Here is a 114,175-nt window from a genome sequence, read left to right as displayed (position 1 = left end):
CACCCCGCTGGCCGTGACCTCCAGCGGCGGCTACCACGTCCGCGTGACCACGGAGGCGGGCCGCGTGACGGCCCTTTACCTCGCTGCCACGGGCGAGGAGCTGAAGCGCTACGCCTACACCGACGGCAACCTGACCGAGGTCATCAACTCCTCAGGCCTCCCACTCCGCTTCACCTACGACCAGTCCGGCCGCGTCACCTCCTGGACGGACACCAACGACCGCGGCTACACCTACGAGTACGACGACCAGGACCGCTGCATCGCAGAGGGCGGCACGCACGGCCACATGACCCTGCGCCTGTCCTACGACGACAGGGACCCGGAGACCGGCCTGCGCGTGACGACCGCGACCACCGCCGAGGGCCACACCCGGCGCTACGTCGTCAACGACGCCTGCCAGATCGTCGCCGAGACCGACCCGCTCGGCGCGGTCACCCGCTTCGAACGCGACCGTTACCACCGCCTGCTGTCCCGGACGGACCCCCTGGGCCACACCACCACGTTCCGGTACGACGAGGCAGGCAACCTTCTGGCCCTCGTCCGCCCGGACGGCCGCGAGACGAGAGCCGAGTACAACGAACTCGGCCTTCCGGTGAAGGTGGTGAACGCGGACGGCACGGTGGTCCGCCAGACGTACGACGACCGCGGCAACCGCACGTCGGTGACGTCTCCATCGGGCCGCACTACGCACTTCACCCACAACGAGGCAGGCCACGTAACGTCGGTCACCGACCCGCTGGGCCACACGACCACGATCGTGTCCGACCGCGCGGGCCTTCCCCTTCAGATCACGGACCCCCTCGGCGCGACCACGCGTTACGAACGCGACGCCTTCGGCCGCCCGGTCAGCCTCACGGACCCCACGGGCGCCGTGACCCGCCTGGAGTGGACGGTGGAGGGCCACCTGGTCCGCCGTACGGCGGCCGACGGCTCGACGGAGTCATGGACGTACGACGGCGAGGGTAACTGCACCACCCACACGGATCCGATGGGCGGCATCTCCCGTTTCGAGTACACCCACTTCGACCTGCTGACCGCCCGCACTGGCCCGGACGGCGTGCGCTACGACTTCGACCACGACTTGGAACTGCGGCTGACGAAGGTCACCAACCCGCAGGGCCTGACGTGGGATTACGAGTACGACGCGGCCGGACGCCTCATCGCGGAGACGGACTTCGACGACCGCACGCTCACATACACGTACGACCCGGCTGACCGCCTGATCGCCCGCGCGAACGCGCTCGGCGAGGTGACGCGGTTCGAGCACAACGCGCTGGGCCAGGTGATCCGCAAGGACGCGGCGGGCCGGGTCACGACGTACGCGTACGACATGACGGACCAGCTGGCCGAAGCCATCGGCACTGACGACACACGCCTGACCCTCCTGCGCGACCGCTTCGGCCGCCTGCGCTCGGAGACGGTCGACGGCCGCACGCTGACGTACACGTACGACGAGCTGGGCCGCTGCACGGGCCGTACGACTCCGACCGGCGCGACGACGACATGGTCGTACGACGCCGCCGGCCGGCGTACCGGCATGGTTGCCTCCGGCCGCTCGATCGACATCACGTACGACCCGGCAGGCCGTGAACTGGCGCGCCGCATCGGCGAGACGGTCACCCTGGAGCACACCTTCGACCGACTGGGCCGCCTGACGACCCAGTCGGTGACGGGCGCGGGCGGCCGTGCGGTGCAGCACCGGTCCTACACCTACCGCGCCGACGGCAACCTGATCGGCGTCGACGACCACCTCTCCGGCTCCCGCCGCTTCGACCTGGACGCGACGGGGCGCGTGACGGCGGTCCACGCGGCGAACTGGACGGAGTCGTACGCGTACGACGTGGCGGGCAACCAGACGAGTGCGCACTGGCCGACATCCCATCCCGGCGGGGAGGCGACCGGCCCCCGCGAATACGTCGGCACCCGCATCACCCGAGCCGGCAACGTCCGCTACGAACACGACGCCCTCGGCCGCATCACCCTGCGCCAGAAGACCCGCCTGTCCCGCAAGGCGGACACCTGGCGCTACGAGTGGGACGCGGAGGACCGCCTCACGGGGGTGACCACCCCGGACGGCACGCGCTGGTGCTACAGGTACGACCCGTTGGGCCGCCGCACGGCGAAGTGCCGCCTGGTGGAGGACGGCGAAACGGTCGTCGAGCGAGTGGACTTCACGTGGGACGGCACGACCCTATGCGAACAGACGACAACGTCCGTCACCCTGCCCAACCCGGTCACCCTCACCTGGGACCACCGAGGCCTGTACCCAGTAGCCCAGACGGAACGCATCACCACCGCCGACGCACCACAAGAGGAGATCGACTCCCGCTTTTTCTCCATCGTCACCGACCTGGTCGGCACCCCGACCGAACTCCTGGACGAACGCGGGGACCTGGCCTGGCGCACGCGACGCACCCTGTGGGGCGCCACCGCGTGGGCCGCTGACAGCACCACCTATACGCCCCTCCGCTTCCCCGGCCAGTACTACGACCCGGAAACGGGCCTGCACTACAACTACTTCCGCCACTATGACCCGGAAACGGCCCGGTACCTCACCTCCGATCCTCTCGGGCTCGCTCCCGCCCCCGATCCCTACTCGTACGTCCGCAATCCACATATTTGGGCCGACCCCCTCGGTCTCGCGCCGAAGTGTCCGGTGGAAAAGGCACAGAGCACTGCGGACAAGATCATCGCTCGTGCCCAGGAGGGCAAAGTGCGTAGGGACAGTGGCTACCATCCGCACTTTGACGATGACCGCGTGCTCGAAATCCTGAAAAGCCCGGACGCCGTGTACCTGTCCGCGGGCGGCCGCGGGAACCTCATCTTCCGACAGGGTGAGGACATCGTGGTCACGAAAGGCCCCGGGGCGGGCGCGGGCGATGTGATAACCGGGTACGGCCCGTCCGGAGTCAAGGGAGAGTCCGGGGCCAAGGCAGTGGGTGGCGCGGCCGATGACCCCGGCCCGCCGGTAACCCACGACGATATCGTGAACGGGAACGTTCCGAGCTCAAGAGGCGGCACCATGCCGCCGGCGCAGCAGATCCGGTGAGGCGGAATCCCAGTGAAATTCTCGATGGGCGAAACCATGGAAGTCGAGACCACGGGGCGTCCGCTGACGTTCACGCCTCGCTTCGACATCACCGGACCTCAGGTGATCGTCGCTGGTTACGCGGACCCGGCCGGTCGAGAGCGGCTGATCGGCACGTCGTTCGGGAGCATGCAATGGCTGTGGTCGGACACCGACGAGGTTCGATTTGCCGCCGACACTCGGGAACTGATCGGTGTCACGTTGCACGTACCCCTGAAGTCCGCTCCCGCACAGATTTGTCGCATGCGGCCGAATGGACTGCCGCCGCAGCTGGGCGGCTTGCGCGCGGCCACCGCGGAGGAGTTCGCCCTGCTCCAGACGACCGCTTTCTGCTGCACGTCCGACGCTGCTGAGCTGATGTGCCTGAAGGACCTTGATGTCCTCGAAGGCCCGGCACCCGCGCGGATCGGCATCGCCTCGGATGTATGCCTCCTCGTCCAGGAAGGGGCCATGGTCGGCTGGAGCCTCAGCGATCCCGCGCGATATCTGACAGATGGTTTCGCAGACCCCGACACCGGCCCCCCGGCCGCCGTGACCCGGCTCCGGCTCGCCGAGTGCCTAGCGTTGGTCTCCGAGCCGCTCGTCGACGGGGTCATGGATGGAGAACCGGGCGCGTGGCGCAGTCTTCGTGCTGTCGAGCGCGCTTTGGGCGAACAGCGGGAGGACCGCAGTCGGGCGGACGTCCTGCACCGACTCGTCAGCCGTTTGATCGAGGACTACGAGTCCTGATCCACCGGCGGTCTGGACGCGGGGCATGCGTGAGCGCACCATCCACGGCCGCTACCTCTCCCCCTTCCTGAGAGCGATCCATGCTCCACGGCAACCTGAGCGGGCCTGGGAGCGTCTTGCTCGCGCTGGAAGAGGCTTTCCGCGCGCAGAGCCCCCGCGCCTGAATGGGCCGCCACCGACACGGCCGTACCGCTGTCCGCCGAGCACATCCAGTTGTTGGTGTCCGCCGCGGAACCAAGCGGTCGAGCAGCGGATGTGGAGAATCCGTGTGCGCAACCTGCCCCGTTTTGCCGCCACTTGTGAGATGACAGTTGCCTACCGGCTGGGCAAACGCTGTTCTCCGGTCACAGGCGCGTGGATACAGTGCTGAGGTAGTCACGCAATGAAGTCACCTCGGTGCAGCGGAGTAACACCGCGCTGCGCCGACGGGCGGGGATATGGGGAGCTGCGCGTGCCAACTGCCATTGCCGTGACCAGTGCCGACATGGCGCTGCCGCCGCAGGACGAGCGGACCCTGCCCGCCGTCGTCCTCAATGACTTCGCGAGCGTGCCGCTGGAGAGGGCCGTGGGCGTGCTCCAGGCCGTCATCGAGCAGCACGGACATGTCGTCGTCGCGTACTCGGGGGCCGTACCGGCCGCGCTGGAGCGGCGGTTGTACACCGTGCGGTCGCTGCTCGAGAGCGACCGGATCGCTCTGTTCCGGCCCGAACTCCCGCCCCTCGGGCTCGCCGTCCTCGTACGGCAACTCCGCCAGCTCGCCTCCTGCGACCTCAGCCCGGGTGTACTCGCCTCGGCTGGGCGGTTGCTGACTCACTACATCCACGCCGGCGCGCTGCTGGGTTCCGTCGCCCGGCTCGACCGGGTCGCGGTGAACCTCAAGTCGCACGCCAGGTCGTGGCTCCCGGGAAGCCAGTTCGGCGTGATGGCGCATCCGCAGCCGCAGTTGGTGAAGATCGGGCCCGAAGCGCACCTCACCGGGCCGGACTTCGACACCTCGCTCCTGGTCGCCAAGGGGCAGCTCCCGTCCGACTGGGTCACCGCCACCCTCGCCCCCGCCTGGCACGCGCAGGGGATGCGCGAGGTGCCGCTGCCCGCCGAGTCCGCCGACTGGTGGGGGACCGGCAAGCTGGTCGAGTTCTGCGCCTATCTGCCCGACCTGTCGGTGCTCTACCAACTCGTCACGTCCGTGCGGCAGACCGTCTGCCACTGGTGCGGCGTCGACGTGATAGGGGACCGCTGCGTGTTCTGTTCGGCGACGCCACCTGTGTACGAGGGCGCGTCATCCGGGTACGAAATCCAGCTGTACGGGGATCAGGCCGCCGCCGGCTGAGATTCCACGAGGTCCAACCGGCCTGAATCGCCACACCCCCCGCCCGCTCGACCCGACCCCCCAACGAGGTTGCACGGTTCATGAACTCCCGTCAGCGCCGCGGCGTGATTCTTCTGATCCTGTCGGTGTTGTGCGCCCTCGGCGCGTTCGCCGGCGTGCTCTCCGTCATCAGCGACGTGAAGTCCAAGGTCGGCCCCGAGGTCACCGCCTATCAGCTGAAGAGCGACGTGCCGCCCTACACCGCCCTCACCACGGGTCAGTTCGAGAAGGTCGACATGCCGAAGCGCTGGCTGTCCGCCAACGCGGTCACGGATCTCGCCGAGATACGGGGGAAGATCGCCGTGACGACGCTGAAGGAGGGATCCCTGCTGCAGAGCGACATGATGGTGGACCAACCCGCCCTGCAGCCGGGGCAGCAGGAGGTCGCCATCATGATCGATGCGGCGACCGGTGTCGCCGGCAAGATCACGCCGGGATCCACGGTCAACGTGTACGCCACCTTCGAGGGTGACCGGGAGGGTGCCCCCGATCAGTCCAAGATCATCGTAACAAATGCCAAAGTCCTGGACGTCGGCGATCTGAAGGCCCTCGAACCCGACCCGGAGGACCGCACCCGGGAACCCACGGACGCCGTCCCGATCACCTTCGCGCTGTCCTCCCTCGACGCCCAGCGCATCACGTACGCCGAGTCGTTCGCCAAGCGGGTCCGGCTCGCGCTGGTGGCGCCCGGCGGCGACAGCACGGTGCCGGACAAGGACCGTACGTACGAACTCACGAAGGACAAGTGAGAGGCCGCCATGCCCACGAGGATCCTCCCGGCAGTCGGCGACCCGGACGCCGTCCGCTCCATCACGACCCTGCTCAGCCAGCTCCCGGACGCCGAACCGGTCGCCCCGGTCGTCGACTCCACCCAGCTCGTCGACACCCTCGCCCGCCTCGCCGCCGAGTCGGTCGACGAACTGCCCGAGGTCGTCGTCGTCCACGAGCGGATCGGGCCCGTACCGGCCCTGGAGCTCATCCGCGAGGTGGCCCTGCGCTTCCCGGCCGTCGGCGTCATCCTCATCACCACCGACGCCGGCCCCGGCCTTTTCGCCGCCGCCATGGACTCCGGCGCGCGCGGTCTGGTCGCGCTGCCCCTCAGCTACGAGGAACTCGCCCACCGCGTCCAGGCCGTCGCCCAGTGGTCGGTGGGCGTCAGACGCCATCTCGGGCATGGCGGCGACGTGTTCACGGGCGTCGGCGGCACCGTCGTCACGGTCAGCGGCGCCAAGGGCGGTGTCGGCACCACCCTCACCGCCATCCAGCTCGCCCTCGCCGCCCAGGCGTCGGGGCGCGGCGCGGCCCTCCTCGACATGGACCTCCAGACCGGGGACATCGCCTCCTACCTGGACGTCCAGTTCCGCCGCTCCGTCGTCGACCTGGCCACCATCACCGACATCTCGCCCCGCGTCCTCGCCGACGCCGTCTTCCGCCACGACACCGGGCTCGCCCTGCTGCTCGCGCCCGGCGAGGGCGAACGCGGCGAGGAGGTCACCGACCGCGCCGCCCGCCAGATCGTCAGCGCCCTGCGCTCCCGCTATGAGGTCGTGGTCGTCGACTGCGGCGCCCAGCTCGGCGGTGCCGGTGCCGCCGCCGTCGAGATGGCCGACACCGCCCTGCTGGTCACCACCCCGGACGTGCTCGCCGTCCGCGGCGCCAAACGCACCGTCCGCATGTGGGACCGCCTCCAGATCCGCAAGGCGGAGGAGACCACGATCGTCGTCAACCGCCACACCCGCGGTACGGAGATCCAGCCCGCCCTCATACAGAAGATCACCGGCACCGGAATCGCCTCGACCACCGTCCCCGCCAACTTCAAGGAACTCCAGGGCGCCGTGGACGCGGGCCGTATCCACGCCCTCGACAACAAGAGCACGGTGAAACAGGCCCTGTGGGGCCTCGCCGGCGAGCTCGGGCTCGTCAAGGCCGCCGAGGGCAGCGGCCACCGCGGCAGCCGGGGGGCCGTCGGCTTCCGGCGGCGCCGGGACGGAGGGGGATGAGCATGCGCAGGTTCCTCGGCAAGGGGCACGACCGGGGCCAGGTCACCATCGAGTTCCTCGGCATGACCCCGGTGATCATCGTGACCCTGGTTCTGGTGTGGCAGTGCGTGCTCGTGGGGTACGCCTACACCCTCGCCGGGAATGCTGCGGACGAGGCGGTGCGAGCGGGGACGGCGGTGCCACGGGGCGCGCGCCAGGGCGTGTGTCAGGAGGCGGGGCTCAAGCACCTCTCGGGATCGTGGACGGGGGAGGTGGCATGCGACGGGACCGGCTATGTGCACGCCGACGTGAAGGTCCACGTCCCGGTCCTCTTCCCGGGCAGCATCTCCTTCCCGTTCAAGGCGGAGGGCCACGCCGGTGCCGTGGAGGAGGAGAAGCACTGAGATGTCGTACGACCGGAACAGGCGCCGACGCGACCGCGGCCAGGTCGCCATCGAGTACCTCGGGTTCGTCCCGATCCTCCTCCTCGTCGCGCTGGCCGGTATCCAGCTGGGCATCATCGCGTACGCCGCTCAGCAGGCGGGTACGGCGGCGAGGGCGGGGGCACGGGCCGCCTCGCTCAACGAGAGCGCCCAGCAGGGCTGTCAGGAGGCCGTCAGTGACTGGCTCGCCGACGGGACCAGCTGTCTCCCGGAGCGCGGCGGCGACGAGGTCACCGTCACCGCCACGGTCCAGATCCCGTCCGTCGTCCTCATCTGGCAGTTCGACCCCGCCGTGAAGACCGCCACCATGCCGATCGACCACGAGCCACGAGGAGCGTCGACCCCATGAGCCTGCGGGCACGCATCAACTCCCCCGAGGAGCACGGCAGCCGGGGCGAGGACGGACACCTGGTCGCCTCCTACCGGGCCAAGCTCCTTGAGGAGATCGACCTCGCGGAGATGAGCTCGCTGGCCGCCGCCGAGCGCAGGGCACGGCTGGAACGGGTACTGGGGCACATCATCAGCCGTGAGGGTCCGGTCCTCTCCACCGTCGAGCGCTCGCAGCTGATCCGGCGGGTGGTCGACGAGGCGCTGGGCCTCGGCATCCTGGAGCCGCTCCTCGAAGACGCGTCGATCACCGAGATCATGGTGAACGGGCCGGACGCGATCTTCGTGGAACGGGCGGGCCGCGTCGAGCAGTTGCCGCTCCGCTTCGCGTCGAACGACCAGTTGATGCAGACCATCGAACGCATCGTCTCGACGGTCAACCGCCGCGTGGACGAGTCGAACCCGATGGTCGACGCCCGGCTGCCGTCCGGCGAGCGCGTCAACGTCATCATCCCGCCGCTGTCGCTGACCGGCCCGATCCTCACCATCCGCCGCTTCCCGCGTTCCTTCACCCTGCACGAGCTGATCGACTTCGGCTCGCTCGACGACCACATGCTGTTGCTGCTGGCGGGGCTGGTGCAGGCGAAGTTCAACGTCATCGTCTCGGGCGCGACGGGCACCGGCAAGACGACCCTCCTCAACGCCCTCTCCGGTCTGATCCCCGGCGGGGAACGCATCATCACCATCGAGGACTCGGCGGAACTCCAGCTCCAGCAGACGCATGTGATCCGCCTGGAGTCACGGCCCCCGAACGTCGAGGGCCAGGGGCAGGTCACGATCCGAGACCTGGTCCGCAACTCGCTGCGCATGCGGCCCGACCGGATCGTCGTCGGTGAGGTCCGCGGTGGCGAGTCCCTCGACATGCTCCAGGCGATGTCCACCGGCCACGACGGCTCCCTCGCCACCGTGCACGCCAACAGCGCCGAGGACGCCCTGACGCGGTTGCAGACGCTGGCGTCGATGTCCGACGTGGAGGTGCCGTTCGTGGCGCTGCACGACCAGATCAACAGTGCCGTGGACGTCATCGTGCAGCTCACCCGGTTCGCCGACGGCGCCCGCCGCATCACCGAGATCGCCGTGCTCGACAGCCACGGCGGGGAGCCGTACCGGCTGGCCACCGTGGCCCGCTTCGACGCCCGCCCCATGACCTCCGACGGCCGTGTCTACGGCGCCTTCCAGTACTTCCCCCTTCCACGCCGTACCGCCGACCGCCTCTACATGGCGAGCCAGCCCATTCCCCAGGCCTTCGGCGTCGCCCACACGGTGGACCAGCTGGCCACCCGAGTAGCCAGGTAGGCAGGACAGCCCATGGACCTCCAGACCCTCGTCACCCTCACCACCGGCGGCACCCTGCTGACCTGCACCCTCGCCGTCGTGGGCCTGCACCTCTACACCAAGGGCAGGGCCCAGCAGGCGGCCCTCGCGGACCGTCTCTCCGCCGCCGGACAGCTCCCGCTCACCGGCCGCCGACGCCGCTTCCCCAACCTGGACCGGCGCCTGCGCGGTACACGCTTCGGCCGGTCGCTGGAGCTGAGGCTGGCGGCGACGGGCCTCGACATCACCCCCGGCGAGTTCTTCGCCTGCATGCTGGCGGCGGTGGCCGGCCTGTGGCTGGTCGGCCAGGCCGCCCTGGCGCCCTTCTTCGGCCCCATCGCCGGGCTGCTCGGAATCTGGGCGGCGATACAGTTCCTCAACTGGCAGCGCCAGAAACGTATCGAGCGGTTCATCAACCAACTCCCCGAGCTGGCCCGCATCCTGGCGAACGCCACCCAGGCGGGCCTGGCCCTGCGCACCGCGATCGGCATGGCGGCGGAGGAACTGGAAGCACCTGCGGGGGAGGAGCTCGCCCGGGTCGCCAACCAGCTGACGATCGGGCACTCGATGGACGACGCGCTGGGGGAGCTCGCCGACCGCCTCCCCTCCCGGGAACTCGTCGTCCTCGTCACCACCCTGGTCCTCTCCAACCGCGCGGGCGGACAAGTGGTCGGCGCCCTGCGCAACCTCACCGAGACACTGGAGGAACGCAAGGAGACGCGACGCGAGATCCGCACCCAGCTCTCCCAGGTCAACATGACCTCGTACGCCGTACCGGTGATGGGCGTGGGCTCGTTGTTCCTCATGAACGGCGTCAAGGACGGCGCCCTGGAACGCATGACCGGCTCACCGCTCGGGCAGGGCGCGGTGATCATCGCGTTCGCGCTGTACGCGGTCGGCTTCATCCTGATCCGCCGCATGTCGCGGATCGACGTCTGAGGGGCGGGCGAGCATGGGACTTCTGCTGGCGGCACTCATGGGGCTGAGCGTCTGGGGCGCCTTCGCCGGGATCCGCATGTACCGGGCGGACGCCAAACTGCCCTCCGACCTGGCCCTCGCCCTGGAGGTCGGCGCCACCCGCACCGGCGCCGTCGACTCCCTCGTCGACCGCATGGGCATGCGCTACGCCCCCGCCGTACTGCGCCTCATGGGCCCCAAGCAGGTCGCCAAGTACCGCCGCAAAATAGACCTGGCGGGCAACCCCGGCGGCCTGACCATCGACCGCTACGCCGCCCGCCGCGCGGTGTACGGCGCGCTGGGCGGTACGGGCTTCCTGGTGTTCCTCCTGCGGGGCAACTACTTCGTGGCCCTGCTCCTGCTGGCCTTCGGCGCGTTCTGGACGGAGGTCGGCATCTGGTCGGCGATCCGCATCCGCAAGGACGTCATCGAACGCACCCTCCCCGACTTCCTCGACGTCCTCGCCGTGGTCGTCAGCGCGGGCCTCGGCTTCCGCCAGGCACTCGACCGGGTCGCGTCGCGCTACGAGGGCCCGTGGGCGGACGAACTCCGCATCACGCTCCGCCAGATGGACCTCGGCGTGAGCCGCCGCGAGGCCTTCGCGGAACTGCGCCGCCGCAACGACTCCGAGCAGGTCGCCATGTTCGTCACGGCACTCCAGCAGGGCGAGGAACTGGGCGCGCCGATCGTCGACACGCTCGTCTCCATCGCCAAGGACATGCGCCGTACGGACGCGCAGAACGCCCGCCGCAAGGCCGCCCGCGCGGTTCCCAAGGCCACCATGATGATCACCACGTTCATGGTCCCGGCCACCATGCTCCTGCTCGGCGCGGGCCTGCTGCTCGGCTCCGGCACGGACTTCGGCACGCTCACGGGCGAGTAGGGGAGGGCGAGGGGATGACGACTACGCCGGAAGCGCCGGTGCGGTGGGTGTTGAAGGGACGGTCGACGTCGGTGCCGGACGCCCCGGCTGCTGCCGCCGCCGACCCCGCTCCACAGGAGCGGGTACCGCCCTCACCCGCCATCCCCCTCCAGGTCAACGCACTCCAAGCCATGTGCCGGCAGGTATTCGGCTTCCGGCTTGCCATGATCGCCCTGGCCGCCCCCGCCGCCCTCCTCAACGCGGCACCGGGCGTCCCCACCCGCCTGGTGGCCACCGCCGTGGTCCTCACCTTCATGGGCTCCTACGTCCTCTTCCGCGACTGGGAACGCTTCGGCCCCCTCCTCCTGCGCCACCCCGCCCTCCTCGCCGCGGACACCCTCTTCGGCTCGCTCCTGCTCATCTCCGCGGGCCCGGACACCACCCTCGCCTACGTCAGCGTCTGCACCCCCCTCCTCGCCGGCATCGTCTACAGCTGGCGCGGAGCGGCCTGCTTCGCCTCCCTCCAGTCCCTGATACTCCTGCTCGTCTGCACCACCACGAAGGGCCTGGGCTCCACCCCCGCCGAGACCCTCCTCCTCCCCGGCTTCTGCGTCATCACCGGCGCGGTCGGCTCCAGCCTGCGCGGCCTGATGCTCCGCTTCGGCACCGCCACCCAGGCCCTGACCGAGGTCCGGGCCCGCCTCGCGGCGACGGAGGCGGTCGACGCCGAACGCGCCCGCCTCGCCCGCGAGATGCACGACTCGGTCGCCAAGACCCTGCACGGCGTCGCCCTGGCCGCGGACGGCCTCACCGCCTCGGCGGGCGCCGACCGCCCGGACCCCGCCCTGATCAGACAACAGGCCGAACTCGTCGCCCGCTGCGCCCGCCGCGCGGCCGCGGAGTCCCGCGAACTCCTGTCGGACCTGCGCAGCGAGCCGGACGGGAGTCCGGGCACAGACTTACTGACGGAACTGTCCTCGCGCACGGCCGACTTCACCACACGCACGGGTGTACCGGCGACGTACCGTCCGACGGGCTCGGCCCCCGTCCCGCGCGTTCCGTCCACGGTGGCCCGCCACCTGCTCACCATCACCGCGGAGGCCCTGGACAACGCCCACCGCCACGCGTCCCCGTCCCGGGTCGAGGTGGAGGCGGGCGTCCACGACGGCTGTCTACGGGTCACGGTGTACGACGACGGACCCGGCCTGCCCCCCGACACCAGCCTCGAACAACTCCGCCGCACCGGCCACTTCGGCCTGGTCGGCATGGTCGAACGGGCCGCCTCGGTGGGCGCCGGCCTCCACATCGGACGCGGTACGCACCCCACGGGCACGGAGGTCCGCCTGGAACTCCCGCTGACGACACTGACGTCCGGGGCCGCCGCACACGTATGACGTGACGGGTACGCCTGCCGGACACGGACGAGACGAGAGGAGGCCGCGCGATGCCACCCCCACCCCCGAGCCCCTTCGAGAACTCTCCGCCATCCGTCCCGCTGCGGGTGGTCGTCGCCGACGACAACCCCGTGGTCCGTGCGGGCCTGACGGCACTCCTCTCCGGCCGCGAGGACATCACGGTCGTGGCGGAGGCGGCTGACGGCCGCGAGGCGTACGAGGCCGCGCGTCTCCACACCCCCGACGTCATCCTCCTGGACGTCCGTATGCCCGGCGTCGACGGCATCGAGGCGCTTCCCCATCTGGTCCGTCTCGCCCCGGTCATGATGCTCACGTACAGCGGCGAATCGGAGATCGTCCAGGAGGCGTTGCGCAGGGGCGCGGGCGGCTATCTCGTCCACGGCGAGTTCACCGTCGACGAACTGGTCACCGCGGTACGGGACATCAGGCGCGGCCGGCCGCACTTCACACCGACCGCGGCGGCGGCGCTGCTGGCACACTTTCAGGGCGGTGCGAGTGCACACGATGACGATGTCTCTACTTCCGCTCTACCACCCACTTTCGCGAAAGAGCTTTCGCAACTGCAACCATCTGTGGGACAGTCTTCATCGGCACGGTCGGCGTTCCGACTCAGCGCGAGGGAGGCGGAGATCATGGACCTCATCGCATCCGGCATGACCAACCAGCAGATCGCCGCCACCTGCTTCATCAGCGAGAAGACCGTCAAGAACCACATCAACCGCATCTTCGCCAAACTCCACAGCACGAACCGCACGGAGGCGACGGCGAAGTGGCGGGGGGAGCGGTGATGGGCCCCGCCTGGGCCCGCAATTGGGTCCTGGGGCCCTGGGGCGATCGGGGATCTTCGGCTTACGGTCCCGGTAAGGCGACCCCCGGAAGGGAACACCATGAGCGACCTGATGCTGAAGACGGCCGTCGCGGCCAAGGTGCGCGTGAACGGTTGGAAGAACACGACGGTCGAGGCGGTTCGGCGGCGTGGCGGCGACAGGGGTCAGACCGCGGTCGAGTACTTGGGCATCATCGCGGTGGTCGTGGCAATCGTGTTGGCGATCACGGGTACGGACATCGGCAAGACGATCCTCGACAAGATCAAGACGAAGATCGCCGAAATCACCTGATGCCTAAGCCTGCGCGCAGGCGCGGTGACGCAGGGCAGGCCTTCCCCATCTACATCACGGTGGTGGCGGGCCTGCTCTTTCTTGCGTTCGCCTATCTCGCCGTTGGCCAGGGTGCGGTGAGCCGGAACGGTGCCCAGACGGCAGCGGATGCGGCGGCTCTTGCGGCGGCCCAGGACACCCGGGACCAACTCGCAGACCAGTGGCTGAGGGACATACGCGACCCGGACAAGTGGCAGGACGTTTTCGACGGCAAGTTGGATGTGGACCCAGATTCGTGCGTGCGCGCTGATGAGTTGGCGGCGCTGAACGATTCCCACCTGGACGAGCCGTGCCAGCCCGACGGGCTGCTTGCCTACAAGGTGCGCGTCATGACCAACAAGCCCGTCGGAGACTCCATCGTCCCCGGCACGGAAGGCATGTACGCGAAGGCGGAGGCCCGAGCCGTCATCGAGCCTCTCTGCGAGCCCCCGGACCTGACCCCCGGAAGCGACGTACTGCCTGAGCTCGCCTGTGAGGGCGGCAAGACGTGGACCCCGGACCCGGACGACAGCGCCAGTCTTCCGAAGCCCGAGGACCTCTTCGACGTCCACCTGGCCGACGACTGACAAGCGAACGACTCGTGGAGAAGGAAACAGAACGATGAGCATTCGGTTCACTGCGAAGGCCCGCAGGGGGGTGGTCGCGCTGACCGTCGCGGCCGGACTGGCCAGCGGTGTGGCCGGCTGCGGCGGGGGCGGAGACGGAGGCGATGACAAGAAGCCGGAGAAGTCGGCGTCCGCCTCCAAGGACGACGGATCCGGGCCGAGTCCTCAGGAAGGGCAGTCGGAGGAGCCTCTGGCCGAACTCCGGGGACCGGACGGCCTGAACCTCAAGATCATGTCAGCCACGAGGGACGCCGGCGGGTTCGTCACCATCAACGCCGACCTCAAGAACGACGGGAGCAAGACGAGCGTGCTCTCGTCCCAGCTCACCGGTAACGAGACCGAGATCATGAGAAACGGTCAGTCCTTCGGCGGGGCCACTCTCGTCGACTCCAAGGGCAAGAAGCGCTATTACGTGCTTCGGGACACTGATGGGCGGCCGCTTACCACCAGCGGGGTACAAACGGTGAAGGCGGGCGAGACGATCCCCATCTTCCTGCAGTTCCCGGCGCCACCGGCGAGCACGACACAGGTCAGCTTCCAGTTGCCGACTTTCCCCACGGCCAGCATCAACATCTCAGGGTGAGGCCGACCATGACCCTCACCCGCAAGACGAGGACCCCCCTGCTCGTCGCAGCCACTCTCGTCCTCGCCACGCAAGCCCCGTCGGCCCACGCCGACGACTCTCCCAGCGTCCCCCCAGGCACCGAACCCACTGCCGCCGCCCCCGTCCAGGTCGACCCCAACGACCCCGACCTCAAGCTCCCCGAAGGCGCCACCCTAGCCTCCGTCAAGGTGCTCGACATCAAGTCCGTCGTGGAGGACCAGAGCGGTGACGAGCGCCGTGAGGACACCAACGCGGACGTGAAGTTCGCGTTGCAGGCCGAGGTGCTGTTCAGCAAGGACAGCGCGAAGCTGAGCGCCGAGTCGAAGGCGAGGATCGTCGCGATCGCTGATGAGATCAAGACCCAGAACGCCACGAAGATCCGCGTCTTCGGCTTCACCGACAACCTCGGCTCCTCCGCCCACGGTGACGTCCTGTCCCGGCAACGCGCCAACGCCGTACAAGCCGTCCTGGACGACGAGCTGAACGACCCGAACGTCACCTTCGACGTGCGCGGCTACGGCGAGCAGTACCCGATCTCGTCCAACGCCACGGAGGAGGGACGGAAGAAGAACCGACGGGTGGAGGTCACGTTCCCGCGCGCGGCGAGCTGAGCGGTCTGCGCAGGACCAGCCGGCCTCGGCGGGCGAGGAGCTCGGCGATGGTAATGCCTTCTCCGGGCGGGACTCTCGACCTGCGGCGCCCGACGTATACGTTACGTATACTTGAGCCATGTCCGACGTCATGATCCGCGTGCCCGCCGAAGTCCGTGACCAGCTTGCCGCCGTGGCGGAGGCACGTGGGATCAGTGTCCGGTCCCTGATGCGGGAGATAGCCGCTCAGACGCTGACTCCAGAGCAGATCAAGGAGCGGGCCGCTCGCACCCGCGCGCTGCTCGCTGAGAGGTTCGGCCACTATGTGACGGACGAGGAGTCGGCAGAGATGCGGCGGAAGATGCGCGAGGCCACCGCGGCTCACCGGTCCGCACTCACGGACTTGCCGTCGTCGCGTTGAACCTGACCGAACACTATGTCCTCGACACGCCCACGCTCCTGGCGATGGGCGGCAACAAGCAGGTCTCGAGCCTGGTCCATGCAGCGGCGGCCAGCGACGACGTCCGTCTGTGGGCGCCCGTCCTGTGCCTCCTGGAGGCCGAGCGCGAACGCCCAGGCGTCGTCGCGCATGCGGGTGTGCTGCTGGACGTCCTCCGTCTGCTCGATGACGACTACGCCATGGCCGTGACGGTGGCTGAATTGTCCCGCGACAACGTCCCCTTCGGGGTCGCGGCAGCGGTACACGCGGCGCGACCGAACGCCATGCTGCCCGAAGGTGCACTGATGGCGACTGTCGCGCCGGATGCTTATAACAGGCTGGGAGTCGGGGTCATGGACCTGAATCGCTGACACGCTGTCCTACCCTTCATCGCCGCCCCCTCGCCCTAGCCCGGGGCGCCCGGAGCCTCTTCGGGCAGGGGGTCGGCGACGAAGGTTCCGCGGCCGTGAACGGTCTCGATGAGCTCCCGCTCACGGAGGACCTGGGCGGCCCGGCGGACGGTGAGGTAGGCGACGCCGTACTCCTGCGCGAGATCGCGCTCCGAGGGCAGGCGTGCACCGGGCTGGAGCTCTCCGGCTCGGATCCTCGCCTCGATGTGGTCTGCCACGGCGGCGTAGATGAGCTGGGACCCCTGCGGGTTGAAGTCGGGCACCTCACTGCGGTCACTCACAAGGGCAACGTAGGCCGGTGCTGAGCTACGCGAATCTTTAGAGAGCTATACATAGCTCTACATGGCTTAGTAGGGTCGGTGCACACGAAACCCCGGCGACCGCGCGAACGGTCCCGGGGCATGGCCACCAGCCTCTGAGGAGCTGATGACAGTGAGCATTATCCACGCGCTGTTGCGCTGGGTCCTGGACGTGTGCGCGCCCGGCACCGGCAGGCGGAGGGCGGGCACGCGCACCGCCGCCGTGCCGACCCTCGCGCACGAGACGGATGCACCCGGCCCTGCTGCCGTACGGCTGCCCGTCCACCGTTCCCCGTACGGGCTGCCCGTGCCGCTCGACGGCCGGGCGACGGCGCCGGTCCGCCCCTACGTGCTCGCGGCGGAGCGGTCTCACCGGGAACGGGAGCTGGAGCGGGCGCGGCAGACGCGGCGCCGTGTGGCTCTGGTCCTCGCGGCGGACTTCGGAGTCGACCTCGACCGGCATGTGGTCGGCGCGGAGAGGGCGGCGTGATGGGTACGGAAGGCAAGGCGCCCCGTCCGCCCGTGCGGATGTGTGTGCGCTGCCAGGTGACCACCGAGACTCCGGTCGTGGTCTGCGTGGTGCACCAGAACTCGGGGCCGGGTTTCGTCGTGTACGCGTGCCGGGCGTGCGCCGTGCACTTCCCGCCACAGCCGGATGCCCGCACCACCCTGCCGCAGTCCGGCCGAGCCGGGGACGAGCGGTGAGCGTGCGACCTGGCTCGGCGGCTGCCACGCGGGAGCTGTCACCGGAGTGCACGCTGGCCCGTCAGCCCGGGTACGAAGACGTGCACGGAACGTGTCGCAGGCTGAGGGACATTCCGCTGCCGTACGGCGGGGGCCTCATGCTGGTGCGCCGCTGCGGCTGTGCCTGCCACCGCCCGCCGAACGCCGGCGCTGCGTCAGAGCCGGGCATGTAGGCCCGGACGTCCGGTGTCGGGGGCGCGGGTTGAAAGCCCGTCAGTGGCTGCGAGCGACGGTGACTTCGACCCGTACCCCCACCCGCACCCCCCACCCCGCCATCACCCCCGCCTCCGCCTCCAGCACATGCCGCGCCCGCAGGCGGGGCAGGCCGAGGCGGCCGGGGCGCATGGTGCGGACGGCGAGGACGGTGAGGTCGCGGGAGAGGTAGGCGACGTCGATGGGGATGCGCATGCGGAAGGTGTGGACGCTGTTGGCGGGGGAGAGCAGCATCGCCCCGTCGACGGAGTCCCGGCCCAACAGCCCGCGGGTGCGCGCCCGGTACGAGGCCGCGATCTCCAGCGGGACCGACAAGCCTCCCTTGCCCGTGTCCGGGACCGTCAACGTCCCCCGCCCGTCCCGCCACCGCAGCCTCACGCCCAGCCCACCCCCGACCGTCGCCGTCGTCCGGCATCCGTACCGAACGTATCCCCACGGCAAGGCGTGGCAACAGCTCCGGCCGCGCCGGTCACCGCTACCTTGCACCGCATGCGGAACATCATCCTCATGGCGGGGATCTCCCTCGACGGCTTCATCGAAGGCCCCGACCGTGACATCAGCTGGCACCGCGTCGACGAAGAACTGCATCAGCACATGAACGACACCCTCCGACCACTCGGTGCCTTCCTCTCCGGCCGCGTCACGCACCAACTCATGGCCGACTACTGGCCCACGGCCGACCAGGACCCCGACGCCTCGCCCACCGTCGCCGAGTTCGCCGGGATCTGGCGGGACAAGCCGAAGATCGTGTACTCGCGGACGCTCCAGCACGCCGACTGGAACACCACGATCGTGCGGGACGTCGTCCCGGAGGAGGTCAGGGCGCTGAAGGAGCAGCCGGGCGGTGACATGACGGTCAGCGGCGCCGACCTCGCCGCCGCATTCCTGCGCCACGACCTGGTCGACGAGTTCCGGGTGTACGTCCACCCCGTCCTCATCGGCGAAGGCAAGCCCCTGTTTCCCCGCACGTCGACGCACACCTCGCTCCGGCTCGTCGAGAGCCGGACCTTCGGCAACGGTGTCGCACTCCTGCGGTACGAGCGAGCCGATTCCTCCAGCGACTAAAGGAGTTGTGGATCGTGTGCGCCGTGGATAGGAAGACACCATGACCGAACTCGGCGCTGTGTTCCGTCCCCAACTTCCCCCCGAGCGGCTGCGGGCCCTCGCCCGTCTCGCCGACGAGAGCGGACTCGAACAACTCTGGCTGTGGGAGGACTGCTTCCTGGAGGGCGGCATCTCCACGGCCGCGGCCGCGCTCGCCTGGACCGAGCGGCTGCACGTCGGTGTCGGCCTGCTGCCCGTGCCGCTGCGCAACGTCGCCGTCACCGCGATGGAGACCGCCGCCCTGCACCGGATGTTCCCCGGCCGCGCGACCCTCACCGTCGGCCACGGCGTCCAGGACTGGATGGGCCAGGTCGGCGCGCGGGCCGCGTCCCCGCTGACCCTGCTGCGCGAGCACCTGATCGCGCTGCGGGCCCTGCTGGGCGGGGAGCGGGTCACCACCGAGGGGCGGTACGTGAAGCTGGACGACGTCGCCCTCGACTGGCCGCCGGCCGGTCCCGTGCCCGTCCTCGCCGGTGCGAGCGGTCCGCGCACGCTGCGGCTGTCCGGTGAGGCGGCGGACGGCACCCTCCTCACCGCCGGCACCTCACCGGAGCGGCTGCGCACGGCGCGCGGACTCATCGAGGAGGGGCGCAAGGCGGCAGGGCGCACCGACCCGCACAAGGTCGTCGTCTATCTCCTCGCCGTGACCGGACCGGACGCGACGGCCCGCCTGGACGCCGAACTCGCCACCGAGGGCCTCACCGACGTCCCCGAAGCAGCTGTCGCCGGAGACGCGGGCGCCGTGGCGAAGGCCGTCCAGCGGCTCGCCGACGCCGGTGCGGACTCCGTCATCCTCCAGCCGACGGCGGACGAGCCCGACCCCGAGGCCTTCGTCCGGTTCGTCGCGGAAGAGGTACGGCCGCTGGTGCCCTGACGCCCGTGCAGGGCGCCGTCATGTCGACGTGCGGCGGGTGTGAGGTCGGGGCCGTTCAGTCCCGCCGGTGGTCCCCCGTGGCCCCGTCCAACAGCTCCCGCACCACGTCCATGTGCCCCGCGTGTCTCGACGTCTCCTCGATCAGGTCGACGAGGACCCAGCGCAGCGTGACGGAGTGGTCCCGCCACGACGGGCGGCCGACCGCGTCCAGGGGCAGCTCGGTGATGGTGCGGTCGGCGGCGGCGCGGGCGCGGCCGTAGAAGGCGACGATCTGTTCGGTCGTCTCGCCGTCGCCCGCGCTCATGTCCTCGCCCTTGTACGGGTCGAACCAGAACGGTTCGACCTCGCGGCCGAAGCTCTCCACGAACCAGCCGTACTCCACGGACGCCAGATGCTTCACCAGGCCGAGCAGGCTCGTACCGGACGGTGTCATCGGCCGACGGAGCTGTTCGTCGTCGAGCCCCTTCAGCTTCCACAGCACCGCGTCGCGCACCCGGTCGAGGCTGGCGTGCAGAGTTTCCTTCTCGCCACCCGCGTAGGGCATGCCTGAAAGCTCGCTCTCCGTCATGCCGCGAAAATTAGCAGCGGGCACTGACAACGGCCCGCGACGATCATCGCCACGCCCCCACGCCCCCACGCCCCCACGCCCCCACGCCCCCACGCCCCCACGCCCTCACGCATGCGCCCCCACCCGCACCTCCCCCACCACCAGCTCCGCCCGCGCCTCCAGCACCTCGCCCACCCGCGTGACCCGCTCGCCCAGCTCTCGCTCCTGGCGCGGTGTCAGGGGTCGTAGGGGCTCCACCGTGATGGTCGTACGACGGCCCTGGCGGCGCTGGTGCCAGACGCCGGTCACCACGCCGTCGACGAGGAGGACGGGGAAGTTGCCGGCCTGACCGCGGGCCAGCGCACGCTGGTGGGCGGCGCCGGGGAACAGCAGTTCGCGGGGCTGGGCGGCGATGACGTACGCGTCGAAGTAGGGGAGCAGCCGGACTCCTCCTACGGGCTCGTCGGGGAAGGCCGTGTCGCCGGTGGCCACCCAGGCCGGTGTGCCCTCGAACAGGACCTCCTCGATCTCGCCGGCCTCCGCGAGCCCGGTGAACAGCCGGGCGGCCCAGCCGACGGGCGCCGCGAGCCATTTGGCGAAGTGCCCCGGCGTCGCGGGGCCGTAGGCGTGCAGATGGCGGCGCACGAGCAGACGTAGTGCCTCCTGCTGGGGCACCGGGGTGAAGCGGGGCGGGCGGGTGTACGTCACGTTGCGGCCCCGGTTCGGGCCGAAGCACAGCGCGCCCGCCTGTCCGGCCCGGTGCATGACCTGGCGCCAGCGGGGCCACAGGTCCTGGAAAGCCGGCATCACCCGGTCGCCCGCCCAGGACCCGGCGCGGGCGACGACCTCCTCGCCCAACTCGTCCAGTGTCAGGCAGCGGCCCTCGAGCGCGTCACCGATCGCCGCCACCACCTGCGCGGCCTGCTCCTCGGTGAGCCGCACTTCGGGAGCCATGGGACTCCGCCCGGTCGGCACGGCGGGCAACGCGGCGCTCCACATCCCCAGTTCGCGGGAGGCCAGCAGATGCACGGTCCCGCGTGGCCCGTGCGTCTTCACCAGCGTGCCGTCGTCCGCCAGCGCCGCCCGTACGTCCGCCCGGGTCACCCCCTCCGCCCGCACGCCCACCGACACCTCGGCCGCCGACGCCACCTGCGCGTGCGCCCCCAGCATCGCGGCGACGACGTCGGCCACGGCCGTCGGCGTGCCGGTGCTCACAGGATTGGCCAGGAACTGTCGCTCGAAGCGCCGGGCGCTCGCCTCGGCCCACGTGATGCTCACCGTCATGGGGCGAAGCTAGGCCCCCACTAGGTCAGAACAGGTCCTACACGCGGTGTCCACATCGTTATCGCCCGTGGCTCGCTTCTGCGCCCCCTTCTCACGTAAGTTCAGACCAAGGTAATTCGCGCCAGCAAAGCTGCGCGGGCGGTACCGCGCAGAGGAGGGGGCTGCGCGGTGCTGCGGCCGTCAAGCGGCCGTTAACGCTCCGTTCCCCCGTCCGGGGGACGTCGGACGGATCCGGCGGTCGACACGCAAGGTTCGCCGAATCTGCGGAATCTCTCCACATCTCGCCGGAATGCCCCGAGAATCCGCTTTCTTTCGGCCATGAACAGCTCCCAAAACGGTCCGGAACCCCCCGATCCGCCCCCTTCACGCGTCGCGGCACGACTCCGGAGAGTAGTTGTGGCATGGCGATGTACGCAGCATCCCTCACGAAGGGTTATGGTGGAGTCCCCCCCTCGGGCCGGTCCGTCTCCCCCCCACGGACCGGCCCGTTTTTTGTCCCAGGGGCATTCCGGGAGCGGTTCGGGGAACACGCCGTGAAGGGGCCCGGGGCTGTGTCGATTTCGCGGCTCCTCCGCGGGCGCGAACAGCCACGGACAACCCGCATCCGCCTGCCGGCGGCGGCACCCCCCACCAACTCGCCGCCCACACCCCGGTACCCTTCGACCGCGGGGACCGCCACCGTACGGAGGGGCTGACAATCACGTGAACCTGCGCGACAAGCTGCGCGGCCTGCTGGTCAGGCTGTACGCACGCCGGGTGGAAGGCCACCTGGACCACGCTCAGGTGCCCAAGCACATCGGCGTCATCATGGACGGCAACCGCCGCTGGGCGAAGGCCGCGGGTTCGACCACCGTCCACGGCCACCGGGCCGGCGCCGAGAAGATCGAGGAGTTCCTCGGCTGGTGCAGCGAGACGGACGTCGAGGTCGTCACCCTGTGGCTGCTGTCGACGGACAACTTCGACCGCGCCAAGGAAGAGCTGGTCCCGCTCCTCGGCATCATCGAGGACGTCGTCCGCACCCTCGCCGCCGACGGCCGCTGGCGCGTCCACCACGTGGGCACGCCCGACCTGCTGCCCGCACAGATGCAGACGGCGTTGAAGGAGGCCGAGGAGGCCACCGCCCACCACGACGGGATACTGGTCAACGTCGCCATCGGCTACGGCGGCCGCCAGGAGATCGCCGACGCCGTCCGCTCGATGCTCCTCGACGCCCGTGAGAAGGGCGTCTCCATGGAGGAACTCGCCGACTCCGTCGACATCGACATGATCGGCCGCCACCTCTACACCGGCGACCAGCCCGACCCCGACCTGGTGATCCGCACCAGCGGCGAGCAGCGGCTGTCCGGTTTCATGCTCTGGCAGACGGCGCACTCCGAGTACTACTTCTGTGACGTGTTCTGGCCCGCCTTCCGCAAGGTCGACTTCCTGCGCGCGATGCGCGACTACGCGGCACGCCACCGCCGGTACGGCGGCTGACGGACCCCCGTTCGCCCGGATGGCGTACACCCCTTAACACGGAGTTCACCGGCTCGCCGTCATATGCCGTGGCATGGCGGCGCATTTTCGAGGGCATAAGGCAAGCAGGTCGACACCCGAACCACGGGTGTCGGATCTCAGCGGACGGCACGGGGCCGTCCGCCCGGGAGGCCCTTTGCACCAGCCCGATCGTGCGGTCACCGCACGGACGACAAGGCGGAGGGCCGGTTTTCGGCCCGTGCATCGGTGCCGTCGACCGGTCCAGCTCCACTCCGTCGCTCCCCGACCTCATCCGAGGGGGTACGTCCTTCCGTGGTGACCAGCGCAAAGCGCCACAAGTCAGACCGGCGCACCTACGTTCTCGACACCAGCGTCCTGCTGGCCGACCCGAACGCCCTGACCCGCTTCGAAGAGCACGAGGTCGTGCTCCCCATCGTCGTGGTGACGGAACTGGAGGCCAAGCGGCACCATCCCGAACTCGGCTACTTCGCCCGGCAGGCCCTGCGCCTGCTCGACGACTACCGGGTCAGGTACGGCCGTCTCGACGCCCCCATCCCGATCGGGGACCTCGGCGGCACGATCCGTGTCGAGCTCAACCACTCGGACCCCAGCGTGCTGCCCAGCGGCTACCGCCTGGGGGACAACGACTCCCGCATCCTGGCGGTCGCCCGCAATCTGCAGGCCGAGGGGTACGACGTCACCGTCGTGTCGAAGGACCTGCCGCTCAGGATCAAGGCGTCGTCCGTGGGCCTCCTCGCCGAGGAGTACCGCGCCGAACTCGCCATCACGGACTCCTCCGGCTGGACCGGAATGTCCGAACTGACCCTGCCCGGCGAGCAGGTGGACGTCCTCTTCGAGGAAGGCCATGTGTATGTGCCCGAGGTCTCCGACCTCCCCGTGCACACGGGTCTGACCATCCAGTCGGAGCGCGGCAAGGCGCTCGGCCGGGTCACACCCGAGGGCAACGTCCGTCTGGTGCGCGGTGACCGGGAGGCGTTCGGCATCAAGGGCAGGAGCGCGGAGCAGCGCATCGCGCTGGATCTGCTGCTCGACCCGGACGTCGGGATCGTGTCCATGGGTGGCCGGGCCGGCACCGGCAAGTCGGCGCTGGCGCTGTGCGCGGGTCTGGAGGCGGTCCTGGAGCGCCGCCAGCACCAGAAGGTGATGGTCTTCCGTCCGCTGTACGCGGTCGGCGGGCAGGAACTGGGCTATCTGCCCGGCAGTGAGGCCGAGAAGATGAGCCCCTGGGCTCAGGCGGTCTTCGACACGCTGTCGGCGGTCACCAGCCGCGAGGTCATCGAGGAGGTCACCGCACGCGGGATGCTGGAGGTCCTTCCGCTCACCCACATCCGCGGCCGCTCCCTCCATGACGCGTTCGTGATCGTGGACGAGGCGCAGTCGCTGGAGCGGAACGTCCTGTTGACCGTTCTGTCCCGGATCGGCGCCAATTCGCGGGTCGTTCTGACCCATGATGTGGCGCAAAGGGACAATCTGCGGGTCGGCCGCTATGACGGTGTCGTCGCCGTCGTCGAAAAGCTGAAGGGGCATCCGCTCTTCGCTCACGTCACCCTGACGCGGTCCGAGAGGTCCCAGATCGCCGCCCTTGTGACGGAAATGCTGGAGGATGGGCAGATCTGACCCCATCGGGTCAACACGGTGTAGCCGTCAGTCAGTTGGCGCCGCCCGGCAAAAGGCCAAGAGCCTAGCCGGGCGGCGCTGCTGTGTCCGGCGGATCCCAGGAATGCCCCGGGCCAAACAGGATGTGAGCTTTCACACGCAACTCGGAATTGCCACCCGGCGTCGGGTTACGGCAGAGTCTCACTCCTGTCAGGCCCCGCATACGGCACACCTGTACCCCCAGCGGTACGGCAGCACAGAAGTACCACCTTCAACTCCATACGTCCGCCGTATGCCGCCCGAGTCATCACGCGGCGCTCCCTCGCGGGAGTTGCCCACCGGGTCCGAGCCTCCCGTGACCCCGCAGTTGGGAGGCCAGCGCCAGGGGCACGATTGCGTCCGCCAGGGTCACCGAAGCGGGCGATGCTGGAAGGAAAACCGTGTGAGCCGGATCTCGGTCCGGGGATTCGCAGTGGCCTCGGCCACGGCGGTCACCGCTGTCGGAAGTGTCGTCGGCGTTGCCTCGGGCAGCACCGCAGCGCAGAACAACGACGCCGAAACGACGGCAAGCGACTCGACGCTCCTCGCTGACATACCTGCGGGCCAGCAGGCCCAGGTGCAGACCGCCTCCCTGACGCAGCAGGCCGACTTCCAGGCCATCGCGGCCGACGAGGGCGCCAAGAAGGATGCCGAGGAGGCGGCCCGCAAGGAGGCCGCCGAGACCGCCATCGCGAAGAAGGAGGCCGCCGAGAAGGCGGCCAAGGAGGCCAAGGAGCGCGCCGAGGCGAAGTCCGCGGCCAGCCGCGGCTCCTCGAGCTTCCCCATCCAGAGCTCGTACAGCATCGCGCAGATCCAGGCGATGGCACGGCAGATGGTCCCCAGCGGTCAGTTCCAGTGCTTCAGCAACATCGTGAACCACGAGTCCAGCTGGAACTACCACGCGGTCAACGCCGGCTCCGGTGCCTACGGCCTCTTCCAGGCCCTGCCCGCCGGCAAGTACGCCTCCGCGGGAGCCGACTGGCAGACCAACCCGGCCACCCAGATCAAGTGGGGCCTGAACTACATGAACGACCGGTACGGCAGCCCCTGCGACGCCTGGTCCTTCTGGCAGGCCAACAGCTGGTACTGAGCCCGTCCGGGCACCGATCGGTCATCTGTTCACCTGACGACGTAGCAGTTAGGAATCCGAGTGAGCCGAATATCGGCCCGGGGATTCGCCGTGGCCTCGGCCACGGCGGTCACCACTGTGGGCGCTGTCGTGGGAGTTGCCCAGGGCGGCGCCGCCCAGCCCGGCAACGACGCCGAGGCGACGGCGAGCGACTCGACGCTTCTCGCTGATTTACCTGTAGGCCAGCAGGCGGAGGTGCAGACCGCCTCCCTGACGCAGCAGGCCGACGTCCAGGCCATCGCCGCGGACACCACCGCCAAGAAGTCGGCGGAGGAGGCGGCCCGTAAGCAGGCCGCCAAGGACGCGGTGGCCAAGCAGAAGGCCGCGAAGGCAGCCGCCCAGGCAGCCGAGGAGCAGGCGAAGGCCGCCAAGGAGGCCAAGGAGCGCGCGGAGACCAAGGCCGCGACCGCCCGCGACTCGAACCGGGGGGACGTCGGCAGCTTCCCGCAGCAGTCGTCGTACAGCGTCGCCGAGGTCCAGGCCATCGCACGCCAGATCGTGCCCAGCGGTCAGTTCCAGTGCTTCAGCAACATCGTGAACCACGAGTCCACGTGGAACTACCAGGCCGTCAACCCCTCCTCCGGCGCCTACGGTCTGGTCCAGGCGCTGCCCGCCGGGAAGATGGCGTCCGCCGGTGCCGACTGGCGCACCAACCCGGCCACCCAGATCAAGTGGGGCCTGAACTACATGAACGAGCGGTACGGCAGCCCCTGCGACGCCTGGGGCTACTGGCAGGCCAACGGCAACTACTGAGCCGGGCCGCCACGCCTCTCAACCCCGCCGAGCCCCTCCCCGTCCTCAGGGGAGGGGCTTTCGCCCTGTACGGTCGCCTGTGCGGCCGTCCGTACGGTCGTGACCGACGACTCCAGGGGGAGTGGTGGGGAGAGACGGGGGAAGAGGACGGATCATGTCGCGAGTGCCAGGGTGGCTCGGCCGACTGGGCGCCGGTCTGACGGAGGTGGGGGAGCGGCTCGACGAGCGCCGCGCCGAGGTCGAGCGGGAGGAGACCGCCGAGCGGGATTCGGTACCGCCCCAGGCCGTCGTACCGCCCGCCGAGCAGCTCCCGCCGCCCGGTCCGCGCCCCGATCCCGCGCAGGCCGTGCCCTGGGGGGTCCGGGTCGCCGCCGAGGCGGGCTGGCGACTGCTGGTGCTCGCCGGGACCGTCTGGGTCCTGATGAAGGTCATCAGCGCCGTGCAGCTGGTCGTCCTGGCCTTCGTCGTCGCGCTGTTGCTCACCGCGCTGCTGGAACCCACCGTCGCCCGGCTCAAGCGCGTCGGTGTGCCCCAGGGGCCCGCGACCGCGATGACGGCGATCCTCGGGTTCGTCGTCATCGGCCTGATGGGCTGGTTCGTGACCTGGCAGGTCATGGAGAACATCGACAACCTCTCCGACCAGGTCCAGGACGGCATCGACGATCTGCGCCGCTGGCTGCTCAACAGCCCCTTCCACGTCACCGACAAGCAGATCAACGGCATCGCCAAGAACCTGCGCGAGGCGATCGGCGCCAACACCGACTCGATCACCTCGGCGGGGCTGGAGGGCGTCACGGTCGTGGTGGAGGCCCTGACCGGCATCCTCCTCTCCTTCTTCTCCACGCTCTTCCTGCTCTACGACGGCAAGCGCATCTGGGAGTGGACGCTCAAGCTGGTCCCCGCCGCGGCCCGGCCGGGCGTGGCGGGTGCGGGACCGCGGGCCTGGGCGACGCTCACGGCGTATGTGCGCGGCACGGTGCTGGTGGCGTTGATCGACGCCATCTTCATCGGCCTCGGCATCTACTTCCTCAACGTGCCCATGGCCGTCCCGCTCGCCGTCTTCATCTTCCTGTTCTCCTTCATCCCGCTGGTCGGCGCGGTGGCCTCGGGCGCGCTGGCCGTCGTCGTCGCGCTGGTCACCCAGGGCGTCTTCACCGCGGTGATGACCCTGCTGGTGGTGCTGGCGGTGCAGCAGATCGAGGGCCACATCCTCCAGCCGTTCATCCTCGGCCGCGCGGTGCGGGTCCACCCGCTCGCGGTGGTTCTCTCGGTCGCGGCGGGGGGCATGGTGGCCGGGATCGGCGGTGCGATCGTCGCCGTACCCCTGGTGGCCGTGAGCAACACGGTCGTGAGCTACCTGCACGCCTACTCCCGGGAGCCGGCGCTACGACAGACACCGCAGCCGCGGGGGGCCACCGCGGCGGAGGTGGCACCGGTGACGGCGCCGACGGGCGGTACCGGGGGCGCCCCTGAGGAAGAGGACGCCGACAACACGGAAGGCCCCGCCCACCAGGGGTGAGCGGGGCCCGGAGCCGTACCGGCGTTACTCGGCGAGGACCGCTTCCGCGTCCAGCGTCACACCGACCGCCTGGATCACCGAGGCGATCTTGAACGCCTCCTGGACGACCTCGCGGTCGATGCCCGCCTTGCGCAGCACCTGCTCGTGCGAGTCGAGGCACATGCCGCAGCCGTTGATGGCGGACACGGCGAACGACCACAGCTCGAAGTCGACCTTGTCGACGCCCGGGTTGCCGATGACGTTCATCCGCAGGCCGGCGCGCAGGTTGCCGTACTCGTGGTCCGACAGCAGGTGACGGGTGCGGTAGAAGACGTTGTTCATCGCCATGACGGCGGCCGCGGACTTCGCCGCGGTGTACGCCTCCGGCGTGAGGTTCGCCTTCGCCTCCGGCTCCAGCTCGCGCAGCACGATCGGCGAGCGCGACGCGATGGCGGTCGCCAGGACCGTGCCCCACAGCTGCTGTGCCGGCAGGTCCGAATTGCCGATGACCGAGCCCAGGTTGAGCTTCAGGTCCTTGGCGTAGTCCGGTATCGCGGACTTCAGGGCATCCAGCGACATGTCAGATCACTCCCCGGCCAGGAGCTTGACGGGGTCGAGGGTGTCCTCGCCCTTGCTCCAGTTGCACGGGCACAGCTCGTCGGTCTGCAGGGCGTCCAGGACCCGCAGGACCTCCTTGGGGTTACGGCCGACGGAGCCGGCGGTCACCATGGAGAACTGGATCTCGTTGTTCTGGTCGACGATGAAGACGGCGCGCTTGGCGAAGCCGTCCTCGTCCTCGATGCCCAGGTCGCGCATCAGCTCGTGCTTGGAGTCCGCCATCATCGGGAACGGCAGGTCACGCAGGTCGTCGTGGTCCTTGCGCCAGGCGTGGTGGACGAACTCGGAGTCACCGGAGAAGCCGAGGACCTGGGCGTCGCGGTCGGCGAACTCCTCGTTCAGCTTGCCGAAGGCGGCGATCTCGGTCGGGCACACGAAGGTGAAGTCCTTGGGCCAGGCGAAGATCACCTTCCACTTGCCTTCGTAGGTCTTGTGGTCGATCTTCTCGAACTCCGCGCCCTTCTCCAGCGAGACGCAGGCGGTCAGTTCGAACTCGGGGAACTTGTCACCGACAGTGAGCACACGCTCTCCTTGCAGCGAAGGAAACGCCCCTAAATGCGGGCGTTTCCCATGGGTTGGACGTTGTCGATGTTGGCACAGGGTGCATTGATTAGTGAAATAGCTACACTCGGTCGGGTTGATCGGAGGGAGCTATCAGTGAGTGTCGGCCCTGTGGGGAAGAGCGCGGTGGGCAAGAACGCCGTGGGCAAGAGGCGTCAGCCCAGTCTCGCGCAGTTGCGGGCCTTCGCCGCCGTCGCCGAGCACCTGCACTTCCGGGACGCGGCGGCCGCGATCGGCATGAGCCAGCCCGCCCTCTCGGGTGCCGTCTCCGCGCTGGAGGAAGCGCTCGGGGTGACCCTGCTCGAGCGTACGACGCGCAAGGTGCTGCTCTCCCCGGCGGGGGAGCGGCTCGCGGTTCGGGCCAAGGCCGTGCTGGCCGAGGTCGGTGCCCTCATGGAGGAGGCCGAGGCGGTGCGGGCGCCCTTCACCGGGGCCTTGCGGCTCGGCGTCATCCCCACCGTGGCGCCCTACCTCCTGCCCACCGTCCTGCGCCTGGTGCACGACCGCTATCCGCAGCTCGACCTCCAGGTGCACGAGGAGCAGACCGCCAGCCTGATCGACGGCCTGCACACCGGGCGGCTGGACCTGCTGCTGCTCGCCGTGCCGCTCGGTGTGCCGGGAGTCCTCGAACTTCCCCTGTTCGACGAGGACTTCGTGCTCGTCACGCCCCTCGACCATTGGCTCGGCGGCAGGGAGGGCATCCCGCGCGAGGCGCTCAAGGAGCTCAACCTGCTCCTCCTCGACGAGGGGCACTGCCTGCGCGACCAGGCCCTCGACATCTGCCGGGAGGCGGGCCGCGAGGACGCCCCGGTGACCACCACCGCCGCCGGCCTGTCCACCCTGGTCCAGCTCGTCGCCGGCGGCCTCGGGTGCACACTCCTGCCGCGCACCGCCCTCAAGCTGGAGACGACCCGCGGCAGCCGGCTCCTCACCGGCTACTTCGCCGACCCCGCCCCGACCCGCCGCATCGCCCTCGCCATGCGCACGGGGGCCGCCCGTGGTGCCGAGTACGGCGAACTCGCGGCCGCCCTGCGCGAGGCGCTGCGGCCGTTGCCGGTGCGGGTGGTGGACGGGGACGACTGATCCCCGGACCCTGCCCAAAACGGGCCAGGCCCCTCCCCGGGCGGGGAGGGGCCTGGCGGCCAGGGGCGGGTGCTCACTCCGTGCGCAGGCCCTCCGGCCGCATCAGCCGCACCAGCGGCGGCAGGCTGAGCAGGGTCACCACCAGGACGACGGCGGCGCCGATGCCGGTCATCGACAGCACGCTCGCCCAGTCCACGCTCACCGGTGTGGCGGTCATCTTCAGCAGCACGATGCCCAGCGTCAGTCCGACCGCCGAGGCCAGAGCCAGGCCGAGACCGATCGGGATCGCCGTCTGCCACAGCACCGACAGGCTCAGCGTGCGGCGCCGGGTGCCGAAGGCGACCAGCGACGACAGCAGCTTGCGGCGCTCACGCAACTGCTCCAGCTGCGACACCAGCAGGCTCGCGCCGATCAGCGCCAGCACGCAGGCGGCGCCGACGAACAGGCCGGTGCGGACCTTCTCGAAGGACTCCGCGCGGGTGCTGGACACCCACAGCATCGGTTCGGTGAGCGGGTCGATGCGCTGGGCCGTGTTGCGGACGTACTCGGGTGCGTCGGCCACCGCCCGGTCGAGAGCGAGGTACATTTCCCCGTTGACTACCTGCTCGGCCCCGGCGGGCAGCGCCTTCGTCGTCAGCAGGAAGCCGCCGCGCTTCATCCCGTTCGGGGCGGTGATGGACTGCGCCTGCTTCACGTCCGCCGGAATCTTCCAGGCGACCGGCTTCTGCCCGCCGTCGCCCTCGATCGAACCGAACCACAGCGTCCTGCCGGGCTTCTGCAGACCGGGCGACAGCTCGTCGTCGCCGCCGCTCACGGCGAAGGCGTCACCGTCCTCGCACGAAGGCAGGGAGGCCACCTCGCGCAGGGCCGCGCAGTCGGCGACGGTGACCTGGGCGAAGTTCTCCGCATTCTCGCGCCGGTCGCCGATGAAGCCCTCGCCGAAGGCGTAGACCTTCCGTACGCCCTTCGTCGCCTCGAAATCGGCCGTCGCCTTCGCGAGCGGCACCCCCTCGGGCGTGGTCACCTGCATCTGGACGAGGCTGAGGTCCTGGTCGGACTCCTTGGTGTACTGGCCCTGCACCCCGGAGAACAGCATCTGCAGCGCGATGGCGCCCGCTACCGCGACCGCGATGCCGTTGACCATGCGGGCGGCGGTGCCGCTACTCAACTGCAGCCGCCGGATGGCAAGTTGCCAGGCGACCCCGCCGGAGCCGAGCCGGGCGACGACCGCCTCCACGGCCCACGGCAGCAGCGCGGTCACCCCGACGAGCAGCAGCAGGACACCACCGGTGACCTGGTACTGGTTGAACTCCCCGCTGTCGCGGCCGTTGCCGATCATCGGGTAGAGCAGTCCGAGCCCGCCCAGCGGCAGCAGCAGCCGCCACCACAGCCGGCGCCGCGGGGGCTTCGCGGTGCGCACCACGCCGAGCGGCTCGATCACCACGCCCCGCAGCGCGAACAGGGTGACCAGCACGGCGGCGGCCGGTACGGCCACCGCGACCAGCAGGGCCAGCAGGGGCGAGGGGTTCAGATAGCTCGGAAACACGCTGGTGTCCTGAAGCTCCATGGAGCCGGCGGCCTCCCGGCCGATCAGGAAGAAGACCGTGCCCAGGGCCAGGCCCACCACGGAGCCCGCGAGGGCCTCGCCCGCGGCGATCCGCCGGGTCATCCGGCTGTCGGAGCCCACCAGTCTGAGGGCCGCCAGCCGCCGGTCCCGTCGCTCGCCGCCGAACCGCACGGCCGCGGCGATGAACACGCCGACCGGCATCAGCAGCACCAGGAACACGATGAGGACCAGCAGGAGAAGGACGGGGTCCGTCTGACTCTTGGTCGGGTGCGCGTCGCCGAACCGGTCGATGCGGGCGATCCGATAGGTGTCGTCCGAGAGCACGAGCTTGTCGGTGCCGCGGAAGAAGGTGAGTTCCTGGGAGCCGATCAGGCCGGACTCACCGATGGTGCCGATGATCCGTTCCGGCAGCCGCTCCCGCAGCAGCTTCCCGTCGTCGGAGTCCAGCAGCCGCTTCAACGCGGGGGAGACCACCATCTCGCCCACCGCCGGGTACTTCGCGACGCCTGGCGGCAGGGGCGCCTTGGGCCCCTCGGGCTGCACGTCCCGCCCGCGCACCTCCTTGTCGCGGAAGCTCGTCCCGGCGTCGGCGACCAGCAGCGTGTCGTCCGCCTTCGGGATTTTCTTGTTGTTGTACGTGACGTCCGTGCGCGCCTCCTCCCGGTCGTGCCGGACGGACAGCGCGCTGGGGATCGCGGTGGTGAGCAGCAGCAGTGCCACGCCGAGTCCCACGCCGACGGCGGTGAGCAGCATCCGCGCCCACCCCTCCCGCCCGCCGGCGAAGGCGAACCTGGCCCCCATGCCCAGGTCCCTGGCCCACTGGCGCACCTTCATATGGCGCGCTCCATGTCCCTGGACTTGCCGTCCCGTACGACGATCTCGCGGTCGGAGTAGGCGGCGACCCGCGCCTCGTGCGTGACGAGCACGACGGCCGCGTTGGCCGAGCGGGCGGCTTCCGTCAACAGCTCCATCACGCGTTCGCCGTTGAGCGAGTCGAGCGCGCCGGTCGGCTCGTCGGCGAACAGCACCCGCGGGTTGGTGACCAGGGACCGGGCCACGGCCACCCGCTGGCCCTGACCGCCGGAGACCTCGCCGGGCCGCTTCTTGCGCAGGTCGTCGACCTCGAGCCGCTCCATCCAGCTGATCGCGGCCCGCTCGGCCTCCTTGCGGGAGGTGCCGTTGAGCCGCAGCGGCAGCGCCACGTTCTCCACGCAGGTCAGCTCGGGCACCAACTGGCCGAACTGGAACACGAACCCGAACTCCGACCGGCGCAGCGCACTGCGCTGGGCGTCGCTCATGGTGGCCAGCTCGCGGCCGTTGTACATGATCGACCCGGAGTCGGGCGTCACGATCCCGGCGAGGCAGTGCAGCAGGGTCGACTTGCCGGACCCGGAGGGGCCCATCACGGCGACGACCTCACCGGGGTGGATGGAGAACTCGGCGCCGTCGAGCGCGGTGGTCGGCCCGTACGCCTTGCGCAGGTCCTGCGCGGCGAGCAGGGAACCGGGGGGAAACGACGTCATGGGGAAACCACCTCACGGAGCTTGTCGAGACGCGCGGCCGTCAGCTCCAGCCAGCGCAGGTCCGCCTCCAGGTGGAACAGCGCGTGATCGCAGATCAGCTGGTCGGCGAGGTCGCCCTTGCGCTTGCGGTCGGTGAGGATGCGCATGCTGCGCAGGTGCTCCGAGCGCTGTGCGTCGAGGATGTCGGCCGCGTTGCGCTGGGTGAGCAGCGCGAGGACGACCTTGGTGTACAGGGTCGACTGGAGGTACGGCTCGGGCTTCTCCGGCGTCGCGAGCCACCGCTCCACGTCGGTGATCCCGGCGTCGGTGATGGCGTAGCGCTTCCGCTCCGGGCCGTCGCCGGCCTCGATCCCGTCGACCTCGACGAGCCCGTTCTTCAGCAGTCGCGACATCGTCGAGTAGACCTGGCCGTAGTGCAGCGGCCGGTCGTGACCGAACTTCTCGTCGAAGGCCCGCTTGAGGTCGTAACCGTGGCGGGGTCCGGACTCCAGGAGTCCCAGGAGGGTGTGACCGATGGACATGGGAGCACAGTACACACGGTGTATACGCCGTGTGTATACGCGAGGTGTGTAGGTGGTCGCATGGCGTACGGCCGCGCAGGTGGCGGCCGTTTGTCACGGTTCTGCTACACGCCGCCGCCGCCGTCGCTCGGCGGCCGGCCGCGCCGGGGCAGTGGACCGGCGTCGCCCGGCAGGCGCCCGGCCTCCTTCAGGGCCCTGCGCAACAGGAACTCGATCTGCGCGTTCGCCGAGCGCAGCTCGTCCCCGGCCCACCGGGCGAGCGCCTCGTACACCGACGGGTCCAGCCGCAGCAGCACCTGCTTGCGCTGCTGCGGCCGACGCTGAGGGCCGCCGCCCTCGGAAGGAGCCGTCACTGGTAGAGGGTCCCGGTGTTCAGCACGGGCTGCGGCGCCCGGTCCCCGCACAGCACGACCATCAGGTTGGACACCATCGCCGCCTTCCGTTCCTCGTCCAGTTCCACGATGCCCTGCTCGGTGATCCGGGCCAGCGCGGCCTCGACCATCCCTACCGCCCCGTCCACGATCTGACGCCGGGCCGCCACCACCGCACCGGCCTGCTGGCGCTGGAGCATCGCCGAGGCGATCTCGGGAGCGTACGCGAGGTGGGTGAAGCGGGACTCGATGATCTGCACCCCGGCCGCCTCGACGCGCGCGTGGAGTTCGACGGCCAGCTTCTCGGTGATTTCCTCGGCGTTGCCGCGCAGCGAGAGCCCGTCCTCGTCATGGGCGTCGTAGGGGTACTCGATGGCGATGTGCCGTACGGCCGCCTCGGTCTGGGTGGAGACGAACTCCAGGAAGTCGTCCACCTCGAAGCTGGCCTGCGCGGTGTCCTCGACCTTCCACACCACGACCGCGGCGAGCTCGATCGGGTTGCCGTAGGCGTCGTTGACCTTCAGGACGGCGGTCTCGTGGTTGCGGACCCGGGTGGAGATCTTCGTACGCGAGGTGAGCGGGTTCACCCAGCGCAGCCCGTCCTCCCGGATGGTCCCCCGGTAGCGCCCGAAGAGCTGCACCACCCGCGCCTCGCCCGGCGCCACGGTGTTCAGGCCGCACATGGCTATGAAGGCGGCGAGGGCGACCAGGATGCCGAGCACGATCAGCGCGGCCTTGGCGCCGGTCACGGTCACCGCCGTGGCGGCGACGATCATTCCCGCGCCGGTCGCCAGGCCGAGCAGGCCCAGGAGCAGGGCGAGTCCGCCGCCGATGCTGTGCGCGGCGAACTCCCGCACACGTGGGGCGGGCATCTCGGGTGCGTCGGGCGCGTCGGATGGGTGAGTCGACATGGTGTCCCCCGTTTCGTTCACTAGCTTGCCTCTATCTAAGTGATATCACATTAACGCCTGGAGCAACCCTCCGCCGTCCTCAGCCGTCGGTTCCCTTGGGGGTGGTGCTGATTGTCACGCCCCCAAAACACGTGATCGACGGACCTTTGTCACATCTCCCGGTGTTAGCTTTCTGAGCTGACCTGACGGGCGAACCTGTGTGACACATGAGCACACATGAGCGAAGCGGAGCAGATCGGACTCATGGGACGAGCGGAAGAGAGAAGAGCGCGACAGCGTGGTGGTCGCCGCGCGGCGCCCAAGAACCGCCGTTCGTCGCGGGCAGCGGTCGCGGAGACGAGCACGCCGAGCGCGGAGACGAGCACGCCGAGCGCGGGCAGGAGCGCGAAGCGGGCCGCAGGCGCGAAGAGGGGCGCGGAGAAGAAGAGCCTCATACGTCGGCTCTTCACCTGGAAGAAGATCCTCGGCACGTTCCTCGGTGTGTGCCTGCTGGGCATCGGCGGCTTCATCGTGCTGTACCTGATGACGCCGATCCCCCCGGCGAACGCCGACGCCAAGCTCCAGAGCAACGTCTACAAGTACAGCGACGGCTCGATCATGACCCGGGACGGCGACGTCAACCGTGAGCTCGTGGACCTCGCGGAGATCCCCAAGCCCGTCCAGCGCACCTTCGTCGCCGCCGAGAACAAGTCCTTCTACCACGACTCCGGCGTCGACCTGAAGGGTACCGCCCGCGGTCTGCTCAACACCCTCTCGGGCAAGGGAGCCCAGGGTGGCTCGACCATCACCCAGCAGTACGTCAAGAACTATTACCTGACGCAGGAACAGACCGTCACGCGCAAGCTGAAGGAACTGGTCATCTCGCTGAAGCTGGACCGGGAGAAGTCCAAGGACTACATCCTCGCCGGCTACATCAACACCAGCTACTACGGCCGCAACGCCTACGGCATCCAGGCCGCTGCCCAGGCCTACTACCGCAAGGACGCCGACAAGCTCACCGTCGCGCAGGGCGCCTACCTCGCCGCGCTGCTCCAGGCGCCCAGCCAGTACGACTGGCAGGCCGCGGGCCCGGTCGGCAAGAAGCTGGTCAAGCAGCGCTGGAACTACGTCCTGAACAACATGGTCGAGGAGGGCTGGCTCGACAAGAGCGAGCGCCAGTCCCTCAAGTTCCCGTATCCCGAAGAACCCAGGCCCTCGCCCGGCATGAAGGGCCAGATCGGCTACCTGGTGAACGCCGCCAACACCACCCTGCAGAAGCAGCTCGTCGCCCAGGGAGTGGCCGAGAACGCCAAGCAGGCCGAGGCCATGGTCGGCGCCGGCGGCTGGACGATCACGCTCAACATCGACAAGAAGAAGCAGGCGGCGCTGGAGCAGTCCGTCAAGCAGCAGCTCACCAGCAAGCTCGACCCGAAGAAGCGCAAGGTCGACGGGAACGTCCAGGCCGGTGCCGCCTCGGTCGACCCGAAGACGGGCGCGGTCGTGGCGATGTACGGCGGCACGAACTACTTCGACCACTACACCAACAACGCCACCCGCCGGGACTACCAGCCCGCCTCCACGTTCAAGCCGGTGATCCTCGCCGCGGCCATCGACGAGGACGCCGAGACGCAGGACGGCGACCCGATCACGGCGAACACCATGTACGACGGCACCAGCAAGCGGCCCGTCAAGGGCAGCGACATCGGATTCGCCCCGGAGAACGAGGACGACCGGGACTACGGCCCCGTCACCGTCCAGACGGCGATGAACAAGTCGATCAACTCCGTCTTCGCGCAGATGGGCGTCGACGTCGGCATGGACAACGTGCTCAAGGTCGCCAAGGACCTCGGCATGGACACCGAAGGCCTGAAGGCGGTGCCGGCGCAGACCCTCGGCACCATGGGCGCGAGTCCGCTGGAGATGGCCGGCGTCTACGCCACCCTCGACAACCACGGCAAGAAGGTCACCCCGGCCCTCATCAAGTCGGTGGAGAACAACGCCCACACGGTCACCCAGCCGAAGCCGGTCGGCGAGGAGGTCATCAGCCGCGAGGCCGCCGACACGGTGACCTCGGTGCTCACGGGCGTGGTCGACGACGGTACGGCGCAGGATTCGGTCCGGAACAACCCCCTGCGCGACGGCCAGAAGGTCGCCGGCAAGACGGGCACGTCCGACAACAACAAGTCCGCCTGGTTCACCGGCTTCACACCGACCCTGGTCACCTCCGTCGGCCTCTTCGGCGAGGACGCCAAGCCCCCGCACGCGCAGGTCACCCTGACCGGCGCCACCGGCCTCATCACGCCGCCCCCGGGCCGCATCAACGGTGGTGGCTACCCGGCGAAGATCTGGGCGGCGTACACCTTCGGCGTCCAGACCGAGGTCACCAAGTTCGACCTGGAGACCAAGCAGGGCGCGGCGGTCCAGCAGCCGTCCAGGTCGCCGAGCCCGACGCCGACGCCCACGCCGTCGGAGTCGCCCTCGTCGTCTCCGTCGTCCTCGTCGCCCTCGCCGTCCCAGTCCTCCTCGTCCCCGTCCCCGTCCCAGTCCTCGCCGAAGCCCTCCCTGTCCCCGCCCGTGTCCCCACCGGCAAGCCCGTCCCCGCCGACGCCGTCGGGCCCGGAAGACCCCCTGGACCCACAGAACAGAGAGCAGCAGTGACCTGAGCACATGAGGAAGGGCGCCCGGTGAGATCACCGGGCGCCCTTCCTCATGTGTTCCAGATGCGGTTCAGCCTCTGTTGAGCTCGAACCACACAACCTTCCCGGTACTCAACCGAGTGGCCCCCCACCGCCGGGCCAACCGATTCACCAGATACAACCCACGCCCACCCTCATCAGTCGCCCGGGCCTGCCTCAGCCGAGGCAACTGCGGCACGTCGTCCCCGACCTCGCACCGCAACACATCCGTCCGCAACAACCGCAACGTGATCGGCCGAGAGGCGTACCGCACCGCGTTGGTCACCACCTCACTGACCAACAACTCCACCGAGTCGCTCATGTCCTCGAGCCCCCACCGCGACAACGCCCGCCGCGCCAACCGCCGGGCACGGCCGGGTGCCATCTCCTCGGGCTCCAGGAACCAGTACGCCACATCGCTCGGCGCGATCCCGTCGAACCGCGCGGCGAGCAGCGCGATGTCGTCGTCCCGGTCGCCCGGTCCGAGCATGTCGAGCACCTCGTCGCACAGGGCCTCCAGGGGCGGCGGATGGTCCGGCCCGGTCAGCTGCGCGGTCGCGGCCAGCTTCTCGCGCAGCTGCTCTATGCCGGTCCACACGTCCCGCAGCCGCGACTCGACGAGCCCGTCCGTGTACAGCAGCAGCGTCGCCCCGGCGGGCGCGTCCAGCTCCACCGCCTCGAAGTCGACGCCGCCCACGCCGATCGGCGCGCCCGGCGGCACCCGCAGCACCTCGGCCCGGCCGCCCAGGTGCAGCAGGACGGGCGGGGGGTGGCCGGCGTTGGCGATCGTGATGCGGTGCGATACGGGGTCGTAGACGGCGTACAGGCAGGTCGCCATGCGGTCGGTGCCCAGCCGCTGCGCCTGCTCGTCGAGGTGGTGCAGCACCTCCTGCGGCGGCAGGTCGAGCCCGGCGAGGGTCTGCGCGGTGGTGCGCAGCTGACCCATGATCGCCGCGGACGTCATGGAGTGGCCCATGACGTCGCCCACCACCAGCGCCACCCGGCTGCCCGGCAGCGGGATCGCGTCGTACCAGTCGCCGCCGACCCGCGCGGTCTCGGCGGCCGGCAGATAGCGGGACGCCAGGCGCACGCCGGTCGGCCGGGGCAGGGTCTCGGGCAGCATGGTGCGCTGGAGCTCGTCGGCGATGTACGCCTCACGCCCGTACAGCACCGCCTTGTCGATGCCGAGCGCGCTGTGCGTGGCGAGCTGGGCGGCGACCAGCAGGTCGTCGGCCTCGAAGGCCATGCGCTCCGGGCGGCGCAGGAAGACCGCGGCGCCGATGACGCGGCGTCGGCCGCGCAGCGGCGCGAGGATCGCCCGCTGGCCCTCGGGTACGACGAAGTCGGGGCTGTCGCCGAGGAGTTCCGGCAGCGCGGCCACAGCGCCCGGGGAATCGGCGAAGACCGGCCGCACCCCGCGCAGGACCTCGGCGAGCGCTCCGCCGTTGCGCACCTCGCACAGCTCGGCGGTGACGGCCGACAGCTCGGACGGCTCCGGCTGCGGTGCGGGCAGCGCGAAGCCGAGTTCGGTGTCCCGTTCGGTCGGGATGCGGTCGGTGCGGCGCAGCCGCAGCAGGAGGGGGCCGGTGGGCCGTTCGTCGCCGACCGGCAGCGGGTCGCGCAGATAGACGAGGATCGCGTCGGAGAAGGTCGGCACGGTGGCCCGGCACAGACCCATCACGATCTCGTCGAGGTCGATGCCACGAGCGATCCGGCGGGTCGCGGCGCCGACGAAGCGCAGCCGGTCGCCGTCCCGGCGCATGGGCGTGGGCCAGCCGGGCGGCAACCCCTGCCCGGTGCGCCGCTCCTGCGCCTCCTGCGCCTCCAGTTCGTCCTGCCCGTCCTGGATGTTCAGACCGTCCCGTCCGTCGTGGGTGTGCTGTCCGCCCTGCTCGCCGTGTCCGTCCTGGCTGTCCTGTCCGTCCTGCTTCGGTTCCTCGCCCGCGGGCGCCTGTGCGCCGTCGGCCGGCTGGGCCGGGATCGTCTCGGTCGCGGGGCGCGGCCGGTGGGTGTCGGGTTCGGTGACGGCGGCGGGCTGGGAGTGCTCGGGGCCGGCGGCGACCGGGTCCGTGCCGTTGCCGCCCGGTGCCGTCGTACCGGAGGGCTCACCGGTACGGGCCTGTGCTGTCTGCGAGGTCTGCGAGCACGGTGCGGCCTGTGGTGGTAAGGCGGCCGCGCCGGGCGCGTGCGCCGGCGTGGAGGTGTGCAGGAGCGCCCCGCGGGGGTCCGTGGGGTCGACGCCCGCCTGGGGGCGTTCGTAGGAGATGGGGTGCTCCGTCACGCGTGTCGAATCCGTCCGTCCGGGGCTGCGCGCCGCGCGTGCAGTTGGTCCCGCAGAAATCCCGATACCCGGAATGCATGCCCCAGGAACGGAATTCCCGCGTGGTCAGAGGTTGTTCCTGTGCCACCGGTGGACCGGGCGCGGCCCGTACCGGTGGTGCCCTCGTACCCGTCGCTCACGTCCTGCCGCCCCTCGGTGACGTTAGGTCAGACTCGGCGCCTGCTCCGGGAGTTGCTGCTGTGCGCCCTTGCGGAGGACGATCCTACGTTTGTTGCCCCGGGGCGCATCAAGGGTCTCATGAGGACACGTACGCGGGCGTACGGTCCCAGTCCTCCGGCAACAACGGTACGTCCCAGGACGGATCGGGGCGCCAGTGCTGCCAGCCGTCCGAGTACGGCGGGCCCCAGGCACGGATCACCTCCACCGCTGCCCGCCCCGCCTCGCGCACCCGCTCGGCCAGCTCGTCGTCGACCAGTCCGTCCCGCTGGGCCTGCGCGAACTCGTCCTCGTCGCGCCAGTGCCAACTGCGGTCCGGGTGGACGGAGATGTCCAGGAAGTGGTCCTCGGAGTCGACTCCGCCCTCCCACCGGACCAGCGGTTCCTCCAGGTTCACGTACCAGTTCTTGAACAGCCAGCCCGGATCCCAGAACAGCCACACCGACCACGGCTCACCGGGTCGCGCGACCTTCAGCACACCGGTGCCGAACCACCGGTCGCGCTGCACCGCGCGCGGCTTGGTGTACCGCGTCTCCAGCGGTTCGAGGTGCACGGGCGTACCGTCGGCGAGCACGGGCTTCACGCACTCCGTCCCCGGCGCCAGCCACACCGCGAGCAGTTCGTCGTCGTCGCGGACGACGGTCACGGGACGCGCGATGTGAAACCGCTCACCGGCGTTCTCCCGGTACCGCCAGAGGATGTGACTCCCTGGCGCCCAGTGGTGCGTAGGAACCGCTTCCACTCGTCTCACCGCTCCGCCCTCTGCCATGCCCAGATATTAGGTGCCATGGGCATACGACGCTGCGGTGCGTGTCACGGTTCACGCCGGGGGCGTACGGATGACGCGAACGGTTACGGGCGCGTCATCCGCAGGACATCAAGGGCCTCGTCGAGCTGCTCGAGGGTGAGGTCGCCGCGGTCGACGTAACCGCTGTCCAGGACGACCTGACGGATGGTCTTGCGCTCGGCGAGCGCCTTCTTGGCGACCTTCGCGGCCTCCTCGTACCCGATGTACTTGTTGAGCGGGGTCACCACCGACGGCGACGACTCGGCGTACTCGCGGGCCCGCTCGCGGTTGGCGGTCACGCCGTCCACGGTGCGGTCGGCGAGCAGCCGGGAGACGTTGGCGAGCAGCCGGATCGACTCCAGCACGTTCTTGGCGATCACCGGGAGCATGACGTTGAGCTCGAAGTTCCCGGCGGCACCCGCGGTGGCCACCGTGGCGTCGTTGCCGACGACCTGCGCGCACACCATGAGCACGGCCTCGGGGATGACGGGGTTGACCTTGCCGGGCATGATCGAGGACCCCGGCTGGAGGTCGGGGAGGGCGATCTCGGCGAGGCCGGTGCGCGGCCCCGAGGACATCCAGCGCAGATCGTTGGCGATCTTCGTCAGGCCGACGGCGATCGTGCGCAGCTGCCCGCTGGTCTCCACGATGCCGTCCCGGGCACCCTGCGCCTCGAAGTGGTCGCGTGCCTCGGTGAGCGGCAGCCCGGTGGTGCGGGCGACCTCCTCGATGACGGCGGCGGAGAAGCCGGGAGGCGTGTTGATGCCGGTGCCCACCGCCGTGCCGCCCAGGGGCAGCTCGGCGAGCCGGGGGAGGGAGGCCTGGAGCCGTTCGACGCCGTACCGCACCTGCGCCGCGTAGCCGCCGAACTCCTGTCCCAGGGTCACCGGCGTGGCGTCCATGAGGTGGGTGCGCCCGGACTTCACCACGTCGGCGAACTCCTCGGCCTTGCGCGCGAGGGAGTTGGCCAGCTGGTCCAGCGCCGGGACCAGGTCACGCTCGACGGCGGCGGTGGCGGCGATGTGGATCGAGGACGGGAAGACGTCGTTGGAGGACTGCGAGGCGTTCACATGGTCGTTGGGGTGGACGTCCCGGCCGAGCCGCTCGCTCGCCAGCGTGGCGATGACCTCGTTGGTGTTCATGTTCGACGAGGTCCCGGAACCGGTCTGGAACACGTCCACGGGGAAGTGCTCGTCCCACTTCCCCTCGGCCACCTCGGCGGCCGCGTCCTGGATCGCCTGGGCCACGTCCTTGTCGAGGACGCCCAGTTCGGCGTTGACCTTGGCGGCCGCCCCCTTGATCCGCGCGAGCGCCTCGATGTGCGCGCGCTCGATGCGCTGTCCGGAGACGGGGAAGTTCTCCACGGCGCGCTGCGTCTGGGCCCGCCACTTGGCGTCCACGGGGACCCGGACCTCGCCCATGGAGTCGTGCTCGATGCGGTAGTCACTCATGCCTGGTACAGCGATCGGCGCGGCCGGGATGTTCCGGACCCTGGGCCGCTCGGGTGCATCCAGACGCTGTGATCCAGCTCTCACCAAACCCGTGCAGCAGACCGGGCGGTGTCCACGTCGAGGACGGGTGACAGGAAGGGAGGCGCGTGTGGAGACGGACTTCCACGGTTTCGTCACCGCCCGGTCGGCCGCGCTGTTCCGGGGCGCCCTCGTCTTGACGGGCAACCGGGACGCGGCGGAGGACCTGGTCCAGGAGACCCTGGAGCGGGCCTGCCGCAAGTGGCGCACCATAGCGGCCAAGGACGCCCCGGACGCCTATGTGCGCCGGATCATGGTGAACCTGGCCAACGACCGCTGGCGCCGCTTCCGGCGTACCGTGCCGCACCCGGACGGCCCCGACCGGGCCGCGCCGGGCGACGAGTACGGACAGGTCGACAGCAGGGACCAGTTGGTGCGCGCGTTGCAGCGACTGCCCATGCGGATGCGTACGGTCGTGGTGCTGCGGTACTTCCACGACCTCTCCGACGCGGAGATCGCGGCCGACCTGGCCATCTCGCCGAGCACCGTGCGCTCGCAGCTGGCCCGGGGCATCGAGAAGCTCAGAAGCGAGGTCCCCGCGCTCTCCGCCCCTTCACCGCGGCAGCCCCAGGGAGGAATCCGATGACGTCGTCCGATGCGCGGCCCTCCGGCTGCACACCCTTCGAAGAGGAACTGGTGAACGCCATGAAGAACTACGCCGACTCCGCCGACGCGCCCGCGTTCGACGCGCCGGGGATCGTGCGCCGTACCCGCCGCCGGCGGACGGTGGGCATCGCCGCCGTCACCGCCGCGCTCGTGGTGGCCGGTGCGAGCACCGCCCTGGCGTCGATGAGCGGCGGTGACGGTGTCCGCGGCAGCGTCGCGTCGAGCGGTGCGGCCCGGAGCGGGAAGGACACCGTCGTGGTGGTGGGCAAGCCCGGGGACTCGTTCACCATCGACTTCGCCGGCCTGGACCTGGTGTTCGCCAAACAACTGCTGCTCAAGTCCCGTTTGGAGCTGGGGACGGTCGGCAGGGCGGACCCCGAGGGCTGCAAGCCCGGCTCGGTCATCGCGGCCGACCCGCACAGCCCGGCCCTGGTGCCGGTGGGCGGCACGGTGAATCTCACCCTCTGCTCCCGCTGACCGGAGACGCCCGCCCCTGCTCGCATCAGGGGCGGGCGTCCGTCACGGGGTCAGGCGTCCGTCACAGTGTCAGGCGTCGTTACGGAGTCAGCCCAGGCCCGGACCGCGGACCGGGATCGACGTGAACGTCGGTGCGGGCGCCGGGTCCTTGAAGAAGTCGTTGCCCTTGTCGTCGACGACGATGAACGCCGGGAAGTCCTCGACCTCGATCTTCCAGACGGCCTCCATGCCGAGCTCCTCGTACTCGACGACCTCGACCTTCTTGATGCAGTCCTGGGCGAGACGGGCGGCGGGCCCGCCGATGGAGCCGAGGTAGAAACCGCCGTGCGTGCCGCACGCGTCGGTGACCTGCTGCGAGCGGTTGCCCTTGGCCAGCATCACCTTGGAGCCGCCCGCGGCCTGGAACTGCTCGACGTAGGAGTCCATGCGACCGGCGGTCGTCGGACCGAACGACCCCGACGCGTAGCCCTCGGGGGTCTTGGCCGGACCGGCGTAGTACACCGGGTGGTCCTTGAGGTACTGCGGCATCTCCTCGCCCGCGTCAAGGCGCTCCTTGATCTTGGCGTGCGCGATGTCACGGGCCACGACCAGCGGGCCGGTCAGCGAGAGCCGGGTCTTCACCGGGTACTTGGTCAGCTCGGCGAGGATGTCGTCCATCGGCTGGTTCAGGTCGATCCTCACGACGTCGCCGGCCCCCGCGGCGGAGCCGCTGTTCGACTCGGTGAGGTGCTCGTCCGTCGTGTCCGGCAGGAAGCGCGCCGGGTCCGTCTCCAGCTGCTCGAGGAAGACGCCCTCGGCGGTGATCTTCGCGACGGCCTGCCGGTCCGCGGAGCAGGACACGGCGATCGCGACCGGGCAGGACGCACCGTGCCGGGGGAGGCGTACCACCCGCACGTCGTGGCAGAAGTACTTGCCGCCGAACTGCGCGCCGATCCCGATCTTCTGCGTCAGCTCGAAGACCTTCTCCTCCAGCTCCTTGTCCCGGAAGCCGTGACCGAGCGGCGAACCCTCGGCCGGGATCTCGTCCAGGTAGTGCGCGGAGGCGTACTTCGCGGTCTTCAGGGCGTACTCGGCGCTCGTACCCCCGACGACGATCGCCAGGTGGTACGGCGGGCAGGCGGCCGTGCCCAGCGAACGGATCTTCTCCTCCAGGAACTTCATCATGGAGGCCTCGTTCAGGACGGCCTTCGTCTCCTGGTACAGGAACGACTTGTTGGCGGAACCGCCGCCCTTCGCCATGAACAGGAACTTGTACGCGCCGCCGTCGGTGGCGTACAGCTCGATCTGCGCAGGGAGGTTGGAGCCGGTGTTCTTCTCCTCCCACATGGTGAGCGGAGCCATCTGCGAGTAGCGCAGGTTCAGGTTCAGGTAGGCGTCGTAGATGCCCCGGCTGAGCGCCGCCTCGTCGCCGCCCTCGGTCAGCACGTTCTGCCCGCGCTTGCCCATCACGATCGCCGTGCCGGTGTCCTGGCACATCGGCAGCACGCCCGCCGCCGCGATGTTCGCGTTCTTCAGCAGGTCCAGCGCCACGAACTTGTCGTTGCCCGACGCCTCGGGGTCGTCGATGATCCGGCGCAGTTGCGCGAGGTGGGCCGGGCGCAGGTAGTGCTGGATGTCGTGGATGGCCTCCTCGGCGAGCTTGCGCAGCGCCTCCGGCTCGACCTTGAGGAACGTCCGCCCGTCGGCCTCGAAGGTGGAGACACCCTCGGAGGTCACCAGCCGGTAGGGGGTGGTGTCCTCTCCCATGGGGAGCAGATCGGTGTACTCGAACTCAGGCATCTCAGCCCATTCCTCACTCGACAGACGGCGCCCGCCTCCGTTGGCGGGCGCCCACCAGCGTAGAACCTGCCGCCGACGGGGAGCTTGTGAGGTAAGGCTCAGTCCAGGGCCGCGGAGTTGTCCACAGTCCTAGTCGCGATCTATCGCGTTTGGGTACGCTGCTGCCGTGGACCTTCAGAAGCAAGCCCAGCAGCAGGACACGGCGGCGCGCCCCTCGGAACTGCGCGCGTCGGACGCCGACCGTGACCGCATCGCCGACATCCTGCGCGACGCCCTCGCCGAGGGCCGCCTGACCGCCGAGGAGCACGCCGAGCGCGTCGAGGGCGTGCTGGCCGCGAAGACGGTCGGTGAGCTGGAGGTGTTCATACGCGACCTGCCCGCCGCCCACCGCACCACCCCGACGTACACGGCCGCACCCCACCGCCCCACGGCCGACGCGATACCGGTCGACCCCGACGAGAACGTGGTGGCGGTGTTCAGCAGCGCGATGCGCAGGGGCCGCTGGCGCGCCGGGCGCCGCATCCACGCGTACGCGATCTTCGGCAGCGTCGAGATCGACCTCAGCGAGGCGCTGTTCGAGTACCAGCAGGTCGTGATCAAGGCGATCTCGGTCTTCGGCAACGTCGAGGTGCGCGTCCCGGAGAACGTGTCGCTGCGCGGCACCGGCGGCGGAGTCCTGGGCAACTTCGAGGTCGACACGATCGACGCGCCGGACCCGGACGCCCCGGTCGTCTACCTCGACGGCTGGGCCGTACTGGGCAACATCGAAGGCAGGCCGAAGCGCGGCAGGCTCGTCGCGGACATCCTCGATCGTGTGCAGCGCAAGGTCGACAGGAGTTTGCACAAGCATCTGGATCGTTGACGGTTGCCAATCCGCCAAAGCCGGCGGTTGGGAACTCAGTGCATAGGCGCGCGCACAGCGGGTAGGGCTTGCTCCATCGTCTCTCGCTCGCGAAGCCGTCGTCAGGAGTAGACCGTGCTGCAACCGCCGCATTCGTCCCTGCAGGTAGCCGCCGTTCCGGCCCAGCGGGTGCCAGCGCGAGAAAGGGACCAAGAGGCTCCCTGGCACACCGAGGCGGTGTGCCGCCGCGACGAGGCCGGCCTCTTCTTCGCCCCGTCCAAGGAGCCCACCGCCGCCCGCCTCTCCCGCGAGGAGGCCGCCAAGCGGGTCTGTGCCCGGTGTCCCGTGATGGTCGAGTGCCGCGAGCACGCCCTGCTCCAGCCCGAGCCCTACGGCGTCTGGGGCGGCCTCACCGCCGCCGAACGCCGAGTGGTCCTGGCCAGGCGCCGCCGCCGCGACCTCGAACTGAAGAAGGCGTCCCGCTCGGCGGACCGCATAGCGGGCTGACCCCGAACACAGACAGGGCGCCCCCTCCGCACCGGGGGCGCCCTGTCTCTGCTGAATGCCGGGGCGTCATTCCATCAGGGGCGAGGTGACTCACCCAGGGGCGCGGGGCTGTGTTCGACATGCGGCTCCGCCGCGTGGGCGCGACCAGCCACAACCGATCCGCATTCGCCCACGACCCGCACCCCCCGGCACTGCCTGCGCGGCTACTTCGCCCTGTCGAAGTCGATCGCGCTGTAAGCCCGCAGCTTGCTCAACCGATGCTCGGAGTCGATCCGCCGAACCGTCCCGGACCGAGACCGCATCACGATCGAATCGGTCGTCGCCGTCTCCGACCGGTACCGCACCCCCCGCAGCAACTCCCCGTCGGTGATCCCGGTTGCGACGAAGAACACGTTCTCACCGGTCACCAGGTCCTCCGTGGTGAGCACCCGCCCCAGATCGTGCCCCGCGTCGATCGCCCGCTGCCGCTCCTCGTCGTCCTTGGGCCACAGCTTGCCCTGGATCGTCCCGCCCAGACACTTCACGGCACAGGCGGAGATGATCCCCTCCGGCGTACCACCGATGCCCAGCAGCAGGTCGACGCCGGTGCCCTCGCGCAGCGCCAGGATCGACCCGGCCACATCTCCGTCGGAGATGAGCTTGATGCGCGCGCCGGCCTCCCGGATCTCGTCGATGATGCCCGCGTGGCGCGGCCGGTCGAGGATGACGACGGTGACGTCCTCGGGCGTGGCCCGCTTGGCCTTGGCGACCCGGCGGATGTTGACGGCCACCGGCGCGTCGATGTCGACGAAGTCGGCAGCCTCGGGGCCGGTGACGAGCTTGTCCATGTAGAAGACGGCGGACGGGTCGAACATGGCGCCGCGCTCGGTGGCCGCGAGCACCGCGATCGCGTTCGGCATGCCCTTGGCCGTCAGCGTGGTGCCGTCGATGGGGTCGACGGCGATGTCGACCTCGGGCCCGGTGCCGTCGCCGACCTGCTCCCCGTTGAAGAGCATCGGGGCCTCGTCCTTCTCGCCCTCCCCGATGACGACGACACCGTTCATGGAGACGGTGGAGACGAGGGTGCGCATGGCGCGTACTGCGGCGCCGTCGGCGCCGTTCTTGTCGCCCCGCCCGACCCAGCGCCCGGCGGCCATGGCGGCGGCCTCGGTGACCCGCACCAGTTCCAGGGCGAGGTTTCGGTCGGGGGCCTCGGAGGGGACATCGAGTTCGGACGGCAGCGAATGATGCTCGGTCATCGGAACGCACCTTTCTGATACGGCGACGGCCGGATGAGGGTGTTGTGCCCCGACTCTATCGCCAGGTCGACAGAATGAGCAGGGGACCCCACGGATGAGCGGCCCGGGCACCTGCGACGATAGGGGGCGTGGCAGGTTCGAACGGCAAACAGAAGACGGTCCGGGACATGGTCCTCTCCCTGGGCCTCATCCTGGTCGCGGGCTGGGTGATGTACCTCTTCATCCCGCACGAGGATCACGCTCCCGACGTCAAGCGGGTGGACTACCGCGTCGAGCTCCTCACGGCCCGCCGCGCGGCGTCGTACCCGGTGGCCGCGCCCGAGGGGCTGCCCGCCGAGTGGAAGGCGACCTCCGTCCGCTTCAAGGGCGACGACTTCGACGCCTGGCACCTCGGCTTCCGTGCCCCCGACGGTGAGTACGTCGCGATCGAGCAGTCCACTCAGAAGCGCTCCACGTTCATCGACGAGGCGAGCCAGGGCGCGAGCGAGACGAAGACCACCGAGCAGATCGGCGGCCGGAAGTGGACCCGCTACACCGGCGGCCGCTACGACGCCCTCGTCCTCCAGGACATGAACGGCTCGACGACCGTGGTGGCGGGTACGGCGTCGTTCGCGCGGCTGGCGGAGATGGTCGGGGCGCTGAAGCTGGCCTGACCCGTGAACGCGACAGGCCCCCGGCTGTGTGCCGGGGGCCTTTGCCGTACGCCGCTACCGCGGATCAGACGGTGGTGACGACCTCGTCGAACGCCAGGCGCGGGGAGCGCGGGTAGGAGGCGTTCTCGCCGGGCTTGCCGATGTTGACGACGATCAGGGGGGTGTGGTCGTCGTCCAGGAACTCCTTGCGGATGCCCTCGGCGTCGAAGCCGGTCATCGGGCCCGCGGCCAGGCCGGCGGCGCGGACGCCGACGATGAAGTACGCGGCCTGAAGAGCGGCGTTCAGCGTGGCGGAGCCCTCACGGGCGGAGCGCTCGCCGAAGAAGACGTCCTTGGCCTGGGGGAAGGCCGGGAAGAGGGTCGGCAGCTCCTCGTGGAACTCGTTGTCCGCGGAGAGGATCGCCACGAGCGGGGCGGAGGCCGTCTTCGGCTGGTTGCCCTCGGCCATGTGCGCCACCAGGCGCTCACGGGCCTCGGTGGAGCGGACCAGGGTGATGCGCAGCGGCGTCTGGTTGAAGGCGGTGGGGCCGAACTTGACCAGGTCGTAGATCGCCTGCACCTGCTCGTCGGTCACCGGCTCGTCGGTGAAGGTGTTGGCGGTGCGGGCCTCGCGGAAGAGCAGGTCCTGGGCGGCGGGGTCAAGAACGAGAGACATGTGGGACTTTCCTCCGGTGTGCGTCCGGATCCGGCGCGCCGGACCGGCTGACGGCTACGACCGTACGACAGGGAAGTTCAACCTTCAACAAATTCCGGGGCGTGGTGATCGGCCTCACACGCCCGGACACCCCCGCCCGCCTACTCGCCCCCGGCGTCGCCCTCTTCCTCGGCCTCCTCGGCCAGCGCCGCGTCCAGCCGCGCCCGCGCGCCCTCGAGCCACCGCCGGCACACCTTGGCCAGCTCCTCCCCGCGCTCCCACAGGGCCAGGGACTCCTCCAGCGTCGTACCGCCCGCCTCCAGCCGCCGTACGACCTCGATCAGCTCGTCGCGCGCCTGCTCGTAGCCGAGCGCCTCATCCACCTTGCTGGTCATCCACTCACCCTAGTCATCAACGGTCATCGGCAGTCATCAACGGTCATCGGCTCGTATCGACCCGTACGGAGAACTCGCCCTCGGCGACCCGCGCGCGCAGCGCCTCGTCCGCCGCCACCTCGCCCGGATCGCGGACCACGTGCCCGTCCGCCTTCTGGAGCACCGCGTACCCCCGCTTCAGGGTCGCCGCGGGGGAGAGGGCCACCACGCGCGCGTGCGTGTGCGTCAGCTCGGAGTCGGCGCGGTCGAGGGCATGGCCGAGGCAGCGCCGGGCGCGCTCGGTGAGCGAGACGACGTGATCGGCCCGCTCGTCGATCATCCGGTGCGGATCCTCTATCACCGGCCGGGCCAGCGCATGGGCCAACCCGCGCTCCTCCCGCTCCAGGAACGCCCCCACGCACCGCCGCGCCCGGTCCCGCAGCATCCGCACACGCTCGTACTCCTCGCCCACGTCCGGTACGACCTTCTTCGCGGCGTCCGTGGGCGTCGAGGCGCGCAGATCGGCGACGTAGTCGAGAAGCGGGGTGTCCGGCTCGTGGCCGATGGCCGACACGACGGGCGTACGACAGGCCGCGACCGCCCGCACCAGCTGCTCGTCGGAGAACGGAAGCAGATCCTCCACGCTGCCCCCGCCCCGCGCGACGATGATCACGTCCACGTCGTCGATCGCGTCGAGGTCCTTCACGGCCTGCACCACCTGCGGCACGGCGTGCACGCCCTGCACCGCGACGTTGCGCACCTCGAAGCGGACGGCGGGCCAGCGGTGCCGGGCGTTCTCCAGCACGTCACGCTCCGCCGCGGAGGCCCGCCCGCACACCAGCCCCACCAACTGCGGCAGGAACGGCAACCGCTTCTTGCGCTCGGCGGCGAACAGCCCCTCCGCCGCCAGGGCCTTCTTCAGCTGCTCCAGCCGCGCGAGCAGCTCCCCGACACCGACGGGCCTTATCTCCACGGCCCGCAGCGACAGCTGCCCCCGAGGCGCGTACCACTCCGGCTTCGCCTGGACGACGACCCGGGCGCCCTCCCCGACCACATCGGCGACCGCGTCGAACACCTGCCGGAAACAGGTGACGCTCACGGAGATGTCGTACGACGGATCCCGCAACGTCAGAAACACGACGCCCGCACCCGGCCGCCGCGACAGCTGGGTGATCTGCCCCTCCACCCACACCGCACCGAGCCGGTCGATCCACGACCCGATCAGCCGCGAGACCTCACCGACGGGCAGGGGCGCTTCGGGCGACGTATTGACAGCCATGCGGCGAGGGTAACGGCCGGGACCGACAACCCGACGCGACGAACTCGGGCGCCTCCGGCGCGGCCTTACGATGGGGTGCATGACTGCTTCGCCTGGCCGCCGTGTCCTGCTCGCCGCTCCCCGTGGCTACTGCGCCGGTGTGGACCGCGCCGTGATCGCCGTCGAGAAAGCCCTCGAGCAGTACGGAGCCCCGGTCTACGTCCGCCACGAGATCGTGCACAACAAGTACGTCGTGCAGACCCTGGAGAAGAAGGGTGCCGTTTTCGTGGAGCGGACCGAGGAGGTGCCGCCCGGGAACATCGTCATGTTCTCGGCGCACGGCGTCGCCCCCGTCGTCCACGAGGAGGCCGCGCGCGGCAAGCTCGCCACCATCGACGCCACCTGCCCCTTGGTCACCAAGGTCCACAAGGAAGCCGTCCGGTTCGCGAACGAGGACTACGACATCCTGCTGATCGGGCACGAGGGCCACGAGGAGGTCATCGGCACCTCCGGTGAGGCCCCCGACCACATCCAGCTCGTCGACGGCCCCACGGACGTCGCCAAGGTCGAGGTGCGCGACCCCTCCAAGGTCGTCTGGCTCTCCCAGACCACGCTGTCCGTCGACGAGACCATGGAGACCGTGGACGCGCTGAAGGAGAAGTTCCCGCAGCTCATCTCCCCGCCCAGTGACGACATCTGCTACGCCACGCAGAACCGTCAGCTCGCCGTGAAGCAGATGGGCGCCCAGGCCGAGCTGGTGATCGTGGTCGGCTCCCGCAACTCCTCCAACTCCAAGCGGCTCGTCGAGGTCGCCAAGCTCGCCGGCGCGCGCGAGGCCTACCTCGTGGACTTCGCCGACGAGATCGACGAGGCGTGGCTGGAGGGCGTGACCACGGTCGGCGTCACCTCCGGTGCCTCCGTGCCGGAGGTACTGGTCGAGCAGGTCCTGGAGTGGCTCGCCGGACGCGGCTTCGAGGACGTCGAGCTCGTCAAGGCGGCCGAGGAGTCCATCACCTTCTCGCTGCCCAAGGAACTGCGCCGCGATCTGCGCGACGAGGCGGCCGCGCTGGTCGCCGAGCGCGGTGGGGCGGGGGCGGCGGACGCCCCTGCGGAGTGACGGTCCGTCGTCCGTCGTAACGTGGGGCCATGCAGATCTTCGGTGTGGACATCGGCGGTTCCGGGATCAAGGGCGCCCCTGTGGACCTGGACAGGGGCGACCTGACGGAGGAGCGCTTCAAGGTGCTCACCCCGCACCCGGCGACGCCGGACGGCGTCGCCGACGGCGTGCGGCAGGTCGTCGAGCACTTCGGCTGGACGGGACCGGTCGGGCTGACCTTCCCCGGCGTCGTCACCGGCGGGTCCACGATCCGCACCGCGGCGAACGTCGACAAGAGCTGGATCGACACGGACGCGCGCGCGAGGTTCAGCGAGCGCCTGGGCGGTCTCCCGGTGACGGTCGTCAACGACGCCGACGCTGCGGGCGTCGCCGAGATGCACTTCGGCGCGGGCAAGGACCGCCCGGGCACGGTCGTCCTCCTCACCTTCGGCACCGGCATCGGCAGCGCCCTCTTCGTCGACGGCGCCCTCGTCCCCAACACCGAGCTCGGCCACCTCGAACTGCACGGCCACGACGCGGAGAAGCGCGCGTCCAGCAAGGCCAGGGAGGACGAGGAGCTGACCTGGGAACACTGGGCGCGCCGCGTCCAGAAGTACCTCGCCCACGTCGAGATGCTCTTCTCACCCGAACTCTTCATCATCGGCGGCGGCGTCAGCCGCAAGGCCCACAAGTTCCTCCCCCACATCGAGGGCATCAAGGCGGAGATCGTCCCCGCCCAGCTCCAGAACAACGCGGGGATCGTGGGGGCGGCGATGCGGGCGGCGGAACACGGCTGAGGTCTGCCCGGGACGGCACCGGTGGCCGCCCGGTGGTCGGCGGTCGGGAAGTGGTGCGGGCCGCCGCCTGGGTCAGCGGAAGTCTCGGACCGGGCGGTGGTTCATCAGGCGCACCTTCCGTACCGTCGCGATCAGGGCGGCGACGAGTGTGCCGCCGTACAGCCAGCCCGCCTGGGTGGCGAGGGCGGTGAGGAGGCCCACCAGCCAGCCGCTGAACCCGTCACCGCCGCCGGCCACGGGCAGCAGTCCGAGGGCGAAGCCGATCGGCACGACGACCGGCGCGGTCAGCAGGTCGGCCCGCCGGATCCAGACCGCCGTCAGCACGCACACCGGCAGGAACAGCACGGCGTACACGGTGAGCGAGCCGAACAGCAGCTGGTCGACACACCCGAGCAGGAACATCACCAGCATGCAGAAGAGCCCGCCGCCCAGCCCCGTGAGCCGGGGGTTCGGCAGCCGCCGCACCGACTGGACGACGGGCGGCACCGCCTTCTCCCCCGCCGACGGCCGCCGAGGAGGCCCGGGCCGCACGGGCCGCGGAGCGGGCCGGCCCGTATGCGGAGCGGGCCGGCCCGTATGAGGAGCGGACCGCTTGGGTGCGCCGCCCGCGCCCTCGCGCACTGAACCCGCCCCTTCCCTGGCTCGACCCGCGCCTTCCCGCGCCGACCTCCCACCGTTCCTGCCCGGACCCGCACCGTCCGGGCCCGGGCCTGAGCCCTCCCGTCCCGGGCCTGAGCCCTCCCGTCCCGGGCCTGAGCCCTCCCGTCCCGGCCCCGAGCCCTCCCGGGCTCGGCGTGCGGCCTCGCGTGCCGGGCCGTCGCCTCTCGTGCCGTCGCGCCGCGCCGCCTGCGGGGGCAGGGGCGGCCGGCCGTCGCGTCGCGTTCCGGGCTGCGGGGGTCGCGTCCTGTGTTGCTCCACCGGACCAACTTAGGTCGGTTTATGTGCCGAATGGGGCCTCAGACACGCCGAGGGACAGAGCTTGGCCAAGCGTTCGACGCGTCGCCGTGGGGCCACCGGACACGCCGTAAACTGGGGGATCGGCCAGCCCTCTGGCCCCTTGGCCCTCTCACTACGGGAAGTCGCAACGTGTCGCTCACGATCGGAATCGTCGGTCTGCCGAATGTCGGCAAGTCGACCCTGTTCAACGCCCTGACCAAGAACGACGTGCTGGCGGCCAACTACCCGTTCGCCACGATCGAGCCCAATGTGGGCGTGGTCGGTGTCCCCGACCCCCGCCTCGACAAGTTGGCCGAGATCTTCGCTTCCCAGCGGATCCTCCCGGCGACCGTCGACTTCGTCGACATCGCCGGCATCGTGCGCGGCGCGAGCGAGGGCGAGGGCCTGGGCAACAAGTTCCTCGCGAACATCCGCGAGTCGGACGCGATCTGCCAGGTCATCCGTGCCTTCAAGGACGAGAACGTGGTCCACGTCGACGGCAAGGTCTCGCCGAAGGACGACATCGAGACGATCAACACCGAGCTGATCCTCGCCGACCTCCAGACGATCGAGAAGGTCCTGCCGCGCCTGCAGAAGGAGTCGCGGATCAAGAAGGACATCGCGCCCAAGGTCAAGGCCGTCGAGGAGGCCAAGGAGATCCTGGAGAAGGGCGACACGCTCTTCGCGCACGGCATCGTCCAGGGCAGCGAGCGCGCCGAGCTCCTCCACGACCTGCACCTCCTCACGACGAAGCCTTTCCTCTACGTCTTCAACGTCGACGAGGACGAGCTGACCGACGACACCTTCAAGGACGAGCAGCGCGCCCTGGTCGCCCCCGCCGAGGCGATCTTCCTCAACGCCAAGCTGGAGCAGGACCTCGCCGAGCTCGACGAGGAGGACGCCCTGGAGCTCCTCCAGTCCGTCGGCGCCGAGGAGCCCGGCCTCGCCACCCTCGCCCACGTCGGCTTCCGCACCCTCGGCCTGCAGACCTACCTCACGGCCGGCCCCAAGGAGTCCCGCGCCTGGACCATCAAGAAGGGCGCCACCGCCCCCGAGGCCGCCGGAGTCATCCACACCGACTTCCAGAAGGGCTTCATCAAGGCGGAGGTCATCTCCTTCGAGGACCTCGTCGAAACCGGCTCCGTCGCCGAGGCCCGCGCCAAGGGCAAAGCCCGCATGGAGGGCAAGGACTACGTGATGCAGGACGGGGACGTCGTGGAATTCCGGTTCAACGTTTAGCCGGTGGAATGACCTGTGACGTCATCACTTACGTGCAGGAAGATCCTTTAGTCACTCGCACCTACTGGTAGATGACTCAAGGGGCCGGACAACACGCTGTCCGGCCCCTTTCAGTTGCCCCGGGGCGGGGTCAACTTCTCCAGGTCGAGAGTGATCTCGAAGGGCACCGGACGCCGGAGTGAGCCCCGGAAGATGCCCGCGGGGGCGTAGGCGCCGGTCGGCTCGTCGAGCTCGTACACGTGGACCACCGGGGTGCCCGCCTCGTCCTCGACGCACCAGTAGTGCGGGACGCCCGCCTCCGCGTACTTGCGGAGCTTGACCGTGCGGTCACGGTGGGCGGACTCGGGGGAGACGACCTCGATGACGAGGCGTACTTCCTCCGGGGCGAACCAGGTCCGGTCGCCGTCGAAGTCGGCAGTGGTCACCAGCAGATCAGGCTCCGGCCGGTTGCGCTCATCCAGCCTTATGGTCATCTCCCGGCTGACCCGGGCTTCCGGGGGAGCCTGCTCCATGAGGGCCAGGGTGAGCATGGTGACGAGGTGGCCGTGCCACCACCTCTGCGGCGACATCATGAAGACGAGCGCTCCGTCGATCAACTCGGTGTGGCGTGGTGCCTCGGGGAGGCGATCCAGGTCCTCCGCGAACCAGCCTTCCGCGCGCGGCGGGCGCATCCAGTCGGGCAGTGCGGTCATGGGACAACCCTAGCGAGCCCGCGGGCGTGGAACGGGATCCGCGGCGGCCGACAATATGTCCGTGGACATGTGCGTGGACGTCGTCGCGACACTCGAGGCCGCTTCGCTGCTGGTGCCGGAGAGGGCCGCCACCGCCGACGACATCACCGTCACGGACGTCTGGGATTACCTGGCGCACGACGAGTGGGAAGTGGCGCTCGATCTTCTTCAGGAACTCCGCGGAGCGTGGACCGCACCGCCGGGCTTCTGGGAGGAGCTGGGGCGGGCGGCCGAGATGCTGGGGCTCGAGCGGAGTCGGGAATGGTGCTGGTGGCGGAGCGCCGAGACACGGGTGGGTGTCATCCGGGCGGAACTCGCGCTCGACCCCGCCGGGGTGTCGTTCCGGCGCACGCCGGTACCGGGCGCGGGGGTGCTGCGGCCGATGTGGGACATCGGTCATCGTGTGGAGGACGGGAGCAGCGAGCTGGACATCGCGCGGGTGTGGGTGGAGTTCGCCCCCGACCTGCCGCCGGGCGGGCGCGCCGCGGTCCGGCTTCTGCCGCTGACCCCGGCCCGGTGGACGCACCTCGGCCCCGGCGACCGGATCACGATGTACGAGTGCGCTGTGGCTGGTGGCAGCGCGACGATCCTGGAGGTGTGCCCCCCGGTCACGCTCCGCCCGTAGCCCGCCGGCACGCCTGCGCGTACGCCCGTACCAGCGGGCGGTGCTCGTCCTCGCGGCGCCAGGCCAGGACGTAGCGGCTGGGGCTGACACCGTGGACGGGGCGGGTGGTGACACCGCCGAGGGTGAGGAGCGGGACGTTGCCCGTGGCGACCAGGCAGATGCCGAGGCCGGCGACCAGCGCCTCGTACGTCTCCTCGGTGCCGGCGATCTCCGCGCCGATCCGGGGTGGGCGGCCACCGCGGGCGTCCAGGGCGAGCCAGTAGTCGCGCAGGGGGCCAGAGCTCTTCGGGAGGGCGAGGAACGGCTCGTCGAGCAGGTCCGCGAAGTCGATCTCGGCGCGGGCGGCCAGGGGATGGGTCTCGGGGAGGGCGACCTGGAGCGGTTCCTCGGCGACCACCGTCCAGGCGTACCGTTCCTGGTCGGGCAGGGGCAGCCATACGAAGGCCACGTCCGCGTCGCCGTCGGCGAGGCCCGCGGACGGGTCGTCCCAGTTGACCTGGCGCAGCCGGACGGCCGCCTCCGGGTGCGCGGCTGTGAAGCGGGAGCGGATCGCGGGCAGGAGGCCGCCCCGCCCCGGACTGGTGCTCATGCCGACCACCAGCGTGCTGCGTTCCGCCGTGCGAGCCTCCTCCACCGCGGCCGCGGCCCCCGCCCAGGCGTCCAGCACCCGGCGCGCGTGCGGCAGCAGGGCCGTGCCCGCCGCGGTGAGCGCCACACCGTGCCGGTCGCGCCGGAACAGGTCCACACCCAGCTGCCGCTCCAGGGCCCGGATCTGTTTGCTCAGCGCGGGCTGCGACACGTACAGGCGTTCGGCCGCGCGAGTGAAGTGCAGTTCCTCGGCGACCGCGGCGAAGTAGCGCAGGTCGCGTACATGGACGTCCATCGTCATAGCCATTGGTTATCACCGTAAATCTTGGACGCGCAGTCGCCTTCGCCAGCAGGCTTGTTCCAGAGACGAGTTACTGCTGATGGACGAGGAGCGGTCATGAACAAGGTCTGGCTGGTGACGGGTGCGAGCAGCGGTTTCGGGCGGGCGATCGCCGAGGCTGCGCTGGCCGACGGGGACGTGGTCGTGGGCGCGGCACGGAGAATCGACGCGCTGGCCGACCTGGTCGCGGCCCACCCCGACCAGGTGGAGGCACTGTCCCTGGACGTCACCGACACGGCGGCGGCACAGATGGCCGTACGGGACGTCGTGGACCGGTACGGGCGGATCGACGTGCTGGTCAACAACGCGGGGCGCACCCACGTCGGTGCCTTCGAGGAGACCACGGAGGAGGAACTGCGGGAACTGTTCGACCTGCACGTCTTCGGGCCGGCGGCCCTCACGCGCGCGGTGCTGCCGCACATGCGCGAGCGACGCTCGGGGGCGATCGTGCAGATGAGCAGCATGGGCGGGCAGATGTCCTTCGCGGGCTTCTCGGCGTACAGCGGGACGAAGTTCGCCCTGGAGGGCCTGTCCGAGGGACTCGCCGACGAGGTACGGGAATTCGGGATCAAGGTGCTGATCGTGGAGCCTGGCGCCTTCCGCACCTCGCTGTTCCAGAACGGCCGCGCCGGAGTCAGCTCCGACAGCGGTGTGTACGCCAAGGTGAGCGAGACCCGGGGCTTGGTCTCCGGCGGCGACGGCAGCCAGCCCGGCGACCCCGCCAAGGCCGCGGCACTCATCCTGGCCGCCCTGAACGCCGAGCACACCCCGCTGCGCCTCCCGCTCGGCGACGACGGCGTCACGGCTGTCCTCGGCCACCTCGACCAGGTCCGCGCGGAAGTCGAGGCGTGGGAGAAGCAGACCCGGGCGACGGGCTTCGACGACTGACCTGAGCCCGGCGGGGCGCCGGTGACCGGTGGCAAGCGACCGGTGACTCCATGCTCGCCCTTTCTCCGCTCCGGACCCCGCTCCGTTGTCAGTGCCGCGTGCCACGATGGACATCCTTCGGGGCGGATACGGGGCGGACGCGGGACGGGGGGTGGCATGGAGACGGACGTACCGCGGATCGGGCGGCAGGTGCGGGATCTGCACGGGGAGGGTGTGCGGCTGTACGACGCCGCGCGCACCCTCCTCGCCGATCACCGGCGTGCCCTCGACGCCGTCCGCTCGGCACTCGCCCCGCTCCGGGACGAGCTCGTGGCGAAGGAGCTGGAGTCCATCCCGGTCTCCCGGCTGAAGGACGTCACGGAGGGGCGGCTGCGGCTGGCCGCGATCGAGGCGGCGGGGCTCCGTTCGGTGCGGGCGGTGTACGAGGCGAGCCGGTTCGAGTTGCGGGAGATCCCCGGCGTCGGCGCCCAGACCGCCGACCAGGCGCTCGCCGCGGCCCGGCAGATCGCGCGGGCGGTCGAGGAGACCGTGTCCGTGCGGATCGAGGTCGACCGGCCCGAACCCCGGACCGCCGCCCTGGTCGGCGCGCTGTACCGGCTGGTCGAGGCCGGCCCCGAGCTGCGGCGGGCCGTGGACACCGCCGAGCGCCTCCAGGGCAGGCTCGCCGAACTGCTGCCCGCGGCCCGGCCGGCGACCGGCAGACTGCGGCTGGCGCTCGCCGGCCGGCGCCGTCGGGACGACGCCCTCGCGGCGGTCGCGGAGCTGCGCTCGCTCACGGCCGAGGCCGCCGACACGGACGTACGGCTGCGGCTCGCCCAGGCGTCGGCCGACCTGCTGCGCGAACCGGCCTCCGAGATCGAGGCCTGGGTCGACTTCGAGGTGCGGTCCGCCGAGTACTACAGCCAGCTGGCGGAGGTCTCCGCGCAACGTACGGACATCGCGGCCGCCGAGGGCTTCGTACCGTCGGAGGTGGCCGAACGGGTGCACGCCCAGCCGCTGGACGACACCCACCGCCGGGTCGCGCTGCGCGGCTACCAGTCCTTCGGCGCCCGTTTCGCGCTGGCCCAGCGGAGAGTCGTACTGGGCGACGAGATGGGGCTGGGCAAGACGGTCCAGGCGATCGCCGCGCTCGCCCACCTCGCCGCCGAGGGGCACAGCCACTTCCTGGTCGTGTGCCCGGCCAGCGTGCTGATCAACTGGACGCGGGAGGTCCGCGCCCGCAGCACGCTCAGAGCGGTGCCGGTGCACGGGCCGGACCGGCGGGACGCGTACGCCGAGTGGCGCGAGCGCGGCGGTGTCGCCCTCACCACCTTCGACGTCCTGCACACCCTGCCCCAGCCCGACGACAGCCCCGGCCCCGCCCTGCTCGTCGTCGACGAGGCCCACTACGTCAAGAACCGCGACACCCGCCGCGCCAGATCCGTCGCGGGGTGGACCGAGCGCTGCGAGCGCGTGCTGTTCCTCACCGGAACCCCGATGGAGAACCGCGTCGAGGAGTTCCGCACCCTGGTCCGCTACCTCCAGCCGGACCTGGTCCCCGTGATCCGCGAGAGCGACGCGGTCGCCGGGCCGCACTCCTTCCGCAAGGCGGTCGCACCCGCCTACCTGCGCCGCAACCAGCGGGACGTGCTCACCGAACTGCCCGCGCTGCTCCAGGTCGACGAGTGGGAGGAGTTCAGCGCCGCCGACCAAGACGCCTACCGCGCGGCGGTCCTGGAGGGGAACTTCATGGCGATGCGCCGGGCCGCGTACGCCGACCCCGAGAAGTCCGCGAAGCTGCAACGCCTGGGTGAACTGGTCGCGGAGGCCGCGGAGAACGGACTGAAGGTGGTCGTGTTCTCGTACTTCCGCGGTGTGCTGGAGACCGTCCGGGCCGTCCTGGGGGACGGCGTGTTCGGGCCGATATCGGGCGCCGTCCCGGCCGCCCGGCGCCAGCGGCTCGTCGACGACTTCACGGCGGCCGACGGGCACGCGGTGCTGCTCTGCCAGATCGAGGCCGGTGGGGTCGGCCTCAACCTGCAGGCCGCGTCCGTGGTCGTCCTGTGCGAACCGCAGGTCAAGCCGACCCTGGAACACCAGGCCGTGGCCCGCGCCCACCGCATGGGCCAGGTCCGCCCGGTCCAGGTGCACCGGCTGCTGGCCACGGACAGCGTGGACGACCGCCTGCTGCGCATCCTGGAGAACAAGAACCGCCTGTTCGACGCGTACGCCCGCCGCAGCGACACCGCGGAGGCGACCCCGGACGCGGTCGACGTCTCCGACGACGGTCTCGCCCGCCGCATCGTGGAGGAGGAACAGCGCAGACTGGCGGGGGAGCAGCCCGGACCCGCCGCGGAGCAGACGGAGCAACAGCAGACCGACCGACAACACACCGACTGACCCCCGCTTCTGACTGTCAGTCGGCGACCGGATCCTCCCCCGGCCAGTCGTACGCGTCCTCCCGGAAGGGCTTGGGCTCGCTCACCCAGCCCGCCGCGAGGGCGAGGTGGGTGTCGCGGTGGACGGTGAGGAAGCCGAAGGGGCGGTCGAAGGTCGCGCGGGCGGTGACCGTCTCGTGCTGCGGCTCGGGCCGCTCCTCCCAGCTCAGCCACACGGCCTCCATCGCCGTCACGGCCGCGGCCCGGAACCCCTCCGCGCTGAAGGTCGACGTGGCCGTCTGCCGCGCGGACCGCAGGGCGAGGGGCGCCGCGCTGATGCCCGGGAAGTGGCCAGGTGCGCCGTCGGCGGCCGTGGTCAGGCCGAACACCTCGGGGTGGGACAGCAGGTCGTGATCGACGTCGAGGGTGAACTCGACGGTGTCCAGCACGAGACTGGGCGGCTCCGGCTGGACGGTGCGGACGCTCTCCAGGCGCAGCCCGGGGCCCGGGTCCCCGAGTGGCAGCCCGCTACCGGGCACGGCGGCGACCTCGCCCGTCAGGATGTCCACGCCCGCGGTGAGCACCTGCCCGGGTGTCATCTCCGCGTCCCCGAGGAGGAGATGGACATCGATGCCGTTCGTGCCGCGCACGGTCACCCGGGTCACGGCACCGCCGGTCCGCGTCCGCGCGACGGCGAGGCTGTCGAGACCGGACTCGGTCCGGGTGAGCCCCGCGCGGTCCTCCCCGCCCGGCCAGAGGCCGACGGTGCCCGTGAACGGCGCCTCCCAGTCGGTCCGCAGCGCCAGCGCGGTCGCCAGCACCAGAACCGTACGCGGCTCCAGTACGACCGGCATGCGCTCGACCAGCCCCCCGGTCCGCTCGGCCGCCCAGCCGTCCAGCGCCGCCCGGTCGGCCTCGGGGTCCCCGGTGAGCACCCCGTGCGCCTCGACCGGCAGCCCGGCCTCCCAGGCCTCCCGCAGCTCCACTGTCCGCGAGGTCCACAGCCCCACGGCCGTGTCCAGGCCGTGTATCGCGGCCATCCCGGCCAGCAACTCCCGTGCCGCGGATCCCGCTTCGTCGGCGGGCACCGCCAACGCCTCCTCGAGCTCCGCCCGCGCCGCGCCCGCGGCGCCGTCCGCCAGGAAGGCCAGCAGCGGCCAGACCCCGGCGGCCGTGTACACGGTCTGGCCGTCCAGGGCGTCGGCCCAGCGCGCGGTCAGCCGGTTGACCGCCCGGATCGTCGCTTTCGTCGCCCGCATTCCGCCCCCGCTCCCCCCACGCTTACGATGCGCCCAGTCGTACGTCAGTTCAGCCGCTCCCGCACCCGAAAATCCGCGGCACCCACCCGGAACCAGCAGCACCCACCCGGAACCAGCAGCACCCCCGAGCGCGCCGCGCCCCGCACCGGCGACGCCCACCGCCACCCCCGACCAGCAGCACTCACCCAGGAGCACGGCAACCGTGTCCATACCCCCGCCCCCAGGCCCCCAGCAGCCCTCCGACGCCCAGGGCCCGTACCAGGTTCCCCCTGCGCAGGGCCCGTACGGGGTTCCGTACGGGCAGGGCCCGTACGGGGGGCCGCCGTATCAGACGTGGGGGCAGGGCTACAGCCCGTACAACCGGCCCGCGCCGGTCAACGGGATGGCCATCGCCGCGTTCGTCACCGGCGTCCTGTGCTTCCTGCCGGCCGTGGGGCTGGTCCTGGGGCTGATCGCGCTGGGGCAGATCAAGCGGCGTGGCGAGCGGGGCAAGGGGTTCGCCGTGGCCGGGGTGGTCCTGTCGTCCGTCGGTATCGCGCTGTGGGCCGTCACCCTGGCCACCGGCGCCCTGTCCGCCGCCTGGGACGACATCAAGGAGGGCTCGGGCAACTCCTCCAGCTACTCGCTCGCCAAGGGCGACTGCTTCAACGACCCCTCCGGCTCGCTGGAGGGCGTCACGTACGACGTCGACAAGGTGCCCTGCGCGAACACGCACGACGGCGAGGTGTTCGCCGCCTTCAAGATGACCGGCGCCACCTACCCCGGCGACGACAAGGTCACCGACACCGCCGACGACAGGTGCTACGCGCTCCAGGACACCTACGCGATGGACGCCTGGGCGCTGCCCGAGTACGTGGACGTGTACTACTTCACGCCGACCGAGCAGAGCTGGCGTCTCGGTGACCGCGAGATCACCTGCGTCTTCGGCAACACCGACGGCAAGGGAACCCTCACCGGTTCGCTGCGCAACGACGCCACGACGCTCGACGCCGACCAGCTCGCGTACCTGAAGGCGGCGCACGTCCTCAACGCGGCGATGGACACGGCACCCGAGAAGGAGTACGTCGAGGACGACCTGGCCGGGCACAAGGCGTGGGCGGGCCGTGTCTCCACCGCGCTCACCGAACAGGCGAGGATGCTCGAGGACCACACCTGGCCCTCCGAGGCCGAGCGGCCGGTCGCGGGCCTGGTCAAGGACCTGCGGGCCGCCCAGAAGGAGTGGGAGAAGGCCGCCCGCTCCGCCGACGCCGACACGTTCTACGAGCACTACGACAAGGGCTACGAGCTGACCGACCCCGACCACACCGTCACGGCACGCAAGGTTCTGGGGCTGGCCACCACCCCTCCGTCGTACGACGACAGCGGCAGTGGCACGGACGGCGGGGAAGGGGGAGCCGGCGCCGAGGTGTGATCGCGGCTATACCGGGGAGAAAGTGCCTGCGTAAAGCCCCTCACCCGTACATGTCATCACTTCGAGTGATTCTCTGGCCTCCGCTTGCATGGCACAACCGACGGTTGCCACGCTGTAGCTGTCTGTACAACCTGATGGGAGCGGCCAGTGACATTCGGTGAGCAGCCGGCGTACCTCCGTGTCGCGGGTGATCTTCGCAAGAAGATCACCGACGGCTCGCTGCCCCCGCACACCCGGCTGCCCTCCCAGGCCAGAATCCGTGAGGAGTACGGCGTCTCGGACACCGTCGCCCTGGAGGCGCGCAAGGTACTGATGGCCGAGGGGCTGGTCGAGGGCCGCTCCGGCTCAGGGACGTATGTGCGCGAGCGGCCCGTGCCGCGCCGGATCGCCCGCTCCGGCTTCCGTCCCGTCGGCGGCGCCACCCCTTTCCGTCAGGAGCAGGCCGACGCCGACGCGCGCGGCACCTGGGAGTCCAGCAGCGCGCAGACCGAGGCGAGCGGCGCCGTCGCCGAGCGGCTCGGCATCAAGCCCGGCGACCGCGTGATGTGCACGCGGTACGTGTTCCGGGAGGCCGGTGAGGCGATCATGCTCTCCACCTCCTGGGAGCCCCTCGCCGTCACCGGACGTACGCCCGTGATGCTCCCCGAGGAGGGTCCCCTCGGCGGCATGGGGGTCGTGGAGCGGATGCGCGCCATCGACGTCATCGTCGACAACGTCACCGAGGAGGTCGGCGCCCGCCCCGGCCTCGCCGAGGAACTCCTCTCGCTGGGCGGCGTCCCCGGCCATGTCGTCCTCGTCGTCCAGCGCACGTACTACGCCTCGGGGCGCCCGGTCGAAACGGCTGACGTGGTGATCCCGGCCGATCGCTACCGGGTCGCGTACCACCTCCCGGTGAAATAGCGCACACCTTTACGGCGGTTGCCCCCGGCACACCCCCAACGAGGGGTGGTGCGCGGGCGGTTGCGCTGCCGTCGTTTTCCGGTCGTTCTCGCAGGTCGCCCCGTATGTGGCCGCCATGCCGCCGACCCGGTGAGGGCAGTTGTGGGGGCGGCGCGTTCGCTGTTGTGCGCCCCCTCCGTTCTGGCTTGTTGCGTACCTCTTTGTGAAAAGCCGGATTCGCTGCGTGAAGGTTAGGCGTAGGCTCGGGCATATGCGGAGTGCGGTTTCCTTGGAGGGCGGGACATGGCCCGGGCCGCGGGCGGGAAGTGGAGGGGCGCGATGACCGACGGCACCATCTCTCTTCCCTGGCAGGTCATTCGGCAGGACGACAACGGCAATCGCTACCGCGTGGGCAGGTACGCGACCCGCGCCGAGGCCCAGAAGATCGCGGACAGCCTCGACGGCCGCGGACACAAGCAGCTCTACTGGGTCGAGCCCATCGGCCAGAACGGCGACGGCAGTCGCAACTGACGCGCCCCGTCGCTCCCGTAGGCTCCGGGCCATGACGGAACGGATCGTGGTGGTCGGAGCCGCCCTGCTCGACGGCGACCGCCTGCTCGCCGCGCGCCGGAATGCGCCCCCCGAACTGGCCGGACGCTGGGAACTGCCCGGCGGCAAGGTCGAACCGGGCGAGACGTCCGAGGCGGCGCTCGTGCGCGAACTGCGCGAGGAACTCGGCATCACGGCGGAGGTGCTCGCGCGCGTACCGGGGGAGTGGCCCCTGAGACCGCCCTACGTCCTCCATGTCTGGACCACCCGCCTCCACACCGGCTCCGGCGAGCCGAAACCCCTCCAGGACCACGACGACCTGCGCTGGCTGACCCCCGCCGAGATCTGGGACGTACCGTGGCTGGACCAGGATGTGCCGGCGGTGCGCGAGGTGCTGGCCCTGCTGGGGCGTGAGGCGCGCTGAGCGGCGGGGTGCCCGGAGGTGCGCAGGCGGCGCGTAGGCCGTTCGCGCCACAGGTGCGCCGTCACGGGCGGTAGTGCCTCCGCGATACCGGGTATGCCCCCATTAACCCCACGAAACCGGACATGGGTGTACGTCGCTGGGCCTGGGAAGTGATCGGCGTGAACGACACCGACGGTGACTGCGCCGAGTGGACGTTCCCCGCGGATCCCGGCGCCGTACGCACCGCACGCGCGGTCGTCCGGGGCAAACTGCGCGGGTGGGGCCTCGACAGCCTCGGCGACCTCGCGGCCCTGCTGGTCAGCGAGCTGGTGACCAACGCGCTGCGGCACGCCACCGGCCCCATCGGTGTCCGCCTGGTCCGCCCCGCGGGGCTGCCCGACGTCCTGCTGGTGGAGGTCTCCGACCCGCTCCCGGACCCTCCGCGCGAGCGGGCCGCCCAGCCGGAGGACGAGAGCGGCCGAGGCCTGCAACTGGTCGCCTCCTCCTCGCGCCGCTGGGGCAGCCGCCCCGGAGAGACGGGCAAGACGGTGTGGTTCGAACTCGCCGTCCCCGGTTGAAGCAGGACGAGGGAGACGAGGACGAGGAAGGCGAGGGGGTAAGGACGAGGAAGGCGAGGGAGGCAAGGAACGGGGGGGGAATCGGAGCGTGGTCAGGGCGGTTCGCGCTGTACGTCCGCACCCGTCCTGTCGACCCACTGGTTCCAGCCAGTGGTGATTGCCGGAACGGGTGATTCGACGACGTGTCCCCTGGTTAGAAGACTGGAAGTGTTCTCACGGCGCGGACCAAAAAACGCCTGGACCGTGCTGTGATCGTGAACACCGTGTTGTGTGGCGCCGTAGTGCTGGATACTGCGGGCAGCCGCCGCCGGTGACTGGTGCCGGACGCGGTGAGCTGGAGGGGACGGTTCGCGTGAGCGAGATACCAGCGAAGGCCACGGAGTCCGAGGACCCGTCGGGCGGCGCGAGGCAGGGGGGCGTCGATGCGCTTGCCTCCGTGGAGGCACCGCCCGGTGACGCCATGTGGCAGAGCAGTCCGCCCGGCTCGATCTACGACTACATCAAGGTCGCGTCCTTCTCCATCGGCGCCGACGGTCTGGTCGACCAGTGGAGCCTGCGCGCCGAACAGCTCTTCGGTATCGCCGCCGAACGCGCCGTGGGCATGGACCCCATTGAGGCATTCATCGACCCCGACCTCCGCGAGCGCGGCCAGCGCAAGATGGCCGAGATCCTCGACGGGCGGGAGTGGACCGGCGTGGTCCCCTTCCGGATGCCCGACCGGGCGGACGGGGAGCGCGGCGAGGAGGGACTCGCCGAGGTCTACGTCATGCCGACACGCACCCAGGACGGTGAGAAGGCCGCCGTCTGCATAGTCGTCGACGTCCGCACCCTGCGCAGCATCGAGACCGACCTCGCCGCCTCGCAGGCCATTTTCGGCCAATGTCCTTTCGGTTTCCTGCTGATCGACACCGACCTCAGGGTGCGCCGCGCCAACAACCGCTTCGCCTCACTCTTCGGCGGCAGCCCCGACCAGCACCGCGGCCGCGGGGTCCACGACTACCTGGCCCGCCCCGAGGCCGACCGGGTCTCCGCGACGCTGCGTCGGGTCCTGGAGAGCGGCGACTCCATCACGGACATGCACATCACGGGCTTCCTGCCGGGCTCCGACGAGCGCCGGCACTGGTCCATCAACCTCTACCGCGTGCACAGCGGCAGCGGCCGCCCCATCGGCATCGCCTGGCTCGGCATCGACATCACCGCCCGCCGCGCCGCCGCCCGCGAGGCCGCCGCCGCCCGGCGCAACCTCGCCCTCCTCAACGACGCCGGCGCCCGCATCGGCAACTCCCTCGACCTGGAGACCACCGCCCGCGAACTCCTCGACGTCGTCGTCCCCGGCTTCTGCGACCTCGCCACCGTCGACCTCTACCAGGGGCTCCTGGCCGGCGACGAGACCCCGCCCGGCCTCGCCGACGGCAGCGCCGAACTGCGCCGGGTCGCCTTCGCCAGCGCCGTCTCCGACGCGCCCTTCGTCGGCGGCGGAGCGCCCGTCGCGGTCGGCGCCGTCCACCACTACCCGTTCAACTCGCCCTGCGCGGACGCCCTGCGCACCGCCCGCACCCAGGTCGTGCCCGCCGAGGAGGGCGGCATCGTCCAGTCCACGCTGGCCGTCCCGATGGTCGCCCACGACACCGTCGTGGGGCTCGCGCAGTTCGCGCGGACGAAGGGCAGCGAGCCGTTCGGCGACCGCGACCGGGACCTGGCGGTGGAGTTGGCGGCACGTGCCGCCGTCTGCATCGACAACGCCCGCCTCTACCGCCGCGAGCACGAGCGCGCGTTGATACTGCAACGGTCCCTGCTCCCGCCCGGCGACCCGGTCGCCTCCGGCCTCGACATCGCCTGCCGCTACCTGCCCGGCCAGGCCTTCACCGGCCGCCCCAGCGAGGTCGGCGGTGACTGGTTCGACGTCATCGAACTCCCCGGCCACCGCACGGCACTGGTGGTGGGCGACGTGATGGGCCGCGGCCTGCGCGCGGCGGTCGCCATGGGCGAACTCCGTACGGCCGTCCGGACCCTGGCCCTGCTGGACCTCGAACCCGCGGAGGTCCTCTCGGCGTTGGACGAGATCGCCCGCGGCCTCGGCACGCCCGGCGGTGTCCAGCAGGCCACCCGCGCCGCCCGCCGCCCCCGGGAGGCGGACCTGTCGGAGGTGTACCTCGCGACCTGCGTGTACGCGGTCTACGACTCGGTGACGCGCCGCTGTACGTTCGCCAACGCGGGCCATCTGCCGCCCGTCCTGGTCGAGCCCGGCGAGCCCGCGCTCATGCTCGACGTACCGCCGGGCATGCCGCTCGGTGTCGGCGGCGAGCCCTTCGAGGAGGTCGAGGTCGAACTACCCGAAGGCGCACTGTTGGCGCTCTACACGGATGGACTGGTCGAATCGCGCGACCATCCGCTCGACGAGGGCCTCCAGGCGTTCGTGGGCGCGCTGACGGATCCGAGCAGCCCCCTGGAGGACGTCTGCGACCACGTCCTCAACACCCTCGACTCCCATCACGGCGAGGACGACATCGCGTTGCTGATGGCACGTGTACAGGGCCTGCCCACCGACTCCGTCGGCGACTGGACGCTGCCGCGCGAGCCGCGCAGCGTCGGCCGTGCCCGCGAGTACGCGCGCGGCCAACTGCTCAGCTGGGGCCTGGAGGCCCTGGTCGACACGGCGGAGCTGCTGGTCAGCGAGCTGGTGACGAACGCCCTGCGGTACGGCGAGGGCGAGATCAGGCTGCGGCTCCTCCTCGACCGCACCCTGGTCTGCGAGGTCTGGGACTCCGGCCTGGTCCAGCCCCGCCGCCGCCGCGCCCGAGACACCGACGAGGGCGGCCGCGGCCTGCAACTCGTCGGCCTTCTCAGCGCGGCCTGGGGCTCACGGCGCACCCCGCACGGCAAGACAGTGTGGTTCGAACTCCCCCTACCCGACGGGGAGACGACCGTGGCGGACCCGGCGGAGGCGCTGCTGAGCCTGTTCTGACGGGCCCTGGGCGTCTTCCAGACCACGCGACCTCATCGGGCGTCACAGTGCAAGGACCCCTTAGGGCAGCCGCTGCGCCGGGTTGCGCCGGGCGCGGGTGTCGGGCCCGCCGAAGCTCGCCGGCGGTCCGCCGTCGTCGGCGCCGCCCAGCAGCACCCCGCCGAGTACGGCACCGGCGACACCGCCCGCGTGCCCGGCCGCCGTACCGGCGTACGGATTCCCCTGCATGCGTACGTCCTGCTCGGCGAGGTCCCGGGCCGTCCGGGCGAGCGCGTCCGCGCTCAGGAGGTCCACCATGCCCGCGCCCTCCGTCGCCAGGAGCCGCTCCGCCTCCGCGAGCCGGGTGCGGGCCGTGCCGCCCACCGCGCTCCGGTGTGTCGCGACGAAGTCGGCGGTGGCGGCGGTGGCGGAGCGGGCGGTGAGCAGGGCGGCGGCCGGCAGCACACCGGTGCGCCCGGTGACGAGCGGTGCGGTCGCCCGTACGACCCGGCGCAGGACGTCGAGCGGGTCGTACGGATGCCCGGACGTCACCTCCTGCCGTACGACGGCCAGGGCGGCGTCGGCGTGGAGCACCCGGGCGCGCAGCTCACCGACGGTCACGTCCAGCCGGAGGGTGTCCGCTCCCGCGATCTCCGCCTCCGCGCCCGTGAGCGCGGCCGGGACCATCCGCGCGGCCTCGTCCAGCTCGGCGGCGAGCCGGTGCACCCCGTCGACCAGAACACCGGCCTGCGCCACGGCACCCTCGGCGGCCCGCAGATGGGCGGCGGCGTGCGCGTTCTCGCCCCGGTCGGCGGCCTGGCGTGCGAAGTTGAGACGCGTGGTCGCGAAAACAAGGCGGTCCTTGGCCTGTTCGACGGAACCGGTGACGGTGCCGGACGCGGAGGGGGAGTACCGCGTGAGGAGGCCCCCGAGGAGGGTGTCGGCCGCGCCGGTACGTCCGGCCAGCTCACGGAAGCGTGCCTCGGCGACGCCCAGAGCGTCATCGGTGCGTTGCTCCAGCCCCCTCAGCCGATCGAACCCGGGAGCCTCGGCATCCAGCCGCCGCCCCGCCTCCTCGCACCGCCCGATGATCCCGGCGAGCGCGTGCCGCCGCGCGGTCCCGTCGGCCGGCACGCCCTCGTCGTACAGCTGCCGCATCCGAAAGGCCGCGGCGAGTTCGGCGGCGGCCGCCTGCACGACCGAAGCGGCCGACTCGACACCCCCGGCGCCGAAACGGGCCTCGGCGAACCGGAGTTCCTCCCGACTGGTGCGCACACAGTCGTCGGCCTGAGCGAGCAAGGCGAGCGCCCACGAGTCGGGCTCGTCGGGCACCGGCGCCACCTGCACCGCTCCTCCGCGCCCCCCACCCGGCGTGGTCCGCTCCCGCCCTCTCCGGGTGCGCCGCACATACCCGTACCCGGCGAGCACGACCGTCACCCCGACGGCCACCAGCGGCAGCACAAGATCAGCGACGGGCGCCCCGCCCTCCTCGGCCGCACTCGCACCGGGCCCCTCGCCCATGATCGCAACCGCGGGCTCCGCCCACACCGTCCTCCCCAGCAACACGAAGCCCACCAGCGCATACGCCCACCACAATCGGCCCCGGTCCAAGGATGGCGTCACATTTTGCAGCGTATGGCCGACATTGCGCCCACGCGACCTCTGCACACCCGAGCAGGGCCACGTGCGGCGAACCGATCACCGAGGGGGACACGCCGATGAACAACCCACAAGAGCCACAGGCCCCGACCGAGGCGACGAGGCTCCGCCCGAGCCCCCCGGAGAAGCCGGGCGCCGACCCGACTCCGGAACAGCAGCCGCCGCCGGCCGAGGGCGTGGCCGCTCGGCCGGGGGCGCCGTCGCTCGGCCGTGACGCGGAGGCCGATGGTGTGCGTGGCGGCGCGGTCGCCGACGGTGACGGCGTTTCGTCGGGGGCGCTCGCATCGGACGGCGGCGCGGAGGTCGCCGACGGTGGGGCCGTGCAGCCGGGGCCGCCCGTACCGGACCGAGCCGCGGTCGGTGATGCCGCGGGGGCTTCGCCGGGGTCGACCGCACGCGACAGCGCAGCGGAGGTCGGTGATGCGCACGGAGTGGCAGGCTCCGACGGTGGGGGTGCCCCGCCGGGGCCACCCGCACCCGGCGACGAAAGCAGCACAGGTGGTGCGGGTGGGAAGGGAAGCCGGGGCGAAGCCGAGTCCGAGTCGCGACGACCCCGGCGCCGCCGAGGCAGACGTATCGCCCTCGCCCTCGTCCTGATCCTGCTGCTCCCCCTCCTCGCCTCCCAGCTCGCCCTCCGCCTCAACTACACCGGCGACCCCGCGGAGGGCACGTACACCCGTGGCCGTGACGCGATATGGCTCGGCCACGCCTGGGTCGACGGCCGTAAGAAGGACGCCGACATCACGGCGCTCGCGAGCCGCCTGCGAGGCACCGGCATCCGGGACCTCTACGTCCACGCGGGTCCCCTGGAACACGACGGCACGCTCCCCAGGTCGGCCTACTCGAACGCAGGTTGGTTCATGGACGCCGTACACCGGGAGATACCCGGCGTCCGTGTACAGGCCTGGCTCGGTGACGTCCTCGCCACGGAGACCCCCGACGGCCTGCGCCTGGAGCTCGCGAAGACCAGGGACGCCATCGTGCGGTCCACCCGCGAGATCCTGACCGCCGGCTTCGACGGCGTGCACTTCGACCTGGAGCCCCTCCACTCCGGCGACCGCGACTACCTCACCCTTCTCGACGCCCTGCACCGCGTCACCAGCGCCCAGCACGCGCCCCTGTCCGTCGCCGCCCACCAGATCGACCCCCTCCCCGGCTTCCACTCCTTCTGGGGCACGCTCACGAACCACCCCAAGTGGTGGTCCCAGGAGTACTTCGGCGAGGTCGCCCGCCGCGTCGACCAGATCGCCGTCATGTCGTACGACACGATCCAGCAGTTCGAGAGCACCTACGGCGGCTACGTCGCCCAGCAGACCTCCCTCGCCCTGGAGGTCACCCCGCCCTCCACCGACCTCCTCATGGGCCTGCCCTTCTTCCACGAGAACCGCTTCGGCCACCGGGCGTCCGCCGAAACGGTCCCCGCCGCCGTCCGAGGCGTCCGCCTGGGCCTGTCCCGCACGGACAAGGACCGCCCCCGCTTCGGCGTCGCCCTCTACGTGGACTTCGCGGCGACGGAGGGAGACTGGAAGGCGTACGAGGACGGCTGGGTCCGCTAGGGCCTGTTGCGAAAGTGGCGTCGTCGCCCGAAGGGCGGCCGCGCGGCGTCCGGTGCGTGCTCTCGGCGTGCCGCCTGGAAGCCCTCGTACTGGGCGTACTCGGGCTTCCGGGCGGTGCGGCGAGAGCGCGTGCCGGGCGTCGCGCGGCAGGCGCCACTTTCGCAACAGGCCCTAGGGCCTGTCGTTTGGATCATCCCGGCGTCGCGGGGCTGGCACGCACATCTGCCGCGTTGTCGTCGGTTGCCAACTCCCCCACGCTCGGCTTCGCTCGCGCGGGAGGGACCCCCATCGCGTTGACGCCCTCCTCCGCCTTGCATCTGCACGCACCAGACCCCGCTCGGGTCGGCTGCAAGGCGCCGCGTCTTACAGCCGGCCTGATCCAAACGACAGGCCCTAGTGCTGTGACCGGAAAGGTTCACCGGCTCGCGACGCCCGGCACGGCCCCTCGCCGCGTTGTCGCATCACCCGAGTACATCCAGTACGCGGGTCATGCTCCGCCTTGCGAGGCACCGCACCGGACGCCGCGAGCTTCCGGCAAACCTTTCCGGTCACAGCACTAGGGAAAACCCCCTGCGCCCCGCCCGCCGGGGGTGCGAGCATCGGCCGAATGAGCGCCGCTGCCCGCACCCCGCGCACCCCCCTCACCCGCCACGACCTCGCCCCCCTCACCCGCACCGCCTTCGGCGGAACCCGCACCCTCACCGCCGTCACGCGACTCCGCGGGGGCAGCAAGAAGGGCGTCTACCGCCTCACCCTCGACGACGACTCCACAGCGATCGCCTACGTCTGGTCACCGGACGAGGACTACTGGGACGCCGGCCCCAGCGACCCCCGCGACCCCTTCTCCCACGGCACGGGCCTCGACCTGTTCAACGCGGCACACGACCGCCTGACCGAGGCCGGCGTCCGCACGCCCCGCCTGCTCCACATCGACGCCACGCACACCCGGCTGCCCGCGGACGCGGCGATCGTCGAGGACCTCACCGGCGGCAGCCTGGAGGAGGCACTGCGCCGGGACCCGGACACGGCGGGCCCGGCCCTCGCCCGGTTCGCCGAGACCCTCACCGCGCTGCACGCCCAGGAGGGCCCTGCCTTCGGCAAGGTCGCCCTCGTCGACACCGGCGGGACCTCGTCCGCCGACTCCTGCGAGCAGCGCGTCACGGACGGCGCCCTGCGCGACATCGCGGCGACCGCGGTGCGGGACGCGCGGATCGCCGACGTACGGGACGAACTGGAGGGCCGGGTGCGGGAACTGGCCTCCCGGGTCCGCCCCCGCGCCCGTCACACCCTCATCCACGGCGAACTCGGCCCCGACCACGTCCTGCTGGACGCCGACGGCAACCCCGCGCTGATCGACATCGAGGGCCTGATGTACTTCGACGTCGAGTGGGAGCACGTCTTCCTCCGCATCCGCCTCGGCCCGCACTACGACGCCCTGCGTGCCCCCGGCCTGGACGACGACCGCCTGCGCCTCTACCGCCTCGCCATGCACCTGTCCCTGGTCTCCGGCCCCCTCCGCCTCCTCGACGGCGACTTCCCAAACCCCGGTCCGATGCGGGCCATAGCTGAGTCAAATCTCTTGCGGGTGCTGGAGCTGCTGGAAGGATGACCGGCATGCACGAGGTGTTGGTGACAGCGGGGATAGTGGTGTTGACGGCCGGAGCCGTGACCGGCGCAGCCGCGATCATCACCGGCTGGATTCTCCCCGGGCCGGGGCGCGCCAAGGTGCTCCGGCCCAAGGTGTGGGGGTACGGAACGCTGATCGGTCAGGTCGGGTTCGGCACGTTCCTCTTCCTGGGCCCGCTCCGGGGACCGGACATCCGGAACGCCCCCTTCGCACTGACGGGCATGGCCGTGGCGTTCCTCGGCCTGTACGTACAGCGGCAGGCCACGAAGCCGGCTACGAAGACCTCCTCCTGATCTTCGAGCCCAGCCACACCAGCGGGTCGTACTTGCGGTCCACGGCCCGTTCCTTCAAGGGGATCAGCGCGTTGTCCGTGATCTTGATGCCCTCGGGGCAGACCTCCGTGCAGCACTTGGTGATGTTGCAGTAGCCGAGCCCGTGCTCGTCCTGCGCCGTCTTCTTCCGGTCCAGTCCCTCTTCCGCGGCCGCGTCCAGCGGGTGCATGTCCAGTTCGGCGACCCGCATGAGGAAGCGCGGGCCGGCGAACGCCGTCTTGTTCTCCTCGTGGTCGCGGACGACATGGCAGGTGTCCTGGCACAGGAAGCACTCGATGCACTTGCGGAACTCCTGCGGACGGTCCACGTCCTCCTGGAACATCCGGTACTCGCCGGGCCCGACCCCGGCGGGCGGCACGAACGACGGGACCTCCCGTGCCTTCCGGTAGTTGAAGCCGACGTCCGTCACCAGGTCCCGGACCACCGGGAAGGCGCGCAACGGCGTGACGGTGATCGTCTCGTCCTGGTCGAACACCGACATGCGGGTCATGCACATCAGCCGGGGCCGCCCGTTGATCTCCGCGGAACACGACCCGCACTTGCCGGCCTTGCAGTTCCAGCGGACGGCCAGGTCGGGCGCCTGGGTGGCCTGGAGGCGGTGGATGATGTCCAGGACCACCTCGCCCTCGTTGACGTCGACCTTGAAGTCCTCCAGGCCGCCGCCCCGCGCATCGCCCCGCCACACCTTGAAGCGGGCCTCGTAGCCGCTCATTCGTAGAGCTCCTCTTCGGCGAGGTACTTGACCAGCTCCTCCTTGTCGAAGAGGGCGAGCAGGTCCCGTCGGATGGGTTCGGTGGTCTCCCGTGCGAGGGTGATCTGGCCGCGCACCGGGTCGGTGGCCGCGAGTCCGCCCGTGGGGTCGGTCAGCCGGCACAGGAGGTTGATCCGGCGCCACTCGCGGTCCATCGACGGGTGGTCCTCACGGGTGTGCCCGCCGCGCGACTCCGTGCGCTCCAGTGCGGCCCGTGCCACGCACTCGCTGACCAGGAGCATGTTCCGCAGGTCCAGGGCGAGGTGCCAGCCGGGGTTGAACTGGCGGTGGCCCTCCACACCGGCCCGCCGGGCGCGTACCCGCAGGTCGGCGAGGCGCTCCAGCGCCTCGGCCATCTCGGCCTCGCGGCGGATGATGCCGACCAGGTCGTTCATGGTCTGCTGGAGTTCCTGGTGCAGGGTGTACGGGTTCTCCGGCGGCCCCGCCGACGGTTCCTCGCTCTCCGCGGAGAAGGGCCGCAGGGCCTCCGCGGCGGCGGCGTCCACCTGGACGTCGTCCACCGGCGGCCGGCCGCCCGCGCCCGCCGCGTACTCGGCCGCGTACCGGCCCGCCCGGCGTCCGAACACCAGCAGGTCGGAGAGCGAGTTGCCGCCGAGCCGGTTGGAGCCGTGCATCCCGCCGGCCACCTCACCGGCCGCGAACAGCCCCGGCACCCCGCGCGCGGCGGCCGTGTCGGAGTCGACGGCGATGCCGCCCATCACGTAGTGGCAGGTCGGGCCGACCTCCATCGCCTCGGCGGTGATGTCGACGTCCGCCAGCTCCTTGAACTGGTGGTACATCGAGGGCAGCCGGCGCCGGATCACCTCGGCGGGCATCCGCGTCGACACGTCGAGGAAGACGCCCCCGTGCGGGGAGCCGCGGCCCTCCTTCACCTCGGCGTTGATCGCGCGGGCGACCTCGTCGCGGGGGAGCAGCTCGGGCGGGCGCCGGTTGTGGTCGGGGTCGTCGTACCAGCGGTCGGCCTCGTCCTCGGACTGGGCGTACTTCTCCTTGAAGACGTCCGGGATGTAGTCGAACATGAACCGCTTGCCGTCGGAGTTCCTGAGCACCCCGCCGTCGCCGCGCACCGACTCGGTGACGAGGATGCCCTTCACCGACGGCGGCCAGACCATGCCCGTCGGGTGGAACTGCACGAACTCCATGTTGAGCAGGGGCGCGCCTGCGAGCAGCGCGAGCGCGTGGCCGTCGCCGGTGTACTCCCACGAGTTCGACGTGACCTTGAAGGACTTGCCGATGCCGCCGGTCGCGATCACGACGGAGGGGGCTTCGAGCACGAAGAAACGGCCGCTCTCGCGCTCGTAGGCGAAGACGCCCGAGACCCGGCTTCCGTCTTTCAGGATCCGGGTGACCGTGCACTCCTGGAAGACCTTCAGGCGGGACTCGTAGTCCCCGGTCTCCTTGAAGTCCTCCTGCTGGAGGGAGACGATCTTCTGCTGGAGCGTGCGGATCAGCTCGAGGCCGGTGCGGTCGCCCACGTGGGCCAGGCGCGGGTACTCGTGGCCGCCGAAGTTGCGCTGGGAGATCCGCCCGTCCTTGGTGCGGTCGAAGAGGGCGCCCCAGGTCTCCAGCTCCCAGACCCGGTCGGGGGCCTCCTGCGCGTGCAGCTCGGCCATCCGCCACTGGTTGAGGAACTTGCCGCCGCGCAGGGTGTCGCGGAAGTGGACCTGCCAGTTGTCGTGCTCGTTGACGTTGGCCATCGCCGCCGCGATGCCGCCCTCGGCCATCACCGTGTGGGCCTTGCCGAACAGGGATTTGCAGATCACGGCGGTACGGGCGCCGCGCTCGCGGGCCTCGATGGCGGCGCGCAGGCCCGCGCCACCGGCGCCGACCACGACGACGTCCCACTCCTGACGGTCGACCACGGACATCACAGGGCCCCACTCAGCTAGAAGAAGCGCGGATCGTCGAAGACACCGGACGCGACGAGATAGACGTAGAAGTCGGCGAGCGCCACGCTCACCAGCGACGCCCAGGCGAGCGGCATGTGGCGGGCGTTGAGCTTCCCGACGAACTGCCACATCCGGTAGCGCACGGGGTGCCGCGAGAAGTGTTTGAGCTTGCCGCCGACGATGTGCCGACAGGAGTGGCAGGAGATCGTGTACGCCCAGATCAGCACGATGTTGACCAGGAAGACGAGGGTGCCGAGGCCCATGTGGCCCCACGCGTAGTGCTCGTCGCGGAAGGCCAGCACCGTGTCGTAGGTCAGGATGCCGGCGACGAGGAGCGCGGCGTAGAAGAAGTAGCGGTGGATGTTCTGCAGGACCAGCGGAAAGCGGGTCTCGCCGGTGTACTTCTTGTGCGGCTCGGCGACCGCGCAGGCCGGGGGTGAGGCCCAGAAGCCCCGGTAGTAGGCCTTGCGGTAGTAGTAGCAGGTCAGGCGGAAGCCGAGCGGGAAGATCAGGATGAGGATCGCCGGGGAGATGCCCCACCAGCTGCCGAAGATCTCCCAGTTGGGTCCGGAGCGCATCGTCTCGCAGTTCTCCGCCAGGCAGGGCGAGTAGAACGGCGAGACGTAGGGCGCCGCGTAGTAGTCCGCGTTCGCGAAGGCCCGCCAGGTCGAGTACACGACGAAGGCGAGCAGGCCGGCCGCGGTGGCGGCGGGCGCCAGCCACCAGCGGTCGGTCCGCAGATGCGGGGCGTCGATCGCGGCGCGCGTACGGGACCGTACGCCGCCGCTGTTCACATGTGGTTCCGTACCAGTGGCCAACGCAGGACTCCGGTCGGGTCAGGGGGCGTGGCGGTCGCGGGCGCCCAGACCCTCGTCGTCCGAGTCGACCCACAGGCTGTCGTCGTAGGGGGTGTCCGAGATGGTGACGAGCTCGGGCTTGTGGGGCGAGGCCGGATGGAAGGCCGCCTCGCGCAGCAGCGCCACACTCTCGCGCAGGTGGTTGGCGTCGTTGCGGACGCGGCGGATCTCCAGGCCGCCGCTGCCGAGCTGCTTCTCCAGCCGGCCGACGGACCGGGAGAGGTCGTCGAGGCAGCGCTGGACTGCTGTCAGGTCGTCGTGCACGGACATGACGTGACCTCACTTCCTCGGGCCGTTCGGCCCTGGACGGCGACGTTCATGCGCCTGCGAGTGTTGCGCGTCACACCGACCGATGTGAAGGCGTGTGCAGCGATTGGCGGATTGCGTGCCCTCTGTACACGCCCGTAGGCGCTCTGTGTGCGCCGGGGGCGTGCGTTGCTCCGGACGGGTGGGCTTCCGCGCCCCCGTCGCCGTGTCGCCCTCGGCTGGCGAACCCTTTCCTCTTCAGTGGGGCCGTAGATCTGGGCCGTAGATCTGATCAACTCCAAAATACCGCCAAATGTGATCAGAACGCACCTGTGTCACCGGCGGGAGTCGCTCCCCGGAGGTACCAGAGATGTCCTACGACGGTGTCGGACCACGCGCGGTCACACGCTCGGTGGCCTTCCTCATCACGGGCGCACTCGCGGTGCTCGCACTCGCCGGCTGCGGGGACTCCGAGGACCAGGCGGGCAAGCCGCTGGCCAAGCAGGACGTCGCCGCCGCGGCCCGCGCCAAGATCGCCGACGGCGGCACCCTGCACTGGGCCGTGGACGCCGTGCCGGACACCCTGAACACCTTCCAGGCCGACGCCGACGCCACCACCGGCCGCGTCGCCCAGGCCGTCCTGCCGTCGATGTACCGGATGAACGCGAGTGGGCGGCCGGAGCGCAACGCCGACTACCTGGAGTCGGCCAAGGTGATCGAGACCGAGCCCAAGCAGGTCGTCCTGTACAAGCTCAACCAGCAGGCGGTCTGGAGCGACGGGCGCGAGATCGGCGCCGCCGACTTCGCCGCCCAGTGGCGCGCCCTCTCCGGCAAGGACTCCGCCTACTGGACGGCCCGCAACGCCGGTTACGACCGCATCGAGGGCATCGAGCGCGGCGCCGACGACCTGGAGGTCCGGGTCACCTTCGCCAAGCCCTACGCGGACTGGCGCTCGCTGTTCTCGCCGCTGTACCCGAAGGACGTCATGGGCACCCCGGACTCCTTCAACGACGGCGCCCGCCGCAAGCTGAAGGTCACCGCCGGGCCGTTCATCGTGAAGAAGGTCGACACCAAGCAGGACCAGGTCCGCCTCACCCGCAACCCGCGCTGGTGGGGGAGGACCGCCAAGCTCTCCGAGATCGTGCTGCGCGCCGTACCGCACGACAAGCGCGCCGCCGCCCTGGCCGCCGGCGAGCTCGAGCTGGCCGAGGTCGACCCGGCCGTCGCCCAGCGCGTCCGCAGCGGCGCCGACGGGCTGCGCGGGTTCCAGGTCCGCAAGTCGCTGGAGCCCGCCTACACCCAGCTCGCCCTCAACGGCGCCGAGGGCCCGCTCGCCGACGAGCGGGTCCGGCGGGCGGTGGCCCGCGCCCTGAACCGCAAGGAGCTCGCCGAGGTCGTGCTGAAGCCGCTGGGCCTGCCCGCGGTCCCCGTCGGCAGCCACCTCGCCCTCGCCGGGCAGGCCGCCTACGCCGACAACAGCGGCGCGCTCGGTGGCCAGGACACCGACGAGGCGCGGGCGCTGCTCGCGGACGCCGGCTGGGTGTCGGGCGGACCGATCAAGAAACAGAAGAAGGACGAGGAGGCGGCCGGCCCCAAGGGCAAGAAGTCGGAGAAGAAGAAGGCCGACCAGGACGAGTCCGACGAGGACCGGTCCGAGGACGGCGACGAAGGCACGTACATCGTCGGCGAGGACGACAAGGCGCCGTACGCGGCCACCCGGGACCACACCACCACCCGGGACCACGACGACTCCCACCCGCGCGCTCAGCGGGGCGGCGCCCCCGGCGCGTACGCCCCCAAGGGCACCGCCGCCCCGGCCGGGACCGCCGTCAAGGCGCTGGCCAAGAACGGCAAGCCCCTCACGCTCCGCTTCGTGCTCCCCTCCGGCGCCGGCTCGGAACCCCTGCGGGCCGTCGCCGACCGGGTGACGAGCATGCTGAAACGCGTCGGCATCGGCACCGAGATCACGAAGGTCTCCGACGAGAGCTACTTCAAGGACCACATCGCCTCCGGCCAGTACGACCTGGCCCTGTACTCCTGGCCCTCCTCCGCCTTCCCCGCCACCGACGCCCGCCCCATCTACGCCAAGCCGGTCCCGGCCGCCGACGGCTCGCTGAGCGTCGAGCAGAACTACACCCGCGTCGGCACCGACCAGGTGGACCAACTGTTCGACCAGGCGATCGCCACCCTGGACGAGGACGAGGCGCACGCCCTGATCCGCAAGGCCGACTCCCGCATCTGGGCGGCGGCCGGCTCCATCCCGCTGTACCAGCGGCCCCAGCTCACCGCCGCGTGGAAGAGCGTGGTCAACGCGGGTTCCTTCGGGTTCCGGACGCCCGTCTTCGAGGACATGGGCTTCCTGAAGAAGGGCGAGAAGCTCACGCCGAGCCCCTCGGCGTCCTGAGCCGCGCGGGGCTGCGGAAACCGCTCCTCGCGCGGACACGTACCATGGGGTGAGGCCGTGGCATGTCAAGCCCGGCAGGGCCCGCGTAACACAGACGTACGCGTAGGCCTTCCTCACACTCCGGGAGTACGCCGCAATATGGCCACGCGCCACGACATCCGTAACGTCGCCATCGTCGCCCACGTCGACCACGGCAAGACGACCATCGTCGACGCCATGCTCAAGCAGGCCGGCGCCTTTGCCGCGCACCAGCTCGACTCCGTCGACGACCGCATGATGGACTCGAACGACCTGGAGCGTGAGAAGGGCATCACGATCCTCGCCAAGAACACGGCGGTGAAGTACCACCCGAAGGACGGGGGGGACGTCATCACCATCAACATCATCGACACCCCCGGCCACGCCGACTTCGGCGGCGAGGTCGAGCGCGGTCTGTCGATGGTCGACGGTGTCGTCCTGCTCGTCGACGCCTCCGAGGGCCCGCTGCCGCAGACCCGCTTCGTGCTGCGCAAGGCCCTCCAGCAGCGCCTGCCCGTCATCCTGTGCATCAACAAGACGGACCGTCCGGACTCCCGGATCGACGAGGTCGTCAACGAGACCTACGACCTCTTCCTCGACCTGGACGCCGACGAGGAGCAGATCGAGTTCCCGATCGTCTACGCCTGCGGCCGTGACGGCATCGCCTCGCTGACCAAGCCGGACAACGGCACGGTCCCGGCCGACTCCACCAGCCTGGAGCCGTTCTTCTCCACGATCCTGGAGCACATCCCGGCCCCGACCTACGACGAGGCCGCCCCGCTCCAGGCCCACGTCACCAACCTGGACGCGGACAACTTCCTCGGCCGTATCGCGCTGCTGCGCGTCGAGCAGGGCGAGCTGCGCAAGGGCCAGACGGTCGCGTGGATCAAGCGCGACGGAACGATCAGCAACGTCCGCATCAGCGAGCTGATGATGACCGAGGCGCTCACCCGCAAGCCCGCCGAGAAGGCCGGCCCGGGTGACATCTGCGCCGTCGCCGGCATCCCGGACATCATGATCGGTGAGACCCTCGCCGACACCGAGAACCCGATCCCGCTGCCGCTGATCACGGTCGACGAGCCCGCGATCTCCATGACCATCGGCACCAACACCTCGCCGCTGGTCGGCCGTGGCGGCACCGGCAAGGGCGCCGACGCGAAGGCGGCCGTCAAGGACCGCAAGGTCACCGCCCGCCAGGTCAAGGACCGCCTCGACCGCGAGCTGATCGGTAACGTCTCGCTGCGCGTGCTGGAGACCGAGCGTCCGGACGCCTGGGAGGTCCAGGGCCGTGGTGAGCTGGCGCTCGCCATCCTGGTCGAGACCATGCGCCGGGAGGGCTACGAGCTCACCGTCGGCAAGCCGCAGGTCGTCACCAAGGACGTCGACGGCAAGGTCTACGAGCCGGTCGAGCGCATGACGATCGACGTGCCCGAGGAGCACATGGGCGCGGTCACGCAGCTCATGGGCGTGCGCAAGGGCCGTATGGACAACATGTCCAACCACGGCTCCGGCTGGGTCCGCATGGAGTTCGTCGTCCCCTCCCGCGGTCTGATCGGCTTCCGTACGGAGTTCCTGACCCAGACCCGCGGCACGGGCATCGGCCACTCCATCCACGAGGGCTTCGAGCCCTGGTTCGGCGCGCTGCAGACCCGTAACAACGGCTCGCTGGTCGCCGACCGCGCCGGTGCCGTCACCGCGTTCGCGATGACGAACCTCCAGGAGCGCGGTGTGCTCTTCACGGAGCCGGGCACCGAGGTGTACGAGGGCATGATCGTCGGTGAGAACTCCCGCTCCGACGACATGGACGTCAACATCACCAAGGAGAAGAAGCTCACCAACATGCGGTCGTCCACGGCCGATGTGACGGAGTCGATCGTCCCGCCGCGCAAGCTCTCCCTCGAGCAGTCGCTGGAGTTCTGCCGCGACGACGAGTGCGTCGAGGTCACCCCGGAGGCCGTGCGCATCCGCAAGGTGAACCTGGACGCCCGCGAGCGCGCCCGCGCCGCGAGCCGCGCCAAGCACGGCTGATCCTCGGCCACTTGAGCCCGGGCACCCCCGAGCAGGGGGTGCCCGGGCTTTTCCGTGCCCCGGAGAAGACCTTGGCGCCAGCTGTGACTGAATCGAGATTGGAAGACGACTGGTCGGTAGTTGCCCGATAGCAGATAGTTAGCGGCGTACCACTCCGGGGGAGTCACGCACGTGCCCCGACGTCCACATCCACACGGTGAAATGGGCGAACTGTGACGAGTGCTACGGAAATTGAGGGTGCCGGGCCACCGATCGGCCGGTCTCCCGGCCAGTTGATGTGGATCCGCTTCAAGCGCGACCGCACCGGAGTGATCTCGGCCTACGTGGTCGTCTTCTTCTTCCTGGTCGGGCTGCTCGCTCCGCTGATCGCCAAGCTGTACGGCAAGGACCCGTACACGGTGTACGCCGACGAGCGCCCCGAACTCTTCGACAGCGCGGGTGTGCCGGTGCGGCCCAACGGGGGCATCAGCGGCGAGTTCTGGTTCGGGCTCGAGCCGGGCAACGGCTACGACGTCTTCACCAAGCTCATCTACGGCATCCGCACCTCGCTGATGATCTCGGTCGCGGTCACCCTCGCGACGGTGCTCACCGGCATCCTGCTCGGCGTCACGGCCGGCTATCTCGGCGGCAGGGCCGACTACTTCATCAGCCGGGTCATCGACTTCCTCCTCGCCTTCCCGGCCCAGCTGTTCTTCATCGCCAGCATGCCGGTCGTGGTCTCGCTCTTCGTGAGCCCGAGGGACGAGACCCCGGTCTACGTCCGGGTGGTCGCCCTCATCGCCGTGCAGTGGTTCCTGGGCTGGATGAGCCTCGGACGCATCCTGCGCGGGACCACCCTCGCCCTGCGGGAACGGGAGTTCATCGAGGCGGCAAAGGTCAGCGGGGCCCCGCCCTGGCGGATCATCCGCAGGGAGATCCTGCCGAACGTGGTCACGCCCATCCTCGTGCAGGGCACCTACATGCTCCCCAACTTCGTGACCGCCGAGGCCGGGCTGTCCTTCCTGGGCGTCGGCATCGTCGAACCGACCCCGGACTGGGGACAGATGTTCTCCAAGGCATCCACCGAACTCGTGATGCAGAACGACATCACCTACATGTTCTTCCCCGGCGTCTCGATGATCATCTTCATCGTGGCCTTCAACCTGCTCGGGGACTCGGTCAGGGATGCCTTCGACCCCAAGACGGCTCGATGACACACAGATGGGTGGGATTGAGTGATGGGTAAGGGTGGACGCCCCGCGCGCACCGCGGTCTTACTGCTCGCGGCCGGAGCCCTCGTGCTCACCGGTTGCAGCGAGGGCGGCAGCGACTCGGGCGGCAAAGACAGGCGGGACAAGGACAACGCGAACGCCAAGCGGCAGCAGGCGACGATCGGGTTCGGCGACGCCAAGGACTCGCAGGGGCCCGCTCCCGAAGTGCCGGGAGCCAAGAGCGGCGGCACCATCCAGGTACCGGCACGCGACAGCTACGCCCATCTCGACCCGGGCCAGATCTACGTCCAGAACGAGATGGCGGTCGCCCTGCTGCTGCACCGAGGGCTCACCGGCTACAAGTCGATCGGCGACGACGGCAAGCGGCACGAACTCGTCGGCGACCTCGCCACCGACGCCGGCACCACGACCGACGGCGGCAAGAGCTGGAAGTACACCCTCAAGGACGGCATCAAGTTCGAGGACGGGTCCCCGATCACGTCCGCCGACATCCGCCACACCTTCGAGCGGCAGTTCGCCTCGTTCATCAACCAGGGCCCGCCCTACATCCAGCAGTGGCTCGGTGACACCCCCGGCGCCGACTACCGCAAGCTGCTGCCGGACGGCCCGTTCAAGGGCAAGCACCTGCCCGACAGCATCCTGGAGACGCCGGACGCGAAGACGGTCGTCTTCCACTTCAAGAAGCCCCACGCCGACTTCCCGTACGCCCTCGCCATGGCGGGCTACGCCGTCGTCTCCCAGAAGGGCGACACGAAGGAGAAGTACGACAAGGACCCGCTGGTGAGCGGCCCGTACAAGATCCAGTCCTTCAGGTCCGGCAAGTCGATGGTGCTCGTCAAGAACACCAACTGGGACGCGAAGACGGACCCGCTGCGCCACCAGTACGTGGACCGGTTCAACATCACCTTCAACCAGCAGTACGAGGACTCCACCAAGGCACTCCTCGCCGACACCGGCGCCGACCGGACCGCGGTCAGCTTCCAGAACTCGGTCGACGCGGGCAACCTCTCCAAGGTCCTGAAGGACCCGAAGATGAAGTCCCGCACGGTCCTCGGCTACCAGCCCTACGTCGGCCAGATGAACATCAACCTGAGCCACCCGGCCATGAAGGACAAGAAGGTCCGCGAGGCCATCGCGTACGCCCTGCCCGTCTCGCCGTTCCAGCGCGCCTACGGCGGCGCCGACGCGATGGAGATCCCCGGCGGCATCATCAGCCCGACCGTCAGCGGCTACGACCCCTCCTTCGACCCGTGGGGCAAGAAGAAGAAGCCCGCCGGTGACCCGGCCAAGGCCAAGAAGCTCCTGGAGGAGGCCGGCAAGGTCGGTCTGAAGCTGACCTTCGGCTACATCAACTCGGCGGAGGGTCAGGCGTACTCCACCGCCATGGCGGCCGGCCTGAAGAAGGCCGGCTTCGACGTCCAGCGCCAGGAGATCCCGGCCGAGACCTACTACGACCAGGTCAGCAAGCTGAAGAACAACTACGACATCTTCAACACCAACTGGGCCGCCGACTGGCCGTCCGCCTCGACCGTGATCCCGCCGCTGTACGACGGCCGGGCGATCGCCGAGGGCGCGCAGAACTACTCCCAGGTCAACGATCCCAAGATCAACAGTGAGATCGACCGGATCAACAAGATCACCGACCCGGCCAAGGCCGCGGCCGAGTGGGAGAAGCTCGGCCAGTACATCGTGAAGGACGTCGTCAACGTCGTCCCGACCGGCTACTTCAAGCAGACCCAGATCGCCGGATCGAAGATCGGTGGCCTCGTCTACGACGACATCATCGCCTCCGTCGACCCGCGTCGCCTGTACGTCAAGTAACCACGCCCGACCCGGTACCCGGTGCGTCCGCGCTCCCACGGCGGCGCACCGGGTACCGCCCGGCCCGCTGACGTCTGAGAGCTGCCTGCCATGCTGCGCTTCCTTCTGCGTCGGTCGCTCGGCGCCGTCGTCATCCTCTTCCTGCTGAGCATCGTCACGTTCCTGCTGTTCTTCGGAATGCCCCGGGACCCGGCGCTCCTGATGTGCGGCAAGACGTGCACCCCGGCCAACCTCGAGAACCTCCACCACGTCCTCGGCCTCGACAAGTCGATCCCCGAGCAGTACGGGATCTTCCTGCACAACCTGGTCCTGGGCAGCGACGACTTCGCCCAGGGCCCCTGCCCCGCCCCCTGCTTCGGGTACTCGTACCACACCAACGAGCAGGTCTGGGGCACCCTGATGGACCGGCTGCCCACCACCGTCTCGCTCACCCTCGGCGGGGCCGTCTGCTTCCTGGTCATCGGCCTCGGCACCGGTCTGATCGCCGCCTGGAAGCGCGGCACGCTGGTCGACAAGACGTTCACGGCCGGCGCGATGGTGATCAGCTCGATGCAGATCTACTTCCTCGGTCCGCTCGCCCTGGCGATCCTCGTCTACCAGACCCACCTCTTCGACAAGCCCGCCTACAACGAGTTCACCGTCGACCCGGCCACCTGGTTCACCGGGCTGATCCTCCCCTGGGTGGTGCTGTCCACGATCTTCGCCTCGCAGTACACGCGTATGGCGCGCTCGTCGATGATCGAGCAGCTCCAGGAGGAGCACGTACGCACCGCCCGCGCGAAGGGCATGTCACGCCGGTACGTCTTCTTCCGCTACGCCTGGCGCGGCTCCCTGATCCCCATCGTCACCATTTTCGGCATCGACCTCGGCTCGCTGCTCGGCGGAGCCATCATCACCGAGTACACCTTCGGCCTCCCGGGCCTCGGCCGGCTCGCGGTGGAGTCGGTCTTCTTCAGCGACCTGCCGCTCCTGCTGGGCGTGATGCTGTTCTCCGCCACCATGATCCTGCTGTGCAACATCGTCGTCGACGCCGCGTACGCCTACATCGACCCGCGCGTGCGGCTGGCCTAGGGGGTGTCTTGTGGATCAGGCCGGCTTCGAGCGTCGGCGCCTGGACAGCTGGCCCGAGCGGGGTCTGGTGCGTGCAGCTGCAAGGCGGAGGAGGGAGTCGACGCGATGGGGGCCCCTCCCGCGCATGGGGGCCCCTCCCGCTCGAGCGAAGTCGAGAGTGGGGGAGAAGCCGAGCGTGGGGGAGTCGGCGACCGACGACAACGCGGCAGATGTGCGTGCCAGGCCCCGCGAACCCGGCATGATCCACAAGAGACCCCCTAGGAGCACTGTCGTGACCAGCTTTCTCTCGGTGCGGGACCTGTACGTCAGCTTCAAGACCGAGGACGGTGTCGTGCGGGCCGTCGACGGGCTGTCCTTCGACCTCGCCAAGGGGAAGACCCTGGGCATCGTCGGTGAGTCGGGCTCCGGCAAGTCCGTCACCAATCTGACGATCCTCGGCCTGCACAACCCGATGTTCACCACCGTCGAGGGAGAGATCCTGCTGGAGGGCCAAGAGTTGACGACGGCCCGCGAGTCCGAGCTGGAGAGGCTGCGCGGCAACAAGGTCGCGATGATCTTCCAGGACCCGCTGACCGCGCTGTCCCCGTACTACACCGTCGGCCGGCAGATCGCCGAGCCGTACATGAAGCACACCGGCACCTCCAAGAAGGCCGCCTGGACACGGGCGGTGGAGATGCTGGGCAAGGTGGGCATCCCCAACCCGGCGCAGCGCGCGAAGGACTACCCGCACCAGTTCTCCGGCGGTATGCGCCAGCGCGCGATGATCGCGATGGCGCTGGTGTGCGACCCGGACCTGCTGATCGCCGACGAGCCGACCACCGCCCTCGACGTGACCGTGCAGGCCCAGATCCTCGACCTGCTCAAGGACCTGCAGCAGGAGTTCGGCTCGGCGATCATCTTCATCACGCACGACCTGGGCGTCATCGCCGACATGGCCGACGACATCATGGTGATGTACGCGGGCGGCGCGATCGAGCGCGGCACGGTCGACGAGGTCCTGCGCGCACCGCAACACCCGTACACCTGGGGTCTGTTGAACTCGATGCCGCGTCTGGACTCGGACCTCGGCGCACCCCTCACCCCGATCCCCGGCACCCCGCCGTCCCTGCTCACCCCACCACCCGGCTGCCGTTTCCACCCCCGCTGCACCTTCCAGGACCGGATCGCCGGCAACCGCTGCGTCACCGAACGGCCGTTGCTCGCCCCCGACCGGGCCTCCGCCTGCCACTTGACGGCGCAGCAGAAGCGCACCATCTTCATCGACGAGATCAAGCCCCGTCTCGCCTGAGCCCAGGAGGACACGGCATGACAGAGGACCTCGTGCTGCCCGCCCCGCGTGAGGCCGCCGACGAGGCGGCCGGGGAACCGCTGCTGGTCGTGGAGGGGCTCACCAAGCACTTCCCGGTCAAGGGGGGCTTCCCGATCCGCCGCACGGTGGGTCAGGTGCAGGCCGTCGACGGCATCGACCTGACCGTGCACGTCGGCGAGAGCTTCGGCCTGGTGGGGGAGTCGGGCTGCGGCAAGTCGACGACCGGGCGCCTGATCACCCGTCTGATGGAGCCGACGGCCGGGACGATCACGTACCGCGGGCGGGACATCAGCCACGCCTCCCGCAAGCAGCTGGCGCCGATCCGGTCCGAGATCCAGATGATCTTCCAGGACCCGTACTCCTCGCTGAATCCGAGACAGACGGTCGGCCGGATCATCTCCGGGCCCATGGAGATCAACGGGATCCAGCCGGAGGGCGGCCGTGAGCAGCGCGTCCGCGAGCTGCTGGAGATCGTGGGTCTCAACCCCGAGCACTTCAACCGCTTCCCGCACGAGTTCTCCGGCGGCCAGCGCCAACGGATCGGCGTGGCACGGGCGTTGGCACTCGAACCGAAGCTGATCGTGGCCGACGAGCCGGTCTCCGCGCTCGACGTCTCCATCCAGGCGCAGGTCGTCAACCTGCTCCAGAAGGTGCAGCAGGAGCTCGGCATCGCGTTCCTGTTCATCGCCCACGACCTCGCCGTCGTACGGCACTTCTCGCAGCGTGTGGCGGTCATGTACCTCGGCAAGGTGATCGAGGTCGGCGACCGCGACTCCATCTACACCCGCCCCCGCCACCCCTACACCCACGCCCTCCTCTCCGCCGTCCCCGAGGTGAACGTCACCGACGGTGAGGGCGCCTCCGGCGGACGTGAGCGGATCCGGCTGGCCGGTGACGTGCCGTCCCCCATCTCACCGCCCTCCGGCTGCCGCTTCCGCACGCGCTGCTGGAAGGCGCAGGACCGGTGCGCGACCGAGGAACCCCCGCTGATCCAGCTCTCCGGCAACCATGACGGCCACCTCACCGCCTGCCACTTCCCGGAGGAACCGACGACCGAGGCACGCGAGGAGGACATCGTCCTGGACCCGGCGCTGGCGGCGCTGGAGGAGGGGACGGAAGGGTAGGGCCTGTCCGGCGGACAGGCCCCAGGCACCCTGTGCCGTCGTGGGCGTTGCCGGGGGCTGCCGCCCCCAGACCCCCGCTTCGGCCCTGAACGGGCCTCGTCCTCGTCCTCGAACGCCGGACGGGCTGGATGTGCCCTGACCGGGCTGCCTGGCTCTGCTCGGCGCGGGTGCGCCAACTAATCCCTCGACAACGGACGTTGTGATCAGGAATGCTCATCGCGATGACAAGAACAGACGACACTCCTCCCGCGTGGGACGAGCGCACCCAGCTCACCACGTTCCTCGACTACGCCCGTGACACCGCCCGCGCCAAGTGCGAGGGCGTCTCCGAGGAGAACGCCCGCAAGGCGCTGCTGCCGGGCTCGCCGCTGATGACCCTGAGCGGACTGGTCAACCACCTCCGCTGGGTCGAGTACTACTGGTTCCAGGTGGTCTTCCTCGGCGAGGAGGACGAGGGCCCCTGGACCGACGAGGACCCCGACCGTGAGATGCGTGTCGCCGTCGACTTCCCGCTCGAGCAGCTGCTCGACGAGTACGCGGCCCAGAGCGCCCGCTACCGCACGCTGGTCGCCGAGAACGACCTGGACACCAGGGCCAAGCGCCCGATCCGCGACGGGCGCCACGTCGACCTGCGCTGGATCCTCCTGCACCTCACCGAGGAGACGGCCCGCCACAACGGCCACCTGGACATCCTGCGGGAGATGCTCGACGGCACGACCGGCGACTGACGGCCTCGGAGACGACCGACGGCCCCGGAGACGAGTGAAGACCCCGGAGAACGAGTGAAGGCCCGCGCCGGGTGGGCACGGGCCTTCCTCAGGGGGCCGTCAGGCCGCCGTCTCGGAGTCCTTGGAGAGACGGGGAGCCGGCACGGTCTCGGCCGTCTCGGGGTAGTGGCAGGCGGTCAGGTGGCCCGCCCTGTTGCCCTCGACCTGCACCAGCGGCGGAGCCTCGCTCGCGCACTTCTCCGTCGCCTTCCAGCAGCGGGTGCGGAAGCGGCAGCCGGTGGGCGGGTTGATCGGGGACGGCACGTCGCCCTGGAGCCGGATGCGCTCGCGGGCCGGGGTCTCGTCCACGGTCGCCTCGGGCACGGCTGACAGCAGCGCCTTGGTGTAGGGGTGGCGCGGGTTGCCGTACAGGTCGTCGCGGTCGGCGATCTCCACGATCTTGCCGAGGTACATGACCGCGACCCGCTGCGAGAAGTGCCGTACGACGGCCAGGTCGTGGGCGATGAACACGAACGCGATGCCGAGGTCCCGCTGGACCTTCTGGAGCAGGTTGACGACCTGCGCCTGGATGGAGACGTCGAGCGCGGAGACCGGCTCGTCGGCCACGATCAGCTTCGGCTCCAGGGCGAGCGCCCGTGCTACGCCGATGCGCTGGCGCTGGCCGCCGGAGAACTCGTGCGGGAAGCGGTTGTAGTGCTCGGGGTTGAGGCCCACGATCTCCAGCAGCTCGCGGACCCGCGCCTCCCGGCCACCCGCCGGGTTGATGTCGTTGATCTCCATGGGCCCGGAGATGATCTTGCCGACCGTCTGGCGGGGGTTCAGCGACGCGTACGGGTCCTGGAAGATCATCTGGATCTCGGACCGGATCGGCGCCAGCTGCTTGCGGTTGGCGTGGGTGATGTCCTTGCCCTGGTACTTGACCGAGCCGCCGGTCGGCTCCAGGAGCCGGGTGATCAGGCGCCCGGTCGTCGACTTGCCGCAGCCGGACTCGCCGACCAGGCCCAGGCTCTCGCCCTCGGCGACCTGGAAGTCCAGGCCGTCGACGGCCTGCACGGCACCGACCGTGCGCCGGATGGGGAAGCCGCCCTTGATCGGGAAGTGCTTGGTCAGCCCGGAGACGTCCAGGAGGGGAGTGGTGCTGCTCATGGTGGTGAAATCCCGTCTCTTGTACGTCAGTTCGCCGCGCCGGCGAGGTCGGAGAAGTACTCGCCGCGCTGTTCGGCGGTCAGGTGGCAGGCGCTGCCGCGGCCGTCCACGAGCTCCAGGAGCGGACGCTCCTTGGAGCACAGGCCCCCCTCGACCTTCTCGGCGAAGGTGCACCGCGGGTGGAAGCGGCAACCCGACGGCGGGTTCAGCAGCGACGGCGGCGAGCCCGGGATCGGGTTCAGCGGCACGTCGACCGGGTGGTCCAGGCTCGGCATGGAGCTCATCAGGCCGAGGGTGTAGGGCTGTTGCGGGGCGCGCAGTACCTCCGCCTTGGTGCCCTGCTCCACGCAGCGGCCGCCGTACATCACCAGCACGTCGTCCGCGATGTCGGCGATGACACCGAGGTCGTGCGTGATGAAGATGATCGCCGTGCCGAACTCCTGCTGGAGCTCCTTGAGCAGATCCAGGATCTGGGCCTGGACCGTCACGTCCAGCGCTGTGGTGGGCTCGTCCGCGATGAGCAGCTCGGGGTCGCAGACCAGCGCCATGGCGATCATCGCGCGCTGGCGCATACCGCCGGAGAACTGGTGCGGATAGTCGTCCACCCGGACGTCCGGCTGGGGGATCCCGACCCGCCTGAGCATCTCGATCGCCCGCGCCCGGGCCTCTTTCTTGGAAGCACCGGTGTGCTTGCGGTACGTCTCGCTGATCTGCCTGCCGATGGTGTGGAACGGCGACAGCGAGGCCAGGGCGTCCTGGAAGATCATGGACATCTTGTTGCCGCGCAACCGCTCCAGCTCCTTTTCGGAAGCGCTGAGCAGCTCCTTGCCGTCGAGCAGGATCTCGCCGTCGATGGCCGTGCGGTCGGGGTCGTGCAGACCGAGGATCGTCAAGTTGGTGACCGACTTGCCGGATCCCGACTCACCCACGATGCCGAGCGTCTTGCCCTTGGCGAGATCGAAGGTGAGCCCGTCGACGGCCTTGACGACGCCGTCCTCGGTGGAGAAGTGGACCTTCAGATCCCTGACGGAGAGGAAGGGCTGCTGATCGGTGCTCGTCACGGGGACGCTCCTGGGGGTGATGCGAGAGGTCGGGGGCAGGGCGGAGGTCAGGCGAGCCGGATCCGCGGGTCGATGAGGGCGTAGACGGCGTCGACGACGATGTTGAAGAAGACGATCGCGCCGGCCGCGAGGAGGGTCACGCCCAGAAGCATCGGAAGGTCGCTCTGGTCCACGGACTTCACCGCGAGCCGGCCGATGCCCTGGAGGCTGAAGGTCTGCTCGGTGATGATGGCGCCGCCGATCAGCGTTCCGAGGTCGATGCCGAACACCGTGACGATGGGGCCCATCGCGCCGCGCCAGGCGAACCGGAAGAACACGTTTGCCCGGGAAAGACCCTTGGCTCGGGCTGTGCGGACGTAGTCCTCGCTCAGCTGCTCGACCATTTGGGAGCGCGTCATACGGGTGTAGTTGGCGGTGAAGATGATCGCCAGGACCAGCCAGGGCAGAAGCAGCCCGGAGAACCAGGCAACCGGGTCCTCGGTGAAGGGGGTCCACGACGGCTGGTCGAGCCATCCCAGTTTGGCGACGAAGAAGAACATGGCGAGGTAGCCGACGAAGTAGATCTGCAACGAGGAGCCGAGCAGCGACGCCGAACTGGCGGCCTTGTCCAGCAGCTTGCCCTGCTTCAGAGCCGCGAGCATGCCCGCGCCGACCCCGAAGATCAGGAAGACGACGGCCGCACCCAAGGCGAGCGAAAGAGTCGTCGGCAGGCGGTCCATGATGGTGCCGAAGACGGGCTCGCGGTTGGCGAAGGAGTACCCGAGGCAGGGGGCGTCGCAATAGTCGTAGTTGGGGTAGTCGCGTCCGGCGAAGACGCCCACGAGCCACAGCCAGTACTGCACCGGGACCGGCTTGTCGATGCCCAGGTTCTCCCGGATCTGCGCGAGGTTCGCAGGTGTGCAGTTCTTGCCGCAGGACATCATGGCGGGGTCACGCGGCACGGCGTAGAAGAGCCAGAAGGTGATGGCGCTGATGATCAACAGGATGACCAGCGCGCCGGTGACTCGGCGGACAAGGAAGCGGAACATGAGGCGTGACTTTCCGGACGGGGCGCCGTCGCCGCGGTAAGAAGAGGGGGGTGGGCCGCAGGGGGGGCGGCCATGCGGATGGCCGCCCCCAAGGGGTCGTGCGCTTACTTCTTGGCGTAGAGCTTGCAGAGCGCGACGCAGGTGTTGGCGCTGTCCCAGATGACGTTGCCGACCTTGGAGCCGTACAGGTAGTTACGGATCTTGTGGTAGTCAGGGACGGCCGCGGCCAGCTCCATGATCATCTTGTCGACGTTGCCCCAGGCCTTGGCGGCCTCCTTCGGGTCCGCGATCTGGCCGGCCGCGTCGATGGCCTTGTTGACGCCCGGGTCGTTCAGCTGGGCGTAGTTGCTGCGGCCGTCGCCGATGTTCTTGCCGCTGAAGGTGGGGTAGAACTGCGAGTAACCGCCCGGCCAGTCCGGGCTCCAGCCGGCCGCGAACAGGTCGAAGTCGTTGTCGATCTTTCCGATCTGGGTGTAGAAGGTCGACTTGTCGACCTGCTTGTTGACGACCTTGAAGCCGGCCGCCTCCAGAGCGTTCTTGATGGCGACGGCGGTCTTCACCGCGGTGTCCGACTGCTGGTAGGCGATGACCAGCTTCTGGCCGACCTTGCCGGCCTCCTTCAGCAGGGCCTTGGCCTTCTCGGGGTTGCCGCCCGGCTTCTTGTCCACGCCGTACAGGTCGAACTTGGTGTAGCCGGGGGTCACCGGGGCGAAGATCGTGGTGGCGATCTCCTGGCTGTAGGCGCCGCCACCGATGGTCTGCAACTGCTGGTGCGGCCAGGCGTAGTTGATGGCCTGGCGGACCTTGAGGTCCTTGACGCGGGTCATGTTGATCGGCCAGTAGTAGGTGACCGTGTCGACCGCGGTGAGGACGCGCTTCTTCAGCTGCGCGTTGGTGAGGACCTGGGCGATGCGCTCGGGGGCGACCTCGTTGAAGATCGGCACCGCGTACTGGTCGGTGCCCTTGTCCGCGATCCAGCGGTCGGTCGACGCGACCAGCTCGTAGCCCATCTGGAAGACGTACTTGTCCGGGTAGGCGTTGCGGATCGAGTCCGTCTTCGGGTCCCAGTGCTCGTTGCGCACGAAGGTCATCGACTTGCCGATGCTACGGCTTTCGATCTTGTACGGGCCGCAGGACATCGGGCGCTTGTCGTACTTCTCCTTGGTGTCGTGCTTCTTCGGCACCAGGGAGTAACCACGCATCGCGAGCGTGTAGTTGAAGTCGGGGCGCTTTTCCTTGAGACGGAAAGTGATGGTCTTGCCCTCGACCTCGATGGAGTCGAGCTTCTTGCCGTCGTACGGGCCCTTGTACTTGTCGCCGCCCTCGAGGAACTGCTGGACGTAGATCGGGCCCTCGGTGATGAAGGGGGCGAAGAGGCGCTCGAAGGTGTGGCGGAGGTCGTCCGAGGAGATCTCGGAGCCGTCCTCCCACTTCAGACCGTCCTTCAGCGTGAAGGACCAGGTCTTGCCGCCGTCCTTCATCGTGCCGGCGTCGGTCGCGGCGTCGCCGACCAGAGTGGCGTTGCCCTTGTTGTCCAGCTTGTAGCCGGTCAGACCGCGCATGATCGGCACGGTGATGGCGCCCTCGGTCGAGACGTAGATCTGCGCCGGGTCCATGTGGTCCATGTCGAACTGCTGGAGCGAGTAGATCGTCCCGCCCTTGACCGCGCCGGGGACCTCGGCGGCCGGACCGACGGAGTCGGCCTTGGTGCCGACCGGGATCTCGACGGTCTTGGCGCCGGTGACCTTGGGGGCCTTGTCCTGCGAGGAGCCGCCCTCGTTGCCGCTGCTGCAGGCGCTCAGCACCGAGGTCGACGCCGCGGCGACGCCGGTGGCGATGAGGAAGTTTCTACGCGAGAAGGACATGCTGCCTGCCTTGAAGTGGGAGTGATGAGAGAGAACCGGCACCCCGGCGTCCTTGCCGTGGTCCTGAAGAGGGCCGGAGCTAGCGCTTGGACTTGGGGTCGAGTGCGTCACGCACCGAGTCGCCGAGCAGGTTGAACGCGAGGACGAAGATCACCATGGACAGGCCCGGGAAGAGCATGAAGGTGATGTCCTCGGTGTAGAAACTTGCGCCTCGCGCGATCATGACGCCCCAGTCAGGGGTCGGGTCGATCATGCCGACCCCGAGGAAGGCGAGACCCGCCTCGATGGTGACGTACGACGGGAGCATCAGCGTGGTCTGGATGATGATGGGCGTCCACAGATTGGGCAGCAGCTCCTTGAAGACGATACGCCCCGGTGATGCACCCGTGACCTTCGCGGCCTCGACGAACTCCCGTTCACGCAGGCCGAGTACCTGGCCGCGCAGCAGTCGGGCGATGGACGCCCACCCGAAGGCGGCGAGGACGATGATCAGAGCGGTGGCCCGCAGCCAGGTCGGGATCTCCTCGTCGGGGGCGACGAAGAGCCCGAACACGACCGGCATGAAGGCGATGAAGAAGAGCGTGGACGGGAACGACAGCAGGATGTCGATGACCCGGCCCACGAAGTAGTCCGTCTTGCCGCCGAGATAGCCCGCGGTGGTGCCGATGACCACACCGAGGATCACGGTGATCAGGGTGGCGGCGAGCGCGATGCCCAGCGAGTTGCGGATCGCGTAGAGCAGGAAGGTGAAGACGTCACGGCCGAGCTGCGGCTCGATGCCGAACCAGAACTCCGAGCTCATGCCGCCGTTGGGACCCGCCGGGTACGAGAACGGGTTCAGCAGCTCGGGCCGCTGGCTGGCGTACGTGGTGTACGGATCCTTGCCGTACAGCTTTGCTATCAGCGGAGCGGCGATCGCGACCACGAAGAAGACGATCACGACGTACGCCGATATGACGCCCGTGCGGTCCCGCTTGAAGCGGTTCCACGCCAGCCGTCCGGGGGAGCGGCCTTCGCTGCCCTTGGGGGTGGAGGGCGAAGGCGACTTCTCGACAGTGTCGTCGGTCGCCTCGAGCGGGGCAGCCGCGGATGTAGGGGGGGTCATGGTGCTCCTGGCCCAGGGAGGGTCTGAATGACTCCGCAGGGCACTCCCCTACGGGCTACGCGGGACTTTTTCAACGCAATTCGTTCAAGGTCAATAAAAACTGGCCTGCCTTGGTTTTCTATTTACCTTCTTTACCTTGCCTTTGCCGTACTGTAGCTACGCGTGTAGCGCGTTGTAATCGTTCCGTGTCCGGAATCCGGCGAATCGGGCGAAGCGGGCAACGTGTTCGTTATCCGGATACCTCAGCGTCGAAATGCGTACATGAAGGGGTAGCAATCCAACGGTTCGGCATCGGATGGCAATGATCCATTGCGCCCCCCGGTGGAGATCCATTGTGCGGCATGGCGGAGATCCTTCGGTATCCCTCCAACGGCCCCGCGGCGCGCGGGGTCCATGTGCGGTATGCACCTCTTGGGTCGATATTGGCCGGTAACGGGTCGGCCGGTGACGGATCCTCAGGAGGAGACACCCATGCGTGGAGCCACGCGCGCCAAGTGGGCCGTATGTGCGGCGGCGACGGCCCTCGTGGCCGCGGGCTGCGGAACAGAGACCAGCGGCAGCGGTGCCGGAGAGGCGGTGCTCACCTCGTCCTGGGGCGACCCGCAGAACCCGCTGGAGCCCTCCAACACCAACGAGGTGCAGGGCGGCAAGGTCCTCGACATGATCTTCCGGAGCCTCAAGCGGTACGACCCGCGCACCGGCGAGGCCGAGAACATGCTCGCCGAGCGCATCGAGACCCCGGACTCACAGCACTTCACCGTCACCCTCAAGGACGGCTGGACCTTCAGCAACGGCGAGAAGGTCACCGCCAGGTCCTTCGTCGACGCCTGGAACTACGGCGCGAACCTGAGGAACAACCAGAAGAACGCGTACTTCTTCAGCTACATCGACGGCTACGACGCCGTCCATCCCGCGGACGGGGGCAAGCAGAGCGCCGACACGCTCTCCGGGCTGAAGGTCGTCGACGACCGCACCTTCACCGTCCGGCTGAGCCAGAAGTTCTCGGCCTTCCCCGACACCCTCGGCTACCCCGCCTTCGCCCCGCTGCCCCGCGCGTTCTTCGACGACCACGACGCCTGGCTGAGGAAGCCGGTCGGCAACGGGCCGTACAGCATCGAGTCGTACACCAAGGGCGCGGAGATGGTGCTGCGGAAGTGGGACGGCTACCCCGGCACGGACAAGGCGCGCAACGACGGCGTGACCCTCAAGGTCTACACCGACACCAACACCGCCTACACCGACCTGCTGGCCGGCAACCTCGACCTCGCCGACGACATCCCGGCCGCACAGCTCGGAAACGTCCGCGGCGACCTCGGCGACCGCTACCTCAACACCCCCGCCGGCATCATCCAGACCCTCGCCTTCCCCTTCTACGACAAGAAGTGGAACACCAAGGACTCGGTCAAGATCCGCAAGGGACTGTCCCGGGCGATCGACCGCAAGGGCATCACCGAGACGATCTTCCACAGGACCCGCACCCCCGCCACCGACTGGACCTCCCCGGTCCTCGGCAAGGAGGGCGGCTACAAGGAGGGGCTGTGCGGTGAGTGGTGCGAGTACGACGCCGCCGCGGCCCGGAAGCTGATCGCGGAGGGCGGCGGGCTGCCCGGCGGCCAGGTCAGAATCACCTACAACGCGGACACCGGCTCCCACCGGCTCTGGGTCGACGCCGTCTGCAACTCCGTCAACAAGGCCCTCGGCAACGACCGGGCCTGCGTCGGCAACCCGATCGGCACCTTCGCGGACTTCCGCAACCAGACCACGAAGCAGAAGGTCCAGGGCCCCTTCCGGACCGGCTGGCAGATGGACTACCCGCTGAGCCAGAACTTCCTCCAGCCGCTCTACTACACCGACGCCTCCTCCAACGACGGCAAGTGGTCCAACCGGGACTTCGACCGGCTCGTCGACCGCGCCAACGCCGAGACCGACACCGCCAGGGCCGTCGGCCTCTTCCAGCAGGCCGAGGAGATCGTCCGCGACGAGATGGCCGCCATCCCGCTCTGGTACCAGAACGGCAGCGCCGGCTGGTCCGACCGGCTGTCGAACGTGGCGCTCAACTCCTTCAGCGTCCCCGTCTACGACGAGATCAAGGTCGGCTGACCCGCCATGGGACGCTACGTCGTCCGGCGCCTGTTCCAGATGGTCCCGGTGTTCGTCGGCGCCACCCTGCTGATCTTCCTGATGGTGAACGTGATGGGCGACCCCGTCGCGGGCCTGTGCGGCGAGCGGCAGTGCGACGCGGCGACCGCCGGCCGGCTCAGGCAGGAGTTCGGCCTCGACGAACCCGTGTGGCGGCAGTACGTGACCTACATGGGGAACGTCCTCACCGGTGACTTCGGCACGGCGTTCAACGGTCGGCCGGTCACCGAACTGATGGCGACCGCCTTCCCCGTCACCGTCCGCCTGACGATCGTCGCCATCCTCTTCGAGGTCGTCGTCGGCATCACGCTGGGCGTCGTCACCGGCCTGCGCCGCGGCCGGCCCGTCGACACGACCGTGCTGCTGTTCACCCTGGTCGTCGTCTCCGTGCCCACGTTCGTCACCGGCCTGCTGCTCCAACTGCTCCTCGGCGTGGAGTGGGGCTGGATCAGACCGTCCGTCTCCACCGAGGCGGGCTTCGGCGAGCTGATCGTGCCGGGCCTGGTGCTGGCCTCGGTCTCCCTCGCCTACGTCACCCGCCTGACCCGGACCTCCCTCGCGGAGAACCGCCGCTCCGACCACGTCCGCACGGCCCTCGCCAAGGGCCTGCCCCGGCACCGGATCGTCACCCGGCACCTGCTGCGCAACTCCCTCATCCCCGTGGTCACCTTCATCGGCACCGACATCGGCGCCCTGATGGGCGGCGCGATCGTCACCGAGCGCATCTTCAACATCCACGGCGTCGGCTACCAGCTCTACCAGGGCATCCTCCGTCAGAACACCCAGACCGTCGTCGGTTTCGTGACCGTCCTCGTCCTGGTGTTCCTGGCGGCCAACCTGCTGGTCGACCTCCTGTACGCCGTGCTCGACCCGAGGATCCGCCATGCCTGAACTCCTCGGCACCGCCGCCGGCCAGGTGAGTGCCCTCGGCAGGCCCCGCAGTCTGTGGTCCGACGCCTGGCGGGACCTGCGCCGCAACCCCGTCTTCCTCGTCTCGGCGCTGGTCATCCTCTTCCTGGTCCTCATCTCCCTGTGGCCGTCGGCGATCACCTCCGGCAACCCCCTGGCGTGCGACCTCGCCAAGGCCCAGCAGGGTTCCCAGCCCGGTCACCCCTTCGGCTACGACGGCCAGGGCTGCGACGTCTACACCCGCACGGTGTACGGCGCCCGTACGTCCGTCACGGTCGGCGTCTGCGCCACCCTCGGGGTCGCGCTCCTCGGCTCGGTCCTCGGCGGGCTCGCCGGGTTCTTCGGCGGGGCGTGGGACGCGGTGCTGTCCCGGACCACCGACGTCTTCTTCGCCATCCCGGTCGTCCTCGGCGGACTGGTCCTCCTCTCCGTGGTGACCAGCAACACGGTCTGGCCGGTCATCGGGTTCATGGTGCTGCTGGGCTGGCCGCAGATCTCCCGGATCGCCCGCGGCTCGGTCATCACCGTCCAGCAGAACGACTACGTCCAGGCCGCCCGCGCCCTCGGTGCCTCGAACTCCCGGATCCTGCTGCGGCACATCGCGCCCAACGCCGTCGCCCCGGTGATCGTGGTGGCCACCATCGCGCTCGGCACCTACATCGCCCTGGAGGCGACCCTGTCCTACCTCGGCGTCGGGCTGAAGCCGCCGAGCGTGTCCTGGGGGATCGACATCTCCGCCGCCTCGCCCTTCGTCCGCAACGCCCCGCACGCGCTGCTGTGGCCGTCGGGGGCGCTGGCGGTCACCGTGCTGGCCTTCATCATGCTCGGCGACGCGGTGCGCGACGCCCTCGACCCGAAGCTGAGGTGAGCCGCCGTGCTGCTCGAAGTGCGTGACCTGCACGTGGAGTTCGGCACCCGGGACGGGGTCGCCCGGGCCGTCAACGGCGTCACCCTCGGCGTGGACGCGGGCGAGACGCTCGCCGTGCTCGGCGAGTCCGGCTCCGGCAAGTCGGTCACGGCCCAGGCGGTCATGGGCATCCTCGACACACCACCGGGACGGATCACCGGCGGTGAGATCCTCTTCCGCGGCCGGGACCTGCTGAAACTGACGCGGGAGGAGCGGCGCCGAGTCAGGGGCGCCGAGATGGCGATGATCTTCCAGGACGCGCTGTCCTCGCTCAACCCCGTCCTCACCGTGGGCGACCAGCTCGGCGAGATGTTCGTCGTCCACCGGGGGATGTCGAGGAAGGCCGCACGGGCGAAGGCTGTGGAACTGATGGACCGGGTCCGCATCCCGGCCGCGAGGGAGCGGGTGCGGCAGTACCCCCACCAGTTCTCCGGCGGAATGCGCCAGCGCATCATGATCGCGATGGCGCTGGCCCTGGAACCCGCCCTCGTCATCGCCGACGAACCCACCACCGCCCTCGACGTCACCGTCCAGGCCCAGATCATGGAACTCCTCGCCGAACTGCGGCGCGAGACCGGCATGGCGCTCGTCCTCATCACCCACGACCTGGGCGTGGTCGCCGACGTCGCCGACCGGATCGCGGTGATGTACGCGGGCCGCATCGTGGAGTCGGCCCCGGTGCACGACCTCTACAAGGCCCCCGCCCACCCCTACACCCGAGGCCTGCTGGACTCGATCCCACGCCTGGACCACAAGGGCCGGGAGCTGCACGCCATCACGGGCCTGCCTCCCAACCTCATGGACATCCCGCCCGGCTGTGCCTTCCACCCCCGCTGCCCCACGGCCCGGGACGACTGCCGCACCGACGTACCGCCCCTGCACACGGTGGTCGCGGGGCGCGGCAGCGCCTGCCACCACTGGAGGGAGTGTCTGCATGGCTGAGCCGATCCTGGAGGTCAGCGGCCTCGTCAAGCACTACCCGCTCACCCGTGGTGTCCTCCTCGGGAGGCAGGCCGGCGTGGTCAAGGCCGTCGACGGCGTCGACTTCGCCCTCGGCCGGGGCGAAACCCTGGGCATCGTCGGGGAGTCCGGCTGCGGCAAGTCGACGATGGCCCGGATGCTGGTCGACCTGGAGAAACCGACGGCCGGTTCGATCCGCTACAAGGGCGAGGACATCGGCGGGCTCTCCGGCCGTGCCCTGCGGGCGGTGCGCCGCAACATCCAGATGGTGTTCCAGGACCCGTACACCTCCCTCAACCCCCGTATGACCGTCGGCGACATCATCGGGGAGCCGTACGAGATCCACCCCGAGGCGGCCCCGAAGGGCGACAGGCGCCGACGGGTCCAGGAGCTGCTGGAGGTCGTCGGGCTCAACCCCGAGCACGTCCACCGCTATCCGCACCAGTTCTCCGGCGGCCAGCGCCAACGCATCGGTATCGCAAGGGGGTTGGCGCTGCGCCCGGAGGTCGTGGTCGCCGACGAACCGGTGTCGGCCCTGGACGTCTCGGTGCAGGCACAGGTCGTCAACCTGCTGGCCCGGCTGCAGAGCGAGTTCGAGCTGAGTTACGTCTTCATCGCCCACGACCTGTCGATCGTGCGGCACATCTCCGACCGGGTCGCGGTGATGTACCTCGGGCGGATCGTGGAGACCGGCACGGACACCGAGATCTACGACCGGCCCGCGCACCCGTACACCCAGGCGCTGCTGTCCGCGGTGCCGGTGCCCGACCCGGAGGGCCGGGAGACCCGGGAGCGGATCATCCTGACGGGTGACGTGCCGTCCCCGGCGAACATCCCCTCGGGGTGCCGCTTCCGCACCCGCTGCTGGAAGGCCCGGGAGAGCTGCGCGCGGGAGGCGCCGGAGCTCCGGCGCATGGGCGGATCGGCGGCGCACGAAGTGGCCTGTCACTTCGCATAGCGCCGCAAACCCACAGCAACCGCGTTAACACGCAGGCAACTTGGCTGACCCGATTCCGATATACGGACGCGTCAGGCTGAACAGCGTACGGCCGTGCGGGTGCCGTAAACGGGCCGGGAGCACTATGCCTCCCGGCCCGTTTCTTGCGCCTAGCGGGGCTGGTCCAGGCCCAGCGACCGCTTCAGGAAGTCCACTTGAAGCAGCAGCAGGTTCTCCGCGACCTGCTCCTGCGGGGTCATGTGGGTCACGCCGGACAGGGGCAGCACCTCGTGCGGGTGGCCAGCGGCCAGCAGGGCGGAGGACAGCCGCAGGGCGTGCGCGACGACCACGTTGTCGTCGGCGAGACCGTGCACGACCATCAACGGGCGGTGCGGCTCGGCGGGCGAGGAGAGGCCCTCGTCGGTGACGAGCGAGCTCTGGGCGTACGACTGCGGGGAGGCCGCCGGGTCGCCCAGGTACCGCTCCGTGTAGTGGGTGTCGTACAGCCGCCAGTCCGTCACCGGCGCGCCCGCGATGCCCGCGTGGAAGACGTCCGGCCGGCGCAGCACGGCGAGGCCCGCCAGCCAGCCGCCGTACGACCAGCCGCGGATCGCCACCCGGGACAGGTCGAGGGGGTACCGCTGCGCGAGGTCCTGGAGCGCGTCGACCTGGTCCTCCAGGGAGACCGTCAGGTCGTGGTGGATGGCCTTCTCCCAGGCGGGGGAGCGGCCCGGGGTGCCGCGGCCGTCGGCGACGAGCACCGCGAAGCCCTGGTCGGCGAACCACTGCGAGGTGAGGTGCGCGTTGTGCGCGGCGAGCACCCGCGGGCCGTGCGGACCGCCGTAGGGGTCCAGGAGGACGGGGAGGGGAGTGTCACCGTGGTAGTCCGTTGGCATAAGCAGGGCGCACGGGATACGGCGTGCGCCCCCCTCGGTGAGCGTCACGCGCGGGGACAGACCGGGATCCTCGGCATACGACGTCACGGACGCCACCGGCTTCCCGTCGCGCAGCACCTGCGCCCGGGCCCCCGGTCGGCCGAGCGTCGCCGACACCAGCACGGTCACGCCCCCGGCGCGCACCGCCGAGTGCACACCCGGCTCCTGGGAGACCCGCTCGACCCCCAGTTCATTGACGCGATACACATGCACCTCGCCGGTCTCCGGAGCCGCCGCGTCCGTGCCGGCCGACGCCGAGACCAGCACGTCCTCGTCGGAGACGTCCAGCACCGCCCGGACGTGCAACTGCGCTCCCGTCAGCGGACGTTCGCCGACCGTGAGGACCCGCGCGCCGCCCTCGTCGGCGATCCGCACCAACCGTCCCGAAGGGGTCCAGCACGGCACACCAGGGAAAAGATCAAGCCAAACTGGATCTTCGTCCGCGTGCACCATCCGGGTCGCCCCGGACTCCGGCTCCACCGCCAGGTACAGCTGGCTGCGCTGGTCGCGGGCCTGTACGAGCAGCAGCGGCGCACCCGCCGCTGACCAGTGCACTCGCGCCAGATACGGGTAGCGCGCCCGGTCCCAGACGACCTCCGTGCGCGCCCCGTCCAAATCGATCACGTACAACCGGACGTCGGCGTTCGCGGTGCCCGCCGCGGGATAGGCGACGTGTTGTGGATCACGTTCAGGATGGGCCGGGTCCGAGATCCACCACCGGTCCACCGGCGTGTCGTCCACCCGCGCCACGAGCAGTCGGTCGCTCAGGGGCGACCACCAGAAGCCGCGTGACCTCCCCATCTCCTCGGCCGCGATGAACTCGGCCGCGCCGTACGACACCCCCTCCGACTCCGGTTCGGCCAGCGCCCGGTCGCCCTCGCCCTCGGCCCCCACGACCCGCAGGGCGCCGTCGACGACGTAGGCGATCCGCCGTCCGTCGGGGGAGGGGCGCGGGTCGATCACCGGCCCGGGGGTGGGCAGCTCGCGGGCGGTGCCGGCCCGCAGCTCCGCCGCGAAAAGCCGCCCTGACAAGGCGAAAGAGGCCAGCTCGACGGCCGTGTCGGTGGCGTAGCCGATGATGCCGGCGCCGCCCTCGCGGCTGCGCTCGCGCCGGGCCCGCTCCTCGGGGGACAGGTTCTCCGAGGAGCCGCCCAGCAGGGCGTACGGGTCGGCCGCCAGGCGCTCGCGGCCGTCCGCCGGATCGAGGACCCACAGCGCGCCCGCCCGGTCCGTGCCGGAGCCGGACCGCAGGAACACCACACGGGAACCGTCGGGAGCCACGGTGAACGAGCGCGGCGCGCCGAGCGAGAACCGCTGGGTGCGCGCGTGCCGTCGGGGGAAGGAGTCAGGCTCGGTCGTCATCCCCTGACCATATTGGCCGTGCGCCCCCTTGTGCGGCTGTGCGCCGAGAGATGCGCGCGTACACATAGTTATGATCACTAGCGCTGTGTGGGTATGAACCTGCTGCCCGTTGTATGGATTTACAAGTTCCCTCGCACTGTATTCCCCACGTTCCCGGGTTCTTGGAGGTGAGCCGCCAATGGCACTCTCGATTTCGGCGGTGGTGCTGCTGGCGATCATCGTCTTCTTGTTGATCAAGAAGTCAGGACTGAAGGGCGGCCATGCGGTCGTCTGCATCCTGCTCGGCTTCTATCTCGCCTCCTCGACGATGGCGGGAACGATCAACGACCTGACGACAAGCGTGGCGAGCATGATCGGCAGCATCAAGTTCTAGGGGGTGTCTTGTGGATCAGGCCGGCTTCTAGCGACGGCACCTTATGGCTGACCGACGCCGGCATGATCCACAAGGCACTCCCTAGGGCAGGTCCTGGCCTCCGTCCGGCCCCGTACGCTGGGGGCATGACGGAACTGCCCGCCCGTCGTCTGCTGCTGGTGCACGCGCACCCCGACGACGAGTCGATCAACAACGGCGCGACGATGGCCAGGTACGCGGCCGAGGGTGCTCATGTGACGCTGGTCACTTGCACCCTCGGTGAGCGGGGCGAGGTCATCCCGCCGGAGCTGCGACAGCTGACGGGCGACGCCCTGGGCCTCGAGCGGCTGCGGGAGCTCGGCGCGGCCATGGATCACCTGGGCGTGCGGGACCACCGCCTCCTCGGAGGGCCCTCCCGCTACCGGGACTCCGGGATGATGGGCCTGGCCGACAACGACGACGAGGGCTGCTTCTGGCAGGCCGACGTCGACGAGGCCGCCGGGCACCTGGTCGAGGTGATGCTCGAGGTGCGGCCCCAGGTCCTCGTCACGTACGACGACAACGGCGGCTACGGCCACCCCGACCACATCCAGGCCCACCGCGTCGCCATGCGCGCCGTCGAGCTCGCGGCCGAGCGGGGCTGGGAGATCGCCAAGGTCTACTGGAACCGCGTCCCGCGCCCGGTCGTCGAGGACGCCTTCGCCCGCCTCCGCGACGACCTCCCCGGCCTGCCCTTCACCAAGGCCGCCGCCGTGGACGACGTACCCGGCGTGGTCGACGACGACCGGATCACCGCGGAGATCGACGGCACCGCGTACGCCGCCGCCAAGGCCGCCGCGATGCGCGCGCACGCCACGCAGATCGAGGTCGCCGAGCCGTACTTCGCCCTCTCCAACGAGCTCGCCCAGCCGCTTCTCACCACCGAGTGCTACGAGTTGGTGCGCGGCGAGCGGGCGGCCGAGGGGCGGGAAACCGGGCGGGAGACCGATCTGTTCGCCGGGATCGAGGAGACCTGATGAAGACCGACGGTGGGGGCTCCATGCTCGCCCAGCCGCTGCAACGCCCTTCCGGCAGGCGGGCCGCCGCGCTGCTCGGGCTCTTCCTGCTGGGTGCGGTGGTCGCCCTGGCCGGGTCGCTGGTCCAGTCGGGCCTGTTCCCGGGCGGGCTGCTGCTCGCGCTCGTGGGCGCGGCCGGGCTCTTCCTCGGCGGGGCCCGCGTGACGAACAGCAGGGGCGGCGCGGTCGCGCCCGCCGTCGGCTGGACGGTCACCGTCATCCTGCTCACCGCCAGCCGCCCGGAAGGCGACTTCCTCTTCGGCGCCGGAGGCGGTTCGTATGTATTCCTGCTCGGCGGGATGGCCCTCGCTGTGATCTGTGCCACCCTTGGTGGAGGGCGGCAACCTGGGGTCGACGACGTCCGACTTGGCAAGTGACGTACCACTTCGCCGGACGTTCCGCGTGCGAGTCCCGTGTGGGTTTCCCCAGCGGTCGTGGGATAAGCGCCAGTAGTGGCCAGTATGGTGGTGCGCGCCGCCGAGGTGCCCGCGTGAGGTCGTGACGGGCGGCGGAGCCAACCGGGAGAACCTGCCTTGAGTCGTGAAACTGACACTCCGTCCACCGGGCCCAACGGGCGCGGCGGAGCCGCATACCCCTCGGGCACGCCGCCGTACGGGACCCCCATGGCTTCCGACGCCGGTACGGACGCGGGCCGTTCGGCCGCGCAGCCGGAGGAGCGCAAGACCGAGACCACGCTGACCACCAGGATCCGGATCAATATCCCCGGATCGCGGCCCATTCCACCGGTCGTCGTGCGCAAGCCCGTCGGGGACTCCGATGCGAGCGGCGAGGACACGGGTGAGACGCAGGCACCGAGTGCCGTCACGTCCACCGGCATGGTCGAACCGTCGGCCGCCGAGCCCGCGGGCGCGGCCGAGGAGAAGGCCAGCGACTGGTTCGCGCCCCGCAAGTCCGCCGCCCCCAAGGGCGGTCCGGGCGGCGGCTCCACCAACGGAGCCGGTCTGCCGGGCGGTTCGGGCGCGGCTGCCTCCGGCGGTTCGGGCACCGGGGCGCCCGGTACGTCCGGCGGCGCGGGTGCGTCCGGCGGTGCGGCCGGTGGCGCGCGGCCCGGTGCCGGTCGTCCCGGTGGTGTGGTCGGCTCCATGGGCGCCCCGGGCGGTGCCAAGGGCGGCCGTACGAACGGCGCGGGGCTCCCCGGCGCCACCGGCGGTCCCGTCGCCCCCGGGCACGGCGGCGGCACCGGCTCCTTCGACGTGACCGAGGCGCTGGCCGCGGGACCGCGGGGCGGCTCGCGCCCCGGCGCCTCGGAGCCCCGCCGCGACGAGCTTCCGTACTTCTCGGAGGGCGAAGCCGGGCAGAACGGCTTCAGCGGTACGAACGGTCTCAACGCTCCGGGTGGCCAGGGCGGCCCGGGCGGCCCGGGTGGTCCCGGCAGCCAGCACGACTTCACCGCGCCGAACGAGCGCGGCGGGCCGCGCGGGCCGCAGAGCCCGGCTGGCCCGGCGGGCCCGACCGGCGGTCCGGTCACGGGACGCGGGCCGATGGTGCCGCCGGTGGGCGGCGTGATCGGTGCGGGTGGCCCCGCCGGCGGTCCGGGTGGCCCTGGCGGCCCCGGCCCCGGCCCCGGTGGCCCTGGCGGCGGTCCGGGCGGCGCGGTCGGTCGGGGTGGCCCCGGTGCCACCGGCCCGGGCGGTCCCGCGGGCCCGCGTGGCCCTGGTGGGACCGGTGGTCCCGGTGGCCCCGGCATGGTTCCCGGCGCCGGTGCGCAGGCCGGGCGTCCCCCGGCCGCCGGTCTGAGCGACGACACCGCGATCCTCACGCCGCAGAAGCCGGCCCCCGAGCCCGCCGCGGGCGGCTACGGCAGGCCCGCCGACAACGTCTCCGGGCACACCCTGACCAGCGGCATCCCCGTCGTGCCCGGGGCCGGCCAGCAGGCTCCGTTCGGGCCGGGCGGGCGCGCCGACGGACCGCCGCCGCAGACGCCCGCGAAGCCCGAGCCCGCCGCGCAGAGCAAGCCGGCGGCCCAGGCCAAGAAGAAAAAGAAGGGCCGCAGCAAGCTGGTCCTGCTCGGCGGACTCGTGGTCGTCGCCGGGGCCGGTGTCTACGGCGCCGGGCTGCTGATGAACCACTCCGACGTGCCCAAGGGCACCACCGTGCTCGGCGTCGACATCGGCGGCGGCACCCATGACGAGGCCGTCAAGAAGCTCGGCGACGCCTTCGACGGCCGGGTCAACCAGACGCTGAAGCTGTCCGTCGACGGCAGCACCGTCGCCCTCAAGCCGGAACAGGCGGGTCTGCAGTTCGACATGTCGGCCACGGTCGACGCGGCCGCCAAGAGCGACTACAACCCGGTCTCCGTGGTCGGCTCGCTCTTCGGCCAGCACCGGGTCGTCGACCCCGTCATGCCGGTGGACGAGGAGAAGCTGCGGGCGGCCCTGCAGAGCGCGGCGGGTGGCTCCGGCTCGGTCACCGAGGGAACGATCAAGTTCGAGTCCGGCAAGGCCGTCGCGGTCTACGGCAAGCCCGGCAAGGGCATCGCCGTCGGCCAGGCCGAGACGTCGGTCGAGCAGGCGTACCGCACCCTGGTGGAGACCGGCTCGCCCACGCCGGTGAAGGTCCCGACGACCACTCAGCAGCCGACGATCTCCAACGCCGAGGTCGACCGGATGATGAAGAAGTTCGCCGAGCCGGCGATGTCCGCCAAGGTCACGGTCCAGACCGACGCGGCCCACTCGGTCCTGCTCAGCCCGGAGAACTCGCTCTGGAAGTTCCTCGGTGTGAAGGCCGTCGACGGCAAACTCGTCGAGAGCTACAACGAGGCCGCGCTGAAGGAGCTGTACGGCGGCGCCTTCGACGGTGTGCTGATCACCCGCGGCACCGGCCAGAAGACGCCCGTCACGGTCCAGGACGTGATCCAGGCCCTGCGCCCGGCCCTGACGAGCAGGACCAACCGCGTCGGGATCATCGACACCAACCCGAACTGACGGCTCGTACGACGAGGGGGGCACCCGGCCGACGCCGGGTGCCCCCCTCGTTCGTGCGGGTCCCGCATGACATCTGTCATGCGCCACTCAGGACCGCCGACACTGCCGGGGCACCGCCCCCCGCGGCCACGATGGCTCCCATGACGACGACAGCGGCGACGACAGGGGCGGCGACCACCACCCCCGTCGTCGGATTCGACCAGGTGAGCAAGGCGTACGGCGACGTACGCGCGGTGGACGGGCTGACCCTCGCCCTGCACCGGGGGGAGACCGTGGCCCTGCTGGGCCCGAACGGGGCGGGCAAGTCGACCACCCTCGACCTGCTGCTCGGACTCAAGCAGGCCGACGGCGGCACGGTCAGCGTCTTCGGCACCAGCCCGCGCGAGGCGATCGTCGCCGGGCGCGTGGGCGCCATGCTGCAGAGCGGCGGCCTGATGGACGAGGTCACGGTCGCCGAGCTGGTGAAGCTCGCCTGTGACCTGCACCCCAAGCCGTACAAGGCCAATGACGTGCTCGCCCGCGCCGGCATCTCGCAGATCTCCGACCGCAAGGTCAACAAGCTCTCCGGCGGCCAGGTCCAGCGGGTCCGCTTCGCGCTCGCCACCGCCGGCGACAGCGACTTGATCGTCCTGGACGAACCCACCACCGGCATGGACGTCTCCGCTCGCCAGGCCTTCTGGGCCACCATGCGCGAGCAGGCCGACCAGGGCCGTACGGTCCTCTTCGCCACCCACTACCTGGAGGAGGCGGACGCCATCGCCGACCGGGTGCTGGTGCTGCACCGGGGGCGGCTCCTCGCCGACGGCACGGCCGCCGAGATCAAGGCGAAGGCAGGGGCGCGACGGGTGTCGTTCGACCTGGAGGGCACCATCGACGAGGCACCGATCCGCGCCCTGCCGTTCCTTACGTCGGTCGACATAAGCGGCCAGACGGTCCGCATCCAGTCCTCCGACGCCGACGCGACCGTCCACGCCCTCTACGGCCTCGGCCTCTACCCCCGCAACCTCGAAGTCGCCGGGCTCGGTCTGGAGCAGGCCTTCGTCGCCATCACCGCCGCCGAGGAGGCGAAGCAGCAGTGAACAGCCTGATCAAGCTGGAACTGGCCCGCGCCCTGCGCAACCGCAAGTTCCTGTTCTTCTCCGTGATCTACCCGTCGCTGCTGTTCCTGATCATCGCGGGCAACGCCGACAGCACCACGAAGGTGGACGGCACGGGACTGACCCTGCCGACCTACATGATGGTCTCCATGGCGTCCTTCGGCGCCCTGACCGCCGTCCTGATGGGCAACAGCGAGCGCATCGCCAAGGAGCGCGAGAGCGGCTGGGTACGGCAGCTGCGGCTGACCCCGCTGCCGGGGCGCGGCTACGTCCTCGCCAAGACGGCGAGCGCCGCCGTCGTGAGCCTGCCCTCCATCGTGGTCGTCTTCGCCGTCGCCGCGACCGTGAAGGACGTACGCCTCGACGCCTGGCAGTGGCTCGCCCTCACCGGCGCGATCTGGGCCGGCAGCCTGGTCTTCGCCGCGCTCGGCGTCGCCCTCGGCTACCTCGCCAGCGGGGACGCCGTCCGCCCGATCACGATGATCGTCTACTTCGGTCTGTCCATGCTCGGCGGCCTCTGGATGCCCACCACGACCTTCCCCGACTGGCTCCAGAACATCGCGAAGTGGCTGCCCACACACGCGTACGCTGACCTGGGGCGGGCCATCGAACAGAGTTCCGCCCCGCAGGCCCAGGACATCGCCGTGCTCGCCGTCTCCTTCGCCCTGTTCGCGGGCGGCGCGGCCTGGCTGTACCGGAAGGACACGCTGAAGGCGTGAACGCGATGACGCAGGACTCGTGCTCCTCCGAGGAGCAGAGGGCGGAGCGGCTGACGCTGATGGGGCAGCCGCCCCGCAACCGGCGCGAACGGCTGCGCAAGAGCGCGTGGATCGGCGTCTGGCTGGTCTTCCTCAGCTCGCCCGTGCACGACCTGGTATCCGGCAACCACACGACCGGTGGCACCGTGGCCGGCTGGTTCGGCCTCGCGGCCTTCGTCGGGCTCTACCTGGCGCTGGTCTTCCGGAACATGGGACGGCCCTACGGCCGACGGCTCGTCGGCTGTCTGATCCTCCTCCTGGCCGCGCTCGCCGTCCTGCTCTGCCTCACCCTCGGCCCGGCCTGGCTGGGTCTGTTCTGCTACGTCTCCGTCTCCTGCGGGATCATCCTCCCGCTGCAGCTGGCGTACTGGGCGATCCCCGCGACGGGCGGCGTGATGCTGCTGGTGGGCCTCCACGGCGGCGAGGGGGAGGCCGGCAACCTGCTGCTCCTCGTCCTGCTCATCGGATACGCGATGACCGGCGTCGGCCAACTGATCCGTACGACGATCGAGTTGCGCAAGGCCCGTGCCACGGTCGCCCAACTGGCCGCCAACGAGGAGCGGTTGCGCCTGGCCCGCGACCTGCACGACCTGCTCGGCCACTCGCTCTCCCTGATCACCCTGAAGAGCGAGCTGGCGGGCCGTATGCTGCCCGCCCACCCCGACAAGGCGGCCCAGCAGGTCGCCGACATCGAACAGGTCAGCCGCCAGGCCCTCGTCGACGTCCGGGAGGCCGTCACCGGCTACCGGCGCCCCCGCCTGGCCGCCGAACTCGCCGGCACCCAGGTCGCCCTGACGGCCGCCGGCGTCACCGCGGAACTGCCCGCCGAACCCGACCTCACCGGCATCTCCGAGGACAGCGAGGCCGCTCTCGCCTGGGCCCTGCGCGAGGCCGTCACCAACGTCGTACGGCACAGCGGCGCCCAGCGCTGCACGGTGGAGCTGCTGCGCCGTCAGACTCTCGACGGCCCCATCCTCGAACTCTCCGTCGAGGACAACGGCTCGGGCGGCTCCGGCAAGGCCCCCGGCAACGGCCTCACCGGTCTGTCCGAACGGCTGGAGAAGGCGGGCGGCACGCTGGAGGCGGGCCGCACCAAGCACGGTTTCCGCCTGGTCGCCCGCGTGTCGGCCCCCGCCGCCGCGGACGTAGGATCCGCGTCATGAGCCGTACGATCAAGGTCCTCCTCGCCGAGGACCAGTCGATGGTCCGCGAGGCCCTGGCCGCCCTGCTCGGCCTCGAGGACGACATCGAGGTGGTCGCCCAGGTGTCCCGCGGCGACGAGGTCCTCGCGGCCGCCCGGGAACACGACGTGGACGTGGCCCTCCTCGACATAGAGATGCCGGGCGCCACGGGCATCGAGGCGGCGGCCCTGCTCCACCGCGAACTCCCCGCCCTCAAGCTCGTCGTCCTCACCACCTTCGGCCGCCCCGGTTACCTCCGCAGCGCCATGGAGGCCGGCGCCGACGCCTTCCTCGTCAAGGACGCCCCCGCCGCCCAACTCGCCGCCGCCGTCCGCAAGGTCCTCTCCGGCGAACGCGTCATCGACCCCACCCTCGCGGCAGCGGCCCTCGCGGGCGGCGCGAACCCCCTGACGGACCGCGAACGCGAGGTCCTCAAAGCAGCGGCAGACGGCTCCACGAACGCGGAACTGGCAACGACCCTGCACCTGTCCCAGGGCACGGTACGCAACTACCTGTCGACGGCGATCCAGAAACTGGCGGTGCGCAACAGGGCGGAGGCGGTGCGGGTGGCAAGGGAGAAGGGCTGGCTGTAAGCACCCCGAGGTGCAGCGAACCTGTTCGCTGCTCAGTTGAGCCGCGCCCGAGCCGCCATCGCCTGGCCCCGCACCTTCTCCGCCGCCGCCTCATCGACCGCCTCGATCAACTCCGCGTACGCCTCCAACTCCGACGCGCCCCCCACGAAATCCCCCCGCTGCACCAACAACTGCGCCCGCTCGTACCGCAACCGAGCCGGATGCGACGGCACCTCCAACGACAACTCCACCGCCCACAACGCCACATCCGACCGCTCGGGCCGCGCCGCGGCCCACGCCCGGATGTTGTTCAGGATCCGCACCATCACCTCGACCGGATCCGCGGGCTCCAGCATCGACGGCTCCAACGCCGTCCCCGTGGCCCCCGCCACCAGCGTCTCCGCGTCCGCACCCGTCAACACCCGCCCCCCGTCGTACGGATCGACGAGCACCTGGGCGTCCTCAGGACCGAACCCCACGACGAAGTGCCCCGGCAGGGCGACCCCGTACACCGGCGCCCCCGCCCGCCGGGCGACCTCCACCCACACCACGGACAGCAGGATCGGCAGCCCGCGCCGCCTGCGCAGCACCTCGTGCAGCAGCGAGGACTCCAGCCGCTGATATGCGGCCGGGGTGCCCCGGAACCCCAGCCGGTCGCCGAGCAGCTCCCCCAGGGCGGTGGCCCAGGCACGCGGTCCGCCGGGCCGGAACGGCAACCGGCCCGCCAGCTCGTCCAGCTCCACCTGGGCCGCGTCGATGCCCGCCTCGTCGAGTGTTCCGTCGGCCGCCGCCCCCACCAGCAGACACAGCGTCGACAGATCGGGCCGCTCGGACCGCACCTCCTCGGCGAACCGGCGCCGCACCTCGGCGGCACGCTCGGGCGGCGGGGGACAGGGGGTGGGCGCAGAGGGCTCGTACATGGCGGTTCGTGTCCCCTCAGCAGCGGTCGGAGCCGGCAGCGGCGCCGGAAGCCGGTGGCCGGCGATGGTGGTGGTAGGCGTGATGCGCCGCGAAGCCCATCTCGGCGTACAGCGCCCGCGCCCCCGCGTTGTCCACCTCGACCTGGAGCCAGGCCGCCGACGCACCCTCGTCCAGCGCTCGCCGGGCCAGCGCGACCATCACCGCGGTGGCCAGCCCGCGCCTGCGCAGCGCCGGGTCGACCTCGACCGCGGCGAACCCGGCCCACCGCCCGTCCACGACACACCGCCCGATGGCGGCGGGCGGCGCCCCGGCCGTCTCACCCGGCACGGACGCGAACCACACGGAAGGCCCACCGCCCAGCACCTTGAGGGCCACCTCGCTCATTCCCTTGCGCTGGTACCGCGCGAGCCACGCCTCACCGGCCTCCCGCGCCACGGAGACCTCGACCGACGCCTCCTGGTCGGCGACGGCCGCGAGTCCCCCGATCCACAGCTCGGCCGTCACCTCGCGCACCCACCCGAGCCGCTCCAGCTCCGCGCACAGCAGCTCCTGCGTGCCCTCGGCACCGGTCGCGGTCTGCACGTACGCGGGCAGGCCGCGCTCGCCGTACCAGCGCGTGACGGCCGCGAGGGCGTCGTCGAGCGGCATCCCGGGGTCACCGAGCGGCAACACCGAGTTCGCGCGCCTGGTGAACCCCTCGGCGGCCCGCAGCTCCCACCCGCCGAGCCGTTCGCTCTCCACCGGCGGCCAGGCGCGCGCGGCGACACGGGCGAGTTCCTCGTACGAGGCGGCCGGCCCCCGGCGCCGCGCCGGGGCCGCCGGTACGACCTTGCCCGCGACCAGCGACGACTCCGGAATCAGGACGCTCGTCCCGCTCTTTCGTGTGATCACCAGCACACCGTTGTCCCATGATGTGAGAACACCCACCGTGTCAGTGAACTTCTCCGTTGACGCACCAGGTTCCCTCAAGCACCGTACGGAGACTCGTTTACCCACGTCAGCAGCGGTGATACGGACCTCGAGGCGTCCGGTGGCAGAGATTTCCACAGGTCAGTTCACCCCTCCTGTTCGGATCATGCCCAAGAACGGAGATACTAGGGGCGGGCATCGACGACGCCGCGCTCCCGCGCGCCAGGCGGCGGAGCCTGAGGAGGCCCGCCAGCGCCCTATCGAGGAGGAACGACAGCGTGACCTACGTCATCGCGCAGCCTTGTGTCGACGTCAAGGACAAGGCGTGCATCGAGGAGTGCCCGGTCGACTGCATCTACGAGGGCCAGCGGTCCTTGTACATCCACCCGGACGAATGCGTCGACTGTGGTGCCTGTGAGCCGGTCTGCCCGGTTGAGGCGATCTTCTACGAGGACGACACTCCCGAGGAGTGGAAGGACTACTACAAGGCGAACGTCGAGTTCTTCGACGAGCTGGGCTCCCCCGGCGGCGCCAGCAAGCTGGGGCTGATCGAGCGCGACCACCCCTTCATCGCCGCGCTGCCGCCGCAGGCCGAGTAGGGCCTGTCCGGCGGATCAGTCGCAGGAAACCCACGGCGACCCGTCAGCACAGGTGAGCGGGGTCTGGTGCGTGCAGCTGCACGGCGGAGGAGGGAGTCGACGCGGCGCGTCGGCGACCGACGACAACGCGGCAGATGGGCGTGCCAGGCCCCGCGTCTGCGGCATGATCCGCCGGACAGGCCCTGGGTCGACGGCGGTCCCGCAAGCGCCGCCTCGGTCCCGTACGGCCTGATCGCTCGTGATCAG

At 70.2% G+C, this 114,175-nt stretch carries 107 protein-coding genes (1 of these 107 cut by a window edge); 71 read left to right on the top strand and 36 right to left on the bottom strand.

Annotated elements, in window-relative coordinates:
* The 18 genes from ACGFNV_RS08950 to ACGFNV_RS08865 all read left to right on the top strand — a co-directional run.
* Positions 1–3,049: the 3' portion of a putative T7SS-secreted protein gene (locus ACGFNV_RS08950; RefSeq protein WP_393620668.1), read on the top strand. The gene continues 1,655 nt to the left of window position 1, outside the view; 3,049 of the gene's 4,704 nt are visible here — the last part of the coding sequence; its start codon lies off the left edge, out of view; it ends in the stop codon at positions 3,047–3,049.
* Positions 3,050–3,061: 12 nt separating this feature from the next.
* Positions 3,062–3,817: a hypothetical protein gene (locus ACGFNV_RS08945; RefSeq protein ID WP_393620667.1), complete on the top strand. Its 756-nt coding sequence runs from the start codon at positions 3,062–3,064 to the stop codon at positions 3,815–3,817.
* Positions 3,818–4,301: 484 nt separating this feature from the next.
* Complete coding sequence (locus ACGFNV_RS08940) at positions 4,302–5,147, top strand: hypothetical protein (RefSeq protein ID WP_393621471.1); 846 nt, start codon at positions 4,302–4,304, stop codon at positions 5,145–5,147.
* 80 nt (positions 5,148–5,227) lie between these two features.
* Complete coding sequence (gene cpaB / locus ACGFNV_RS08935; protein WP_393620665.1) at positions 5,228–5,935, top strand: Flp pilus assembly protein CpaB; 708 nt, start codon at positions 5,228–5,230, stop codon at positions 5,933–5,935.
* 9 nt (positions 5,936–5,944) lie between these two features.
* On the top strand, positions 5,945–7,186 hold the full coding sequence (locus tag ACGFNV_RS08930) for a CpaE family protein (protein WP_393620664.1): 1,242 nt from the start codon (positions 5,945–5,947) through the stop codon (positions 7,184–7,186).
* A complete protein-coding gene (locus tag ACGFNV_RS08925; RefSeq protein ID WP_393620662.1) occupies positions 7,183–7,569 on the top strand; it encodes a TadE/TadG family type IV pilus assembly protein in 387 nt (128 codons plus the stop codon). The genes ACGFNV_RS08930 and ACGFNV_RS08925 overlap by 4 nt, the downstream gene beginning before the upstream one ends.
* A 1-nt stretch (position 7,570) precedes the next feature.
* Entirely contained in the window at positions 7,571–7,957 is a 387-nt protein-coding gene (locus tag ACGFNV_RS08920) for a TadE/TadG family type IV pilus assembly protein (RefSeq protein WP_393620661.1), read from the top strand.
* Positions 7,954–9,291, top strand: a complete 1,338-nt coding sequence (locus tag ACGFNV_RS08915) for a CpaF family protein (protein WP_393620660.1) — start codon at positions 7,954–7,956, stop codon at positions 9,289–9,291. The genes ACGFNV_RS08920 and ACGFNV_RS08915 overlap by 4 nt, the downstream gene beginning before the upstream one ends.
* A gap of 12 nt (positions 9,292–9,303) precedes the next feature.
* Positions 9,304–10,248 carry a type II secretion system F family protein gene (locus ACGFNV_RS08910; RefSeq protein ID WP_393620658.1) on the top strand — a complete coding sequence of 315 codons (945 nt, stop codon included), beginning with the start codon at positions 9,304–9,306 and terminating at the stop codon, positions 10,246–10,248.
* 13 nt (positions 10,249–10,261) lie between these two features.
* A complete protein-coding gene (locus ACGFNV_RS08905) occupies positions 10,262–11,149 on the top strand; it encodes a DUF5936 domain-containing protein (protein WP_393620657.1) in 888 nt (295 codons plus the stop codon).
* A 14-nt stretch (positions 11,150–11,163) separates the two neighbouring features.
* Positions 11,164–12,522 (top strand): sensor histidine kinase, encoded by a 1,359-nt coding sequence (locus ACGFNV_RS08900; RefSeq protein ID WP_393620655.1) that lies wholly within the window; start codon positions 11,164–11,166, stop codon positions 12,520–12,522.
* Positions 12,523–12,572: 50 nt separating this feature from the next.
* Positions 12,573–13,331, top strand: a complete 759-nt coding sequence (locus tag ACGFNV_RS08895; protein WP_393620654.1) for a response regulator — start codon at positions 12,573–12,575, stop codon at positions 13,329–13,331.
* A 99-nt stretch (positions 13,332–13,430) separates the two neighbouring features.
* Positions 13,431–13,661 (top strand): hypothetical protein, encoded by a 231-nt coding sequence (locus ACGFNV_RS08890; protein WP_393620653.1) that lies wholly within the window; start codon positions 13,431–13,433, stop codon positions 13,659–13,661.
* Positions 13,661–14,266, top strand: coding sequence for a pilus assembly protein TadG-related protein (locus ACGFNV_RS08885; RefSeq protein WP_393620651.1), 606 nt, complete (start codon positions 13,661–13,663; stop codon positions 14,264–14,266). The genes ACGFNV_RS08890 and ACGFNV_RS08885 overlap by 1 nt, the downstream gene beginning before the upstream one ends.
* Positions 14,267–14,300: 34 nt before the next feature.
* Positions 14,301–14,888: a hypothetical protein gene (locus ACGFNV_RS08880; protein WP_393620649.1), complete on the top strand. Its 588-nt coding sequence runs from the start codon at positions 14,301–14,303 to the stop codon at positions 14,886–14,888.
* A gap of 8 nt (positions 14,889–14,896) precedes the next feature.
* Complete coding sequence (locus tag ACGFNV_RS08875) at positions 14,897–15,520, top strand: OmpA family protein (RefSeq protein ID WP_393620647.1); 624 nt, start codon at positions 14,897–14,899, stop codon at positions 15,518–15,520.
* A gap of 118 nt (positions 15,521–15,638) precedes the next feature.
* A complete protein-coding gene (locus tag ACGFNV_RS08870; protein WP_393620646.1) occupies positions 15,639–15,920 on the top strand; it encodes an Arc family DNA-binding protein in 282 nt (93 codons plus the stop codon).
* Positions 15,917–16,309: a hypothetical protein gene (locus ACGFNV_RS08865; protein ID WP_393620644.1), complete on the top strand. Its 393-nt coding sequence runs from the start codon at positions 15,917–15,919 to the stop codon at positions 16,307–16,309. The genes ACGFNV_RS08870 and ACGFNV_RS08865 overlap by 4 nt, the downstream gene beginning before the upstream one ends.
* A 35-nt stretch (positions 16,310–16,344) precedes the next feature.
* On the opposite strand, the gene ACGFNV_RS08860 is transcribed toward ACGFNV_RS08865, so the two are convergent.
* Positions 16,345–16,629 (bottom strand): GntR family transcriptional regulator, encoded by a 285-nt coding sequence (locus ACGFNV_RS08860; protein WP_393620642.1) that lies wholly within the window; start codon positions 16,627–16,629, stop codon positions 16,345–16,347.
* A gap of 145 nt (positions 16,630–16,774) precedes the next feature.
* On the opposite strand from ACGFNV_RS08860, the gene ACGFNV_RS08855 reads away from it, so the two are divergent.
* The gene (locus tag ACGFNV_RS08855) at positions 16,775–17,137 is read left to right on the top strand and encodes a hypothetical protein (protein WP_393620640.1); all 363 of its coding nucleotides are present in this window, start codon (positions 16,775–16,777) and stop codon (positions 17,135–17,137) included.
* Entirely contained in the window at positions 17,134–17,352 is a 219-nt protein-coding gene (locus ACGFNV_RS08850) for a hypothetical protein (RefSeq protein WP_393620639.1), read from the top strand. Before ACGFNV_RS08855 ends, ACGFNV_RS08850 begins: the two co-directional genes overlap by 4 nt.
* Before the next feature lie 252 nt (positions 17,353–17,604).
* On the opposite strand, the gene ACGFNV_RS08845 is transcribed toward ACGFNV_RS08850, so the two are convergent.
* Complete coding sequence (locus tag ACGFNV_RS08845) at positions 17,605–17,982, bottom strand: DUF192 domain-containing protein (RefSeq protein ID WP_393620638.1); 378 nt, start codon at positions 17,980–17,982, stop codon at positions 17,605–17,607.
* A 111-nt stretch (positions 17,983–18,093) separates the two neighbouring features.
* Here ACGFNV_RS08845 and ACGFNV_RS08840 point away from each other — a divergent pair, with 111 nt between their 5' ends.
* Positions 18,094–18,669, top strand: coding sequence for a dihydrofolate reductase family protein (locus tag ACGFNV_RS08840; protein WP_393620637.1), 576 nt, complete (start codon positions 18,094–18,096; stop codon positions 18,667–18,669).
* A 40-nt stretch (positions 18,670–18,709) separates the two neighbouring features.
* Positions 18,710–19,582, top strand: a complete 873-nt coding sequence (locus tag ACGFNV_RS08835) for an LLM class flavin-dependent oxidoreductase (protein WP_393620636.1) — start codon at positions 18,710–18,712, stop codon at positions 19,580–19,582.
* 55 nt (positions 19,583–19,637) lie between these two features.
* Here the strand turns inward: ACGFNV_RS08835 and ACGFNV_RS08830 are convergent, their stop codons facing one another.
* Both ACGFNV_RS08830 and ACGFNV_RS08825 read right to left on the bottom strand, forming a co-directional pair.
* Entirely contained in the window at positions 19,638–20,150 is a 513-nt protein-coding gene (locus ACGFNV_RS08830) for a DinB family protein (protein WP_393620634.1), read from the bottom strand.
* 105 nt (positions 20,151–20,255) lie between these two features.
* Entirely contained in the window at positions 20,256–21,413 is a 1,158-nt protein-coding gene (locus ACGFNV_RS08825) for a winged helix DNA-binding domain-containing protein (protein WP_393620632.1), read from the bottom strand.
* A 702-nt stretch (positions 21,414–22,115) separates the two neighbouring features.
* Here ACGFNV_RS08825 and ACGFNV_RS08820 point away from each other — a divergent pair.
* The 5 genes from ACGFNV_RS08820 (at position 22,116) to ACGFNV_RS08800 (ending at position 27,946) form a co-directional block, all read left to right on the top strand.
* The gene (locus ACGFNV_RS08820; RefSeq protein ID WP_393620631.1) at positions 22,116–22,889 is read left to right on the top strand and encodes an isoprenyl transferase; all 774 of its coding nucleotides are present in this window, start codon (positions 22,116–22,118) and stop codon (positions 22,887–22,889) included.
* Between the two features lie 312 nt (positions 22,890–23,201).
* On the top strand, positions 23,202–24,527 hold the full coding sequence (locus tag ACGFNV_RS08815) for a PhoH family protein (RefSeq protein ID WP_133927332.1): 1,326 nt from the start codon (positions 23,202–23,204) through the stop codon (positions 24,525–24,527).
* Between the two features lie 421 nt (positions 24,528–24,948).
* Complete coding sequence (locus ACGFNV_RS08810) at positions 24,949–25,635, top strand: transglycosylase SLT domain-containing protein (protein ID WP_393620629.1); 687 nt, start codon at positions 24,949–24,951, stop codon at positions 25,633–25,635.
* 60 nt (positions 25,636–25,695) lie between these two features.
* Positions 25,696–26,427, top strand: a complete 732-nt coding sequence (locus ACGFNV_RS08805; protein ID WP_393620627.1) for a transglycosylase SLT domain-containing protein — start codon at positions 25,696–25,698, stop codon at positions 26,425–26,427.
* 154 nt (positions 26,428–26,581) lie between these two features.
* The gene (locus ACGFNV_RS08800) at positions 26,582–27,946 is read left to right on the top strand and encodes an AI-2E family transporter (RefSeq protein WP_393620625.1); all 1,365 of its coding nucleotides are present in this window, start codon (positions 26,582–26,584) and stop codon (positions 27,944–27,946) included.
* Between the two features lie 24 nt (positions 27,947–27,970).
* On the opposite strand, the gene ACGFNV_RS08795 is transcribed toward ACGFNV_RS08800, so the two are convergent.
* Both ACGFNV_RS08795 and ACGFNV_RS08790 read right to left on the bottom strand, forming a co-directional pair.
* The gene (locus ACGFNV_RS08795) at positions 27,971–28,504 is read right to left on the bottom strand and encodes an alkyl hydroperoxide reductase (protein WP_393620624.1); all 534 of its coding nucleotides are present in this window, start codon (positions 28,502–28,504) and stop codon (positions 27,971–27,973) included.
* Between the two features lie 6 nt (positions 28,505–28,510).
* Positions 28,511–29,065, bottom strand: coding sequence for a peroxiredoxin (locus ACGFNV_RS08790; RefSeq protein WP_133927327.1), 555 nt, complete (start codon positions 29,063–29,065; stop codon positions 28,511–28,513).
* Positions 29,066–29,200: 135 nt separating this feature from the next.
* On the opposite strand from ACGFNV_RS08790, the gene ACGFNV_RS08785 reads away from it, so the two are divergent.
* Positions 29,201–30,187 carry a LysR substrate-binding domain-containing protein gene (locus ACGFNV_RS08785; RefSeq protein WP_393620622.1) on the top strand — a complete coding sequence of 329 codons (987 nt, stop codon included), beginning with the start codon at positions 29,201–29,203 and terminating at the stop codon, positions 30,185–30,187.
* Positions 30,188–30,260: 73 nt separating this feature from the next.
* Here the strand turns inward: ACGFNV_RS08785 and ACGFNV_RS08780 are convergent, their stop codons facing one another.
* The 5 genes from ACGFNV_RS08780 to ACGFNV_RS08760 form a co-directional block, all read right to left on the bottom strand.
* On the bottom strand, positions 30,261–32,588 hold the full coding sequence (locus ACGFNV_RS08780) for an ABC transporter permease (protein ID WP_393620620.1): 2,328 nt from the start codon (positions 32,586–32,588) through the stop codon (positions 30,261–30,263).
* Entirely contained in the window at positions 32,585–33,277 is a 693-nt protein-coding gene (locus ACGFNV_RS08775) for an ABC transporter ATP-binding protein (protein WP_393620618.1), read from the bottom strand. Before ACGFNV_RS08775 ends, ACGFNV_RS08780 begins: the two co-directional genes overlap by 4 nt.
* Positions 33,274–33,798 carry a PadR family transcriptional regulator gene (locus ACGFNV_RS08770; RefSeq protein WP_133927324.1) on the bottom strand — a complete coding sequence of 175 codons (525 nt, stop codon included), beginning with the start codon at positions 33,796–33,798 and terminating at the stop codon, positions 33,274–33,276. Before ACGFNV_RS08770 ends, ACGFNV_RS08775 begins: the two co-directional genes overlap by 4 nt.
* 104 nt (positions 33,799–33,902) lie before the next feature.
* Positions 33,903–34,151 (bottom strand): hypothetical protein, encoded by a 249-nt coding sequence (locus tag ACGFNV_RS08765; protein ID WP_393620616.1) that lies wholly within the window; start codon positions 34,149–34,151, stop codon positions 33,903–33,905.
* Positions 34,148–35,080: an SPFH domain-containing protein gene (locus tag ACGFNV_RS08760; RefSeq protein WP_393620615.1), complete on the bottom strand. Its 933-nt coding sequence runs from the start codon at positions 35,078–35,080 to the stop codon at positions 34,148–34,150. Before ACGFNV_RS08760 ends, ACGFNV_RS08765 begins: the two co-directional genes overlap by 4 nt.
* Positions 35,081–35,323: 243 nt before the next feature.
* Here ACGFNV_RS08760 and ACGFNV_RS08755 point away from each other — a divergent pair, with 243 nt between their 5' ends.
* Entirely contained in the window at positions 35,324–37,717 is a 2,394-nt protein-coding gene (locus ACGFNV_RS08755; RefSeq protein WP_393621469.1) for a transglycosylase domain-containing protein, read from the top strand.
* Positions 37,718–37,786: 69 nt separating this feature from the next.
* Here the strand turns inward: ACGFNV_RS08755 and ACGFNV_RS08750 are convergent, their stop codons facing one another.
* From ACGFNV_RS08750 to ACGFNV_RS08740, 3 genes are all read right to left on the bottom strand, one after another.
* On the bottom strand, positions 37,787–40,015 hold the full coding sequence (locus ACGFNV_RS08750; protein ID WP_393620613.1) for a SpoIIE family protein phosphatase: 2,229 nt from the start codon (positions 40,013–40,015) through the stop codon (positions 37,787–37,789).
* A gap of 295 nt (positions 40,016–40,310) precedes the next feature.
* Positions 40,311–41,000 carry a DUF402 domain-containing protein gene (locus ACGFNV_RS08745; RefSeq protein WP_393620612.1) on the bottom strand — a complete coding sequence of 230 codons (690 nt, stop codon included), beginning with the start codon at positions 40,998–41,000 and terminating at the stop codon, positions 40,311–40,313.
* An 83-nt stretch (positions 41,001–41,083) separates the two neighbouring features.
* Positions 41,084–42,469 carry a class II fumarate hydratase gene (locus tag ACGFNV_RS08740; RefSeq protein ID WP_393620611.1) on the bottom strand — a complete coding sequence of 462 codons (1,386 nt, stop codon included), beginning with the start codon at positions 42,467–42,469 and terminating at the stop codon, positions 41,084–41,086.
* Positions 42,470–42,617: 148 nt separating this feature from the next.
* Between ACGFNV_RS08740 and ACGFNV_RS08735 the strand changes: the two genes are divergently transcribed.
* The gene (locus ACGFNV_RS08735) at positions 42,618–43,133 is read left to right on the top strand and encodes a SigE family RNA polymerase sigma factor (protein WP_393620609.1); all 516 of its coding nucleotides are present in this window, start codon (positions 42,618–42,620) and stop codon (positions 43,131–43,133) included.
* Positions 43,130–43,630 (top strand): hypothetical protein, encoded by a 501-nt coding sequence (locus ACGFNV_RS08730; RefSeq protein ID WP_393620607.1) that lies wholly within the window; start codon positions 43,130–43,132, stop codon positions 43,628–43,630. The genes ACGFNV_RS08735 and ACGFNV_RS08730 overlap by 4 nt, the downstream gene beginning before the upstream one ends.
* Positions 43,631–43,717: 87 nt before the next feature.
* Here the strand turns inward: ACGFNV_RS08730 and ACGFNV_RS08725 are convergent, their stop codons facing one another.
* Positions 43,718–45,409, bottom strand: a complete 1,692-nt coding sequence (locus ACGFNV_RS08725; protein ID WP_393620605.1) for a fumarate hydratase — start codon at positions 45,407–45,409, stop codon at positions 43,718–43,720.
* 166 nt (positions 45,410–45,575) lie between these two features.
* On the opposite strand from ACGFNV_RS08725, the gene ACGFNV_RS08720 reads away from it, so the two are divergent.
* On the top strand, positions 45,576–46,271 hold the full coding sequence (locus tag ACGFNV_RS08720) for a DUF1707 domain-containing protein (protein WP_393620604.1): 696 nt from the start codon (positions 45,576–45,578) through the stop codon (positions 46,269–46,271).
* Positions 46,272–46,385: 114 nt separating this feature from the next.
* Positions 46,386–46,757, top strand: a complete 372-nt coding sequence (locus tag ACGFNV_RS08715) for a WhiB family transcriptional regulator (RefSeq protein ID WP_393620602.1) — start codon at positions 46,386–46,388, stop codon at positions 46,755–46,757.
* A 203-nt stretch (positions 46,758–46,960) separates the two neighbouring features.
* Here ACGFNV_RS08715 and glpX read toward each other — a convergent pair whose 3' ends face one another.
* The gene (gene glpX / locus ACGFNV_RS08710) at positions 46,961–47,995 is read right to left on the bottom strand and encodes a class II fructose-bisphosphatase (protein WP_393620601.1); all 1,035 of its coding nucleotides are present in this window, start codon (positions 47,993–47,995) and stop codon (positions 46,961–46,963) included.
* A gap of 128 nt (positions 47,996–48,123) precedes the next feature.
* Here glpX and ACGFNV_RS08705 point away from each other — a divergent pair, with 128 nt between their 5' ends.
* The gene (locus ACGFNV_RS08705) at positions 48,124–48,648 is read left to right on the top strand and encodes a DUF4245 domain-containing protein (RefSeq protein WP_393620600.1); all 525 of its coding nucleotides are present in this window, start codon (positions 48,124–48,126) and stop codon (positions 48,646–48,648) included.
* A gap of 64 nt (positions 48,649–48,712) precedes the next feature.
* On the opposite strand, the gene ACGFNV_RS08700 is transcribed toward ACGFNV_RS08705, so the two are convergent.
* The 3 genes from ACGFNV_RS08700 to xseA form a co-directional block, all read right to left on the bottom strand.
* Complete coding sequence (locus ACGFNV_RS08700; protein WP_393620598.1) at positions 48,713–49,303, bottom strand: malonic semialdehyde reductase; 591 nt, start codon at positions 49,301–49,303, stop codon at positions 48,713–48,715.
* A gap of 140 nt (positions 49,304–49,443) precedes the next feature.
* On the bottom strand, positions 49,444–49,677 hold the full coding sequence (locus tag ACGFNV_RS08695; RefSeq protein WP_389422691.1) for an exodeoxyribonuclease VII small subunit: 234 nt from the start codon (positions 49,675–49,677) through the stop codon (positions 49,444–49,446).
* A gap of 43 nt (positions 49,678–49,720) precedes the next feature.
* Entirely contained in the window at positions 49,721–50,935 is a 1,215-nt protein-coding gene (xseA, locus tag ACGFNV_RS08690) for an exodeoxyribonuclease VII large subunit (RefSeq protein WP_393620595.1), read from the bottom strand.
* A 70-nt stretch (positions 50,936–51,005) separates the two neighbouring features.
* Here xseA and ACGFNV_RS08685 point away from each other — a divergent pair, with 70 nt between their 5' ends.
* Both ACGFNV_RS08685 and ppgK read left to right on the top strand, forming a co-directional pair.
* Positions 51,006–52,031, top strand: a complete 1,026-nt coding sequence (locus ACGFNV_RS08685) for a 4-hydroxy-3-methylbut-2-enyl diphosphate reductase (RefSeq protein WP_393620593.1) — start codon at positions 51,006–51,008, stop codon at positions 52,029–52,031.
* Positions 52,032–52,060: 29 nt separating this feature from the next.
* On the top strand, positions 52,061–52,807 hold the full coding sequence (ppgK, locus tag ACGFNV_RS08680) for a polyphosphate--glucose phosphotransferase (RefSeq protein ID WP_393620592.1): 747 nt from the start codon (positions 52,061–52,063) through the stop codon (positions 52,805–52,807).
* Between the two features lie 72 nt (positions 52,808–52,879).
* Here ppgK and ACGFNV_RS08675 read toward each other — a convergent pair whose 3' ends face one another.
* Positions 52,880–53,293 carry a DUF6542 domain-containing protein gene (locus ACGFNV_RS08675; RefSeq protein ID WP_393620591.1) on the bottom strand — a complete coding sequence of 138 codons (414 nt, stop codon included), beginning with the start codon at positions 53,291–53,293 and terminating at the stop codon, positions 52,880–52,882.
* 600 nt (positions 53,294–53,893) lie between these two features.
* Here ACGFNV_RS08675 and ychF point away from each other — a divergent pair.
* The gene (ychF, locus tag ACGFNV_RS08670; RefSeq protein ID WP_393620590.1) at positions 53,894–54,982 is read left to right on the top strand and encodes a redox-regulated ATPase YchF; all 1,089 of its coding nucleotides are present in this window, start codon (positions 53,894–53,896) and stop codon (positions 54,980–54,982) included.
* A gap of 110 nt (positions 54,983–55,092) precedes the next feature.
* Here ychF and ACGFNV_RS08665 read toward each other — a convergent pair whose 3' ends face one another.
* Positions 55,093–55,674, bottom strand: a complete 582-nt coding sequence (locus ACGFNV_RS08665) for a Uma2 family endonuclease (protein WP_393620588.1) — start codon at positions 55,672–55,674, stop codon at positions 55,093–55,095.
* Between the two features lie 67 nt (positions 55,675–55,741).
* On the opposite strand from ACGFNV_RS08665, the gene ACGFNV_RS08660 reads away from it, so the two are divergent.
* On the top strand, positions 55,742–56,338 hold the full coding sequence (locus tag ACGFNV_RS08660; RefSeq protein ID WP_393621467.1) for a hypothetical protein: 597 nt from the start codon (positions 55,742–55,744) through the stop codon (positions 56,336–56,338).
* Here ACGFNV_RS08660 and ACGFNV_RS08655 read toward each other — a convergent pair.
* Positions 56,322–57,233 carry a LysR family transcriptional regulator gene (locus ACGFNV_RS08655; RefSeq protein WP_393620587.1) on the bottom strand — a complete coding sequence of 304 codons (912 nt, stop codon included), beginning with the start codon at positions 57,231–57,233 and terminating at the stop codon, positions 56,322–56,324. The genes ACGFNV_RS08660 and ACGFNV_RS08655 overlap by 17 nt on opposite strands.
* Positions 57,234–57,323: 90 nt before the next feature.
* Here ACGFNV_RS08655 and ACGFNV_RS08650 point away from each other — a divergent pair, with 90 nt between their 5' ends.
* The gene (locus ACGFNV_RS08650; RefSeq protein WP_393620586.1) at positions 57,324–58,154 is read left to right on the top strand and encodes an oxidoreductase; all 831 of its coding nucleotides are present in this window, start codon (positions 57,324–57,326) and stop codon (positions 58,152–58,154) included.
* 156 nt (positions 58,155–58,310) lie between these two features.
* Entirely contained in the window at positions 58,311–60,533 is a 2,223-nt protein-coding gene (locus ACGFNV_RS08645; RefSeq protein WP_393620585.1) for a DEAD/DEAH box helicase, read from the top strand.
* 16 nt (positions 60,534–60,549) lie between these two features.
* On the opposite strand, the gene ACGFNV_RS08640 is transcribed toward ACGFNV_RS08645, so the two are convergent.
* Positions 60,550–61,770, bottom strand: coding sequence for a serpin family protein (locus ACGFNV_RS08640; RefSeq protein WP_393620584.1), 1,221 nt, complete (start codon positions 61,768–61,770; stop codon positions 60,550–60,552).
* Positions 61,771–61,972: 202 nt separating this feature from the next.
* Here ACGFNV_RS08640 and ACGFNV_RS08635 point away from each other — a divergent pair, with 202 nt between their 5' ends.
* From ACGFNV_RS08635 to ACGFNV_RS08610, 6 genes are all read left to right on the top strand, one after another.
* Positions 61,973–63,181 (top strand): DUF4190 domain-containing protein, encoded by a 1,209-nt coding sequence (locus ACGFNV_RS08635; protein WP_393620582.1) that lies wholly within the window; start codon positions 61,973–61,975, stop codon positions 63,179–63,181.
* A 147-nt stretch (positions 63,182–63,328) separates the two neighbouring features.
* A complete protein-coding gene (locus ACGFNV_RS08630) occupies positions 63,329–64,081 on the top strand; it encodes a GntR family transcriptional regulator (RefSeq protein ID WP_393620580.1) in 753 nt (250 codons plus the stop codon).
* A gap of 318 nt (positions 64,082–64,399) precedes the next feature.
* Positions 64,400–64,591 carry an SPOR domain-containing protein gene (locus ACGFNV_RS08625; protein ID WP_133927298.1) on the top strand — a complete coding sequence of 64 codons (192 nt, stop codon included), beginning with the start codon at positions 64,400–64,402 and terminating at the stop codon, positions 64,589–64,591.
* Between the two features lie 31 nt (positions 64,592–64,622).
* The gene (locus ACGFNV_RS08620) at positions 64,623–65,033 is read left to right on the top strand and encodes a (deoxy)nucleoside triphosphate pyrophosphohydrolase (protein WP_393620578.1); all 411 of its coding nucleotides are present in this window, start codon (positions 64,623–64,625) and stop codon (positions 65,031–65,033) included.
* A 122-nt stretch (positions 65,034–65,155) separates the two neighbouring features.
* Positions 65,156–65,590 (top strand): ATP-binding protein, encoded by a 435-nt coding sequence (locus ACGFNV_RS08615; protein ID WP_393620576.1) that lies wholly within the window; start codon positions 65,156–65,158, stop codon positions 65,588–65,590.
* A gap of 352 nt (positions 65,591–65,942) precedes the next feature.
* Positions 65,943–68,555, top strand: coding sequence for a SpoIIE family protein phosphatase (locus ACGFNV_RS08610; protein WP_393620574.1), 2,613 nt, complete (start codon positions 65,943–65,945; stop codon positions 68,553–68,555).
* Between the two features lie 60 nt (positions 68,556–68,615).
* Here the strand turns inward: ACGFNV_RS08610 and ACGFNV_RS08605 are convergent, their stop codons facing one another.
* The gene (locus tag ACGFNV_RS08605) at positions 68,616–70,157 is read right to left on the bottom strand and encodes a hypothetical protein (RefSeq protein WP_393620572.1); all 1,542 of its coding nucleotides are present in this window, start codon (positions 70,155–70,157) and stop codon (positions 68,616–68,618) included.
* A gap of 356 nt (positions 70,158–70,513) precedes the next feature.
* Here ACGFNV_RS08605 and ACGFNV_RS08600 point away from each other — a divergent pair, with 356 nt between their 5' ends.
* The 3 genes from ACGFNV_RS08600 to ACGFNV_RS08590 all read left to right on the top strand — a co-directional run bounded on the left by ACGFNV_RS08600 (position 70,514) and on the right by ACGFNV_RS08590 (position 73,669).
* Positions 70,514–71,749: a hypothetical protein gene (locus tag ACGFNV_RS08600; protein ID WP_393621465.1), complete on the top strand. Its 1,236-nt coding sequence runs from the start codon at positions 70,514–70,516 to the stop codon at positions 71,747–71,749.
* Positions 71,750–72,356: 607 nt separating this feature from the next.
* The gene (locus tag ACGFNV_RS08595; protein ID WP_393620570.1) at positions 72,357–73,358 is read left to right on the top strand and encodes a phosphotransferase family protein; all 1,002 of its coding nucleotides are present in this window, start codon (positions 72,357–72,359) and stop codon (positions 73,356–73,358) included.
* Between the two features lie 5 nt (positions 73,359–73,363).
* Positions 73,364–73,669, top strand: coding sequence for a hypothetical protein (locus tag ACGFNV_RS08590; protein WP_393620568.1), 306 nt, complete (start codon positions 73,364–73,366; stop codon positions 73,667–73,669).
* On the opposite strand, the gene ACGFNV_RS08585 is transcribed toward ACGFNV_RS08590, so the two are convergent.
* From ACGFNV_RS08585 to ACGFNV_RS08570, 4 genes are read right to left on the bottom strand one after another with little or no spacing between them, the layout of a single operon-like run.
* On the bottom strand, positions 73,650–74,420 hold the full coding sequence (locus tag ACGFNV_RS08585; RefSeq protein WP_393620566.1) for a succinate dehydrogenase/fumarate reductase iron-sulfur subunit: 771 nt from the start codon (positions 74,418–74,420) through the stop codon (positions 73,650–73,652). The two genes, ACGFNV_RS08590 and ACGFNV_RS08585, sit on opposite strands and share 20 nt — an antisense overlap.
* Positions 74,417–76,348, bottom strand: a complete 1,932-nt coding sequence (locus tag ACGFNV_RS08580; RefSeq protein WP_393620564.1) for a fumarate reductase/succinate dehydrogenase flavoprotein subunit — start codon at positions 76,346–76,348, stop codon at positions 74,417–74,419. Before ACGFNV_RS08580 ends, ACGFNV_RS08585 begins: the two co-directional genes overlap by 4 nt.
* A 17-nt stretch (positions 76,349–76,365) precedes the next feature.
* Positions 76,366–77,187 (bottom strand): hypothetical protein, encoded by an 822-nt coding sequence (locus ACGFNV_RS08575; protein ID WP_393620562.1) that lies wholly within the window; start codon positions 77,185–77,187, stop codon positions 76,366–76,368.
* A gap of 18 nt (positions 77,188–77,205) precedes the next feature.
* Positions 77,206–77,496, bottom strand: a complete 291-nt coding sequence (locus ACGFNV_RS08570; protein ID WP_133927286.1) for a hypothetical protein — start codon at positions 77,494–77,496, stop codon at positions 77,206–77,208.
* A 346-nt stretch (positions 77,497–77,842) separates the two neighbouring features.
* On the opposite strand from ACGFNV_RS08570, the gene ACGFNV_RS08565 reads away from it, so the two are divergent.
* The 8 genes from ACGFNV_RS08565 (at position 77,843) to ACGFNV_RS08530 (ending at position 89,186) form a co-directional block, all read left to right on the top strand.
* Positions 77,843–79,876 (top strand): ABC transporter family substrate-binding protein, encoded by a 2,034-nt coding sequence (locus tag ACGFNV_RS08565; protein ID WP_393620560.1) that lies wholly within the window; start codon positions 77,843–77,845, stop codon positions 79,874–79,876.
* Between the two features lie 138 nt (positions 79,877–80,014).
* Entirely contained in the window at positions 80,015–81,922 is a 1,908-nt protein-coding gene (typA, locus tag ACGFNV_RS08560; RefSeq protein WP_393620558.1) for a translational GTPase TypA, read from the top strand.
* 212 nt (positions 81,923–82,134) lie between these two features.
* Positions 82,135–83,115 carry an ABC transporter permease gene (locus tag ACGFNV_RS08555; protein ID WP_393620556.1) on the top strand — a complete coding sequence of 327 codons (981 nt, stop codon included), beginning with the start codon at positions 82,135–82,137 and terminating at the stop codon, positions 83,113–83,115.
* Between the two features lie 24 nt (positions 83,116–83,139).
* A complete protein-coding gene (locus tag ACGFNV_RS08550) occupies positions 83,140–84,954 on the top strand; it encodes an ABC transporter substrate-binding protein (RefSeq protein ID WP_393620554.1) in 1,815 nt (604 codons plus the stop codon).
* Between the two features lie 90 nt (positions 84,955–85,044).
* On the top strand, positions 85,045–86,025 hold the full coding sequence (locus tag ACGFNV_RS08545; protein WP_393620552.1) for an ABC transporter permease: 981 nt from the start codon (positions 85,045–85,047) through the stop codon (positions 86,023–86,025).
* Between the two features lie 238 nt (positions 86,026–86,263).
* Complete coding sequence (locus ACGFNV_RS08540) at positions 86,264–87,313, top strand: ABC transporter ATP-binding protein (RefSeq protein ID WP_393621463.1); 1,050 nt, start codon at positions 86,264–86,266, stop codon at positions 87,311–87,313.
* 17 nt (positions 87,314–87,330) lie between these two features.
* Entirely contained in the window at positions 87,331–88,458 is a 1,128-nt protein-coding gene (locus ACGFNV_RS08535; RefSeq protein WP_393620550.1) for an ABC transporter ATP-binding protein, read from the top strand.
* Positions 88,459–88,679: 221 nt separating this feature from the next.
* On the top strand, positions 88,680–89,186 hold the full coding sequence (locus tag ACGFNV_RS08530; RefSeq protein WP_393620548.1) for a DinB family protein: 507 nt from the start codon (positions 88,680–88,682) through the stop codon (positions 89,184–89,186).
* A gap of 99 nt (positions 89,187–89,285) precedes the next feature.
* On the opposite strand, the gene ACGFNV_RS08525 is transcribed toward ACGFNV_RS08530, so the two are convergent.
* The 5 genes from ACGFNV_RS08525 to ACGFNV_RS08505 all read right to left on the bottom strand — a co-directional run bounded on the left by ACGFNV_RS08525 (position 89,286) and on the right by ACGFNV_RS08505 (position 95,391).
* Positions 89,286–90,332, bottom strand: coding sequence for an ABC transporter ATP-binding protein (locus tag ACGFNV_RS08525; RefSeq protein WP_393620546.1), 1,047 nt, complete (start codon positions 90,330–90,332; stop codon positions 89,286–89,288).
* A gap of 26 nt (positions 90,333–90,358) precedes the next feature.
* A complete protein-coding gene (locus tag ACGFNV_RS08520; protein ID WP_393620544.1) occupies positions 90,359–91,393 on the bottom strand; it encodes an ABC transporter ATP-binding protein in 1,035 nt (344 codons plus the stop codon).
* Between the two features lie 47 nt (positions 91,394–91,440).
* Complete coding sequence (locus ACGFNV_RS08515; protein ID WP_393620542.1) at positions 91,441–92,421, bottom strand: ABC transporter permease; 981 nt, start codon at positions 92,419–92,421, stop codon at positions 91,441–91,443.
* A gap of 104 nt (positions 92,422–92,525) precedes the next feature.
* The gene (locus tag ACGFNV_RS08510) at positions 92,526–94,286 is read right to left on the bottom strand and encodes an ABC transporter substrate-binding protein (RefSeq protein ID WP_393620540.1); all 1,761 of its coding nucleotides are present in this window, start codon (positions 94,284–94,286) and stop codon (positions 92,526–92,528) included.
* 79 nt (positions 94,287–94,365) lie between these two features.
* Entirely contained in the window at positions 94,366–95,391 is a 1,026-nt protein-coding gene (locus ACGFNV_RS08505) for an ABC transporter permease (protein ID WP_393620538.1), read from the bottom strand.
* A 471-nt stretch (positions 95,392–95,862) separates the two neighbouring features.
* On the opposite strand from ACGFNV_RS08505, the gene ACGFNV_RS08500 reads away from it, so the two are divergent.
* From ACGFNV_RS08500 to ACGFNV_RS08480, 5 genes are read left to right on the top strand one after another with little or no spacing between them, the layout of a single operon-like run.
* On the top strand, positions 95,863–97,491 hold the full coding sequence (locus ACGFNV_RS08500; protein ID WP_393620536.1) for an ABC transporter substrate-binding protein: 1,629 nt from the start codon (positions 95,863–95,865) through the stop codon (positions 97,489–97,491).
* A 6-nt stretch (positions 97,492–97,497) separates the two neighbouring features.
* Complete coding sequence (locus ACGFNV_RS08495) at positions 97,498–98,421, top strand: ABC transporter permease (RefSeq protein WP_393620534.1); 924 nt, start codon at positions 97,498–97,500, stop codon at positions 98,419–98,421.
* A complete protein-coding gene (locus ACGFNV_RS08490) occupies positions 98,414–99,307 on the top strand; it encodes an ABC transporter permease (RefSeq protein ID WP_393620532.1) in 894 nt (297 codons plus the stop codon). Before ACGFNV_RS08495 ends, ACGFNV_RS08490 begins: the two co-directional genes overlap by 8 nt.
* Positions 99,308–99,313: 6 nt before the next feature.
* On the top strand, positions 99,314–100,288 hold the full coding sequence (locus ACGFNV_RS08485; protein ID WP_393620530.1) for an ABC transporter ATP-binding protein: 975 nt from the start codon (positions 99,314–99,316) through the stop codon (positions 100,286–100,288).
* The gene (locus ACGFNV_RS08480) at positions 100,281–101,264 is read left to right on the top strand and encodes an ABC transporter ATP-binding protein (protein WP_393620528.1); all 984 of its coding nucleotides are present in this window, start codon (positions 100,281–100,283) and stop codon (positions 101,262–101,264) included. The genes ACGFNV_RS08485 and ACGFNV_RS08480 overlap by 8 nt, the downstream gene beginning before the upstream one ends.
* 149 nt (positions 101,265–101,413) lie before the next feature.
* Here the strand turns inward: ACGFNV_RS08480 and ACGFNV_RS08475 are convergent, their stop codons facing one another.
* The gene (locus ACGFNV_RS08475) at positions 101,414–103,540 is read right to left on the bottom strand and encodes a prolyl oligopeptidase family serine peptidase (protein WP_393620526.1); all 2,127 of its coding nucleotides are present in this window, start codon (positions 103,538–103,540) and stop codon (positions 101,414–101,416) included.
* Positions 103,541–103,718: 178 nt separating this feature from the next.
* Here ACGFNV_RS08475 and ACGFNV_RS08470 point away from each other — a divergent pair, with 178 nt between their 5' ends.
* The 8 genes from ACGFNV_RS08470 (at position 103,719) to ACGFNV_RS08435 (ending at position 111,521) form a co-directional block, all read left to right on the top strand.
* Positions 103,719–103,913 carry a hypothetical protein gene (locus ACGFNV_RS08470; RefSeq protein ID WP_030783885.1) on the top strand — a complete coding sequence of 65 codons (195 nt, stop codon included), beginning with the start codon at positions 103,719–103,721 and terminating at the stop codon, positions 103,911–103,913.
* Between the two features lie 125 nt (positions 103,914–104,038).
* Positions 104,039–104,908, top strand: coding sequence for an N-acetyl-1-D-myo-inositol-2-amino-2-deoxy-alpha-D-glucopyranoside deacetylase (gene mshB / locus ACGFNV_RS08465; protein ID WP_393620524.1), 870 nt, complete (start codon positions 104,039–104,041; stop codon positions 104,906–104,908).
* Positions 104,908–105,324 carry a DUF6113 family protein gene (locus tag ACGFNV_RS08460; protein ID WP_393620522.1) on the top strand — a complete coding sequence of 139 codons (417 nt, stop codon included), beginning with the start codon at positions 104,908–104,910 and terminating at the stop codon, positions 105,322–105,324. Before mshB ends, ACGFNV_RS08460 begins: the two co-directional genes overlap by 1 nt.
* A gap of 156 nt (positions 105,325–105,480) precedes the next feature.
* Positions 105,481–107,892: a hypothetical protein gene (locus tag ACGFNV_RS08455; RefSeq protein ID WP_393620520.1), complete on the top strand. Its 2,412-nt coding sequence runs from the start codon at positions 105,481–105,483 to the stop codon at positions 107,890–107,892.
* Between the two features lie 140 nt (positions 107,893–108,032).
* Positions 108,033–108,971: an ABC transporter ATP-binding protein gene (locus ACGFNV_RS08450; RefSeq protein ID WP_393620518.1), complete on the top strand. Its 939-nt coding sequence runs from the start codon at positions 108,033–108,035 to the stop codon at positions 108,969–108,971.
* The gene (locus ACGFNV_RS08445; RefSeq protein WP_393620516.1) at positions 108,968–109,708 is read left to right on the top strand and encodes an ABC transporter permease; all 741 of its coding nucleotides are present in this window, start codon (positions 108,968–108,970) and stop codon (positions 109,706–109,708) included. Before ACGFNV_RS08450 ends, ACGFNV_RS08445 begins: the two co-directional genes overlap by 4 nt.
* On the top strand, positions 109,705–110,910 hold the full coding sequence (locus ACGFNV_RS08440) for a sensor histidine kinase (protein ID WP_393620514.1): 1,206 nt from the start codon (positions 109,705–109,707) through the stop codon (positions 110,908–110,910). The genes ACGFNV_RS08445 and ACGFNV_RS08440 overlap by 4 nt, the downstream gene beginning before the upstream one ends.
* The gene (locus ACGFNV_RS08435) at positions 110,907–111,521 is read left to right on the top strand and encodes a response regulator (protein ID WP_393620512.1); all 615 of its coding nucleotides are present in this window, start codon (positions 110,907–110,909) and stop codon (positions 111,519–111,521) included. The genes ACGFNV_RS08440 and ACGFNV_RS08435 overlap by 4 nt, the downstream gene beginning before the upstream one ends.
* 32 nt (positions 111,522–111,553) lie before the next feature.
* On the opposite strand, the gene ACGFNV_RS08430 is transcribed toward ACGFNV_RS08435, so the two are convergent.
* Together ACGFNV_RS08430 and ACGFNV_RS08425 are read right to left on the bottom strand one after the other, a co-directional pair.
* On the bottom strand, positions 111,554–112,420 hold the full coding sequence (locus tag ACGFNV_RS08430) for a tetratricopeptide repeat protein (RefSeq protein ID WP_393620510.1): 867 nt from the start codon (positions 112,418–112,420) through the stop codon (positions 111,554–111,556).
* A 16-nt stretch (positions 112,421–112,436) separates the two neighbouring features.
* On the bottom strand, positions 112,437–113,468 hold the full coding sequence (locus ACGFNV_RS08425) for a GNAT family N-acetyltransferase (RefSeq protein ID WP_393620508.1): 1,032 nt from the start codon (positions 113,466–113,468) through the stop codon (positions 112,437–112,439).
* Between the two features lie 140 nt (positions 113,469–113,608).
* On the opposite strand from ACGFNV_RS08425, the gene fdxA reads away from it, so the two are divergent.
* The gene (gene fdxA, locus ACGFNV_RS08420) at positions 113,609–113,929 is read left to right on the top strand and encodes a ferredoxin (protein ID WP_030929316.1); all 321 of its coding nucleotides are present in this window, start codon (positions 113,609–113,611) and stop codon (positions 113,927–113,929) included.
* The last annotated feature ends 246 nt before the right edge of the window (positions 113,930–114,175 follow it).

This window comes from Streptomyces sp. NPDC048751 (genome assembly GCF_043198595.1).
In the GTDB taxonomy this organism is placed as follows: Bacteria; Actinomycetota; Actinomycetes; order Streptomycetales; family Streptomycetaceae; genus Streptomyces.
This window is presented reverse-complemented; position numbering and strand designations above follow the sequence as displayed.

Bases quoted from the DNA above. Each gene is read 5' to 3' on its own strand.
- ACGFNV_RS08940 (WP_393621471.1), top strand. From the start codon at position 4,302: ATGGCGCTGCCGCCGCAGGACGAGCGGACCCTGCCCGCCGTCGTCCTC.
- cpaB (WP_393620665.1), top strand. From the start codon at position 5,228: ATGAACTCCCGTCAGCGCCGCGGCGTGATTCTTCTGATCCTGTCGGTG.
- ACGFNV_RS08930 (WP_393620664.1), top strand. From the start codon at position 5,945: ATGCCCACGAGGATCCTCCCGGCAGTCGGCGACCCGGACGCCGTCCGC.
- ACGFNV_RS08925 (WP_393620662.1), top strand. From the start codon at position 7,183: ATGAGCATGCGCAGGTTCCTCGGCAAGGGGCACGACCGGGGCCAGGTC.
- ACGFNV_RS08920 (WP_393620661.1), top strand. From the start codon at position 7,571: ATGTCGTACGACCGGAACAGGCGCCGACGCGACCGCGGCCAGGTCGCC.
- ACGFNV_RS08915 (WP_393620660.1), top strand. From the start codon at position 7,954: ATGAGCCTGCGGGCACGCATCAACTCCCCCGAGGAGCACGGCAGCCGG.
- ACGFNV_RS08910 (WP_393620658.1), top strand. From the start codon at position 9,304: ATGGACCTCCAGACCCTCGTCACCCTCACCACCGGCGGCACCCTGCTG.
- ACGFNV_RS08905 (WP_393620657.1), top strand. From the start codon at position 10,262: ATGGGACTTCTGCTGGCGGCACTCATGGGGCTGAGCGTCTGGGGCGCC.
- ACGFNV_RS08900 (WP_393620655.1), top strand. From the start codon at position 11,164: ATGACGACTACGCCGGAAGCGCCGGTGCGGTGGGTGTTGAAGGGACGG.
- ACGFNV_RS08895 (WP_393620654.1), top strand. From the start codon at position 12,573: ATGCCACCCCCACCCCCGAGCCCCTTCGAGAACTCTCCGCCATCCGTC.
- ACGFNV_RS08890 (WP_393620653.1), top strand. From the start codon at position 13,431: ATGAGCGACCTGATGCTGAAGACGGCCGTCGCGGCCAAGGTGCGCGTG.
- ACGFNV_RS08885 (WP_393620651.1), top strand. From the start codon at position 13,661: ATGCCTAAGCCTGCGCGCAGGCGCGGTGACGCAGGGCAGGCCTTCCCC.
- ACGFNV_RS08880 (WP_393620649.1), top strand. From the start codon at position 14,301: ATGAGCATTCGGTTCACTGCGAAGGCCCGCAGGGGGGTGGTCGCGCTG.
- ACGFNV_RS08875 (WP_393620647.1), top strand. From the start codon at position 14,897: ATGACCCTCACCCGCAAGACGAGGACCCCCCTGCTCGTCGCAGCCACT.
- ACGFNV_RS08870 (WP_393620646.1), top strand. From the start codon at position 15,639: ATGTCCGACGTCATGATCCGCGTGCCCGCCGAAGTCCGTGACCAGCTT.
- ACGFNV_RS08855 (WP_393620640.1), top strand. From the start codon at position 16,775: ATGACAGTGAGCATTATCCACGCGCTGTTGCGCTGGGTCCTGGACGTG.
- ACGFNV_RS08840 (WP_393620637.1), top strand. From the start codon at position 18,094: ATGCGGAACATCATCCTCATGGCGGGGATCTCCCTCGACGGCTTCATC.
- ACGFNV_RS08835 (WP_393620636.1), top strand. From the start codon at position 18,710: ATGACCGAACTCGGCGCTGTGTTCCGTCCCCAACTTCCCCCCGAGCGG.
- ACGFNV_RS08830 (WP_393620634.1), bottom strand. From the start codon at position 20,150: ATGACGGAGAGCGAGCTTTCAGGCATGCCCTACGCGGGTGGCGAGAAG.
- ACGFNV_RS08825 (WP_393620632.1), bottom strand. From the start codon at position 21,413: ATGACGGTGAGCATCACGTGGGCCGAGGCGAGCGCCCGGCGCTTCGAG.
- ACGFNV_RS08800 (WP_393620625.1), top strand. From the start codon at position 26,582: ATGTCGCGAGTGCCAGGGTGGCTCGGCCGACTGGGCGCCGGTCTGACG.
- ACGFNV_RS08795 (WP_393620624.1), bottom strand. From the start codon at position 28,504: ATGTCGCTGGATGCCCTGAAGTCCGCGATACCGGACTACGCCAAGGAC.
- ACGFNV_RS08780 (WP_393620620.1), bottom strand. From the start codon at position 32,588: ATGAAGGTGCGCCAGTGGGCCAGGGACCTGGGCATGGGGGCCAGGTTC.
- ACGFNV_RS08775 (WP_393620618.1), bottom strand. From the start codon at position 33,277: ATGACGTCGTTTCCCCCCGGTTCCCTGCTCGCCGCGCAGGACCTGCGC.
- ACGFNV_RS08770 (WP_133927324.1), bottom strand. From the start codon at position 33,798: ATGTCCATCGGTCACACCCTCCTGGGACTCCTGGAGTCCGGACCCCGC.
- ACGFNV_RS08760 (WP_393620615.1), bottom strand. From the start codon at position 35,080: ATGTCGACTCACCCATCCGACGCGCCCGACGCACCCGAGATGCCCGCC.
- ACGFNV_RS08755 (WP_393621469.1), top strand. From the start codon at position 35,324: ATGGGACGAGCGGAAGAGAGAAGAGCGCGACAGCGTGGTGGTCGCCGC.
- ACGFNV_RS08745 (WP_393620612.1), bottom strand. From the start codon at position 41,000: ATGGCAGAGGGCGGAGCGGTGAGACGAGTGGAAGCGGTTCCTACGCAC.
- ACGFNV_RS08740 (WP_393620611.1), bottom strand. From the start codon at position 42,469: ATGAGTGACTACCGCATCGAGCACGACTCCATGGGCGAGGTCCGGGTC.
- ACGFNV_RS08730 (WP_393620607.1), top strand. From the start codon at position 43,130: ATGACGTCGTCCGATGCGCGGCCCTCCGGCTGCACACCCTTCGAAGAG.
- ACGFNV_RS08725 (WP_393620605.1), bottom strand. From the start codon at position 45,409: ATGCCTGAGTTCGAGTACACCGATCTGCTCCCCATGGGAGAGGACACC.
- glpX (WP_393620601.1), bottom strand. From the start codon at position 47,995: ATGACCGAGCATCATTCGCTGCCGTCCGAACTCGATGTCCCCTCCGAG.
- ACGFNV_RS08700 (WP_393620598.1), bottom strand. From the start codon at position 49,303: ATGTCTCTCGTTCTTGACCCCGCCGCCCAGGACCTGCTCTTCCGCGAG.
- ACGFNV_RS08695 (WP_389422691.1), bottom strand. From the start codon at position 49,677: ATGACCAGCAAGGTGGATGAGGCGCTCGGCTACGAGCAGGCGCGCGAC.
- xseA (WP_393620595.1), bottom strand. From the start codon at position 50,935: ATGGCTGTCAATACGTCGCCCGAAGCGCCCCTGCCCGTCGGTGAGGTC.
- ACGFNV_RS08685 (WP_393620593.1), top strand. From the start codon at position 51,006: ATGGGGTGCATGACTGCTTCGCCTGGCCGCCGTGTCCTGCTCGCCGCT.
- ppgK (WP_393620592.1), top strand. From the start codon at position 52,061: ATGCAGATCTTCGGTGTGGACATCGGCGGTTCCGGGATCAAGGGCGCC.
- ACGFNV_RS08665 (WP_393620588.1), bottom strand. From the start codon at position 55,674: ATGACCGCACTGCCCGACTGGATGCGCCCGCCGCGCGCGGAAGGCTGG.
- ACGFNV_RS08660 (WP_393621467.1), top strand. From the start codon at position 55,742: ATGTGCGTGGACGTCGTCGCGACACTCGAGGCCGCTTCGCTGCTGGTG.
- ACGFNV_RS08655 (WP_393620587.1), bottom strand. From the start codon at position 57,233: ATGGCTATGACGATGGACGTCCATGTACGCGACCTGCGCTACTTCGCC.
- ACGFNV_RS08650 (WP_393620586.1), top strand. From the start codon at position 57,324: ATGAACAAGGTCTGGCTGGTGACGGGTGCGAGCAGCGGTTTCGGGCGG.
- ACGFNV_RS08645 (WP_393620585.1), top strand. From the start codon at position 58,311: ATGGAGACGGACGTACCGCGGATCGGGCGGCAGGTGCGGGATCTGCAC.
- ACGFNV_RS08640 (WP_393620584.1), bottom strand. From the start codon at position 61,770: ATGCGGGCGACGAAAGCGACGATCCGGGCGGTCAACCGGCTGACCGCG.
- ACGFNV_RS08625 (WP_133927298.1), top strand. From the start codon at position 64,400: ATGACCGACGGCACCATCTCTCTTCCCTGGCAGGTCATTCGGCAGGAC.
- ACGFNV_RS08620 (WP_393620578.1), top strand. From the start codon at position 64,623: ATGACGGAACGGATCGTGGTGGTCGGAGCCGCCCTGCTCGACGGCGAC.
- ACGFNV_RS08615 (WP_393620576.1), top strand. From the start codon at position 65,156: ATGGGTGTACGTCGCTGGGCCTGGGAAGTGATCGGCGTGAACGACACC.
- ACGFNV_RS08595 (WP_393620570.1), top strand. From the start codon at position 72,357: ATGAGCGCCGCTGCCCGCACCCCGCGCACCCCCCTCACCCGCCACGAC.
- ACGFNV_RS08590 (WP_393620568.1), top strand. From the start codon at position 73,364: ATGCACGAGGTGTTGGTGACAGCGGGGATAGTGGTGTTGACGGCCGGA.
- ACGFNV_RS08585 (WP_393620566.1), bottom strand. From the start codon at position 74,420: ATGAGCGGCTACGAGGCCCGCTTCAAGGTGTGGCGGGGCGATGCGCGG.
- ACGFNV_RS08580 (WP_393620564.1), bottom strand. From the start codon at position 76,348: ATGTCCGTGGTCGACCGTCAGGAGTGGGACGTCGTCGTGGTCGGCGCC.
- ACGFNV_RS08570 (WP_133927286.1), bottom strand. From the start codon at position 77,496: ATGTCCGTGCACGACGACCTGACAGCAGTCCAGCGCTGCCTCGACGAC.
- ACGFNV_RS08565 (WP_393620560.1), top strand. From the start codon at position 77,843: ATGTCCTACGACGGTGTCGGACCACGCGCGGTCACACGCTCGGTGGCC.
- typA (WP_393620558.1), top strand. From the start codon at position 80,015: ATGGCCACGCGCCACGACATCCGTAACGTCGCCATCGTCGCCCACGTC.
- ACGFNV_RS08550 (WP_393620554.1), top strand. From the start codon at position 83,140: ATGGGTAAGGGTGGACGCCCCGCGCGCACCGCGGTCTTACTGCTCGCG.
- ACGFNV_RS08545 (WP_393620552.1), top strand. From the start codon at position 85,045: ATGCTGCGCTTCCTTCTGCGTCGGTCGCTCGGCGCCGTCGTCATCCTC.
- ACGFNV_RS08540 (WP_393621463.1), top strand. From the start codon at position 86,264: ATGATCCACAAGAGACCCCCTAGGAGCACTGTCGTGACCAGCTTTCTC.
- ACGFNV_RS08535 (WP_393620550.1), top strand. From the start codon at position 87,331: ATGACAGAGGACCTCGTGCTGCCCGCCCCGCGTGAGGCCGCCGACGAG.
- ACGFNV_RS08530 (WP_393620548.1), top strand. From the start codon at position 88,680: ATGACAAGAACAGACGACACTCCTCCCGCGTGGGACGAGCGCACCCAG.
- ACGFNV_RS08525 (WP_393620546.1), bottom strand. From the start codon at position 90,332: ATGAGCAGCACCACTCCCCTCCTGGACGTCTCCGGGCTGACCAAGCAC.
- ACGFNV_RS08515 (WP_393620542.1), bottom strand. From the start codon at position 92,421: ATGTTCCGCTTCCTTGTCCGCCGAGTCACCGGCGCGCTGGTCATCCTG.
- ACGFNV_RS08510 (WP_393620540.1), bottom strand. From the start codon at position 94,286: ATGTCCTTCTCGCGTAGAAACTTCCTCATCGCCACCGGCGTCGCCGCG.
- ACGFNV_RS08505 (WP_393620538.1), bottom strand. From the start codon at position 95,391: ATGACCCCCCCTACATCCGCGGCTGCCCCGCTCGAGGCGACCGACGAC.
- ACGFNV_RS08500 (WP_393620536.1), top strand. From the start codon at position 95,863: ATGCGTGGAGCCACGCGCGCCAAGTGGGCCGTATGTGCGGCGGCGACG.
- ACGFNV_RS08495 (WP_393620534.1), top strand. From the start codon at position 97,498: ATGGGACGCTACGTCGTCCGGCGCCTGTTCCAGATGGTCCCGGTGTTC.
- ACGFNV_RS08490 (WP_393620532.1), top strand. From the start codon at position 98,414: ATGCCTGAACTCCTCGGCACCGCCGCCGGCCAGGTGAGTGCCCTCGGC.
- ACGFNV_RS08480 (WP_393620528.1), top strand. From the start codon at position 100,281: ATGGCTGAGCCGATCCTGGAGGTCAGCGGCCTCGTCAAGCACTACCCG.
- ACGFNV_RS08475 (WP_393620526.1), bottom strand. From the start codon at position 103,540: ATGACGACCGAGCCTGACTCCTTCCCCCGACGGCACGCGCGCACCCAG.
- ACGFNV_RS08470 (WP_030783885.1), top strand. From the start codon at position 103,719: ATGGCACTCTCGATTTCGGCGGTGGTGCTGCTGGCGATCATCGTCTTC.
- mshB (WP_393620524.1), top strand. From the start codon at position 104,039: ATGACGGAACTGCCCGCCCGTCGTCTGCTGCTGGTGCACGCGCACCCC.
- ACGFNV_RS08460 (WP_393620522.1), top strand. From the start codon at position 104,908: ATGAAGACCGACGGTGGGGGCTCCATGCTCGCCCAGCCGCTGCAACGC.
- ACGFNV_RS08450 (WP_393620518.1), top strand. From the start codon at position 108,033: ATGACGACGACAGCGGCGACGACAGGGGCGGCGACCACCACCCCCGTC.
- ACGFNV_RS08435 (WP_393620512.1), top strand. From the start codon at position 110,907: ATGAGCCGTACGATCAAGGTCCTCCTCGCCGAGGACCAGTCGATGGTC.
- ACGFNV_RS08430 (WP_393620510.1), bottom strand. From the start codon at position 112,420: ATGTACGAGCCCTCTGCGCCCACCCCCTGTCCCCCGCCGCCCGAGCGT.